General features: G+C 70.0%; 76 protein-coding genes (1 of these 76 only partly in view). 21 read left to right on the forward strand and 55 right to left on the reverse strand.

Annotated features, from left to right (window positions below; all coding sequences use genetic code 11):
• From WG923_RS02095 to WG923_RS02130, 8 genes are all read right to left on the reverse strand, one after another.
• Positions 1–66 carry the 5' end (the start) of an SDR family oxidoreductase gene (locus WG923_RS02095; protein WP_340349248.1) on the reverse strand. Its footprint begins 672 nt before the window's first position, so only the first 66 of its 738 coding nucleotides appear in the window; its start codon is at positions 64–66; its stop codon lies off the left edge, out of view.
• 5 nt (positions 67–71) lie between these two features.
• Positions 72–884, reverse strand: a complete 813-nt coding sequence (locus WG923_RS02100) for an acyl-CoA thioesterase (protein ID WP_445322886.1) — start codon at positions 882–884, stop codon at positions 72–74.
• Positions 881–2089: an acetyl-CoA C-acyltransferase gene (locus WG923_RS02105; protein WP_340349250.1), complete on the reverse strand. Its 1209-nt coding sequence runs from the start codon at positions 2087–2089 to the stop codon at positions 881–883. The genes WG923_RS02100 and WG923_RS02105 overlap by 4 nt, the downstream gene beginning before the upstream one ends.
• Positions 2086–2511, reverse strand: a complete 426-nt coding sequence (locus tag WG923_RS02110; protein ID WP_340349251.1) for an endonuclease domain-containing protein — start codon at positions 2509–2511, stop codon at positions 2086–2088. Before WG923_RS02110 ends, WG923_RS02105 begins: the two co-directional genes overlap by 4 nt.
• Before the next feature lie 38 nt (positions 2512–2549).
• On the reverse strand, positions 2550–4949 hold the full coding sequence (locus WG923_RS02115) for a 3-hydroxyacyl-CoA dehydrogenase/enoyl-CoA hydratase family protein (protein WP_340349252.1): 2400 nt from the start codon (positions 4947–4949) through the stop codon (positions 2550–2552).
• An 87-nt stretch (positions 4950–5036) separates the two neighbouring features.
• Complete coding sequence (locus WG923_RS02120) at positions 5037–5465, reverse strand: DUF2147 domain-containing protein (RefSeq protein ID WP_340349253.1); 429 nt, start codon at positions 5463–5465, stop codon at positions 5037–5039.
• The gene (locus WG923_RS02125; protein ID WP_340349254.1) at positions 5462–7258 is read right to left on the reverse strand and encodes an acyl-CoA dehydrogenase C-terminal domain-containing protein; all 1797 of its coding nucleotides are present in this window, start codon (positions 7256–7258) and stop codon (positions 5462–5464) included. The genes WG923_RS02120 and WG923_RS02125 overlap by 4 nt, the downstream gene beginning before the upstream one ends.
• Positions 7259–7264: 6 nt before the next feature.
• On the reverse strand, positions 7265–7969 hold the full coding sequence (locus WG923_RS02130; protein WP_340349255.1) for a TetR/AcrR family transcriptional regulator: 705 nt from the start codon (positions 7967–7969) through the stop codon (positions 7265–7267).
• 197 nt (positions 7970–8166) lie between these two features.
• Between WG923_RS02130 and WG923_RS02135 the strand changes: the two genes are divergently transcribed.
• Positions 8167–9147 carry a tripartite tricarboxylate transporter substrate binding protein gene (locus tag WG923_RS02135; RefSeq protein ID WP_340349256.1) on the forward strand — a complete coding sequence of 327 codons (981 nt, stop codon included), beginning with the start codon at positions 8167–8169 and terminating at the stop codon, positions 9145–9147.
• Between the two features lie 4 nt (positions 9148–9151).
• Complete coding sequence (locus WG923_RS02140) at positions 9152–9967, forward strand: amidohydrolase family protein (protein WP_340349257.1); 816 nt, start codon at positions 9152–9154, stop codon at positions 9965–9967.
• 13 nt (positions 9968–9980) lie between these two features.
• Here the strand turns inward: WG923_RS02140 and WG923_RS02145 are convergent, their stop codons facing one another.
• Genes WG923_RS02145 through WG923_RS02160 form a run of 4 tightly spaced genes read right to left on the reverse strand, consistent with a single transcriptional unit; the run spans position 9981 to position 14749 of the window.
• Complete coding sequence (locus WG923_RS02145) at positions 9981–12332, reverse strand: hybrid sensor histidine kinase/response regulator (RefSeq protein WP_340349258.1); 2352 nt, start codon at positions 12330–12332, stop codon at positions 9981–9983.
• Positions 12333–12388: 56 nt separating this feature from the next.
• Complete coding sequence (locus WG923_RS02150; RefSeq protein ID WP_340349259.1) at positions 12389–13240, reverse strand: fumarylacetoacetate hydrolase family protein; 852 nt, start codon at positions 13238–13240, stop codon at positions 12389–12391.
• 19 nt (positions 13241–13259) lie between these two features.
• A complete protein-coding gene (locus tag WG923_RS02155; RefSeq protein WP_340349260.1) occupies positions 13260–14006 on the reverse strand; it encodes an SDR family NAD(P)-dependent oxidoreductase in 747 nt (248 codons plus the stop codon).
• Entirely contained in the window at positions 14003–14749 is a 747-nt protein-coding gene (locus tag WG923_RS02160) for an SDR family oxidoreductase (RefSeq protein ID WP_340349261.1), read from the reverse strand. The genes WG923_RS02155 and WG923_RS02160 overlap by 4 nt, the downstream gene beginning before the upstream one ends.
• Before the next feature lie 217 nt (positions 14750–14966).
• Here WG923_RS02160 and WG923_RS02165 point away from each other — a divergent pair, with 217 nt between their 5' ends.
• The 6 genes from WG923_RS02165 (at position 14967) to WG923_RS02190 (ending at position 21493) form a co-directional block, all read left to right on the forward strand.
• Positions 14967–15701 carry a FadR/GntR family transcriptional regulator gene (locus tag WG923_RS02165; RefSeq protein ID WP_340349262.1) on the forward strand — a complete coding sequence of 245 codons (735 nt, stop codon included), beginning with the start codon at positions 14967–14969 and terminating at the stop codon, positions 15699–15701.
• A 28-nt stretch (positions 15702–15729) separates the two neighbouring features.
• Positions 15730–16710, forward strand: coding sequence for a sialic acid TRAP transporter substrate-binding protein SiaP (locus WG923_RS02170; RefSeq protein WP_340349263.1), 981 nt, complete (start codon positions 15730–15732; stop codon positions 16708–16710).
• A gap of 98 nt (positions 16711–16808) precedes the next feature.
• On the forward strand, positions 16809–17360 hold the full coding sequence (locus WG923_RS02175) for a TRAP transporter small permease (RefSeq protein WP_340349340.1): 552 nt from the start codon (positions 16809–16811) through the stop codon (positions 17358–17360).
• A gap of 13 nt (positions 17361–17373) precedes the next feature.
• Positions 17374–18768 carry a TRAP transporter large permease gene (locus WG923_RS02180; RefSeq protein WP_340349264.1) on the forward strand — a complete coding sequence of 465 codons (1395 nt, stop codon included), beginning with the start codon at positions 17374–17376 and terminating at the stop codon, positions 18766–18768.
• A gap of 120 nt (positions 18769–18888) precedes the next feature.
• Positions 18889–20415, forward strand: coding sequence for a UxaA family hydrolase (locus WG923_RS02185; protein ID WP_340349265.1), 1527 nt, complete (start codon positions 18889–18891; stop codon positions 20413–20415).
• 19 nt (positions 20416–20434) lie between these two features.
• On the forward strand, positions 20435–21493 hold the full coding sequence (locus tag WG923_RS02190; RefSeq protein ID WP_340349266.1) for a malate/lactate/ureidoglycolate dehydrogenase: 1059 nt from the start codon (positions 20435–20437) through the stop codon (positions 21491–21493).
• A 13-nt stretch (positions 21494–21506) separates the two neighbouring features.
• Here WG923_RS02190 and WG923_RS02195 read toward each other — a convergent pair whose 3' ends face one another.
• The 17 genes from WG923_RS02195 to WG923_RS02275 form a co-directional block, all read right to left on the reverse strand.
• Entirely contained in the window at positions 21507–21878 is a 372-nt protein-coding gene (locus tag WG923_RS02195) for a hypothetical protein (RefSeq protein ID WP_340349267.1), read from the reverse strand.
• 159 nt (positions 21879–22037) lie between these two features.
• A complete protein-coding gene (pdeM, locus tag WG923_RS02200; RefSeq protein ID WP_340349268.1) occupies positions 22038–22718 on the reverse strand; it encodes a ligase-associated DNA damage response endonuclease PdeM in 681 nt (226 codons plus the stop codon).
• A 125-nt stretch (positions 22719–22843) separates the two neighbouring features.
• Positions 22844–23485: a nucleoid occlusion factor SlmA gene (gene slmA / locus WG923_RS02205; RefSeq protein WP_340349269.1), complete on the reverse strand. Its 642-nt coding sequence runs from the start codon at positions 23483–23485 to the stop codon at positions 22844–22846.
• 100 nt (positions 23486–23585) lie between these two features.
• Positions 23586–25013, reverse strand: a complete 1428-nt coding sequence (locus WG923_RS02210; RefSeq protein ID WP_340349270.1) for an ATP-binding protein — start codon at positions 25011–25013, stop codon at positions 23586–23588.
• On the reverse strand, positions 25013–25714 hold the full coding sequence (locus tag WG923_RS02215; RefSeq protein WP_340349271.1) for a response regulator transcription factor: 702 nt from the start codon (positions 25712–25714) through the stop codon (positions 25013–25015). The genes WG923_RS02210 and WG923_RS02215 overlap by 1 nt, the downstream gene beginning before the upstream one ends.
• A 4-nt stretch (positions 25715–25718) precedes the next feature.
• Positions 25719–26609 carry an acetylglutamate kinase gene (gene argB / locus WG923_RS02220; protein ID WP_340349272.1) on the reverse strand — a complete coding sequence of 297 codons (891 nt, stop codon included), beginning with the start codon at positions 26607–26609 and terminating at the stop codon, positions 25719–25721.
• A gap of 52 nt (positions 26610–26661) precedes the next feature.
• Positions 26662–27786 (reverse strand): glycosyltransferase family 4 protein, encoded by a 1125-nt coding sequence (locus tag WG923_RS02225; protein ID WP_340349273.1) that lies wholly within the window; start codon positions 27784–27786, stop codon positions 26662–26664.
• A 16-nt stretch (positions 27787–27802) separates the two neighbouring features.
• Positions 27803–29041: a glycosyltransferase family 4 protein gene (locus WG923_RS02230; RefSeq protein WP_340349274.1), complete on the reverse strand. Its 1239-nt coding sequence runs from the start codon at positions 29039–29041 to the stop codon at positions 27803–27805.
• Complete coding sequence (locus WG923_RS02235) at positions 29038–30327, reverse strand: glycosyltransferase (RefSeq protein WP_340349275.1); 1290 nt, start codon at positions 30325–30327, stop codon at positions 29038–29040. Before WG923_RS02235 ends, WG923_RS02230 begins: the two co-directional genes overlap by 4 nt.
• A gap of 28 nt (positions 30328–30355) precedes the next feature.
• The gene (gene wecB, locus WG923_RS02240; RefSeq protein WP_340349276.1) at positions 30356–31444 is read right to left on the reverse strand and encodes a non-hydrolyzing UDP-N-acetylglucosamine 2-epimerase; all 1089 of its coding nucleotides are present in this window, start codon (positions 31442–31444) and stop codon (positions 30356–30358) included.
• On the reverse strand, positions 31441–32532 hold the full coding sequence (locus tag WG923_RS02245; protein WP_340349277.1) for an NAD-dependent epimerase/dehydratase family protein: 1092 nt from the start codon (positions 32530–32532) through the stop codon (positions 31441–31443). The genes wecB and WG923_RS02245 overlap by 4 nt, the downstream gene beginning before the upstream one ends.
• Positions 32529–33467: an NAD-dependent epimerase/dehydratase family protein gene (locus tag WG923_RS02250; RefSeq protein WP_340349278.1), complete on the reverse strand. Its 939-nt coding sequence runs from the start codon at positions 33465–33467 to the stop codon at positions 32529–32531. The genes WG923_RS02245 and WG923_RS02250 overlap by 4 nt, the downstream gene beginning before the upstream one ends.
• Positions 33464–34402, reverse strand: a complete 939-nt coding sequence (locus WG923_RS02255; protein WP_340349279.1) for an NAD-dependent epimerase/dehydratase family protein — start codon at positions 34400–34402, stop codon at positions 33464–33466. The genes WG923_RS02250 and WG923_RS02255 overlap by 4 nt, the downstream gene beginning before the upstream one ends.
• 78 nt (positions 34403–34480) lie before the next feature.
• Positions 34481–36385, reverse strand: a complete 1905-nt coding sequence (gene asnB, locus WG923_RS02260; protein WP_340349280.1) for an asparagine synthase (glutamine-hydrolyzing) — start codon at positions 36383–36385, stop codon at positions 34481–34483.
• Between the two features lie 40 nt (positions 36386–36425).
• Positions 36426–38450, reverse strand: a complete 2025-nt coding sequence (locus tag WG923_RS02265) for a glycosyltransferase family 4 protein (protein WP_340349281.1) — start codon at positions 38448–38450, stop codon at positions 36426–36428.
• A 205-nt stretch (positions 38451–38655) separates the two neighbouring features.
• On the reverse strand, positions 38656–40710 hold the full coding sequence (locus WG923_RS02270; protein WP_340349282.1) for a glycosyltransferase: 2055 nt from the start codon (positions 40708–40710) through the stop codon (positions 38656–38658).
• An 11-nt stretch (positions 40711–40721) separates the two neighbouring features.
• Complete coding sequence (locus WG923_RS02275) at positions 40722–41609, reverse strand: class I SAM-dependent methyltransferase (RefSeq protein WP_340349283.1); 888 nt, start codon at positions 41607–41609, stop codon at positions 40722–40724.
• 279 nt (positions 41610–41888) lie between these two features.
• Between WG923_RS02275 and WG923_RS02280 the strand changes: the two genes are divergently transcribed.
• Together WG923_RS02280 and asnB (WG923_RS02285) are read left to right on the forward strand one after the other, a co-directional pair.
• Entirely contained in the window at positions 41889–43304 is a 1416-nt protein-coding gene (locus WG923_RS02280; protein WP_340349284.1) for a glycosyltransferase family 4 protein, read from the forward strand.
• A 96-nt stretch (positions 43305–43400) separates the two neighbouring features.
• Positions 43401–45287, forward strand: a complete 1887-nt coding sequence (gene asnB / locus WG923_RS02285; RefSeq protein ID WP_340349285.1) for an asparagine synthase (glutamine-hydrolyzing) — start codon at positions 43401–43403, stop codon at positions 45285–45287.
• 39 nt (positions 45288–45326) lie between these two features.
• On the opposite strand, the gene WG923_RS02290 is transcribed toward asnB (WG923_RS02285), so the two are convergent.
• From WG923_RS02290 to WG923_RS02320, 7 genes are read right to left on the reverse strand one after another with little or no spacing between them, the layout of a single operon-like run.
• Positions 45327–48053: a glycosyltransferase gene (locus WG923_RS02290; RefSeq protein WP_340349286.1), complete on the reverse strand. Its 2727-nt coding sequence runs from the start codon at positions 48051–48053 to the stop codon at positions 45327–45329.
• 41 nt (positions 48054–48094) lie between these two features.
• Positions 48095–48886: an ABC transporter permease gene (locus WG923_RS02295; RefSeq protein ID WP_340349287.1), complete on the reverse strand. Its 792-nt coding sequence runs from the start codon at positions 48884–48886 to the stop codon at positions 48095–48097.
• A complete protein-coding gene (locus WG923_RS02300; RefSeq protein WP_340349288.1) occupies positions 48883–50040 on the reverse strand; it encodes an ABC transporter ATP-binding protein in 1158 nt (385 codons plus the stop codon). Before WG923_RS02300 ends, WG923_RS02295 begins: the two co-directional genes overlap by 4 nt.
• Positions 50037–51182 carry an ABC transporter ATP-binding protein gene (locus tag WG923_RS02305; protein ID WP_340349289.1) on the reverse strand — a complete coding sequence of 382 codons (1146 nt, stop codon included), beginning with the start codon at positions 51180–51182 and terminating at the stop codon, positions 50037–50039. The genes WG923_RS02300 and WG923_RS02305 overlap by 4 nt, the downstream gene beginning before the upstream one ends.
• Positions 51182–51883, reverse strand: a complete 702-nt coding sequence (locus WG923_RS02310; protein ID WP_340349290.1) for a WbqC family protein — start codon at positions 51881–51883, stop codon at positions 51182–51184. Before WG923_RS02310 ends, WG923_RS02305 begins: the two co-directional genes overlap by 1 nt.
• Complete coding sequence (locus WG923_RS02315) at positions 51880–52554, reverse strand: formyltransferase family protein (RefSeq protein ID WP_340349292.1); 675 nt, start codon at positions 52552–52554, stop codon at positions 51880–51882. The genes WG923_RS02310 and WG923_RS02315 overlap by 4 nt, the downstream gene beginning before the upstream one ends.
• A complete protein-coding gene (locus WG923_RS02320) occupies positions 52554–54410 on the reverse strand; it encodes a glycosyltransferase (protein ID WP_340349293.1) in 1857 nt (618 codons plus the stop codon). Before WG923_RS02320 ends, WG923_RS02315 begins: the two co-directional genes overlap by 1 nt.
• 132 nt (positions 54411–54542) lie before the next feature.
• Between WG923_RS02320 and WG923_RS02325 the strand changes: the two genes are divergently transcribed.
• Positions 54543–55346 carry a polysaccharide deacetylase WbmS family protein gene (locus WG923_RS02325; RefSeq protein WP_340349294.1) on the forward strand — a complete coding sequence of 268 codons (804 nt, stop codon included), beginning with the start codon at positions 54543–54545 and terminating at the stop codon, positions 55344–55346.
• Entirely contained in the window at positions 55343–56287 is a 945-nt protein-coding gene (locus tag WG923_RS02330) for a methionyl-tRNA formyltransferase (RefSeq protein WP_340349295.1), read from the forward strand. Before WG923_RS02325 ends, WG923_RS02330 begins: the two co-directional genes overlap by 4 nt.
• Before the next feature lie 9 nt (positions 56288–56296).
• On the opposite strand, the gene WG923_RS02335 is transcribed toward WG923_RS02330, so the two are convergent.
• The 14 genes from WG923_RS02335 to WG923_RS02400 all read right to left on the reverse strand — a co-directional run bounded on the left by WG923_RS02335 (position 56297) and on the right by WG923_RS02400 (position 71402).
• Positions 56297–57022 (reverse strand): hypothetical protein, encoded by a 726-nt coding sequence (locus tag WG923_RS02335; RefSeq protein WP_340349296.1) that lies wholly within the window; start codon positions 57020–57022, stop codon positions 56297–56299.
• The gene (locus tag WG923_RS02340) at positions 57019–57882 is read right to left on the reverse strand and encodes a methyltransferase domain-containing protein (RefSeq protein ID WP_340349297.1); all 864 of its coding nucleotides are present in this window, start codon (positions 57880–57882) and stop codon (positions 57019–57021) included. Before WG923_RS02340 ends, WG923_RS02335 begins: the two co-directional genes overlap by 4 nt.
• Positions 57879–58769 carry an NAD-dependent epimerase/dehydratase family protein gene (locus WG923_RS02345; protein WP_340349298.1) on the reverse strand — a complete coding sequence of 297 codons (891 nt, stop codon included), beginning with the start codon at positions 58767–58769 and terminating at the stop codon, positions 57879–57881. The genes WG923_RS02340 and WG923_RS02345 overlap by 4 nt, the downstream gene beginning before the upstream one ends.
• Entirely contained in the window at positions 58769–60637 is a 1869-nt protein-coding gene (gene asnB, locus WG923_RS02350) for an asparagine synthase (glutamine-hydrolyzing) (protein WP_340349299.1), read from the reverse strand. Before asnB (WG923_RS02350) ends, WG923_RS02345 begins: the two co-directional genes overlap by 1 nt.
• Before the next feature lie 36 nt (positions 60638–60673).
• Positions 60674–61663: an NAD-dependent epimerase/dehydratase family protein gene (locus WG923_RS02355; protein WP_340349300.1), complete on the reverse strand. Its 990-nt coding sequence runs from the start codon at positions 61661–61663 to the stop codon at positions 60674–60676.
• 15 nt (positions 61664–61678) lie between these two features.
• A complete protein-coding gene (locus tag WG923_RS02360) occupies positions 61679–62770 on the reverse strand; it encodes a DegT/DnrJ/EryC1/StrS family aminotransferase (protein WP_340349341.1) in 1092 nt (363 codons plus the stop codon).
• Positions 62771–62816: 46 nt separating this feature from the next.
• Positions 62817–63395, reverse strand: a complete 579-nt coding sequence (locus WG923_RS02365) for an acyltransferase (protein ID WP_340349301.1) — start codon at positions 63393–63395, stop codon at positions 62817–62819.
• Positions 63395–64450: a Gfo/Idh/MocA family protein gene (locus WG923_RS02370; RefSeq protein WP_340349302.1), complete on the reverse strand. Its 1056-nt coding sequence runs from the start codon at positions 64448–64450 to the stop codon at positions 63395–63397. The genes WG923_RS02365 and WG923_RS02370 overlap by 1 nt, the downstream gene beginning before the upstream one ends.
• A 13-nt stretch (positions 64451–64463) precedes the next feature.
• The gene (locus WG923_RS02375; protein ID WP_340349303.1) at positions 64464–65753 is read right to left on the reverse strand and encodes a nucleotide sugar dehydrogenase; all 1290 of its coding nucleotides are present in this window, start codon (positions 65751–65753) and stop codon (positions 64464–64466) included.
• 67 nt (positions 65754–65820) lie between these two features.
• Positions 65821–66366: a dTDP-4-dehydrorhamnose 3,5-epimerase gene (gene rfbC, locus WG923_RS02380; protein ID WP_340349304.1), complete on the reverse strand. Its 546-nt coding sequence runs from the start codon at positions 66364–66366 to the stop codon at positions 65821–65823.
• Complete coding sequence (gene rfbA / locus WG923_RS02385; protein WP_340349305.1) at positions 66363–67253, reverse strand: glucose-1-phosphate thymidylyltransferase RfbA; 891 nt, start codon at positions 67251–67253, stop codon at positions 66363–66365. Before rfbA ends, rfbC begins: the two co-directional genes overlap by 4 nt.
• The gene (gene rfbD / locus WG923_RS02390; RefSeq protein ID WP_340349306.1) at positions 67250–68152 is read right to left on the reverse strand and encodes a dTDP-4-dehydrorhamnose reductase; all 903 of its coding nucleotides are present in this window, start codon (positions 68150–68152) and stop codon (positions 67250–67252) included. The genes rfbA and rfbD overlap by 4 nt, the downstream gene beginning before the upstream one ends.
• Before the next feature lie 4 nt (positions 68153–68156).
• Positions 68157–69215 (reverse strand): dTDP-glucose 4,6-dehydratase, encoded by a 1059-nt coding sequence (gene rfbB / locus WG923_RS02395; RefSeq protein ID WP_340349307.1) that lies wholly within the window; start codon positions 69213–69215, stop codon positions 68157–68159.
• A 198-nt stretch (positions 69216–69413) separates the two neighbouring features.
• On the reverse strand, positions 69414–71402 hold the full coding sequence (locus WG923_RS02400) for an SDR family oxidoreductase (RefSeq protein ID WP_340349308.1): 1989 nt from the start codon (positions 71400–71402) through the stop codon (positions 69414–69416).
• Positions 71403–71559: 157 nt separating this feature from the next.
• On the opposite strand from WG923_RS02400, the gene WG923_RS02405 reads away from it, so the two are divergent.
• From WG923_RS02405 to WG923_RS02425, 5 genes are read left to right on the forward strand one after another with little or no spacing between them, the layout of a single operon-like run.
• The gene (locus WG923_RS02405; protein WP_340349309.1) at positions 71560–72105 is read left to right on the forward strand and encodes a phasin family protein; all 546 of its coding nucleotides are present in this window, start codon (positions 71560–71562) and stop codon (positions 72103–72105) included.
• Complete coding sequence (locus tag WG923_RS02410; protein WP_340349310.1) at positions 72102–73265, forward strand: patatin-like phospholipase family protein; 1164 nt, start codon at positions 72102–72104, stop codon at positions 73263–73265. Before WG923_RS02405 ends, WG923_RS02410 begins: the two co-directional genes overlap by 4 nt.
• 2 nt (positions 73266–73267) lie before the next feature.
• On the forward strand, positions 73268–73939 hold the full coding sequence (locus WG923_RS02415) for a TetR/AcrR family transcriptional regulator (protein WP_340349342.1): 672 nt from the start codon (positions 73268–73270) through the stop codon (positions 73937–73939).
• A 22-nt stretch (positions 73940–73961) separates the two neighbouring features.
• Positions 73962–74735 (forward strand): hypothetical protein, encoded by a 774-nt coding sequence (locus WG923_RS02420; protein ID WP_340349311.1) that lies wholly within the window; start codon positions 73962–73964, stop codon positions 74733–74735.
• 41 nt (positions 74736–74776) lie between these two features.
• Positions 74777–75235, forward strand: coding sequence for a hemerythrin domain-containing protein (locus WG923_RS02425; RefSeq protein ID WP_340349312.1), 459 nt, complete (start codon positions 74777–74779; stop codon positions 75233–75235).
• Positions 75236–75364: 129 nt separating this feature from the next.
• On the opposite strand, the gene WG923_RS02430 is transcribed toward WG923_RS02425, so the two are convergent.
• Positions 75365–76786 (reverse strand): wax ester/triacylglycerol synthase family O-acyltransferase, encoded by a 1422-nt coding sequence (locus tag WG923_RS02430; RefSeq protein WP_340349313.1) that lies wholly within the window; start codon positions 76784–76786, stop codon positions 75365–75367.
• A 56-nt stretch (positions 76787–76842) separates the two neighbouring features.
• On the opposite strand from WG923_RS02430, the gene WG923_RS02435 reads away from it, so the two are divergent.
• On the forward strand, positions 76843–77097 hold the full coding sequence (locus WG923_RS02435; RefSeq protein ID WP_340349314.1) for an acyl-CoA-binding protein: 255 nt from the start codon (positions 76843–76845) through the stop codon (positions 77095–77097).
• Between the two features lie 21 nt (positions 77098–77118).
• On the opposite strand, the gene WG923_RS02440 is transcribed toward WG923_RS02435, so the two are convergent.
• From WG923_RS02440 to WG923_RS02450, 3 genes are read right to left on the reverse strand one after another with little or no spacing between them, the layout of a single operon-like run.
• Entirely contained in the window at positions 77119–77646 is a 528-nt protein-coding gene (locus WG923_RS02440) for a polyhydroxyalkanoic acid system family protein (protein WP_340349315.1), read from the reverse strand.
• Positions 77639–78715, reverse strand: a complete 1077-nt coding sequence (locus WG923_RS02445) for an aminopeptidase (protein WP_340349343.1) — start codon at positions 78713–78715, stop codon at positions 77639–77641. The genes WG923_RS02440 and WG923_RS02445 overlap by 8 nt, the downstream gene beginning before the upstream one ends.
• A 17-nt stretch (positions 78716–78732) precedes the next feature.
• Entirely contained in the window at positions 78733–80793 is a 2061-nt protein-coding gene (locus WG923_RS02450; protein ID WP_340349316.1) for a molybdopterin-containing oxidoreductase family protein, read from the reverse strand.
• A gap of 134 nt (positions 80794–80927) precedes the next feature.
• Between WG923_RS02450 and WG923_RS02455 the strand changes: the two genes are divergently transcribed.
• On the forward strand, positions 80928–82061 hold the full coding sequence (locus tag WG923_RS02455; protein WP_340349317.1) for an ABC transporter substrate-binding protein: 1134 nt from the start codon (positions 80928–80930) through the stop codon (positions 82059–82061).
• 163 nt (positions 82062–82224) lie between these two features.
• Here the strand turns inward: WG923_RS02455 and argE are convergent, their stop codons facing one another.
• Positions 82225–83394 carry an acetylornithine deacetylase gene (gene argE, locus WG923_RS02460; RefSeq protein WP_340349318.1) on the reverse strand — a complete coding sequence of 390 codons (1170 nt, stop codon included), beginning with the start codon at positions 83392–83394 and terminating at the stop codon, positions 82225–82227.
• Positions 83395–83478: 84 nt separating this feature from the next.
• Between argE and WG923_RS02465 the strand changes: the two genes are divergently transcribed.
• Complete coding sequence (locus tag WG923_RS02465) at positions 83479–84675, forward strand: M20 aminoacylase family protein (protein ID WP_340349319.1); 1197 nt, start codon at positions 83479–83481, stop codon at positions 84673–84675.
• Positions 84651–85760: a M14 family metallopeptidase gene (locus WG923_RS02470; protein ID WP_340349320.1), complete on the forward strand. Its 1110-nt coding sequence runs from the start codon at positions 84651–84653 to the stop codon at positions 85758–85760. The genes WG923_RS02465 and WG923_RS02470 overlap by 25 nt, the downstream gene beginning before the upstream one ends.
• Positions 85761–85852 lie beyond the last annotated feature (92 nt).

The raw sequence follows: 85852 nt of genomic DNA on the forward strand, positions 1-85852 counted from the left end.
GGCGCCGCCGGTGGCGTCGCCCGCACCCACCACCAGCGCCACCGGGCGCAAGCCATCTGCAGCCATCCGGATCACTCCTTGTAGTAGACGACCTGGTGCGTGGTGGCCAGGAGGTCCCCGGCCTCGCTCCAGAGCTGCCCGCCGTGGTCGAAGTAGCCGCCGCCGAAACCCTGCCCCTGCGCCTGCAGCAGCAGGTGCCCCGGACCGGTGGCCGCCAGCAGACCGGCGTCTGCGTGATAGTAGACCGTCATGCTCACCGTGCCTACCGGCGTGGGCCGGGCGCGGCGCAGCCACACGCGCGGGAAGAACACGTCGGCGATGGCGGTGAGGGAGGCGAAGTCCAGCGGCCGCGGCGGATCGTCGCGCACCCACAGGCGGCTCAGGCTGTCGTCGCGGGTCTGGCCGTCCCATTCCTTCGGGATCGCCCCTTCCAGGAAGCGCATTTCATAGCGGTTGAGCCACTCGACGCCGCGCCGCAGCGTGCGCGGGGTGTCCTCCGCGCGCGGCACCGGGGGCATGCCGGCCTCGTGGCCGGACCAGGTGTCGCGCCGGGTGGCCGTCACGGCCGTCGCAGTCGCCACGACATGGTCGCCCTGCAGCATTTCGACCATCCAGTGCTGGGTGGAGCGGTTGGTGCGCACCGCGCGCGGGCGCAGCAGGAACTCGCCGTCCGCGATCGCGGCGGCGAAGTTGACGGTGAACGCGATCGGGTCGCCCAGCCGGTCCGCGTGTCGCAGCACCGACTGCAGGCACTGCGCGGCCGTGATGCCGCCGTAGGGCCCGATCATGTTCGCGTAGGCCGGGCTGGTGCGGCCCCGCCAGCTGCCGTCCGGCTGCGGCTGCAGCGCGATGGCGGCGTCGAACGCGTGCGCGCGCACGCTCAGACGCGTTCGAAGATGCCGGCGGCGCCCTGGCCCATGCCGACGCACATCGTGACCATGCCGTACTTCAGGTTCTTGCGGCGCAGGGCGTGGACCACGGTGGCGGAGCGGATTGCGCCGGTCGCGCCGAGCGGGTGGCCGAGCGCGATCGCGCCGCCCATGGGGTTCACCTTCGCCGGGTCGAGGCCCAGCGTCTGGATCACCGCCAGCGACTGGGCGGCGAAGGCTTCGTTCAGCTCGATCCAGTCGATGTCGTCCTGCCTCAGGCCGGCGGCCTTCAGCGCGGCGGGGATCGCCTCGATCGGGCCGATGCCCATGATGTGGGGCGGCACGCCGCGGCTGGCGAAGCTGACGAAGCGCGCCAGCGGCTGCAGGCCGAAGCGCCGGATCGCCGCTTCGCTCGCGAGGATCAGCGCGCCGGCGCCGTCGGAGGTCTGCGAGCTGTTGCCGGCCGTCACGCTGCCGCGGACGGCGAACACCGGCTTGAGCCTGCCCAGCGCTTCCAGCGTGGTGTCGGGGCGCGCGCCCTCGTCGAGGTGCACCTTGCGCGTCTTCACCGCGACTTCGGCGGATTCGAGGTCGAGCGCGCGCTCGGCGACTTCCACTTCCGTCATCTCGCCGGCGAATTCGCCGGCCTGCATGGCCGCGATCGCCTTCTGGTGCGAGCGGACGGCGAATGCGTCCTGGGCGTCGCGGCTCACCTTCCACTGCCGCGCGACCTTCTCGGCGGTGAGGCCCATGCCGTAGGCGATGCCGTAGCTCTCGAGGTCGTCGGGGTTGCTGAAGATGGAGGGGGACAGCGAGGGCGAGTTGCCCATCATGGGCACCAGGCTCATGCTCTCGGTGCCGGCAGCGATCATCACGTCGGCCTCGCCCACGCGGATGCGGTCGGCGGCCATCTGCACCGCGGACAGGCCGGAGGCGCAGAAGCGGTTGACGGTGATGCCGCCCACGCTCTTGGGCAGGCCGGCCAGCACGGTGGCCACGCGCGCGACGTTGAGGCCCTGCGGCCCTTCGGGGATGGCGCAGCCGCAGATCACGTCCTCGACGGCCTGCGGATCGAGGTTGGGGACCTGCGCGAGGGCGGATCGCAGCACCGTGGCGAGCAGGTCGTCGGGCCGCATGTTGCGGAAGAAACCGCGGTGCGAGCGCCCGATGGGGGTGCGGGTGGCGGCGACGATGTAGGCGTCCTGGAGTTGTCGGGTCATTGGGTCTTCCTTGTCTCTACTCCCTCCCCCTCCGGGGGAGGGTTGGGGTGGGGGCGCTCGGCCCGCACCCCGAGTTGCTGAACGATGACGGCCAGGACACCGTCCATGTTCCTCAGCGGTTCATCCGTCGCGAAACGCAGGACCTGGAATCCGTGCTGGCGAAAGAACTGCTCGCGACGCGCGTCGTAAGTCGCCTGGTCCGCATGTTGCGACCCATCGAGTTCCACGATCAGCTTCGGCGACAGGCACGCGAAGTCCGCTATGTAGTTTCCCAGCGGGTGCTGGCGGCGGAACTTGACGCCGAGTTGCTCCAGCCGCAGCCTCGACCACAATTTCCGCTCGGAGTCGGTCATGCCTGCCCGCAGTTCGCGTGCATTGCTGTGGGTCTTCGAATAAGCCTGGTGTCGCATCAGCGCCCCCATCCCGACCTTCCCCCGGAGGGGGAAGGAGGAACAGCCTGCTAGTTCCGCACCGGCTTCCCCGTACTCAGCATCCCCAGGATCCGCTCCTGCGTCTTCGGATGCTGCACCAGTTCGCAGAACGCCCGGCGTTCCAGCGTCATCAGGTATTCCTCCGTCACCAGCGTGTTCGCATCGACATCCCCGCCCGTCACCACGTTGGCGATCAGCGAAGCGATGTGGAAGTCGTGTTGCGATGCGAAGCCGCCGTCGCGCAGGTTCACGAGCTGGCCCTGGATCGTCGCCTTCGCGCTGCGGCCCGCCACCGGGAACATGCGCCTGTGCGGCGGACGATAGCCCGCGTCGTACAGCGCCTTGGCCTGCTGGAGCGCCACGTACAGCAATTCGTCCTTGTTCGGCACGATGACATCGCTGTCCAGCAGGTAGCCGATCTTGCGCGACTCGATGGCGCTGGTCCCCACCTTCGCCGTCGCGGCAGCCGTGAAGCCCTCGGTCAGGAATTTCAGCAGGTCCTTGTCGGTGCTGAAGGCTGCGTTCTCCGCCGCACGCCGCGCGATGTAGGTCAGGCCGCCGGCGCCGGGCACGAGACCCACGCCCACCTCCACCAGCCCGATGTAGCTCTCCATCGCTGCCACGCGCTTGGCCGAATACAACCCCAGCTCGCAGCCGCCGCCCAGCGCCAGCCCGCGGATCGCGGACACCACCGGCACGCTCGCATAGCGCAGGCGCAGCATGGTCTGCTGCATGAAGCCTTCCGCGTCCTCGATCGCCGCCACGCCCACCGCGACGAACGCGGGCAGCGTGGACTCCAGGTCCGCACCGGCGCTGAAGGGCTCGTCGCCCGACCAGACCACCAGCCCCTGGTACTCCTTCTCCGCCGTCTCGATCGCCTGCTGCAGCCCCTCGCACACCTCGGGGCTGATGGTGTGCATCTTGGTCTTCAGGCTGACGATCAGGACTTCGTGGTCCAGCGTCCAGATGCGCAGGTTGCGGTCCTCGTGCACCGTCGTGCCCGCCGTCTCGAAACGAGGGCCGGCCTCGCCGCGCAGCAGCTCGGGAAAGAGCTGGCGCTGGTACACCGGCAGCACGCGGCGCGGCTCGAACTTCCCGCTGGTGGGATTGAAGGAACCCTGCGCGGTGTGCACGCCGCCGGCCTCCGCCACCGGCCCCTTGAACACCCATTCCGGCAGCGGCGCGTTCGACAGCGCCTTGCCCGCGGCTATGTCTTCCTGGATCCACTGCGCCACCTGCAGCCAGCCGGCCTCCTGCCACAGCTCGAAGGGGCCCTGCTTCATGCCGAAGCCCCAGCGCATGGCCTGGTCGACGTCGCGCGCCGTCTCGGCGATGGTGGCCAGGTGCACCGCGGCGTAGTGGAAGGCGTTGCGCAGGATGGACCAGAGGAACTGGCCCTGCGCCCCGCTCGCATTGCGCAGCAGCTTCAGGCGTTCGGCGGCCGGCTTCTTCAGCATGCGCCCGTACACCTCGTCGGCCTTCTCGCCGCCGGCGACGTAGTCCTTGCGCGCCGGATCGAAGCGCAGGATGTCGCGGCCCGCCTTCTTGTAGAAGCCCGCCTTGGTCTTCTGCCCCAGGTTGCCCATCTCCAGCAGCGTCTTGAGCACCTCCGGCGTGCCGAAGCTGCCGTAGAACGGATCGGTCTCGGCGGAGAGCGTGTCCTGCAGCGTCTTGATCACGTGCGCCATCGTGTCCAGGCCCACCACGTCCGCCGTGCGGAAGGTGCCGCTGGAGGCGCGACCGAGCTTCTTGCCGGTCAGGTCGTCGACCACGTCGAAGCCGAGCCCGAACTTCTCCACCTCGCGCATGGTCCCCAGCAGGCCGGCGATGCCCACGCGGTTGGCGATGAAGTTGGGCGTGTCCCTGGCCCGCACCACGCCCTTGCCCAGCCCGGTGGTGACGAAGGTCTCGAGGTCGTCGAGGATCTGCGGCCTGGTGGTGGGCGTCGCGATCAGCTCCACCAGGACCATGTAACGCGGCGGATTGAAGAAGTGGATGCCGCAAAAGCGCTGCTTGAGCGCCTCGGGCAGCGCCTGCGCCATCTGCGTGATCGAGAGACCCGAGGTGTTCGACGCGACGATCGCATGCGGCGCGACATGCGGCGCGATCTTGCGGTACAGGTCCAGCTTCCAGTCCATGCGCTCGGCGATCGCCTCGATCACCAGGTCGCACTCGGCCAGCAGCGCCAGGTGCTCCTCGTAGTTCGCCTGCTGGATCAGGGCCGCGTCCTCCGGCACGCCCAGCGGCGAGGGCCTGAGCTTCCTGAGCCCCTCCACCGCCTTGGTCACCACGCCGTTCTTCGGCCCTTCCTTGGCGGGCAGGTCGAACAGCACGACCGGCACCCGCACGTTGACGAGATGCGCGGCGATCTGCGCGCCCATGACGCCGGCGCCGAGCACCGCGACCTTCCTGACCGTGAAGCGGTTCATCGTTCTTCCTCTCCCTTCGCCGGCAGGCGCGAGGCCGCCGGTGCTTTCCTGGTGCTCTTTGTACACGCCCGATCTCCTGTCACGTATTCACTGCATGCGCACCCAGGTCTGCGTGCGGAAGAACGGCCCGATGTACCCGCGCACCTGCAGCTTCTGCCCGCCGTCGATCGGCGCCAGGCGCAGCGTGTATTCCTTGCCGTTCTCGGGGTCCAGGATCTTGCCGTGCTCCCAAACGTCCTGGCCGTCGACCTTCTTGGCGCCGCGGATGATCTCCAGACCGGCGATCGGCTGGCCCTTGCGCTCGTCCCTGCATTCCTCGCAGGTGGGCTTGCCGTCCTTCTTGAGCGACTTCTCGATCCGGCCGCTCAGCACGCCGCCGTTGTCGACGATGCGGATCTCCGCCTTCGCTTCGCCGGTCTTGTCGTCGGCGCTGCGCCACAAGCCGACGGGCGACACCTGCGCGAAGGCGCCGGACACCGCGAAGGCGGCGGACAGGAGGATGAGGGTCTTGTTCATGCGAGCGCCGCGTCCGTGTCGAGGAGGACCTTGACGCCGGAGCGCGCGGTGCGCATCAGCGTCGCCGTTTCGGGGAACAGGCGCGCGAAGTAGAAGCGCGCCGTCTGCAGCTTGGCCTGGTAGAAGGGATCCGTGTTGCCGGCCTCGACCTGCCGCAGTGCCACCTGCGCCATGCGCGCGAAGAGGTAGCCGAACACCAGGTGCCCCAGCACCCGCAGGTAGTCGGTCGCGGCGCCGCCGACCTCGTCGGCATTCTGGTAGCCCTTGAAGCCGATCTCGGTGGTGAACTTGGTCAGCTGGTCGCCGAGGTAGGCGACGGGGTTGATGAACTCCGCCATCTTCTCGTTCACGCCCTCCTCCTCCACCAGCTGCGCCACCAGCTTGCCGAACTTCTTCAGCGTCGCGCCGTTGTTGGACAGCACCTTGCGCCCCAGCAGGTCCAGCGCCTGCACGGTGTTCGTGCCTTCGTAGATCATGTTGATGCGGTTGTCGCGCACGAACTGCGACATGCCGTGCTCCTCGATGTAGCCGTGGCCGCCGAACACCTGCAGGCAGGCATTGGTGGCGATGTGGCCGTTGTCGGTGAGGAAGGCCTTGACGATCGGCGTGAGCAGCGCGACGAGTTCGGCGGATTCGGCGCGCACCTTCTCGTCGGGGTGGAACAGCTCCTTTTCCAGCAGCAGGGTGCAGTAGATCGCCAGCGCCCGGCCGCCTTCGGCGTAGGCCTTGGCGGTCAGCAGCATCTTGCGCACGTCCGGGTGCACGATGATCGGGTCGGCCGGCAGGTCCTTGGCCTTTGGGCCCGAGAGCGAACGCATCTGGATGCGGTCCTTGGCGTAGGCCAGCGCGTTCTGGAACGCGACTTCCGTCAGCCCCAGCGACTGGTTGCCGACGCCCAGGCGCGCCGCGTTCATCATCACGAACATCGCCGGCAGGCCCTTGTTCGCCTCGCCGACCAGCGTGCCCACGGCGTCTTCCAGCACCAGCTGCGCGGTTGCGTTGCCGTGGATGCCCATCTTGTGCTCGAGGCCGGCGCAGTGGATGCCGTTGCGCTCGCCCATGGAGCCGTCCGCGTTCACCTTGTACTTCGGCACCACGAACAGCGAGATGCCCTTGCTGCCCTGCGGCGCGTCCGGCAGGCGCGCGAGCACGAGGTGGATGATGTTCGGCGCCATGTCGTGCTCGCCGGCGGAGATGAAGATCTTGGTGCCGGTGATCCGGTAGCTGCCGTCGCCCAGCGGTTCGGCCTTGGTGCGCAGCAGGCCCAGGTCGGTGCCGCAGTGCGGCTCGGTCAGGCACATCGTGCCGGTCCATTCGCCGCTCACCAGCTTGGGCAGGTACAGTCGCTTCTGCTCCTGCGTGCCGTGCGTCTCCAGCGCGGCGTACGCGCCGTGCGACAGGCCGGGATACATCGTCCAGGCCTGGTTGGCGCTGTTCAGCATTTCGTAGAGGCACTGGTTCAGCACCAGCGGCAGGCCCTGGCCCCCGAAGTCCGGGTCGCAGGACAGGGCCGGCCAGCCGCCTTCCACGTATTTCGCGTACGCCTCCTTGAAGCCCTTGGGCGTGGCGACCTCGTGCGTCTTCGCATCGAGCGTGCAGCCCTGCTCGTCGCCGATGCGGTTCAGCGGCTGCGTGACCTCGCTGGCGAACTTGCCGCCCTCCTCCAGCACCGCGTTGATGGTGTCGACGTCGATGTCCGCATGGCGCGGGCAGGGCTTGAGCTCCTCCACGAGGTTGAACACCTCGTGGATCACGAACTGCATGTCGCGCAGCGGCGGGGTGTACGTGGGCATCTCTTCTTACTCCTTGGCGTTCCTGGCCGCTCGGCCGGTTCTGGAAAGGGACTTGACGGTGGGCGAGGGGGTCGCGCCGTAGCGGCGCAGGATGTTCTCGAAGCCCGCGTTGGCGTGGGCGATCGAGTCGGGACTCTTCAGGAAGCGGGCCTCGTAGTGCAGCGCGAGGATCAGGCCGTGGATCTCGAACAGCATCTGCTCCTCGTCGGTCCCGGCGTCGATGTGGCCCTCTTCCTTGGCCATCGCGATCGCGCGCTTCATGGCGGCGTGCCAGGTCTGCACGGACGACGCCAGGGCATCGCGCACGGGCCCGGGGCGGTCGTCGAATTCCACCGCGCCGCTGATGTAGATGCAGCCGGAATCGATCTCGATGGAGGTGCGCTGCATCCAGTTGGCGAACATCGCGCGCAGGCGGGGCAGGCCGCGCGGCTCGCGCATGGCGGGGTGGAACACCTCGTGCTCGAAGCGCGCGTGGTACTCGCGGATCACGGAGATCTGCAGTTCCTCGCGCGAGCCGAAGTGCGCGAAGACGCCCGACTTGCTCATCTGCGTGACTTCGGCCAGGGCGCCGATCGACAGGCCTTCCAGGCCGATCTGCGTCGCCAGCCCCAGGGCGGCATCGACGATGGCGGCCTTGGTCTGCTGGCCCTTGTGCAGGCCCTTGCCCTCGCGCGCGCGGGCGGGCTTGAGGGGCAGTTCGGTGACGGACATGGGGAGGCTGCTCGACAAAATAAAACGAACGATCGTGCGATTCTGACCGATTTTCGGCCCGGGTGGGGTGGGGGCGCGCCCCTAGAAGAGCCCGGGCGGCCGCGCGGGCGGGCGGGTTTCCCCGGAAACGAGGCCCTCCCCCCGCGCCTACAGTGCGCCAACGAACGCGAGCGCAGGACTCCCGGAGGAGGAACGACATGCCATCCCTTTCCCGCCGCACCCTGGTGGCGGCCGCCGGCGCCGCCCTCGCGGCCCCCATGCTCGCCCGCGCCCAGGACACCATCGCCGGCGGCCGGCCGATCACCCTGGTGGTCTCCTATCCCGCCGGCGGCGGCGCCGACCTGATGGCGCGGCTGATCGCGCCGCACATGGCCCAGGCCCTGGGGCAGAACGTCGTCGTGGACAACAAGCCCGGCGCCAGCGGCCAGCTGGCGGCAGCGCAGGTGGCGCGCGCCACGCCGGACGGCAGCCAGCTGCTGCTGGATGCCTCCTCCTTCGCGGTCAATCCCTCGCTGTTCGCCAGGCTGCCGTACGACACGGCCACCGCGTTCGCCCCCCTGGCCGTGCTCGCCCTGTTCCCGAACGTGCTGGTCTGCACGCCCTCGTACGAGGCGAAGAGCGTGCGCGACGTGATCCGGCTGGCCAAGGCGAAACCGGCGCAGATCGCCTATGCGTCCTCGGGCAACGGCTCGGCGCAGCACCTGGCCGGCGCCCTGTTCGAGCAGCGCGCCGGCGTGCGCCTGGTGCATGTGCCCTATAAGGGCGGCGGGCCGGCGCTCAACGACGTGATGGGCGGGCAGGTGCCGCTGTTCTTCGCCAACGTCGCCTCGTCGCTGGGCCACATCCAGGCCGGCAAGCTGCGGCCGCTGGCCGTCACCAGCCTGCGCCGCGCCCGCGCATTGCCGGACGTGCCGACCATGGAGGAGGCGGGCGTGAGCGGCTACGAGGTGCTGGAATGGAACCCGGTGCTGGCCCCGGCGGGCGTCGCACCCGCGACCCGGCAGCGACTGGCCAACGCCATCGCCAAGGCCATGGCGGAGCCGGAGGTGCTGGGGCGCGTGCGCGCGCTCAGCGGCGAGGCCTTCGCCGGCGGCCCCGAGCAGGCCGCGGAATTCCTCCAGCGGCAGCAGGCGCTGTGGGCGCGCGTGGTGCGCGAGCGCGGCATCAGCGCGGGTTGAAGCCTTGGGCGCAGGCGACTGCGATCGGGCGCCCGGCTGGGACTGCCATGTGCACGTGTTCGACGCCAGCGTGCCGGCGGCGGGCGCCCATTACGTTCCGGTAGCGCGTCCCCTGGCGCAAGTCGAGGCCACGGCACGGGCGCACGGCTGCGGCCACCTGGTGCTGGTGCAGCCCAGCGTCTACGGCGCCGACAACCGCCTCCTGCTCGAGTCCCTGCGCGCTGGCGCGGGAAGGCACCGCGGCGTCGTGGTGGTGCACGGCCGCGAAAGCGCGGCGGAACTCGCCGCGATGCATGCCGCGGGCGTGCGCGGTGTGCGCTTCAACCTGGTCTCGCCGGTGGGCAACGCCGCCGGCGAAGCCGAGGCGCTGCTGCCGGTCCTCGCTCCCGAGCTGCGCCGGCTCGGCTGGCACGTGCAGTGGTACGTGCATCCGCAGCACCTGGCATTGCTCGTGTCGCTGCAGGCGCGCTGCCGCCTGCCCTTCGTCCTCGACCACCTCGCCGGCCTCACGCCCGCGCACGCGCTCGACGAGCGCGCGTGGGAAGCGCTGCGCGCGCTGGCGGCGTCGGCCGCCTGGATCAAGCTCTCAGGCTGGTACCGCCTGCAGGCCGAAGCGCCCTACACGGCGCTGCAGCCGCTGGTGCAGCGCGTCGCGGCGCTGTTCGGCGAGCGCATGGTGTGGGGCTCGGACTGGCCGCATACCTTCTTCGAAGCGCACGACCTGCCTGCGTACGACAGCGTGTGGCGGCCGGTCGTGCGCGCGTTGGGCGAGCCGGCGGCGCAGCGCGTGCGCCTCGCGGGGGCGCTGCTGTATCCGTAGGCGGGGCGCCGCTTCAGCGCGGCAGGGCGGCGATCGAGGCCAGCAGCTGTTCCGGCGGGAAGGGCTTGGTGAAGTGCAGGTCGAAGCCGGCCGCCATCGCCTGGCGCCGGTCCTCCTCCTGGCCCCAGCCGGTGGCGGCCACCAGCAGCGCGCTGCGGCCCCACGCCTGCGTGCGCACCTGGCGCGCCACCTCGTAGCCGTTGAGGCCCGGCATGCCGATGTCGAGCACCAGCACCTGCGGCTGCACGCGCGCCGCCATGCCCGCCGCCGCGGTGCCGTTGCTGGCCACGTGCACCTCGTGGCCGGCCAGCCGCAGCAGCTCCGCCAGCACTTCCGCCGCATCCTGGTTGTCGTCGGCCAGCAGCACGACCCGGCCGCGGCCGGACGCCGGCACGGGCGCCGGCGCCGCTTCGCCGCCGTCCTCCGCCCGCACGGCATGGGGCAGGCGCACCTCGAAGCGGCTGCCGGCGCCGAGTCCCTCGCTGTGGGCGCGGATGGAGCCGCCGTGCAGTTCCACCAGCCCCTTGGCCAGCGCGAGGCCGATGCCCAGGCCGCCCTCGGAGCGCTCCAGCGCCGACTGCTCCTGCGCGAACATGGCGAACACGTTCTCCAGCGCCTGCGGGCTCATGCCGATGCCGGTGTCGGTGACGGTGAACACGATCTCGTCGCCTTCGCTGGCCACGTCCAGCGTGATGCTGCCGCCGGCGTCGGTGTACTTGCAGGCGTTGTTCAGGAGGTTGGAGAGGACCTGCGCGATCCGCACGGGGTCAGCGCGCAGCCACTGCTGCGGATCCGGCACGTGGGCGGCGAGCGCGTGCCGCTTGGCCTGCGCGGTGGGCGCGGCCGCCTCCATCGCGCTGTCCACCACCGCCTGCACGCGCACCCACTCGGGCTTGAGCACCAGCCGCCGCTGCGTGATGCGGGCGATGTCGATCAGGTCGTCGAGCAGCCGCGCCATGTGCGAGACCTGCCGGCCCACGATCTCCACCGCCCGCGCGCGCGCCTTCTCCGGCGCGGCGGGCATGGACAGCAGGTGCACCGCGCTGCGCAGCGGCGCCAGCGGATTGCGCAGTTCATGCGCGAGCGTGGCCAGGAATTCGTCCTTCTGCCGGTCCGCGGCCTGCAGGGCCTGCGTCGCGCGGCGGGCATCGTCGATGTCGGTGGTGGTGCCGAACCAGCGCAGCACGCGCCCGGCGGCATCGCGCTGCGGCACGGCCCGGGTGAGGAACCAGCGCCAGCTCCCGTCGTGGCCGCGCAGGCGCATCTCGGCGGTCCACTCGCTGGCCGCCTCGCGCGAGCGCTCCCATGCATCGGCGACGCGCTCCTTGTCTTCGGGGTGCAGGGCCTCGGTCCATCCGTGGCCCAGCGCGCGCTCCTGCGGCTGCCCGGTGGTGGCCTGCCACTGGGAATTGAAGCGCTCGACCAGCCCGTCGGGCGAGGCTTCCCAGGCGATGGCCGGGATGCTGTTGGAGAACGCGAGCAGGGCCTCCTGCGCACGCTGCTGCTCGGTCACGTCGTGGCCGTGGGTGAAGATGCCGTAGACGTGGCCCTGCGCGTCCCGCAGCGGCTGGTAGACGAAGTCCACGAAGGCCTCCGTCGCCGGCGCCCCGGCGGCGCCTTCCAGCGTCACGCGGGCCGAGCGGCCCACGTAGGCCTCGCCGGTGCGATAGACACGGTCCAGCAGGGACACGTAGCCCTGCTCCACCACTTCCGGCAGCGCGTCGCGCACGCGCTGGCCCAGCACCTGCCGGTGGTTGATCAACTGCAGGTAGCGAGGATTCACCACCTCGTACACATGCTCGGGCCCGCGCGTGACGCAGACGAATCCCGGCGCCTGCGCGAACAGCGCCTGCAGGCGCTCCTGTTCGGCGCGCTGGTGCCGCTCGCCCAGCACGGTGGCGGTGGTCTCGGCGCAGGCGCAGTAGAAGCCGGCGGTGCGGCCCTCCTCGTCCAGCACGGGGGAGTAGGAGAAGGTGAACCAGGTGTCCTCCTCCTCGCCCTTGCGCCGCATGCGCAGCGGCAGGTTCTCGATGAAGAAGGTCTCGCCGGCGAGCGCGCGCCGCACGAAGGGCATGATGTCGTCGAGGATGTCGTACCACACCCGTTCGAACGGCGTGCCCAGGCTGGCCGGATGCTTGCGCCCGAGGATCTCGGCGTAGGCATCGTTGTAGAGCATCTCCAGGTCCGCGCCCCAGGCCACGAACATGGGAAAGCCCGAGCCGAGCATCAGGTTCACGACCGACCGCAGCGATTGCGGCCAGCCGGCGGGCGCGCCCACCGCCGTGCCCGCCCAGTCATGCCCCCGCATGAGGCGGGCCATGGCAGAGTCGCCCGCGAGGAAGGCGGGCGGGGGAGTGGGCTGCATGAGCCCGAGTGTATGCAGGTCCGGACCGCCGAGGTTGCGAGCCGGACTCCCGCGGCTCAGGCCGCCTTATACGGCACCACCAGTTGCCGCTGCTCCCCCAGCCCCTGGATCCCGAGCGTCATCACGTCGCCCTTCTTCAGGTACTTCGGCGGCTTCATGCCCAGGCCCACGCCGGGCGGCGTGCCGGTGGTGATCACGTCGCCGGGCTCCAGCGTCATGAAGTGGCTGCAGTAGCTCACCAGCTTGGCCACGTTGAAGATCATGGTGCGGGTGTTGCCGGTCTGCATGCGCTGGCCGTTGACGTCCAGCCACATGTGCAGCTTCTGCACGTTGGGGATCTCGTCGGCGGTCACCAGCCAGGGGCCGATGGGGCCGAAGGTGTCGCAGCCCTTGCCCTTGTCCCACTGCGAGCCGCGCTCGAGCTGGTACTCGCGCTCGCTCACGTCGTTGACCACCGTATAGCCGGCCACGTGCGCGAGGGCCTTGTTCATGGGCACGTAGCGCGCGGTGGTGCCGATCACCACGCCCAGCTCCACTTCCCAGTCGGTCTTGACGGAGCCGCGCGGCAGCATCACGGGGTCGTTGGCGCCCTGGATGCAGCTGGTGGCCTTCATGAACACGATCGGCTCGGCCGGGATCGGCATGTTGGATTCCGCCGCGTGGTCGGAGTAGTTCAGGCCGATGGCGATGAACTTGGGCACCCGCGCGACGGGGCAGCCGAAGCGCGGGTTGCCGCGCACCGCCGGCAGCTTGGCCGGGTTCGCCTTGCGGATGCGCGTGAGGCCCACCTGCCCCAGCTGCTCCGGGCCGATGTCCGGCACGATGCCGCTCAGGTCGCGCAGCCTGCCCTCGTCGTCGATCAGGCCCGGCTTTTCCCTGCCGGGGTTGCCATAGCGCACCAGTTTCATTCTTGTTCCTCGGTCGTTGTCAGTAAGTGGAGCGGCCGCCGGAGAGGTCGAACACCGCGCCGGTGGAAAAGGAGCAATCCTCCGTGCACAGCCAGCCCACCAGCGCTGCGATCTCTTCCGGCGTGCCGAAGCGCCCCATCGGGATCTTGGAGAGCATGAACTGGATGTGCTCGGGTGTCATCTGGTCGAAGATCGCCGTCTTCACCGCCGCCGGCGTCACGCAGTTGACGCGGATGGCCGTGTCGGCGAGCTCCTTGCCCAGCGACTTGGTCAGCGCGATCACCGCCGCCTTGCTGGCGCTGTACGCGCTGGCGTTCGGGTTGCCGTCCTTGCCGGCGACGGAAGCGATGTTGACGATGCGGCCCCAGCCGGCGGAACGCATCGCCGGCACCACCTCGCGGCAGCACAGGAACAGGCCGGTGAGGTTGACGTCGATCACCTCGCGCCAGGCGTCGACGGGGTAATCCCACACCTTGGTGTTGGGGCCCGTGATGCCCGCGCTGTTGACCAGTGCGTCGATGCGCGGCTCGCGCGCCAGCGTGGCCTGGACCGCCGTGCGCACCGACACCTCGTTCGCCACGTTCACGCGGACATGCCCGTGGGCGGGGCCCAGTTCGCGCGCGGCGCGCGCCGCGGCCTGCTCGTCGCGGTCCCAGATCGTGACCCGGCCGCCGGAGGCCACCAGGCGCTGCGCGATCGCGAAGCCCAGCCCCGTCGCGCCGCCGGTGACCACCGCGTGGCGGTCGCGGAAATCGAGCTGGTTCATATCGTGATCCCTCCGTCCACGGAATAGGCCTGGCCGGTGACGAAGGCCGCTTCGTCGCTGGCGAGGAAGACCACCAGCGGCGCGATCTCCTGGGCCGTCGCGAGCCGCCCCATGGGCTGGCGGGCGATGAAGGCCTTGCGCGCCTCCACCGGGTCGGCGTTGGCGTTGATGCGGTCGTGCAGCGAAGGCGTGTCGACGGTGCCGGGGCAGATCGCGTTGCAGCGGATCCCGTGGGCCACGTAGTCGGCGGCCACGCTCTTGGTCAGGCCGATCACGGCAGCCTTGGTGGTGCCGTAGATGAAGCGGTTCGGCAGCCCCTTGATGCTGCTGCACACGCTGGCCATGTTGATGATGCTGCCCTTGCCGGCGCCGCCCGCGTTGAGCAGCATGCGCGGCAGCGCGGCCTGGATGGCCCAGAACTGCGCGCGCACGTTCAGGTTCAGCGCGAAGTTCCATTCCTCGTCGGTGGCCTGCAGCACGGTGCCGCTGTGCACGAAGCCCGCGCAGTTGAACAGGACGTCCAGCGCCGGCATGGAGCCGATCACGCGCGCCAGGCCCGGCTTGTCCAGCACGTCGAGCTGCACGCAGCGGATGCCCGGCACGCCTTCGTAGCTGTCCAACAGCTTCGGGTTGACGTCGGTGGCCCACACCTGGGCGCCTTCGGCCGCGAGGGCGATGGCGCTGGCGCGGCCGATGCCCTGGCCGGCGGCGGTGACGAGGGCGGTCTTGCCTTGGAGTCGCATGCGTTGTTCTCCTTGCGGGAATCGCTGGGGTTTCGCTGCGCGCCACCGCCAGCCTACGGTTTCGCTGCGCGCCACCGCCAGCTACGGTTTCGGTGGCGCGCCGCCGCCAGCCTACGGGAACACCCCGATGCGGGCCGCGCTCCCGGGCCGGATAGTAACTGGCCTGACCACTTGGCCAATCCGTAGCAACCCGCGCCAGCCGCCCCCCGCATTCTCCATGCCCCTGCAGACCGTCGAATCCAGCCGCCTGTACCGCCAGATCGCGGAACAGCTGCGCGGCCTGATCACGCAGGGCGAATTCGCGGCGGGCACGCGGCTGCCGGCGGAACGCGACCTCGCGCGCCAGCTCGGGGTGAGCCGCCCCTCGGTGCGCGAGGCGCTCATCGCCCTCGAAGTCGAGGGCTGGGTCGAAGTGCGCACCGGCTCGGGCATCTACGTGCAGCCGCCCGGGCATCGCAACAGCACGGTCGCAAGGAAGGCGGCGCGCGGCGGCGCGGCCGACAGCGTCGAGTGGGGTCCGCTGCAACTGATGCAGGCCCGCGAACTCGTCGAGGCCGAAGTGGCGGCGCTGGCCGCCCGCCACGCCCGCAAGCCGCAGCTCGCGCAGATCGCCGACGCCCTCGCCCGGATGCGCGAGGAAGCGCAGGCCGGCGTCGAGCCGCGTTCCGGCGACGAGGCCTTCCACACCGCCGTGGCCGAGGCCTGCGGCAACGAAGTGCTCGCCGACACGGTGCGCAACTACTGGAGCGCGCGCCACGGGCCGCTGTTCCTGCGCCTGGGCGACCACTTCGAGAACCCCGCCTCCTGGAGCGCGGCGCTGGTCGAACACGACGCCGTGCTCGAGGCGATCCGCTCCCGCGACGCGGCCGCGGCCCGCGCGGCCATGCAGCAGCACCTGAAGAAATCCACCAGCCGCTACAGCGCGAGCTGGCGGCGTGCCAACCATTCCTGAAGCCCAGCAATCCGTCCAAGGAGACTCCATGAGCCAACGACTCACCGTGAAACTGATCGCCGCCTGCGCGCTCGCCGCCGCCGTCGCCGGCCCCGCCTTCGCGCAGACCAAGCTGAAGTGGGCCCACGTGTACGAGACCTCCGAGCCGTACCACAAGTGGTCCGTCTGGGCCGGCGAGGAGTTCAAGAAGCGCACCAACGGCAAGTACGAGATCCAGGTGTTCCCCGCTTCCAGCCTCGGCAAGGAAAGCGACATCAACCAGGGCCTGCAACTGGGCACGGTGGACATCATCATCACCGGCGCCTCCTTCGCCGCGCGCTCCTTCCCGCGCCTGGCCGTGAGCTACTACCCGTTCACCTTCCGCGACGCCGACCACGTCATCAAGTATTCGAAGAGCGACGTCTTCAGGGAGCTCGCCGAGGGCTACAAGAAGGCCAGCGGCGGCAACACCATCACGGCGCTGACGTACTACGGCGCGCGCCACGCCACCAGCAACAAGCTGTTCACCACCTGCGAGCAGATGAAGGGCCTGAAGATGCGCGTGCCCGACGCGCCGGCCTATACCGCGCTGCCGCGCGCCTGCGGCGCCAACCCGACGCCGATCGCCTTCGCCGAGGTGTACCTCGCGCTGCAGAACGGCACCGTCGATGCGCAGGAGAACCCGCTGCCCACCATCGAGGCCAAGAAGTTCTACGAGGTGCAGAAGAACATCATCCTGACCGGCCACATCGCCGACGCGCTGCTGACGATCAACTCCGGCAGCCTGATGGCCAGGCTGACCCCGGCGGAGCAGAAGATCCTGGTCGACGTGCAGCAGGAGGCCGCCGAGCGCGCCACCCGCGACATCCAGAAGCGCGAGGGCGAACTGGTCGACGAGTTCAAGAAGAAGGGCATCAACGTCGTCGCCGTCAACCGCGACGACTTCCGCCAGCACGTGCTGAAGGCGATCACCTTCGAATCCATGCAGCTGGACAAGAAGGACTACGACCGCATCGTCAACCTGAAGTGATGCACGCCGCCCGCACCGACGAGGCCGCGGGCGGTGCGGGCCTGGTCCCGCACGCCCCGGCCGCCACCGCCGTCGCCGAACGTTCGATCATCGACGAGATGCCGCACGTCCTCGGGGACGACGGCGAGTTCCATGCGCAGGACGAGGCGGTCGATCTCTCGGGGACGACCCCCGAGGCCTGGCTCGCCCTGGGCATCTTCTGGACGCTGGGGCTGGTGGTCTTCTACCAGTTCTTCACCCGCTACGTGCTGAACGACTCCGCCTCCTGGACGGAGGAGATCGCGCGCTACCTGCTGATCGCCGTGGTCTTCATCGGCGCCACCATCGGCGTGGCGAAGAACAACCACATCCAGGTGGACTTCTTCTACCGCTTCATGCCGCACCGCATGGCGCGCACCCTGGCCACGGCGGTGGACGTGCTGCGCATCGGCTTCTTCGCCGCCGCCGTGGTGCTGACGGGGATGATGATGGAAAAGCTGGGCAGCAATTCGCGCATGACGCTGATCGACCTGCCCATGAACTACGTCTACGCCGTGTGCCTGCTCGGCTTCGCGCTCATGACGTTCCGCGCGGTGGTGGTCACGCGCCGGCACTGGAAACGCGGCTACTCGGTGCTGGAACGCCCCGAGTCCGACATCAACGACAACTAGGCAAGCGCGCCCCATGCTCAAGATCCTGTTCCTGGTCCTGATGGCCGGCGGCCTGCCCGTGGCCGTGGCCATGGCCGGCTCCTCGCTGCTGTACATCCTGGCGACGGGCAACCTGCCGCCGTTCGTGGTGATCCACCGGATGGTCAGCGGCATCGACAGCTTCCCGCTGCTCGCGGTGCCCTTCTTCATCCTCGCCGGCAACCTGATGAACAACGCCGGCATCACCAACCGCATCTACAACTACGCCCTGGCGCTGGTCGGCTGGTTGAAGGGCGGCCTGGGGCACGTGAACGTGGTGGGCTCGGTGGTGTTCGCCGGCATGAGCGGCACCGCCATCGCCGATGCGGCCGGCCTGGGCACGATCGAGATCAAGGCCATGAAGGACCATGGCTACGAGACCGAGTTCGCCGTCGGCGTCACCGCCGCCTCCGCCACGCTCGGCCCGATCATCCCGCCGAGCCTGCCGTTCGTGATCTACGGGATGATGGCCAACGTGAGCGTGGGCGCGCTGTTCCTGGCAGGCATCCTCCCGGGCGCGCTGATGGCCATCGCGATGATGCTCACCGTGGCGTACTTCGCCCACAAGAACGGCTGGGGCGGCGACATCAGGTTCGAGTGGCCCCGGGTGCTCAAGGCCATCATGGAGACGGCCATCGTCATCGGCTGGCCGCTGGCGGTGTGGCTGCTGGTCGTCAGGGCCGGCCTGCAGCCGCAGCTCACCGTGCTGCTTTGCGGGATCCTGCTGTTCGTCGCCGACCGCATCTTCCGCTTCCAGGCGGTGCTGCCGATCATGACGCCCGTGCTGCTGATCGGCGGCATGACCACCGGCGTGTTCACGCCCACCGAAGGCGCGATCGCGGCCTGCCTGTGGGCGATGGTGCTGGGCTTCGCGTGGTACCGCACGCTGTCCTGGAAGATGTTCGTCAAGGTCTGCCTCGACACGGTGGAGACGACCTCCACGGTGCTGTTCATCGTGGCGGCGGCGAGCATCTTCGGCTGGATGCTCACGGCCACCGGCGTCACCGCCGCGATCTCCTCCTGGGTGCTGGCCTTCACCAAGGAGCCCTGGGTGTTCCTGCTGCTGGCGAACCTGCTGATGCTGTTCGTCGGCTGCTTCCTGGAGCCGACCGCGGCCATCACGATCCTGGTGCCGATCCTGGTGCCGATCTGCCAGCAGCTCGGGATCGACCTGGTCCACTTCGGGCTGGTGATGGTGCTGAACCTGATGATCGGGCTGCTGCATCCGCCCATGGGCATGGTGCTGTTCGTGCTGGCACGGGTGGCCAAGCTGTCGGTGGAACGCACGACGATGGCGATCCTGCCGTGGCTGGTGCCGCTGCTGGCGTCGCTGGTGTTCATCACCTATGTGCCGAAGGCGGTGATGTGGCTGCCGAAGATGTTCTATTGACATGAAAGCGCTGGGGTTTCGCTTCGCTCCACCACCAGCCTACGCACAGCCGATCCGGCACGCCCTCGTAGGCTGGCGGTGACGCGCGAAGCGCAGGAACCCCGGCTACATCGCACTCCCATGACCCCCTTCATCCGCCTCCACCCCCAGGACGACGTCCTCATCGCGCGCACCCAGCTCGTGGGCGGCACGTCGATCGAAAAGGTCACCGCGCGCGGGCTCATCCCGCCGGGCCACAAGATCGCCACGCGGGACATCGCCGCCGGCGAGCCGGTGCGCCGCTACAACCAGGTGATCGGCTTCGCGAGCAGGCCGATCGCCGCCGGCGAGCACGTGCACGTGCACAACCTCTGGATGGGGCCCGAGGCAGGCGCGTTCGAACGCGACTACGCCTTCGGCACGGACGTGAAGCCGCAGCCGGCAAGGCGCGAGGCCACCTTCATGGGCATCCAGCGCGCCGACGGCCGCGTCGCCACGCGCAACTACATCGGCGTGCTCTCCAGCGTGAACTGCTCGGCCACCGCCGCCCGCGCGATCGCCGACCACTTCTCGCGCCAGACCAACCCCCAGGCGCTCGAGGCCTACCCGAACGTGGACGGCGTCGTGGCGCTGACGCACGGCACCGGCTGCGGCATGGCGAGCGAGGGCCTGGGCATCCGCATCCTGGAGCGCACGCTGGCCGGCTACGCGACGCATGCCAATTTCGCGGCGGTGATCGTGGTGGGCCTCGGCTGCGAAGCCAACCAGATCAACGCCTGGCTCGCCCACAGCAGCCTGCGCGAGGGCGAGACGCTGCAGGTGTTCAACATCCAGGACACCGGCGGCACGCGCAAGACGGTCGACAAGGGCATCGCGCTGGTCAAGGACATGCTCCCGGCGGCGAACCGCGTCAGGCGCGAGCCCTGCAGCGCGGCGCACATCACCATCGGCCTGCAGTGCGGCGGCTCCGACGGCTATTCCGGCATCAGCGCCAACCCCGCGCTGGGCGCGGCGGTGGACCTGCTGGTGGCGCACGGCGGCACGGCGATCCTGTCGGAGACGCCGGAGATCTACGGCGCCGAGCACCTGCTGACGCGGCGCGCCGTGCGGCGCGAGGTGGGCGAAAAGCTGGTCGAGCGCATCCGCTGGTGGGAGCACTACACGAAGGCGAACGACGGCGAGATGAACAACAACCCGTCGCCCGGCAACAAGGCGGGTGGCCTGACGACCATCCTGGAGAAGTCGCTCGGCGCCGTCGCCAAGGGCGGCACCACCAACCTGCAGGCGGTGTACGAATACGCCGAGCCCGTGGACGCGCACGGCTTCGTCTACATGGACACGCCCGGCTACGACCCCGTGAGCGCGACGGGCCAGGTGGCCGGCGGCGCCAACATGATCTGCTTCACCACCGGCCGCGGCTCCGCCTACGGCTGCGCGCCCTCGCCCTCGCTGAAGATCGCGACCAACACCGCGCTCTGGCAGCGGCAGGAAGAGGACATGGACATCAACTGCGGCGAGATCATCGACGGCCAGGCCTCGATCCAGGAGATGGGCGAGCGCATCTTCCGCCTGGTGCTGGCCACCGCCTCCGGCGAGCGCAGCAAGAGCGAGCAGCACGGCTACGGGCAGAACGAGTTCGTGCCCTGGCAGGTCGGCGCCGTGATGTAGGACAGAGGAAACGACAACGATGACGAGGAAGCATTCCGCGGCGCAACTGCGCGCCATCGTGGGCTCCGTGCTGCTCAAGGCCGGCAGCTCTCCCGAGGAAGCCCGCACGGTCGCCGACAACCTGGTGCTGGCCAACCTGAGCGGCCACGACTCGCATGGCGTGGGCATGCTGCCGCGCTATGTCGAGGCGGTGCTCGAAGGCGGGCTGAAGCCCAACGGGTCGATCGCGATCAAGTTCGATGGCGGCTGCCTGCTGGCGCTGGACGGGCAGCGGGGCTACGGGCAGGTCGTGGGCGAACAGGCGATGGCGCTGGCGATGACGCGCGCCCAGGAAGCCGGCAGCTGCGTGATGGCGCTGGCGAACGCGCACCACCTGGGACGCATCGGCCACTTCGCCGAGATGGCCGTGGCGCGCGGGCTGGTCTCCATCCACTTCGTGAACGTGCAGTCGCGCCCGGTGGTCGCGCCCTGGGGCGGCGGCGACGGCCGCTACGGCACCAATCCCTTCTGCGTCGGCATCCCGCTGCCGGGGCAGCCGCCCTTCCTGCTGGATTTCGCCACCAGCCGCGTCGCGCAAGGCAAGATGCGCGTCGCCCACAACGAGGGGCGGCAGGTCGAGCCGGGCTACCTGATCGACGAGAAGGGCCAGCCGACGACGAATCCGGGGGTGGTGGTCGTGCCGCAGCCGGGGGGCATGTTCGGGGCCCTGCTCGCGTTCGGCGAGCACAAGGGCTACGGCATGGCCGTCGCGTGCGAGTTGCTGGGCGGCGCCTTGACCGGCGGGGGCACCTGGCATCGGCCGGCGGACAACCAACGCGCCGTGATCAACGGGATGTTCACGATCCTGGTCGACCCGCGCAAGCTGGGCACGCAGGAGTCGTTCGCGCAGGAAGCGCTGGCCTTCGTGGAGTGGGTGAAGCAAAGCCCGCCGGGGGCGGGCTCGGACGGCGTGATGCTGGCCGGCGACCCCGAACGCAAGGCCCGGCGCCAGCGCGAAGTGGAAGGCATCGCGCTGGACGACCAGACCTGGTCGGAGATCCTCGCCGCGGGCGCCAAGGTCGGCGCCGCGATCAGCTAAAGGGGCCTGCCGCTCAGGGCTTCAGGTGCTGCCAGCGCTGGAAGTCGGCGCGGTGCTCCACGCCCGCCGGCACGTTGACCCAGTAGTTGGTCACGACCGTCTGGCTGCCGCTGATGCCGCCGGCGGCGGGGCCGCCCAGCACCGTGGTCTGGCTGGCCTGCACCTGCGCGGCGCCCGGCAGCATGCGGTTGCCCGGAACCGTGCTCACGGCGACGCTGGACGACGGCAGCACGGTCACGCTGGTGCTCGGGGCGCCCTGGCCCACGATCACGCCGGTGCCCGAGCTGACGCTGGTGCCGGTGGACGACGAGACCATGCCGCCTTCGGCGAAGGCGGACGCGCACGCGACGGCGGCGAGGGCAAGAACCAGGGATTGCTTCTTCATCGGGGGACTCCTTGAACGGTTACGCGAGGGATGTGCCAGCTATTGGATGGCGCGGCCGCGGGCCGGCTCGCCAGCGCACACCGACGCTCCATGTCGGCGGCGCACCGACGCGGCCGACGGCGCGCGAGGAAATGGCCGCCCGTGCTGCAGTGCTTGCGCTTACTGCACAGGCACGATCGGCAGGGCGCGCACCACGTCCCCGGCGATCGGGAAGATGCGGTCCCCCGGGCGCGGCTCGATGCGGTGCATGCCCGTGAAGCTGCCGAACGCGGGCAGGATGCCGACCGCGCGCGCAGGCACGCTCTCGTCGCCGAGCCAGAAGCACGGCAGCCGCAGGCGCTCGAAGGCCCGGCCGCCCACGCTGACGCACGGGTGCCAGTGCCCCGCCAGCACGTAGGCGCCGGCGACCGGGCGCGGATGGTGGCACAGCGCGAAGGGCCCGAGCCGCAGCGGCTCGTCCACGACCTCGAAGCCGAGGCTGGCCGGCGGGTCGCCCGCGCGGTCGTCGTGGTTGCCGCGCACCAGCGTCACGGCCAGGCCGGGATGGCGTGCGCGCCATGCGTGCAGCACCGCGAGCGTGCCCTGCGCATGCGAGCGCGCCGAATGCAGGAAGTCGCCGAGGAAGACGAGGCGCCGCGCCCCTGTCTCGGCGAGGGCGGCATCGAGCCGCGCGACGTTCTCGCTGGTGGTGCCGCGCGGCACGGGGATGCCGAGCTTGCGGAAGCTCACCGCCTTGCCGAAGTGGGCGTCCGCCACCAGCAGGGTCGCTTCGGCGGGGAGGTAGAGGGCGCCGCCGGGATGCAGCAGCGCATCCTGGCCGGCGAGGCGGATCTTCAACACGGTAGGACGGTGGTGAATCGCAGGCTGGTGGTGACGCGCGAAGCGCCGGAACCCCAGCGATGCGGCAAAGCGCTGGGGTTCGGCCTTTCGGCGCTCACCACCAGCCTACACGGCCTGCCGGCGTCTTACAGCATCCGCGCCAGCGACGCGTCCAGGTGCTCCGAAGGCGCCCGCTTGAAACCGGAGCGCGCAAAGCGTTGCAGCCGCCCCACGATGAAGGCCGTGAGCACCGACGCGCGCACGGCCGCATCCACGGTCGGCGCGCTGGCCTCGCCCGTGCTGCGCAGGCACTGCTTCAACGAGGCTTCCACCTTGTCGAAGAACTGGTTCATGCGCCGCTGCAGGCGCTCGTTCTCGAACACCAGCGCATCGCCCACCATCACGCGGGTCATGCCCGGGTTCTTCTCGGCGAACTGGATCAGCATCGCGACGATGCGCCCCGCCTGGGACGGGCCCGCGGGCTCGCGCTCGGTGATCTGGTTGATCAGCGTGAACACGCTCTGCTCGATGAACTCGATCAGCCCCTCGAACATCTGCGCCTTGCTGGCGAAGTGGCGATACAGCGCCGCTTCGCTCACCTCCAGCCGCGCCGCGAGGGCCGCGGTGGTGATGCGCTCCGCACCCGGCTGCTCCAGCATCGTGGCGAGCGCCTGCAGGATCTGCACGCGCCGCTCGCCCGGCTTCGGCCGCTTGCGCACCACGGCCGGTGCCACGGACGCCTCGGCGCCGGGTGTGGGATCGGGGGAGTCGAGCTCGGCGTGGGACATAAGGACGGGAGGTCAGCGGTTCAAACCATTCTCGCATACCCAACCGTGGGTTTTTCCCAACCCAGCCGCCGGAAAGCCCGCATCAGAGCCGAGTAGGTGCTTACCCCGGTAGGGGGAGTGTGACTTTCAAACCACGGCCGCCGGCTCCCGGGGCCAACTGGAGGTGGCTGTGGTGCACCCGGGCGATCTCCTCGGCGATCGCCAGGCCGAGCCCGTTGCCCTCGCCCTGCGTGCCCTGCACCCGGTAGAAGCGCTCGAGGATGCGGGGCCGCTCCGCCGCGGAGACGCCGGGGCCGTCGTCCTCCACTTCCAGGAAGGCCTCGCTGCCGCGGCGCCCGCAGCGGATCGTGACGCAGCCGCCGTCGTGGCTGTACTTCACCGCGTTGTCCACGAGGTTGGCCAGCAGCTCGCGCAGCAGCCAGTCGTGCCCCATGACGCGCACCGGCGCCGCATCGAGGCCGAGGTCGATGCCGCGCGTGGTGGCCGCATCGAGCTGCTGCTCCAGCGCGTCCTCGCACAGGGTCTTCAAGTCCACCCGCTGCTGCGGCTGCGAATGCATGCCGCGCGCGTCGGCCCGCGACAGCGCCAGCAGCTGGTTGGCGAGCTGCGAGGTGCGGCGCGTCGCGCTGCGCAGCTTGTAGACCTGCTCGGTGGGCAGGCTCAGCGTGCCCTGTTGCGGGCTCGCGCTCGCGGCCTGCGCCCATGCTTCCACCTGCGCCTGCAGGCCGGCCAGCGGCGTGCGCAGCTGGTGGGCCGCGTCGGCGACGAAGCGGCGCTGGCCTTCCGCCTGCGCGTTGACCAGCCCGAACAGCCGGTTGAGGGAATCCACCAGCGGGCGCACCTCCTCGGGCGAGGCCGACTCGTCGATGGCGCTCAGGTCGCGCGGCGAGCGGCGCTCCACCGCCTCCTTGAGCGCGCGCAGCGGGCGCAGCGCGCGCTCCACCGCCCAGCCCACCGCGAAGGCGGCCGCCGCGATCAGGATCAGGTTCGGCAGCAGCACCTTGAACAGGATCGAGCGCGCCCATTGCTGGCGCGCGTCGGTGCCGTCGCCCACCGCCACCACCACTTCGCCGAAGATGGTCTGCTGGCGCTGGCGCACGATGCGCCAGGTGACGCCGCCGTGCTCCTCGCTGTGGAACTGCGGCTCGGCGTCGGCCGGGGGCAGTTCGTCGGCCAGCCAGGACTCGCCGTGCAGCACCTTGCCGTCGACGTCGATCAGCGCGTAGGCGGCCGCGGTCGGATCGTCCTTGAGGAACTCCTGCACCGGCGGGGCCAGCATCAGCAGCGGGCGGCCGCCGGCGTCGCCGACGATCGAGTCGGCCACCAGCGGCACCAGGGCCTGCAGGCGGTGATCCTGCTGCAGGGCCACGTTGCCGGCCGAGCGGTATTCGAACCATGCGTTCAGCGCCGCGAGCAGCACCAGCGGCACGATCAGCATCACCAGCAGGCGGCGCTGCAGCCCCGTCGTCACGCCCAGCACCGCGCTGGCGCGCAGGCGCCGGCCGGCCCGGGGCACGAAGTGGGGCATCAGGCGGCGTCCGCGGGACGCAGTTCCAGCCGGTAGCCGAAGCCGCGGATCGAGCGCAGCGCCACGCCGTAGGGCTCCAGCTTGGAGCGCAGGCGCGAGATGTAGACCTCCACCGCGTTGGGCGTGATCTCCTTGTCCCAGCCCGTCAGGGCCTGCAGCAGCTTTTCCTTGCTGGCCGGCTTGGGCGCGTTGATCAGGAGGTACTCCATCACCGTCCATTCGCGCGGGCCGAGCTCGATCGGCACCGACTGGCCGTTGCGCTGGGCGCTGGCGCGCCGGTTGGCCGTGTCCAGCTCGATCGGCCCGAAGGTCAGCACCGCGGACGTCGCCGCCTGCGACCTGCGCAGCAGCGCGCGCAGGCGCGCCAGCAGTTCGGGCAGCTCGAAGGGCTTGATCATGTAATCGTCCGCACCGAGGTCGAGGCCCTGCACGCGATCGTGCAGCGCGTCGCGCGCGGTGAGGATCAGCACCGGCGTGTGCTGGCTGGCCATCTCGGGGCGGCGCAGGCGGCGCGTGAGCTCCAGACCGTCCATGTTCGGCAGGCCGATGTCGATGATCGCGGCGTCGAACACCTCGCTGCGCAGCACCTCCTCGGCCCGCTCGCCGCTGCCGACCCAGTCGACCGCGTAGCCGGCGTTGCTCAGCCCCAGCTTGATGCCGCTGGCAACCATCACATCGTCCTCGACGAGAAGGAGGCGCATGCGTCTAGTGGGACCGGATCATCGTGCCGTAGGCCTGGTCGGTCAGGATCTCGAGCAGCATCGCGTGCGGCACGCGCCCGTCGATGATGTGGACCGCGTTCACGCCCGAACGCGCCGCTTCCAGCGCACCGCTGATCTTCGGCAGCATCCCGCCGGAGATGGTGCCGTCGGCGAACAGGCCGTCGATCTCCTTGGCGGTCAGGTCCGTCAGCAGCCGGCCTGCCTTGTCCAGGACGCCCGGCGTGTTCGTCAGCAGCACCAGCTTCTCGGCCTGCAGCGTCTGCGCCAGCTTGCTCGCCACCACGTCGGCGTTGATGTTGTAGCTCTCGTTCTCGTCGCCGAAGCCGATCGGGCTGATGACGGGAATGAAGTTGTCTTCCAGCAGCGCCTTCACCACGCCGGGATTGATCTCCACGATGTCGCCGACCTGGCCGACATCGTGCTCGATGCTGGGATCCCTGGTGTCGAGCATCTTGAGCTTCTTGGCGCGGATCATCCCGCCGTCGCGGCCCGTCAGGCCCACGGCCTGGCCGCCGGCCTTGTGGATGAAGCCCACGATGTCCTGCTGCACCTCGCCGGCCAGCACCCATTCGACCACTTCCATGGTCTCGGCGTCGGTCACGCGCATGCCCTGGATGAACTCGCCCTTCTTGCCCAGGCGGTTGAGGGCCTGCTCGATCTGCGGCCCGCCGCCGTGCACCACCACGGGGTTGATGCCCACGAGCTTGAGCAGCACCACGTCCTCGGCGAAGTCCGCCTGCAGTTCGGGGTCGGTCATGGCGTTGCCGCCGTACTTGATCACCATGGTCTTGCCATGGAACCTGCGGATGTAGGGCAGCGCCTGGGCGAGGATCTCGGCCTTGTCACGCGGGGCGATGTTGGGGACGTCGGTCATGGGCGGGCGGCTCGGTATCCCCTGATTTTGCCCGATGCGGCCCGGTGGGCGCTCAGCGGGGGTAGAGCGAGCGGATGCGGCGCAGCCAGCGCTGCATGCGGAAGCGCACGATGCTGTGGTAGGCCCACAGGTAGCTCACGATGAACAGCACCGTGAACGCCATGAGCGCCGGCGTGCTGCGCCAGAAGAGGACGGCCGGGACCACCGTCATCAGCGCGAAGCCCCACAGGTAGGGCGAGGTGCGGTTGTTGCGCATCAGCACGCGCCGCGAGGCGTCGTCGTGGAACACCTGGCGCACGATGCGGCGGTAGATCAGCTGGTGGAAGTGCAGCGCGTCCGCCAGGCTGGGCGACTGGCCGCGCACCACCTTGCGGTAGATGGAAAAGAGCGTTTCCCAGATGGGGTAGATCAGCAGGAGGATGGGGAACCAGGGGGAGACCTCGGCGTGCCGCTGCACGATCTGGATGCCGCAGATCCCCAGCACCAGTCCCCACAGGTAGGCGCCGCCGTCGCCGGCGAAGATCAGGCCGTGGGGGTAGTTCAGGAGCAGGAAGCCGAAGGTCGCCCCTGCCAGCACGATCAGGGTCGCCGCGAGTTGCCGGTCGCCCAGTTGCAGCGAGACGTGCACCAGCGCGGCGCAGCAGATCAGGGCCACGGTGCCGGCCAGGCCGTTGTAGCCGTCGATCAGGTTGAAGGCGTGCGGCAGGCCGGCCATGACCAGGATCGCGACGCCGACCTGCAGCCACGGCATCTGCTGCCACAGGCCCTCGAGGCTCGCAATGCCGATGCGGGGCACCATCAGCCCGAACAGCACCGTCGCCAGCAGCGCGGCCAGGGCGGTGCTCACGAAGCGCATGCGCGGTGGCAGGCGATGCGTGACATCCTCCACCACGCCGGATGCCGCCCCCGCGAGGGCCACGATACCCCAGATCGCGGCCTGTTCGGCGCTGAACGGGATGTTGAGCTCCAGGCCGAGGGACGGTGCCTGCGCCATCCAGCCCCAGCCGGCCGTGCATGCGATGAACATCGCGGCGCCGCCCAGGCGTGGAACTTCGCCCACGTGGAACCGCTGGGGCATCGCGGTACCGTATTGGCGCGCGCTCTCCTGGCCCCACCGCACGAACACGGCGCAGGCGAGGAAGGAGGTGACGGTGCAAATGAGCAGCAGCGATGCCATCGTGCGAACCGGCCCCTCAGCCCTGCGCTGCCTGCTGCAGCAGGCTCGCGATGCGCGAGCTGCGGCGCGTGATGTCGAAATGGGCCTGCACGTAGCGACGGGCGCCGGCTCCCAGTTGCTGCGCGGCGGCGGGGTCCTGGCGCAGCCGCTCCATGTGCCGCACCAGTTCCTCGTCGTCGTCGGGCTCGAAGCAGTAGCCGCCGCCGGCGCTCTCGACGATCCGGCGGGCTTCGCCCCGCACGCCGCACAGGACGGGCCGCGCGCCCGCCATGTACTCGATCAACTTGGTCGGGATCGCGCCGGCGAACACCGGCAGGTCCTGCAGCGTGACCACGCAGGCGTCCGCGGCCGCGAGGAAGCCCGCCGCCTGTGCCTTGGGCACCGGGGGGAGCACCTCCACGTTGGTGAGCTCGCGCTCCCGCACTTCCTGCTCGAGCCAGGCGCGGCGGAAGCCGTCGCCCACCAGCACGAAGCGGAACTCGGGACGGTGCGCCAGCCGCTGCGCGGCGCGCACGATCACGCCCAGGTTGTTGGCCTCGCCCAGCGCGCCGAAGTACAGCAGCACGAACTTGTCCGTCCAGCCGTGGGCGACGCGCAGCTGCTCGCGGTGCGCCCCGTCGGCCACGAAGTGGTCGGGGTCCACCGCGCACGGCAGCTCGTGCACTTTCTCGGGGCGCCAGCCACGGCGCACGATGTTGTCGGCGATGCCCTGCGTGAGCGCCACGATCGCACTCGAGCGGTCATAGATGCAGCGTTCCATCCAGGCCGTGCCGCGGATGATGAAGGGGTTGCGCATCACGCCCATCTGCACCAGCGAATCGGGCCACAGGTCGCGCACTTCCACCATCACCGGCAGGCGGCGCAGCAGGCAGGCCAGGAAGGACGTGAAGATCGGGTACAGCGGCGGCGGCGACAGCAGCACGACATCCGGCCGCGCCGCGACCATGACCGCCAGCGGGCTCATCAGGCACAGGTACAGGTAGCTCATCACGCGGCCGATGAAGCTCTTCTGGTGGCCCGTGTAGCTGAGGGTGCGATACACGCGGATGCCGCCGATCCATTCCGTGTACAGCAGGCGGCGCCACCACGGCCGGCGGGTCGCCAGGTTCGCGCGCGCTTCCATGTAGCCGGTCTCGCCGCTGACCACCGTCACGTCGTGGCCCATGCGGACCAGCGTCTGCAGCGTGTCGTACATCAGCGAGTGCCCGGCCGCGCTCTTGTCGACGAAGTAGGGATAGACGACCAGGATCTTCACCGCAGGACCTCGAACAGTTCCACCACCTTGCGTCCCTCCACGTCCCAGTTCACCTCGGTGCGCGCGCGGGCGGCGGACTCGCGCCAGCCATCCAGGCGGGCCGCATCGGCGAAGAATCGGTCGATCGCCCTTGCGATAGCGCCCACGTCGCCGAGATCCGACACCTGGCCGATGCCATGCCCGGCGACGAAGCGGCGGATCTCAGGCAGGTCTGAGGCCAGCACAGGAATGCCCGCCGCAATGAACTCGAACAGTTTGTTCGGCGTGCAATAGTAATTGTTCAGGCAGGTGGCTTGGTAGGGGATCACGCCGGCGTCGGCGGCCTCGGTCCAGACGAGCAACTCGCGCTGCGGCACGGCCGGCATCAGGTGCACGCGCGCGGATAGACCGCGGGCCACGACCTGCTGGCGCAGGCGCTCGCCAAGTGTGCCGTCACCCAGGAGCACCAGGTGCACGCGCGGATGGCGTACCTGCGCCATGGCTGCTACCAGTTCCTCCAGGTGCCGACCGGCGGAAAGCCCGCCCTGCATGAGCAGCACCAGCGCTTGGTCGGAGAGCCCCAGTGCCTCGTGGAAGCGGCGCGTGCGCGGCGCGTCAGGACGCGCCCGCTCGGCGTTGTGAATCACGTGCACCCGTGGCAGCGCATAGCGTTGCTCAAGCTCCCGCGCGATCGAGGGATTGACAGTGACGACTGCATCGCACTGGCCGACAAGGCGGCCCTCGATCGCGCGCCAGACCTTCTTCTCGCGCGCGGAGAACTCCTGCTCGGCGAACAGCTCGTGGCTGTCGTACACCACCTTGCCCCCGTGCACGCGCGCGGCGCGCAAGGCGACCGGCAGCATCGGTAGGTCCTGCGCCACGAAGACCTCGGCGGGGTACGCCGCGATCGCGGGAGCGTACAGGTGCTCGTAGAACTCTTCCTGCGAGATCAGGTAGCGCCAAGCGAACGCTTTGAGCGCGCGCATCGGCCGGCTGCCCATCGGCAAGAGGCGGCGCACCAGGCGATACAGGCGCAGCACGCCACCTTCGCGCCGGGCGACCGGCAGGGCGCCGCCGAGCCGCACGACGCGGCGGTCGTCGGCCGCCGCCGGGTCGTCGTGCGGCAGCGCGATGATGGTGACCTGCCAGCCGGCGGCCTCCAGGCTGTCGGCTTCCAGCAGGGTGCGGCGGTCGATCTGGCGGTCGGCGGTGAACATCACGACGCGCCCGGCGCGCGGGCGCGCGGCGGCGAGCAGCGGCGCGCCGGGGCTGTCGAGGATGCCGGCCCTCGCTTGCACCTCGTCCATCGCGTGCGGCCCCGGCATGGCGTGGCGGCTAGGCGGCCGCCGCGAGCGCGCGGGCGATCGCGTCCGCGGAAAGGCCTTCGCCGTACAGGCCCTGCACCGGCTGGTGCCGCGCGGCCATGGCCGCCAGCGCCGCGTCGACGATGGTCTGCACCGCGCCCGGGGGGGCCAAGCGGTTGGCGCCGCACTCCACCAGCTCCACCCACTCGGTTTCGTCGCGGATCGTCACGCAGGGCACGCCGAAGAAGTAGGCCTCCTTCTGCACGCCGCCCGAGTCGGTGAGGATCACGCGGGCGTCCTTCTCCAGTTGCACCATGTCGAGGTAGCCCACGGGATCGACCAGCCGCAGGCGCTCGTCCTGCAGGAGGCGGTCGAGGCCGCTGTGGGCCAGCATCTTGCGGGTGCGCGGGTGGACGGGCAGCAGCACGGGCAGCTCGCGGGCGCAGCGCGCCAGCGCCTGGACGATGGTTTCCAGCCGCCGCGGGTCGTCGACGTTCTCCTGCCGGTGGATGGTGGCCAGGAAGTACTCGCGCGGCCGCAGCCCGAGCGCGGCCACGGCCTGGCCGCTGCCCATGGCGCTGTAGAACAGCGCGGCGTCGTACATCACGTCGCCGCTGCGCACCACCCTGGCGCCGGCGATGCCTTCGCTGGCGAGGTTGCGCACCGCCACTTCGGTGGGCGCGAACAGCAGCGTGGCGACGTGGTCGGACACCACGCGGTTGATCTCCTCCGGCATCGCCCGGTTGAAGGAGCGCAGGCCCGCCTCGACGTGGGCGACGGGGACGTGCAGCTTCACCGCCGCCAGCGCGCCGGCCATGGTCGAATTGGTGTCGCCGTATACCAGCACCCAGTCCGGCTTTTCCTTCTGCAGGATCTCCTCGATGCTCTCGATCATGCGGCCGGTCATCGCGCCGTGGCCGAGGCCGCCGAGTTCGAGCTGGTACTGCGGCTGCGGGATGCGCATTTCCTCGAAGAACACGGCGGACATGTTCTGGTCGAAGTGCTGGCCGGTGTGCACGATCACCTCGTCCACCGCCGGCCGCAGCGCCGCGAAGGCGCGCGACACCGTGGCGGCCTTGACGAACTGGGGCCGGGCCCCGACGACGGTCAGGACCTTCATCCGGCCAGCGCGGGGCGGTACTCGGCGCGCAGGGGCGAGCCGGCCTGGTCCATCTGCTTGGCGTGGCCGGCCATGGTGCGGGCGATCAGCTCGCGGTTGGCGCGCGTCCACTCCACCGTGCGGCGCAGGCCGTCGCGCACCTCCACCTGCGCCTCGAAGCCGAGCTCGCGCTTCGACTTCTCGGTGGAGGCGAAGCGCTTGCCCGAGCGGTCCCAGTCGCGCGCCGGCTTGAGGTCCGGCGCCGTGGGGTTGGCGGTGAATTCGTTGATCCAGTTCGCCAGCTCGAGGATGGTGGTCTCGCGGCCGGTGGCCAGGTTGTAGACGCCGCCCGCCTCGCCACGCAGGGCGCAGGCCATCAGGCCGCGCGCCATGTCCTCGACGAAGATGAAGTCGCGGCTGGCGTTGCCGCCGTTGTCCAGCGGCAGGGCCTCGCGGTGCAGCGCCTTCCAGATGAAAGTCGGCGTGACGTTGCGCCAGACCGTGTGCACGGTGCCGCGCCAGCGTCCCGCGCCCAGGATCTCACCCGGACCGAACACGTTGGAAAAGCGCGCCTTCACCAGCGGCAACTGGTAGCGCAGGTGGTAGTAGTTGCCGTACAGCTCGCCGATCAATTTCGAGATCGAATACGGGCTGTCGTGCACCAGCGAGACCGGCTGCTCCTCGGTGGTAGCCGTGGGCTGGTCGAAGGTCTTCTCCGCCACCGCGCAGGCCGCCGCCGCGTACACGACCTTCTTCAGGCCCTGGAAGTCCTTCAGGTGGTCGAACAGGCGCAGCGAGGTGAAGGTGTTGTTCTCGTGGTCGGCGAAGGGGTCGGCGATCGAGGACTGGTTGCCGTGGTAACACGACAGGTGGAACACGTAGTCCACGTCCGCGGGGATGGCGGCCAGCCCCTGGTCGCTGGTGATCGAGGCGAAGCAGAAATGCACGCGCGGATCGGCCGGCACGTTGGCGACGTCGGAGGACAGCAGGTTGTCGATCACGACGATGCGCCGCGGCCCTTCCGCCAGGAGCAGCCTGACGAGGTTGCTGCCGACGAAGCCGGCGCCGCCGACGACCGCGATGGTGGCGTTCTGGAAGGTGGGGGTCATGCTGCGGGCTTCGGGCTGCTCAGGTGGCTGTAGATGTCGCTCACGCCATGGCGGTCGTACCACGCAAGCTGGCGGCGAATGGTGTCGTGGAAGCCGACCCTGGCCTGCCAGCCGAAGCGCCTGGTGGTCTCGGAGGCGTCGAGCGCCACCACCGGCACGTCGTCGGCCGCCGGCGGCACCACCGGCACGTCGCCCGCGTCGACGCCCAGGTGCTGCGCCACCAGCTCGAAGATTTCCTTGATGAAGTGCGCTTCGCCCGAGGCGACGTTGAAGGCGCCGGTGGCGCCGCCGGGCGCGATCGCCAGGTCCATCATGGCGAGGAAGTCGGACATGTCGAGGAAGTCGCGAGCGGTGTCGGAGCAGAAGCACTTCTGGCCCGCCTTCAGGCGCTTGTAGAAGGTCGGGATCGGCCCGATCGCCAGGCGTGGGCCCGTGACGTTGGCCAGCCGCAGCGACACCGCCGGCACCTTCGACTGCAGCACGTACTGCTCGCCCGCCGTCTTGGAGATGCCGTAGCTGGTGAAGGGCGCGGCCGGCTGCGTCACCGGGATCGGCGACACGTCCGGCCTGCCGTAGCTCAGCACCGTCTGGAAGTTGACCAGGCGTTTGGCGCCGTGGCGCTCGGCGGCCTTGACCACCTCGATGCTGCCAAGCACGTTCGTGCGCGCGTCTTCCTGCCAGTCGTTGGGGTCCTTGTACGAGGCGGCGGAGTGGATCACCAGTTCCGGCTGGAAATCGGCAAAAGCTTTCTCCACGAAACCGGCGTCCGCCACATGCCCTTCGCGGACTTCCAGGCCCGGCGTGGGCGGCACGACCTCGCGCTTGCCCGTGGCGAAGTTGTCCAGGACCAGGATCCGGTGGCCCTGCGGCAGCCAGTGCTCGATCAGGTTCGAACCCAGGCAGCCGGCGCCGCCGGTGACCAGGATGCGCGTCACTTCTTCTCCTCGTGCTTCAGGTGGGTGAAGCCGCCGGAGGCGCCGTGCTTGCGGAAGTAGGCCACCGACTGGCGCGCGATTTCGGCCAGCGGGGTGAAGTCGGGCTTGCCGAAGTCCTGGAAGGTACGCGAGGGGTCCAGCAGGATGCTGGCCGCGTCGTCGGGGCCGAGCTCGCGCACTTCCGGCTCGGGATACGAGGGCAGTTCCATCGCGGCCACGACCGCGTCGTACAGCTCCTTGATCGCCACGTCCTTGCCCGAGGAGAAGTGGTAGGCGCCCTTGCCGGTGCCGTCCACGGCCTTGAGCACGGCGCGCGCGAGGTCCTGGTTGAACACGAAGTCGCGGCGCGCCTTCGTCACGAAGCACTTCTTGCCCTCCGACAGGCGCTGGAAGAAGATCGGCAGCGGGCCACTGACGTTGCGCGGGCCGATCACGTTGGCCAGGCGGAAGGACACGTAGTCGACGCCCGAGATCTCCAGGTAATCCTCGCAGACGGTCTTGGAGATCGCGTAGCTGCTGTTGGCCGGGGATTTCGGGTGGTCCAGCCGGATCGGCTGCTGCAGCGGCTTGACGCCGTAGCACAGCGCGGTCTGGAAGTAGACGAAGCGCTTGATGCCGAATTCCTGCGCGGCCTGGATCAGGTTGCTGCCGCCCACGCAGTTGGTCAGCGTGTCGTTGTACCAGTCGTTGGGGTCCTTGTACGAGGCCGCCGTGTGCACGATGGCGTCGAACTTGTGGTCGCGGCACAGCTCGCGCACCTTGTCCTTGTTCGCGATCGTGTCGATCACGACCGTCAGGTTCGCATGGTCCGCCAGGTGGTGGCGCTGGCCGGTGGCCAGGTTGTCGATCACGACCACCCGGTCGCCGCGGGCCAGCAGCATTTCGGAAACGTGGGAGCCGATCTGGCCGAGGCCACCCGTGACGAGGACGTTCATGTTCATTCCGTGGATGTGGGATGGGGGCGCCGCGGCGCCCGGGTGGAAGGCCGCGCGGTGCGCGGCGAACCGCAAATTTTAGCTGGTCGCCTTGTCGATGAACGCCTGGTGCCAGATCTCCAGGCTCAGGAGCGCCCAGAGGTTGCGGCTGTAGACGCTCTGGCCCGAAAGCACCTTGTCCAGGTCCACCGGGCGCGCCAGGTAGGACCGCTCCCTGGCGGCGCGGCTGCCGAACAGGTCGCGCACGAATTCGACGGCCGGGCCCTTCTGCCGCAGCCAGTTGGTCAGCGGCACGGGAAAGCCCATCTTGTCCTTGCGCTCGCGGATCGCCTGCGGCAGCTTCGGCGCATACACGTGCTTGAGCAGGCGCTTGAGCTCGCCGTTGCGGAACTTCACGTCCGCCGGCACCGAGGCCGCGAATTCGACCAGCGGATGGTCGAGGAAGGGCACGCGCGACTCCACGCCGTGCGCCATCGCCATGCGGTCTTCCACCTGCAGCAGCGCCGGCAGCAGCGTCTTGAAGTCGAAGTGCGTCATGGAGTCGAAGTACGACTCCTTGCCCACGTTCTCGCCCCAGAAGATCTTCTGGAACTCGCGGAAGGTGGCGTCGCGGTCGATGGCGCCGCGCGCCAGCGCGTCGCCGAAGGTGTTGGCGCGATTGACCAGGCGCCAGTAGCGGCGGTCGCGCTCCTCGAACAGGCCCTCGGCCCAGAACTCCTTGATCATCGGCTTGTACTGCCGCAGGGTCTCCAGGTTCGGGATGATCGAGTCGTAGGTCACGACGTAGTTGCCGTTGTGCAGCGTGCCCTCGATGGCGCCCTTGATGCACTGCTCGAAGTAGGCCACCAGGTAGCGGGCGTAGCCGCCGAAGATCTCGTCGCCGCCCTGCCCGCCCAGCACCACCTTGACGTGCTGGCGCACGGTGCGCGACACCATGTACTGCGGAAAGGACCCGGGGCCGGCCACCGGCTGGTCCAGGTGCCAGATCACCTTGCGGATGTTCTCGACGAAGTCGCTCTCGCCGATGTCCGTCACGTGCAGTTGCATCCGCTGCTCGTCCGCCAGCGCCCGGGCGTAGTGCGACTCGTCGAATTCGGGCCCGTCGGTGAAGCGGCCGTTGAAGCCCTGGAAGCGTGCCTCCGGGTTGGCCTGGCGCGCCAGCGCCGCCACCAGGCTGGAATCCACGCCGCCGCTGACGTAGCTGCCGACTTCCACGTCGGCCCGCAGGTGCAGGCGGATCGAGTCGTCCATCAGCTCCTGCAGCCGCTCGGTGAACCAGCGCTCGCTGTGCCCGTAGTCGATGTCGTAGTGCACCTCCCAGTAGCGCTGCGGCTGCGGCGCCTCGCCGCGCGACAGCATCGCGTGGTGCGCCGCCGGCAGCTGCCAGACGCCGTCCAGCAGCGTCTTCTCGCCCAGGCAGAACTGGAAGGAGAAGTAGTCGGACAGCGCGGCGGGGTTGACCCGGGGCTGCGCCAGGAAGGGCTGCAGCGCCTTCATCTCGGAGGCGAAGTACAGGCCCTGCGGCGTCAGCGTCCAGTACAGCGGCTTGATGCCGAAGCGGTCGCGCGCCAGGAACAGGCGGTGCTCCTGCGCGTCCCAGATGGCGAACGCGAACATGCCGCGCAGGTGCTTGACGCAGTCCGGCCCCCAGCGGATGAAGGCGCGCAGGATGACCTCGGTGTCCGAGGTGGTGCGGAACCTGTCGCGCCCGAGCTCGTCGCGCAGCTCGAGGTAGTTGTAGACCTCGCCGTTGTAGACGATCGTGTAGCGGCCGTCGTCGCACGACATCGGCTGGTCGCCGGTCGTGAGGTCGATGACGCTCAGGCGGGCGTGGCCGAAGGCGACGTCACGCGTCGGCCCGACCCACAGGCCCGAGCCGTCGGGGCCCCGGTGTCGGATGCGATCGAGGCCCCGCAGCACCTCGCGCTTCAGGTCCTCCTCGGCTCGCGGCCTGCCGGCGAGCACCCCAAAAATCCCACACATAGACTCTGTTCCCGCAACAAGAATGCCGCACCGGGTGCGGCTAGGCGCCAACGAGGAGGACGCGGACCCGGTGCGCGAGCGGCCTGGCCAGCCTGCGCAGCGGCTCGGGGGTGTGGCGCCACAGGCGCTCCGCCAGCCGCGTCGGCGAGTCGCCCCAGCCGCGATAGAAGCCCGCGCCCGGCGAACGCTTTCGCCCGCGCGCAAGCAGGCTATTGTCCCCGACTCCGGCCGCCGCGGAGAAGACCTGCAGTTCCCGCACGGGGCGGTCGCGCAACAGGTTCGAGACTTCTTCGTAGAAGTGCGCGCTGAGGGCCTCCCAGTGGAAGCTGCCGTCGAAATGGCGGCGCGCCTGCAGGGCGTGCCGCTGCCGCAGCGGCGCGTCCGCCGCGAGTCGGTCGACCGCCGCCGCCAGGGCGTCCGCGTCGCTGAAATCCACCACCAGCCCCGCCCCGGAGGCCTGCACCACCTCCCGCACGAAGGAGGTGTCGTTGGCCAGGATCGGCAGGCCGGCGGCCATGTACTGCGACATCTTGTTGGGGCAGCAGTGGCGATGGTTCGCCCCCTGGGGTTCGTAGGGAACCAGCCCCACCTCGGCGCCCGCGGCCGCCGCGATCATTTCCGATTCCGCCACGGCCGGCGGAAAGAAGATGCGGCGCTCCAGCAGCCCGGTGCCCCGCGCCAGCGCGATCATCCGGTCGCGCCACTCGCCGGCGGGCCCCCGCAGGACCAGCTGCGCGTCCTCGCGCACCCGCGGCCACGCCGCGATCAGCAGCTCGATGCCGCGGCCGCGCGCGAAGCCGCCCTGGAACAGGAAACGGCAGGGACCGGCGCGGGGCGCCGCCGCGGCCGGCCCGGCCGCCAGTGCGCTGCTGCGCGGCTCGGCGTTCGGCAGCACCAGGAAGGGCACGCCGTACAGCCGCTGCATCAAGGCGGCGAGGCCGGGGGACACCGTGGCCCGCAGGGCGGCGTGGCGCACCAGCCGGCGCTCCACCGCCTGCCACAGCTGCTGCTCGAAGAGCGCGGCGCCCAGGTCGGCCTCGGGCCAGAATTCGTGCGCATCGAACACCACCGGGACGCGGAACAGCGCCCCGAGGATGAAAGCGCCCGGCAGCGCGGGCAGGTCCGCCGCCACGACGGCGTCCACGTTGCGCAGCGGGCTGGCCTGCCGCACCAGCGTCGCGCTGACGTCCAGGAAGTGCTGCAGCACCCAGCGCAGGCCCTGCGCGCGGGCGTCGTTCGCCCAGGCGCCGATGGCCTCCAGGTAGGCTTCGCCGCGCAACTGCAGCACCCGCTCCATCCACAGCAGCGTGTCGACCGCTGCCTGCGCGCCCGCATGCCCGGTGACGAATGCGCGCCAGCGCACCGCCTCGCCGGGGGCGTAGCGGGCCGTGGGGTGCGAGCGCACCAGGGCGCCCCGGGTGTCCAGGGCGCTCTCCGCCGGCTCGCGCGGATCGTGCACGCCCAACTGGTGCACCAGCACCGGCGCCGCGGCGCCGTGCGCGATCCAGTTCAGCCGCGGATCCTGCCGGGGCCGGTGCGGCACCACCACCAGCACGTTGCGGCCCGGCCGGCCGGCGGCGACCTCGGGCACGCAGGCCAGGCCGCGCGCCTGCAGTGCCGCGGCGACGGCGTCGTCGACCGGGCCGGCCTCCAGGCCTGCCGCGTCGATCGCGACGACCGCGTCGCAGGGCCCCCGCGGCTGCCCGCCGCCCGCGGGGTACAGCAGGACGCGCACGCCGGCGAACAACTGGAGCCAGACCGCCGCCTGCGGGCAGTCCAGGGCGCTCGGTTCGGCCACGAGCGCGCGGAAGGCGCCGGGAGGAAGGTCTGCCGGCGCCAGCGAGCGCCCCCTGGCGTCCTGCAGTTCCCGCGCATCGAGCACCGTCACCGCGTGGCGCGATCCCGCCTGGTAGCGCGCCGCAGCGGCTGCCGCCGGCGACTCGGCGCCGCCTTCGCAGGCGCACAGGAACAGCACGCGTTCGGCGCGCTCCCCGAGGGGCAGGAAGCCGGCTCGGGGCGCTGCGGACGGCACGCCGCCGGCAGGAAAACGGTCGATCGGGCTCAAGGCAGGAATGGGTATCCAGCGTGGAATGCGCACTGCCTCGCGCGCGGACGCGGCGAAGGCCAGGCGGGGGAGGCGGCCGCCCTGCACGAAACCCGCTCGGCTGCGGCGCCGCGCGGCCAGCGAGGACGGGCCGCAAGCGTACCACGGCCGCCGCGGGGGCCCGAACCGTGCCCTTGCGTCGGTCCGACACGAACCAGCCCGGCATTCAGCGCGGATGCCCTCTCGTGCGCATCAGCGCCGTGGCGATCTGCTGCCGCAGCCAGGCCGGCAGGAGCCGCCAGAGCTTGCGCAGTGGCTGGTACCGGTGCCCGATCCACCAGCGCGCGAGCGCCGGCGGCGGCGGCACGGGCGGCGGCGGCGCGGCGTAGTACGCGCCCGCCGGCAGCGCCGCCCAGGTGAGAGGGACGGGACCGCCGGCCGTGGCGAGCGGGCTCCCGTCTTCCAGCGCACCGTCCACGCAGGGCGCCATGCGCTGCCAGGCGGCGGTCCACCAGGCGCGCTCGCCCTCCAGGGCCCCGGCCGGCAGGAGGTCCGTGGCGGCGGCGGCCAGCAGCGGCGCGCCGGCCTGCGCCTTCAGCAACAGGGCGGCCGGGAGCTGCTCGATGGCCGTCGCCGCCACCGCCTGCAGCCCCCGCAGCCCGCTGGCGGCGGCCACCGCCGCCCCGTGATCGAGCATGGACTGCAGCCGCGCCCGCGCTGCCTGCGTGCCCGGCAGGCCGGGCGGCAGCCCGAGCGCCGCGCCCAGGCCGGCGTCGTCCAGGGCGAGCAGCCGTTGCGCCAGCAGCAGCTCCTGCAGGCCGGCCAGCCCCGCCGGACTCGCCAGCCAGGAATGCAGGGCGCTGTCCGCGCCCGCCGGGGCCCAGGCGCGGCGCGGCAGGACCAGTTCGCCCGCGTCTTCGCGCAGCTGCGGCTGCGCCATGGCGTCGCCGGCGTCCCCGAGCACCACGCGGTGCAGGCGCACCGGCTCCGCCGCCGGTGACGCCGTCGCGGGGGGCAGCTCCGCCGCGCCCAGCAGGGCGACGTGGCGGGCGGGGAGAGCCACCAGCACCGTCGGCCTGAGGCGCCCCCTGGCGCGCAGCGCCTCGTCGAGCAGTTCGTCCAGCCGGCCGACGAAGCTCTCGATGCCGTTGCACGGATCGAGCACCACTTCCTCGAAGGCCCGCTGGGCCAGCTCGCGGCGCCGTGGCTCGTCGCGAATGAAGTCCACGCATTCGTCCAGGTTGGCCAGGTCGCGTTCCAGCCGGAGGTAGTGGCGGCCCGGTTGCAGCAGGCCCGAGTACTCGCCGGGATAGAGCAGCTGCACCGCGCCACAGGCGATCGCCTCGAAGTGGCGCGGCGAGACCTGGTGATAACGCACGTTGCCCTCGAGGTCCGCCAGCCCGCGCAGCACCGCCTCGTCGCGCTGCCGCGGCGCCAGGTGCGCATGCCGCGCTTCCAGGTCGGCGCAGCGCTGGTCCAGGTCGCCGGCCAGGTCGAAGATGCTGGCGCCGGATTCGGCGCCGAGCGTGGCCTTGCTGGAGGACAGGAAGTCCAGCCAGGCGGCGCCGCCCAGGCGGTCCTCCCAGCGGCTGGAGATGTCCAGGACCAGGTCCCGGCGGCCGGCCAGCCGCGCCGCCACGTCCTCGCCGATGCGGCGTTTCTCGTAGGCCAGCCGGCCGAACGACAGCGGCTGGATCGAGCCGCGGTAGCCGATGTCCACCGGCCGCGGGCCGGCCAGCGGGTCCCGCGAGCGCAGGGTGGGCGTGACGTAGCCGGTGAGCATGCGCTCGAAGCGCACGGGCCCGACCACCTCGGGCGGGTACACCACCGGCACCGCTTCCGGCGGCAGGCAGGTGAGGACGACGTCGAAGCCGGTGTCGCCGACGTACTGCGCGAGCTCGCGGAAGCGGTAGTTCTCGTCCTGCTTCATCAGCAGCTTGGCGCCGCGGAAGTCGCGCAGCTTGACCGCCAGCGACGCATCGAGGCTGCGCAGGTTGTCCGGGTTGTAGGAGACCGTGTTGTGGATCAGGACCGCATCGAAGCGTTCGAGCTCCAGCAGCGGGTGCAGCCGCAGGTAGCCGGTATCCAGCCGGTGCTCGAACAGGTTCAGCACCGAGACGGAGAAGCGCGAGGCGGATTGCAGGTAGGCCACGGTCTCGATGACCGTGGAGACCCCGGCCGGATCGTAGAAGCACACCAGCAGCACTTCCTCCGGCCGCGCGGAGGCCCGTCCGAAGCCGGGCCACGGCGCGCGCACGCCCTGCGGTCGCGGCTGGGCCATGGCTTTGCCGTTCAGGCGGGCTGGAGTTCCAGCACCAGGTCGACGCCGGCGGGCAGGCCGTTCCACAGCGGCGTGCCGCGGTGGTCGAAGGTCAGCGCCAGCAGGAATTCGCGGTGCTCCCGCTCCAGGGCCAGGTCCATGCAGGCCTCCAGCCGGAACTGCTGCAGCTGGTGCAGCTCGTGCAGCGAGACCGCGGCGCCGACCGTGCGGCAGGCCAGGCCCGCGGCCGCCGCTTCGGCGGCGAATTCCGCGCCCGTGTAGCAGTTGGCGATCGGGCAGTCGGGGCCGTCGGTGGAGCGGGTGAAGGCCTGGCGGATCGGCAGGTCCGCCGGGATGGTCTTGTTGCGCAGCCGCAGCGTGTGCGCCACGTAGAGATGCATCCACAGGCTGTCGTGGTTGTAGACCATCACGCGCATGCGGCCGCCCGGGCGCAGCAGCCGGCGCAGCTCGCGCAGCGAGGCGCGCAGGTCGGGCACGTGGTGCAGCACCCCCGAGGAATGGATGTAGTCGAAGGAGGCGTCCTCGAAGGGCAGCGCCGTCTGGTCCGGCCGGGCGAGCAACAGCTCGACGCGCTCGCCGCCATGGAGCTTCAGGCGGTGCGTGGCTTCGGCCAGGCTGGAGCGGGAGACGTCCACGCCCACCACCCGCCGCGGCTTCGAGTACTCGAGGAAACCCACCAGGTCGTGCCCGGGCCCGCAGCCGTAGTCGAGGATGTCCTGGCCGTCGAAACCGGCCACCGGCATCAGGTCCAGGTAGCCCGGGTACTGGTCGCAGCGCCAGTGGAAGTACTCGACCGATTCCGCGCGCGAGGCGAAGACCTTGTGCAGGGTGACGTTGTGGTCGGTCCAGTAGCTGGCGACGGCACTGGACAGGTCGGCCAGCTTCTTCAGAGTGCTCATGTTGCGGGTCGTTGCTTGCGTGGACGGCGCCAGCGCCGTGCGTGGGTGGATGCGGTGGCGCGCAGGGCGCGGGCCACGCCGCGCCCGCCGGCGGCCCATCGTGGACGCGGCGCCGCGGATCGGCAGCCCGGAGCGTAGCACGCCCGCCTGGCAGCTCTGCAGCCGCGCCCCCGCGCCCGCGTAGAATTTCGACCTCGATCGCCGCCACGCTCCACCGGAGCCCGGGCCGGTCGGCTGGCCGTACGACGGGGGACGAGTTTGCGCATCCACAAGGTTCTGATGCTGGTCAACAACGACTGGAAGATCGATTCACGCGTCAGGAGGGAAGCCACCGCGCTGGCGGCCGCCGGCCACCGGGTGGACGTGATCTTCCGCGGCGGCCAGGTCCCCGGCGCCACGGACACGAGCGAAGGCGTGACCTACCACGCCGTTCCCCAGGTCTCCGCGCTGCACCCGTGGCGGCAGCTGCTGCGGCGGCTGATGCTGCACGCGGGCGTGGTGCGGGCGGCCTGGAACGCCCCCGGTTCGCGCGTCGAGTGGCTGCGCGGGGCGGGCATCGCGCTCGCCCTGCTGCTGCCCGGCCTGGTCCTGCTGGCGCTCGCGCTGCTGCTGCTGCCGCTGGCCGTGGTGGGCGTGCTGCTCGTCACCCTCGCCGGGCCGCGCGATGCGCGGCGGCGCATCCTCTACTACACGGCGCGGGCGCTGGCGCCGGTGGGGCGGCGGCTCAACCAGCTGGACACCCTCGAATTCCTGCACTACCTGGACAGCATCGGCGTGCACGGCAAGGCGATCGGGCTCGGCCTGGCGCCGACCGTGGTGCATTCGCACGACCTCACCACGCTGTCCACGGGCTACGCGATCGCGCGTAGGCTGGGGGTGCCGCTGCTGTACGACGCGCACGAGCTCGAGACGCACACCAACTACTGGACGCTCGCGCCGCTGACCAAGCACTGGATCGCGATGTACGAGAACATCCTGATCCGGCGCACCCGAGCCGTGATCACCGTGTGCGACAGCATCGCGGACTGGCTGAAGGAGAACTACGCGATCGAGCGTCCCACCGTCGTCCTCAACTCGCCCGACCTGCAGCCGGCCGACGACCGCCCGAAGCGGACCGTGCGCGACCACCTGGGGCTGGCGCCCGGCACGCCGCTGGCGGTGTACGTGGGCTCGGTGACGATCGACCGTGGCGCCACGCACTGCGTGGAAGCCGCCGCCCTGGTGCCGGGGCTGCACTTCGCCTTCGTCGGTCCGCGCTATTCCGTCACCGAAGGGGAGATCGTCGAATGCGCGGAGCGCCTGGGCATCCGCGACCGCATCCACCTGGTCGACCCCGTGCCGTCGCGCGAGGTGACCTCGTTCGTCTCGAGCGCCGACTGCAGCGTGATCGCGATCCAGAACGTCTGTCTCAGCTATTACTTCTGCTTTCCGAACAAGCTGCTCGAAAGCGTCGTCAGCGGCGTGCCGGTGGCGGTGGCGCGGCTGGTGGAGCTGGAGCGCTTCGTGGGCCGCTTCCGCGTGGGCGTGGTCATGGACGAAAAGGACCCGGCCTCCATCGCCGACGCCATCCGGCAGATCGTCGCGGACCCGGCACGGTTCCGGCCGTCCACGCAGACGCTCCAGACGATCCGCGACGAATACGGCTGGCCGGCGCAGAAGCAGCGCCTCGGCCATCTCTACAGCGCCCTGGCCTGACCGCCCGAAGACCCATTCCCTTCACCGGGGCGTGCCGCCGGCGCGCCCGTCCCTTTACACGCACCATCCCATGAAATTCCCCGAGGGCTCGATCCCATGTGCGGCCTCGTAACCGTCCTGGCCCCGCCGGCCCACTTCTCCGAGGAACTCGTCGCCCGGATGCGCGACCGGCTCGCCCACCGCGGGCCCGACGGCTTCGGCCTCACGGTCAAGCCCGCCGGCGCGATGTCGATCGCGCTGGCGCACCGCCGCCTGTCCATCGTGGACCTGAGCGAGGCGGCCGCGCAGCCGATGACCAGCGGCGACGGCACGGCCACCATCGTCTTCAACGGCGAGATCTACAACTTCGTCGAGCTGCGCCAGGAACTGGAAAAGGAAGGCATCGCCTTCCGCACGCGCAGCGACACCGAGGTCCTGCTGGCGGCCTACCGCCACTGGGGCGCGGACTGCCTGCCGCGCCTGAACGGCATGTTCGCCTTCGTGATCTGGGACTCCGCGCGCCAGGAGATCCTGGTGGCGCGCGACCGCTTCGGCGAGAAACCGCTGTTCCACGTCACGCTGCCGGACGGCGGCATGGCCTTCGCCTCCGAGATGAAGGCGCTGTTCGCGCACCCGCAGGTACCGGTCGGCGTGAACCAGGCGGTGCTGGCGAAGTACACGGCCGGCAGCTACTACGAGGACGGCGAGGAGACCCTGTTCGAGGGCGTGCGCCGGCTGCCGCCGGCCACCGCCATGGTGCTGGGCCCGGACGGCCAGGTGCGCCGCAGGTGGCGCTACTGGACCCCCGACTACGAGCGCATCGCGCCGGCGCGCCCGGAGCGCGAGACCACCGAGGAGTTCCTCTCGCTGTTCCAGGAGAGCATCCGCAAGCGGCTGCGCTCCGACGTGCCGGTGGGCACCAGCCTGTCCGGCGGACTGGACTCCTCGATGATCGTGTGCGTGCTGTCGGACCTGCGCCTGAAAGGCTCGCAGTTCCACCAGAACTCGTTCTCCGCGCGCTTCGACGAGGACCCGACGCTGTCGGAGGGCGATTTCATCGACATGGTGGCGCGCGCGGCGCACGTGCACTCGCACGGCGTGTCGCCCACGCCCGAAGGCCTGATGGAGGAGAGCCGCCGGCTGCACTGGCACCAGGAGGAGCCCTTCCTCTCCGCCTCCATCTACCTGCAGTGGTGCGTGGCGCGGCTCGCCCGCGAGCACGAGACGACGGTGCTGCTCGACGGCCAGGGGGCCGACGAGGTGCTGGCCGGCTACCAGTACTACTTCCGCAGCCACCAGCTGGACCTGGCGGACCGCCGCCACGTGTTCGACCTCGCCCGCTCCACCTGGCTGTTCAACCGCCGCCTGCGGGTGGCCAGCCAGGGCTACAAGGACAGCAAGCGCCGCTTCAACCACGAAATCGCGATGCCGCTGCGCGAGGTGCTGCGCACCATCAAGCACCCGTACGGCGTGTATGCGGGGCCCTACGAGGTGGGCGTGCCGAAGGCGGTGCCCGGCATGCGGCTGCGTCGGCAGCTGGCCGAGTCGGTGCAATACAACTCCCTGCCCATGCTGCTGCGTTACGCGGACCGCAACGCGATGGCGTTCGGCCGCGAGGGCCGCCTGCCTTTTCTCGACTACGAGCTGGTGGACTGGTGCATCGCGCAGCCGGACGAGGTGATGGTGCGCAACGGCTGGCAGAAGCACGTGCTGCGCGCCGCCGGCGAGGGCCTCCTGCCCAAGCCGGTGCAGTGGCGCGCCGACAAGGTCGGCTACGCGGCGCCGCTGGACCTCTGGCTGCGCGGGCAGCTGAAGGACTGGGCCTGGGAGCGGGTCAGTTCGCCCCTGCTGGCGGACCTGCCCGGCTACGACCTGCCGCAGTTGCGCAAGCTCTGGGACGAGCACCAGGCCGGCGCCAACAATTCCTGGGCGATGTGGCGCTGGATCAGCCTGGCCGAGTGGCTGACGATGCACCGCGACGGCGCCTGGCGCAACGGCGCCTGACGCCGCGTCGGCTGTACCGCCTAGCGTCGGCTGTACCGCCTAGAGGCGGTGCAGCACCGCCCGCACCAGCCGCTTCGCGCGGCTGGGCGTGCGGCGCCAGACCCCCAGCACCACGCCGGTGAGGGGGCTCGCCGTGCCCTGGAGCCGCCGCTCCTGGATCTTCTCGAGCTGCCCCGCCAGCAGCCGCCGCAGGCGGCTGCGCAGCCGCCCGCGCGCCACGGGGGCCGCCGAGGATACCGCCACCATGACGCTCGCCGGCTCGGGCGCGGGCGGGGCGTCCGCCAGTGCCGCCCGCAGCGCCTGCAGTTCCTGCTCTGCCTGGTCGAGCGCGATGCGGCGCGCGAGCGACTCGCGCGCGTGGGCCATCACCGCCGCGCCCTCGGTGTTGCGGTCCAGGGCCACGGAGCTGAACAGGTACGCGCTCTCCTGCTGCGGCTGCATGTGCTCCAGGCTGCCGTCGCGCGCCAGCGCGATCAGGGGCATGCCGAGGATGCGCACGCGCCCGCCGCGGCACAGCCGCGACTCCACGTCGCGGTCGAAGCCCTCGACGAAGGTGCGGTAGCTGTACCGGCCCGAGGCGACGACGTCGGCGTAGGCCCGGGCGGTGAGCTCCGAGACCTGCCGGTCGTCGCGCAGCACCCGGACCACCTCGTCGAAGTTGGAGAAGTCCTTCTTCAGCGGGATGTAGTGCACGCCGGGCCGCACCACGCCGGAATACTGCCCCTCGAACAGGACGAGGGCCGTGCGCGTGCGGATCGCCTCGAAGACCTTGGGCGAGATCTGGTTCATCCGCACGCCCTGCTCCAGCGGCTCCAGCCAGCTGGCCAGCCGCGGATAGTCCAGCGTCGGGTCCTGCTGCAGCTCCCGGGCCACGCGCGCGCGGATGCTGCCGTCGAAGTCGAACAGGTTGCAGCCGCTTTCCGTGCCCAGCGTGCTGCGCGCCGAACCGAGGAAGCGGTACCAGCCGTCGCCGTAGATCCGCTTGCCGTCCTCCACTTCCACGTCCACCGGCAGGTCCCGCTCGGCCGCCAGCCGCTTGACCTCCGCGCCGATGTGGTACTTCTCCCACCCGAGGCGGCCGTACCACAGGGGCAGCCGCCGGCCGCGATAGGCGATCAGGTTGCGGCGCTGCGCCAGCGGCAGCGCGAAGCTGTCCAGCGCCGGGTCCTCCGGCACGTAACCGGTGAGGGTGGGCAGGAAGTCGACGTGCGGGAAGCGCTCGCGGGGATACACGAGCTCGACGCTTTCCATCGGCACGCAGGTGTAGACCAGGTCGATGCCGACGTCTTCCATCCACTGGCGCGCGGTCTCGGGCGTCTCGTACTCGTCCTGGATGAACAGGACCTTCAGGCCGGGGAAGCGGGCCATGGCCCGCTCCATCTCGGGCGTCATGTGGCCCCTGACCGAGACGCGCACCGAAAAGTGCACCACCAGCACGTCGAAGAACCCGAAATCCGGCTCCGTCGGCGACGAGCCCCCGCCGTGCCGGACGGTGAATGCCGCCGCCGGCCCGGTGGCGGGGAAGTAGTACACGTCGTGGCGCGAGTACCGCACGAAGCTGTCGACGTGCTCGCGGATCGTGCTCACGTGCAGCGACATGCCGTCGTCGTACAGCACGGCGATGTTCAGCCGCTTGGGCTGCTGCCTGCGCGCGGCGATCACCTCGACGATCCTGGCGCGGACGGTGGCGAAGCGCTCGTCGTAGGAATTGCCGGCGGAGGCCTCCTCGCGCAGCCGCAGCAGCTCCGGGTCGCTGCGCGTCGGCGCGAGCTGCACGATGGCGCGCGCGAAACCGTCGGCCGTCTCCGCGATGCTGAACAACCGCGGCTGGTCCATCAACGCGTGGATCGGCACCGAGACCACCGGCAGCCCGCAGGCCACGTACTCGTAGGCCTTCAGCGGCAGCGAGTTCCAGATCCCCTTCTCCGGCAGGAAGGGGATCAGGCCCACGGTCGCCTCGAACATGCGCGCGCCGAACTCCTCGGGGGGCAGCGGGCCGAACCAGCGCACGTTGCGCTCGGCCTTCAGCCGGCGCCAGCCTTCCTGGCGCTCGTCGGCGGCGCCGCAGAACCAGAATTCCCAGTCCGGCAGCCGCCGTGCCAGCTGCAGCAGCAGCTCGAAGTCCATGCGGATGTTGATGCCACCCTGGAAGATGCAGACCTTCTCGCGCGGCGGCGGCGCCCCGGGCGCCAGGGCGCGATAGAAGCCGGCGTCGCAGCCGTTGGGCGCCACCAGCAGCGGGCCCTTGTAGGTCGTGTTCTCCAGGAAGGCGTTGCCCACCTGGCCGCTCACCGTGACCACCAGGTCGATCTCCGGCACCAGCCGGCGCACCGACTCGGCGACCTGGTACTGGGCCTCTTCCCAGTGGGTCCAGGGCGTCAGGTAGTCCTCGGTGGCGTGGTACACGCGCGGCGCGTTCGGCAGCGCGCGCAGCAGCAGCGCGTAGTGCGTGCTGCTGTAGATCCACAGCAGCGGCCGGCGGATGCCGCGCTGGCGCATCAGCGCCAGCACCTGCTCGACCAACGCGGGGGTCAGCGTGTGCGGCAGGGACACGATCTCCAGCCCGTCGCATCCGCTGGCCTCAACCAGCGGAGCCGCGTCCGCCGCCAGCGTGGGCTGCAGGAACAGCACGGGGTGCTCGCGCGCGAAGCGGGTGGCGTAGTGGTAGCGGTTGCTGCGGGGCTCGCGGTGCCAGTCCGACCACGTCAGCATGATGACGGCGTCGTATCCGGCGGCGGCGGCGGCGTTGGCGTGGAGCTGGGACATGGTGGGCACGGAAACGGGGCGGCGGCGCTGCGTGCGCCCGGCTACAGCATGGAGGACAGGTTGCCCTTGAGCCGGCGGAACAGCGTCAGCGTGAAGTAGCCCAGGACGGCCGTGAGCGCGGCGACGTACAGCCACTGCGACAGGGGCGGAATGCGGTGGAACACCAGCGGCGCGCGCACGAATTCGGCCAGCAGGAAGAACGGGTTCCAGGCGGCCACGACCTGCAGCAGCCGCGGCATGGCGTCCAGGGGGTAGAAGATGGGCGAGGCGAACAGGACCATCATCAGCAGGTTCGGCAGCATCACGCTCACGTCGCGCACGAACACCGTCAGGGCGGCCAGCCCGAGCCCGAGCGCGGCCACGAAGGCGAAGGTGAGGAGGATACCCGGGATCGCGGCCAGCGCGTGCCAGCTCGGCATGTTGCCGTCCACGACCATCAGCACGGCGGCGAAGACGGCGCTGATGGACAGCGGTACCAGCCCCAGCATGCTGGCGGCCAGCGGCAGGCACTCGGTCTTGAACGCCATGTTCTTCACCAGCCCGCTGCTGGACACGACGCAGGAGGCGGCCGAATTGAGGGATTCGGTGATGGCCAGCCAGGGGCCGTAGCCGGCGATCAGCCAGGTGGCGAAGGCCAGCGTGCTGTCCGCCCCCGGCAGCCGGGCCTTGAACACGAAGCCGAAGACGTAGGTGTAGATCGCCAGCATCAGGACGGGGTTGACCACGGCCCACACCGTGCCCAGGCGCGAACCCAGGAAGCGGTCGCGCAGGAACATCCGGAAGAAGTTCCAGACGGTGGAGGCATCGCGGCGGTCGAAACCGAGGAAGGTCATGGAGTGGGAGTCACGTGGAGCGCCGCCGGATACACCAGCACCGCCCGGCCGCCGCGGTGGGGCCGGGGATTGACGACCTCGAAGAGGATGGAGCGGCGCGCGGTCACGCCGTGGTCCGCCAGGGTTTCGAACAGCATGCGGTAGATGCCGTAGTTGAGAGCCAGCCGGCCGAAGTCCACCCGCAGTTCGGTCCGGCCGCCGGCCGGGATGCGCAGCGCGGCGCCGTCGGAGGCCGCATCGCTTTCGAGCACCACCAGGCCGTCGAGCCGCTCGACCCGCAGCCGTGCCTTGAAGGCGGTGCCGACGGCGCCGAGCACCTGCGCCGCCAGCGCGACCGGGTCGCCCGTCACCAGCACCGAGGCCGGCAGGCCCTCGGCCGTGTGCATCGCCAGCGCCGGGATGTCCCAGCCCGGCGCCAGCGCCTCGTGCACGATCTCCCGGCGGAACCGCTCGAGCAGCTTCGCGTTGTCGGATTGCCGCACCTCCTGCAGGTAGGCCGCCGTCACCGGCTCCGGCGCGCCGTCCTGCCGGACCACCCCGGCGTCGATCCAGATGCAGCGGGTGCACATCTCGTTGATGGCGCCCATCGAATGGGAGACGAGGATCAGGATCCGGCCCCTGCGAGTGAGCTCCCGCATCTTGTCCGTGGCCTTGGCCGCGAAGCGGGCGTCGCCGACCGACAGGGCCTCGTCGATGATGAGGATCTCGGGCTCGACGTGCACGATGGTGGAAAAGGCGAGCCGCGCCTTCATGCCGGTGGAATAGGTCCGCACAGGCCGGCCGATGAACTCGCCGAGCTCCGCGAAGTCCGCGATCTCGTCGATGAGCCCGCGGGTCTGGTCGCGGCTGCGACCCATCAGCTCGCCCTCGACGTAGATGTTCTCCACCCCGGTGAGATCGTCCCGCAGCCCCATGCCGAGCGTGAAGATGGCGGTCACCTTGCCGTGGACGTCCAGGGTGCCCGCCGTGGGGTCGGCGATGCCGGCAAGCAGCTGCAGCAGCGTGGTCTTGCCCGCGCCGTTGCGGCCGATGATGCCGACGCGCTCGCCCTCGCCGATGCGGAAGCTCACGCCGTCGACGGCCTTCTTCACCGGTCCGTGGGCCAGCTGGAAGTGCTTCTGCAGCGCGCGCGCCTCGATCGACAGCTCGTTCATGCCGCGTGCTCCGTCCAGCGCAGCGGCAGCGTCGCCACCCCCGCCGTGGGCTGCCCCTCCACCCGCATCGACAGGCCGTTGCCGTAGGTCCAGCCGCGAGCGTCCAGCGCCTCGCGCGCACCGGTGGCGGGATCGGCGGCGCCGGTCAGGAACAGGTTCACCGAATACTCGCCCGGCGCCAGCGGCAGCCGCGGGATCTCCAGCTCCACGCGATAGCGCCCCGGCACGCTCGCCACCGGCTGGAATTCGGTCAGGATCACCGGCTCCCAGCCCACACCGAGCTGCAGCGCCTCGATCGACACGGCCGCCTCGGCCGCGACGGGCTCCATGATCTCCACGGTGAAGCCGAGGCGGCAGCCCGCCCCGCTGGTGCCGCCGAAGGTCTCGCCGTCCTCCACCAGGAAACGCGCGCGGTGCGCCTGCGGCTTGGGCAGGTCCAGGTAGCTGCGCACCACCGCGTCCGAGTAGCCTTCGAAGACGACGCGGCCGGAGGCCAGCACCTTGGACTGCCGGCACAGCTTGATGACCGCCGACCAGTCGTGGGTGACCAGCAGCCCGGAGGCGCCGCTGGCCAGGTGCTCGCGCATGCGGGACCAGGACTTGGCCTGGAAGTGCTCGTCGCCCACCGACAGGATCTCGTCGATGAGGTAGACCTCGTGGCGGATGGCGGTGGCGGTGGAGAAATACAGGCGCGCCGCCATCCCGGCGGAGTAGGTGTGGATGCGCTCGTCGAAGTAGTCGCCGAGTTCGGAGAAGTCGCGGATGTCCTCCAGCAACGGCGGCCAGCCGGCGCGCGCGACGCCGAACAGCTGCAGGTAGCGCTCGGCGAACTCGCGGCCGGTGAGCTGGGCGTTGCCGAAGCCCCCCAGCTCGAACAGCCCCGCGACGTCGCCGCCGAGGGCCACCACCCCCTTGTCGGCCGCGTAGATACCGCCCAGCAGCCGCAGCAGCGTGCTCTTGCCGGCGCCGTTGCGGCCCAGGATGCCGACCACCTCGCCGTGCGGGACCTCCAGCGAGACGTCGTCGAGCGCGGTGAAGCGGTCCTGCGGGCGCAGGCCCCTGACCACGTCGCGCCATCCCATGCGGCCGGACTTGGGGAAATACTTGGTGACGCCCTTGGCGACGATAGCCTGTTGCGGCATCAGGAAGTTACGAGCTCGCGGGTGCGGACGACGCCACAATTCATCAGCACGTCGATGATGGACATGCCGGGTACGAAGCCTGTCGCGCCGTGCTGCGGATAGGCGGGGTGCGTGTAAGCCTGATATTCTAATTCGAGCCCGGCAGCGGCGAACAGCGCGTCCTCCTGATAGCCGCCGGCGCCCCCGCCCGCCAGGTAACGCCGGCAACCGGCGGCGCGCACCAGTTCCACCAGCCGCTGCGTGCCGGTGGCCTGCGCGGCGAAGGCGGAAGCCAGCACGAAGCGGCCGCCCAGTCCCAGCGCCGCAGCGATCGTGCGCACCGCGTGCAGGTTGTACGGCAGCAGCCTTGGTTCCGGGTTGCGCACCAGCGGCTCCAGCAGCGACATGGCCTCGGCATAGTGCGGCGCGCGGGCGTAGTGCAGGTGCAGGGTCCTGGCCAGTTTTTCGCGCCAGGGCTGGGCGTCCCACTCGATCTGCGCCAGTGTCTGCACGCCATGCGCCGGGCGGCGGATCGGCGCCGTGACCCACTTGCCCTGGCCGGCCACGGGCAGCTGGACGCGGTTGGACCAGCTGCTCCCCGTCTTCTGGTACTGCACGTCGTCCATCACGATGAACACGTCGGCGCGCGCGATCTTGTTGAAATAGCCGAGCCAGGGGAAGAAATTCGGCTGGTGGATCGCGGCGGTGCGGATGTCGTTCACTTCGGCCGATCCAGCGCGAACCTGCGCCCGTGGACTTCCGTCCACAGGTTGGCATAACCCGGCATGGAGCAGGCGTGGAGCCGCCGCTCGAACTCGGCGCGCGGCATCTGCGCGTCCACCTTGCACAACGCGACGAAATCCGCGCGCCGGCGCACCGGGCCCGTCCAGCGCAGGCCGGCATCGGGCGACGGCAGCCGACCGGCCGCCACGCTCGCAAGCAAGCTTCGCATCAGCCGCAGCCCGCAGGTGTTCGCCACGGCCAGCAGTTCCTGCGGCGGAGTGTCCGCACCGACCGCGGACAGCTCCACGGCAACGACAGGTCCCTGGTCGATCGCCGGGGTCATGCCGTGAAGCGTCGCCCCGTACTCGCGAACGCCGTCATAGGCCGCGAAATGGTGGGGATCGCGGCCCGGATAGGCTGGCGTCGCCGCGTGGATGTTGAAGGCGTGCAAGGTCGGGAGGGAAAGGATGTCGGCCGGAACGATCACGCCCGTGCCGAACGCCAGCAGGACGTCCCAGGCTCGCCCGCGCATCGCCCCGCGCAGCTCGTCCAGCGTCTGCACGCTGCCCAGCGCGCCGAAGCCGCCCAGCTCCTTCACGGTTCGCACGGCATCCGCCGCGAACGGCGGATGCATCAGCAGCAGCAGATTGACGCCCGCAGCCATCGCCATCAGGTCCGCAGAACCCTGATCGCGCCCGGCGCCGGGACCAGCCGCGGCGGGCGCAGCAGGGGGCTGCCTGCGATGAGGCCGCTGTAGATGCGATCGAACTCGCGCGCTGCAGCCTCGGACGAATGCCAGTGGAGCATGAACTCGCGCCCTCGCCGCCCGATCTCGGCGCGTTTGGCGGGATTGGACAGGAGGTCGACCAGCACGTCTTCCACGGTGTCGGGCGTGGCACTCACGATGGGCAGGTCGCGCGCGTATTCGGGCAGTTCCTCCCGCAGGCTGTCCAGCCACTCCGGCCGGATGTAGCAGATCACCGGCTTGCCCAGCATCATCGCCTCGCGGGCGTTGGCGCCGAACCAGCCGTAGGTCAGCATCTCCAGGAAGACGTCCGCCTGCAGCTGCAGGTAGCGCACGTCGCGGTTCGGCACGCCCTCGGGTTCCAGGAGCTCGATGTCCCAGCCCTGCCCCTTGAGCTTGTCGATCAGGGGCAGGTAGGTGTGCGACGACTTGATGTTGACGCCGTCTTCGAGCGTGCGGTCGCCACGGTGGCCGACCGCATGGTAGAGCAGCAGGGTCCGTTCGCTCCGGCGGGGAATTCGGAACCGCTCCGGGATGTCGAGGTCGGGTCGCCAGACCTCGGAGTCCATGCAATACACCCACGGCGCCTCGTGCACGCGCGGGTCGTCGTTGTAGTCGGCCCGGTTGCCTCCCAGCAGGCACTGGTAGTCGGCCACCGAGTTGCGGAGGCTCCCCCATCGCAGGTTGCGCTCGTCGCTGCAGACCGACGGCTCGTCGCGCCAGCGGCAGATGGCGCACACGGGTTCCGCGCCCCAGCGCGAGAACGAGGTCTGGGACACGCCGTCGAGGCAGCCGTTGTTGGTATAGGCGACCTTCTTGCCCAGTGCCTTCAGCAGGTGGATCTCGCCGTGATCGCCGAGCAGCGGCGCCACCAGCGCCGCCATCGGCCAGCCGAAAGTCATGCCGTGTGCGTTGCTGAAATGGAACACGTCGTAGCCGTAGAGCGAAGCCACGTAGAACCGCAAGGTCTGCAGGGCCTCGTCCGGCTGGCCGGCGAAGCGGAAGTCCTCGCCGTGATAGTAGATCTGCGTGGCGGGGTCGCCGTCCCAGTTCAGCAGGTCGGCCTTCCAGCCGCGCGCGCGCAAGGCACGCGAGAGGTACCACAGGTTGTAGTAGCACTGCCCCGAGTACAGGACGCGCTTGCCCGCGCACAGCGCGAGCAGCGGCCGCACGAGCACGCTGTTGGTCCAGAGGAAGCGCAGTTCGGCCAGCAGGTCTTCCTCGCTGTCGTCCTCGCGCGGCTGCAGCGGCAGGCCCGCGTACTTGCGGACTTCGGCGCGCACCCTCGCCGGGAGGTCCAGCGCAGGCCGCATGCCGGGACGGAACTGCTCCTGCGCGCGGGTCAGCTGCTCCAGCAGCAGCGGGTGCCCCGCGCTGAACGCCAGCTGCCCGTGGAGCGCGCGCTCCACGCGCCGCATGGAGGCGCTCCCCTGGTCCGCCAGCAGGCGGACCTGCCGCGCGTGCGCTTCCTCGATCCCGGCGAGGAACTCCGCCTGGGCGGCCTGCAGGCGCTCCATCAGGGGCTGGGCCAGGGCCTGCGTCGACCGGACCGCGTCCTGGGCGGCCGCCTCCGCGGCCTTCATCGAAGCCTCGGCCGCGGCCGCGACCGACGCCATGGAGTCGCCGGTCGCCTGCTTGAGCGATTCCTCCACGGTCTGCCGCAGCGGCGGCAGCATCGCCTGGAGCGCATCGCGCGCGGCGGCCTCGACGGCCGGACCGGCTGCCTCCTGGATGAGGGGTCTGGCCTTTCGCAGGACCCAGTTCTTCGCTCGCCTGATCATCTCTTCGTTTTCCGGGCCGGCCTGACGCCGGCCTCCCTGACCCGTTCCTTCGCTGGCCGGACGGCGCCCTGGGGCCGCGGCGTCCGGTGCAGATACGACGGCGGCCCTTGCGGCCGCCGCCAGTGAGAATCCATGGCCTGCATTATCGCTGCCCGCTATGATCGCCCGCCATGCACGAGCGATCTTCCTAGTGAGGGACAGTCTCTGGAAACCCTGCACCTGCTGACGCTGGACATCGACTGGGCCCCCGACTGGATGGTGGCCGACGCGGCCGATGCGCTCACGCGCCGGGGCGTGCGCGCCACCTGGTTCGCCACCCATGCCTCGCCGGTGCTCGCCGACCTCCTGAGCGAGCCGCTGTTCGAGGTCGGCCTCCACCCGAATTTCCTGCCGGGGAGCAGCCATGGCGCCACCCCCGGCGAGGTCGTGCGGCACCTCCTGGCCCTGGTCCCGGGCGCCCGCTCGGTGCGCGCGCATTCGCTGTTCCAGTCGGAACGCCACAGCCAGCTGCTGGCGGAGGAATTCGGCCTGCGCACCGACTGCTCGGTGCTGCTGATGGACGCGGACCACGTGGCGCCGCACCGCGTGCGCTTTTCGGACGGCGGCCCGTGGCTCACGCGCGTGCCGCACGTGTTCCAGGACAACATGTTCATGTTCACGGGTCGGCCGTGGACCTTCGACGACCCGGCCTTCCACACGCCGGGTTTGAAGGTGTTCGATTTCCATCCCGTGCACCTGGCGCTGAATTCGCCCGGTTTCGGCGCCTACGCCGCGCTGAAAACGGCAGGCAAGCCGCTCGCGTCGCTGGCGCGCCAGGATGTGGCGGCGCACCGCTTCGGCGGCGCCGGCGCCGCGACGCTCTTCGAGGAGGTCGTGAACCGCGCGCGCGGCGCATCGCTGACCATCGACCAGTACGTGGACAGGTGGCAGCCGTGACTCCCCGGCTCAGGGTGGCTGTCATCGGGCGCACGGAGATGCTGCTGGAGGCCGGCCGCAGGATCGCGGCGGCGGGCCACAGCGTCCCCCTGGTGGCGACCTGCGCCGCCTCCGACACCTCGGCGGCCGGCGAGGAGGACTTCCGCCGCTTCGCCGACGAGGTGGGCGCGGACTATTTCTGCTCGGCGGCCATCAACGCCCCGGCGCAGCTGGCGAGGCTGCAGGCGGCGCAGTGCAGCCTGGCGATGTCCATGAACTGGCTGACCCTGATCGGCCCGCAGGCGCGCGCCGCCTTTCCCCAGGGGGTGTTCAACGCCCACCCCGGCGACCTGCCGCGCTATCGCGGCAACGCCTGCCCGAACTGGGCGATCCTGGCCGGCGAGCCGAGCGTCGGGCTGTGCATCCACCAGATGGCCGACGCGCTGGATGCCGGCCCGGTGGCCCTGCGGGACCGCTTGCCGCTCGACGACGGCACCGACGTGGAGCAGGTCTACGACTGGCTGCGCCGGCGCATTCCCGAGATGTACCTCGCGCTGGTGGAGAGCGTGGCGGCAGGCACCCTGCAACTGCAGCCGCAGCCGCAGGACCCGGCGCTTTCCCTGCGCTGCTACCCGCGGCGGCGCGAGGACGGCCGCATCGACTGGAGCCGCCCGGCCGCGGAGGTCCACCGGCTGGTCCGGGCATCGACCCGGCCGGCGCCGGGCGCCTACAGCCTGCTCGAAGGCACGCGGCCGGTGACCATCTGGCGGGCGGCCGTGGTGCCGTCCGCCGGACCCTTCCTGGCCGTGCCCGGCCAGGTCTGCCGGCAGGAACAGGGCGACCCGGTCATCGCCTGCGGCGACGGCATGCTGCGCCTGCTGGAGGTCGACGTCGAAGGCTGCGCCGGCGGCGCCGACGCCAAGGCCGCCATCCTCCGCAGCCTGCGCAACCGGCTCGTCTGAACCGCTGCCTCAGTAGTTGGGGCGGTTGGACTTGCGCGTGGTCTCGTCGTACCACGCGCCCATGCGGCGCGCATAGCCGTCGATGGCGCGCTGCAGCCGCTGGCGGGGCGTCAGCGGCCCCGGCGTCCACCACTCCGGGTGCGTCAGGATGTGCAGCCGGGGGTGCCGCACGGCATCGATCAGCCGCAACCAGGGCTCGAAACGCCAGACGCCGTTGGAGTCGGACACGTACCGGTACTCGCCGGCCATGCGTGCGGAATAGGCATTGACCATGCCGCAGACCTCGTCCTCCTGCGGCAGCCGCGAGCGGAAATCCCCCGCCAGGTGGAAGCTCACCGCTTCCGCCGGACGGCCGAACTCGTGTTCGATCAGCGCCTTCTCGAACTGCACCAGCCGCTGCAGGTCTTCCGGGGCGTGGTCCATCGACACGTCGAAATGCAGCGCCAGCCGGTGCCCGAGGGAGAGGATCTCGTCGACCACTCGCTTGCTGTCCGGATGGAGCAGGTTGTAGTACAGGCAGCGCGGGAACACGAAGTAGGTCGCCTGGACGCCCTCCTCGCTCTCGATCCTCGCCAGCGCCAGGGCCCGCTGCAGCGACGCGTCGAGGTCGTGCCGCAGGATCGCATGCGGCCCGGCGGCGGGCTCGCGATAGCCGCAGATGGCGTATTGCGCCGCCGTCAGCCGCAGCAGTTCGCGGTAGGACGCCTCCGTGAAGTCGTCGGGAGCGGCGGTCATGCCTTCACCGCCGACAGGTAGACGCCGAAGCGGTGCGCATCGCCCTTCCAGCCGTAGGCCTGCACTTCCTGGACCTCGAAGCGGCCGCCGAGCGCGGCCTCGATCTCGGCGGGGCGGAAGTGATGGAAGTGCACCGTGTCCCGGTACAGGTGTGCCTGCGTGGTCCACAGCAGCGTGGCCAGGTACAGCCGGCCGCCCGGGCGCAGCACGCGCCGGGCCTCCTCCAGCGCGAGCTGGTAGTCGAAGATGTGGTCCAGCGAAGTCTGGAAGCCCACCGCGTCGAAGCTGGCGTCGGCGAAGGGGAGGAACTCGCCCAGGCCGCCGACCCGGAACACAGGGGAAGGCGACGAGGACGGCTCGAGGCCGACGTAGTCCACCTGCGCGCCCAGCATGCCCCGGCTGAGGAGGGCGTCGTCGCAGCCGATGTCGAGGAAGCGGCCCTCGGCGTCGCGCAGGAGCCGTGCCGAGCGCCAGAGGTGCCGCTCGTACCAGGGGTCGCCGGCGGAGAGGTTGTTCACGTTGTTGGACGCCTTGAGCAGGCCGAAGGCACAGTACTGCTCGAGCGGCGACAGCGAAGGGAACGCGCCCAGCGTGCCCGCGCCCTGGAGCACCCGCTCGACGGCGTCCAGGTCGCAGGGGAACAGCATGGGGCAGCCGGAGACGATGGGGTAGAAGCGCTGGCTGCCCTGCAAACCGTCCCCCTGGCGCACCAGCGCGCCCTTGTCGAGGGGCTCGCGCAGCAGCGGCAGCACGTCCGGCAGTTGCAGGAAGCGCTGTTGCGCCCCGCGCGCGCGCAGCTCATCGACCGTGACCCCCTGGGTGTCGGTCGATATTTCGAGCGGGCGGCCGCAGAAATTCATGCGCTAGCCTCCCCGGCCCCGAATGAGCGGCGGATGCCGTCTTCCAGCGCGACGCGAGGGCTGCCCAGTGTGCCCCGCATGCGGCTGGTGTCGGCGAGATAGCACGCCGGCGCGCCCGGCGTCTCGCGCGCCAGCAGCGGCACGCGCAGGCAGGCGGCCAGCAACGCGGCCAGGTCGGCGACGGAGGTGTCCTGCACGCCGGCGATGTTGATGCTGCCACCGGCGTCGCCGAGCGCCGCCGCGAGTGTCAGGCCCGCGGCGTCGTCGGCGTGGATCGGGTTGAGCAGGGCGCCGCGCCCCCCGGCGAGTTCGATCGTTTCGCCCAGGCGGATGCGCTGCGCCAGGCGCGGCAGCAGGAACCGCGGACGCTGGCCGGCGCCGTAGACGAAGAAGTAGCGCAGCACCACCAGCGGGATGTGGGGCTCGAAGTGCCGCAGCAGTTCCTCGCAGCGGGCCTTGGTCGACAGGTAGAAGCTCAGGCCCCGGCCGGCGGGCGGGGTGGCCTCCGTGATCCGGACCGCGGGGTCGGGCTGGGAACCGAAGATGCCGCCGGAGGACGCGAACAGGAAGCGCCCGCACCCGGCATGCACGGCCCACTGGCACAGCGCGACCGGCGCCGCAATGTTCAGGGCCACCGCGTTGCTGGCGTTGGCCGGGAAGTCGTTATGGTCGTCACCCTGCGCCAGGTACAGCACGGCGTCGAAGGCCTCGCGCGGCAGGCGCTCGGCCAGGTCGTACGGATGCCGCAGGTCGGCGACGACTGTGCGCACGTCTCCTGGGGTCTCGGCACGGCAGATGCGCGTGACTTCGTGCCCCGCGGCGCGGGCCTGCCGCACCAGCTGGGTTCCGACCAGCCCGGTGGCGCCGGCGATCAGCAGCCTGGCCATCAGGCCACCAAGTCCACGTCGCTGTGCTCCAGGCACAGCAGCGACCATATCAGCAGGCGGCGGTTGCGCTGGCCGCTCATGTGCTCCTGCAGCAGCCGCCCCACCACCTCCGGATTCATGATGCCGTTGATCCGCGCCTGCGGCCGCAGCAGGCAACGTTGCACGTACTGCAGGCTCTCGCCGCGGAACCAGCTCGCGTCCGGGGCCGAGAAGCCCTGCTTGGCGGCCCGGGTCACCATCTTCGGCATCCACGGCTCCACCGCTTCACGCAGGATCAGCTTGCCGTCGTGGGTCCGCTGGAAGTATTGCTCGGCCTTGGGGCCCAGCGTGTTCTCGTCCAGGCGTTCCTCGTGGCGCGAGGCCAGCTTCAGGCGCGCCGGAACCCGCATGGCGAAGTCCACCAGGTCGTTGTCGAGAAAGGGGACGCGCGACTCCAGCCCGTGCGCCATGCTCAGCTTGTCCTCCACCACCAGCAGCCCGTGGAGGAAGGTCTTGGCCTCGAAGTACAGCGCGCTGTTGACGTAGTCCTCGTAGGTATTCAGGTGCGATGGATGCGAACCGAACACGTCCTTGAAGATCTGGCGCGTGTCCACCTGCCGCGCCTGCTGCCACACCGGCGCCAGCAGGTCGCCCATGCCCTCCGGCGGCACCAGCCGCTGCCAGTTCGCGTAGTAGCCGTCCACATAGTCGTCGAACGCCATCGGGCGATCGGGCGCGAAGTAGCGCCAGGGATAGCCGCCAAACAGCTCGTCGCCGCCGGTGCCGGTCAGCACCACCTTGACGAACTTGCTCGCCAGCCCGGCGACGTAGAAGTTGGGATAGGACTGCCCGACGCGCGGCTCGCCCATGTGCCGCATCAGCCGCGGCATCACGCGTTCCATGTCGCCGGACTTCAGCACCATCTCGTAGTGCTCGGTCTTGTAGAGGTACGACATGTGCTCGGCGCGCTCGCGCTCGTCGAAGGCGACCTCGATGCCGTTGGCCGAGTGCAGGTCGAAGCCGCAGGTGAAACTTTTCAGGAAGGGCAGTTCGCGGGCCGCGATGGCCGTGACACAGCCCGAGTCGATCCCGCCGCTGAGGTAGGCGCCGACCTCGACGTCGCTGACCAGCTGCCGGTGCACGGCCTGCTGCAGCAGCCCGGACAGCTCCTCGCGCAATTCGCCCGGGCTGGCGGTGCGTTCCGGTTCGCGAAAGCTGAAGTCCCAGTATTGCCTCAGCTCCAACGAGCGGCCGGCAGAGATCCAGCCGGAGTGCCCTGCCGGGAACATGCGCACCCCCTGGTACAGCGTGCGGCCGGAGAAGAAATTCTGGAAGGTGAGGTACTCCACCAGGCCGTCCACGGCCAGCCGGCGCCCGCAGGCCGGCTGAGAGGTGATGGCGACCGGCTCGGAGGCGAACAGGAACTGGCCGCCGCCCTCGAAGTAGTAGAGGGGCTTGACCCCGTAGCGGTCCCGCGCCAGGAACAGGCGCTGCTCGCGCTGGTCCCAGATCGCGAACGCGAACATGCCGTTGAAGCGGCTCACGCACTCGGGACCCCAGCGCACGAAGGCTTCGAGCAGCACTTCGGTATCGGACTCCGTGCGGAACTCGGCGCCGAGCTGGCGCAGCTGGGCGCGCAACTCGCGGAAGTTGTACACCTCGCCGTTGTAGGTGACGACGTAGCGGCCCGACGCGTGCCGGAAGGGCTGGGCCGCCGCCGGGCTCAGGTCCAGGATCGCCAGCCGCCGGTGGGCGAAGGCCAGGGGTCCGTCGCTCCAGCTGCCCTCGCCGTCGGGCCCGCGATGGGCCAGCGCGTCGCCCATGCGCTGCACCGCGGCCAGGTCCGCGGGTGCGCCATCCAGCCTCAGGAGACCTGCAATGCCACACATGTCAACACGCCCCGCCGCACCCGCTCGCCGGCCGGTTCAAGCGGCGGCCCGTCGGGCCGCCACTTCGGCGATGTGCGCCTTCCGCCATGCGATCAGGTCCTTCAGTCCCGCGCGAAGGTCCATCGCGGCCTCGAAGCCGATCTCGGCCTTCGCCCGCCGCGGGTCGCCGATGCGGTTGCGCACCAGCGTGGCCTGGCTGCGCGGCGCGTACTGCACGGCCTGCCTGCTGCCGGTGAGCTCGATCAGCAGCTCGGCGAGCTCCTTCAGCGACGTCCGCACGCCCGTGCCCACGTTGTAGCAGCGGTCCACCGTGTCGGCCTTCATGGCCGCCACGTTGGCGCGGCCGCAGTCCTGCACCGCCACGAAGTCGAAGGCCTCGGTGCCGTCGCCCAGGATGGTGGGGCCGCGGCCTGCGTCGAGCGCGTCCAGCATCTTCATGATGACGGCGATGTAGGCGCCCTTGTAGTCGGCGCGCGGCCCGTACACGTTCATGTAGCGCAGCCCCACGTAGGGCAGGCCGTAGCGGTGGTGCAGCGCGCGGGCCATGGCCTCGCCGCAGATCTTGGTGGCGCCATAGAAGTTCTTGTTGTTGAACGGGTGGTCCTCGTCCATCGGCTCCTGCACGGCGTCGCCGTACACGGAAGCCGAGGAGGAATAGACCAGCCGCTGCACCTTGTGCTTGACGCACGCTTCCAGCACGTTGAAGGTGCCGCCCACGTTCACCTCGAAGGCCGAGCGCGGGTAGTCGTGGCAGTGCAGCAGCCAGAGCGCGGCGAAGTGGAACACCCCGTCCATGCCTTCCATCGCCGCGTCCAGGATGTCGCGATGCAGGATGTCCCCACCGAGCGGAAACACCTTCACGCGCGGATCCTTCAGGGCGGCGGCCAGGTTCTCCTCGCGTCCACGTGCGAAGTTGTCGAAGATGCGGATTTCGGCTACATCCTCCTTCGTCAGCGAGTCGACCGTGTGCGACCCGATCAGCCCCGCGCCGCCGATCACCAGCAGCTTCTTGCCATTGAGGTTCATTCGCTTCCCGGGGGCTCAGGCCGCGGCCAGCGCCGCCACCACCCGCTCCATCTGTTCCATCGTCAAGTCCGCGCTCATCGGCAAACTCATCACCCGCTCCGCCGCCCACTGGCTGTGCACCGTTTCCGCGGCCGAGGCGTCGTCACGGTAGGCCGGTTGGCGGTTGAGCGCCACCGGATAGTGCACCGCCGTCGGCACGCCCTGCGCCTGCAGCGCCTTCTGCACGGCCTCGCGGTTCTCCACGAACACCGTGTACTGCGCCCAGACGCAGTCGCGGTCCGGCCGCACCGTGAGCAAGCCCGCCTTCGCGCCGGCGTCCTGCAGCATTTTCCCGTACGCGTCCCCCAGCGCCAGCCGGCGCTCGACTTCCCAGTCGAAGCGCTCCAACTTGCCCAGCACCACGGCGCACTGGATCGTGTCCATGCGGCCGCCCACACCGATGCGGGTGTGGTAGTAGCGGCGTTCCTGGCCGTGCACGCGGATCTCACGCAGCGCCTTGGCCAGCGCGTCGTCATTCGTGAAGAGCGCGCCACCGTCGCCGTAGCAACCCAGCGGCTTGCTCGGAAAGAAGCTGGTGCAGCCGATCGTCGACAGGTTGCCGCTCCTGCGGCCCTGGTACGTGGCGCCGAAGCTCTGGGCTGCATCCTCGATGACGGCGATGCCGTGCTGCGCCGCGATCGCGTTGATGGCGTCCATGTCCGCCACCTGGCCGTACAGCGAAACCGGGATGATGGCCCTGGTGCGCGGGGTGATCTTCGCCACGATCTTCGTCGCGTCGATCAGGCAGGTGTCGCGCTCGATGTCCACATAGACCGGCTTGGCGCCGGCCAGCACGATCATTTCCGCCGTCGCGACGAAAGTGAACGGCGTGGTGATCACCTCGTCGCCGGGCCCGATGCCCAGCGCCAGCAGGGACATGAGCAGGGCCTCGGTGCCGGAGGCGCAGCTGATGCAGTGCTTCGCTCCGGTGTAGGCCGCGAGCTTCTGTTCCATCTCGGCCACTTCCGGGCCGAGGATGTACTGGCCGTGCTCCAGCACCTTGTGGATGCGGGCGTCGATGGAGGTCTTCAGGGCCCGGTATTGCGCCTTGAGGTCGATGAACTCGATCTTCGACGACGCGGCTTCCTTGAGGATCGCGTTCACTGTGTTTCCTTCACTGTTCGAGGGTGCAGACGCCATCGCGCAGGCGATAGCGCTCTCCCGTGTGCGGGCAGCGCGCCTCGCCGTCGCCCGCCAGGGGCAGCGGCAGGCGCTCGCCGAAGCGGCTCATCCACCCGAGCTGGCGCGCCGGCACGCCGACCATCAGCGCGAAGGCCGGCACGTCGCGATTGATCACGGCACCGGCGCCGATGAACGCGTATTCCCCGATGGTCGTGCCGCACACGATGGTGCTGTTCGCGCCCAGGGTGGCGCCGCGCCTGACCAGCGTGCGGCGGTATTCGTCCTTGCGGGTGACGGCCGAACGCGGGTTGTACACGTTGGTGAACACCATGCTGGGGCCGCAGAACACGTCGTCCTCCAGCGTCACGGCGTCGTAGACCGACACGTTGTTCTGGATCTTCACGTTGTCGCCGATGCGCACGTCGTTGCCCACGAACACGTTCTGGCCCAGCGAGCAGCGCTCGCCGATGCGGGCGCCGCCGCAGACATGGACGAAGTGCCAGACCCGCGAGCCTGCGCCAATCTGCGCGCCCTCGTCGACGATCGCGGACGGATGCACGCTGTATCCCATCAGAGCTCCAGCGGCAGGTTGACGCGGCGGCCGTCGCGCGCCGAGCGGTAGGCGGCCACGAGCACTTCCAGCGATTTCAGGCCTTCGCGCCCGTCCACCTCCGGAACGGCCTTGCCGCGCATCACGTCGATGACGTTGCGGTAGTACAGCGGGTGCCCGAAGCCGTACACGCTGGTCGTCTCGTAGCTGGCCTTCTGCACGTCCTTGTCCTCGGGCCGCTGGTCCTCGAATTCCCAGTGCTGGATCTCGTTGACGGCCATGCCGCCGACGCGGACCGTGCCCTTCTCGCCCAGGATCGTGATGCTGCCCTCGAAGTTCTTCGGGTAGGCGAGCATGGTGACGTTCAGCGAGCCCATCGCGCCGCTGCGCCACTTGCAGGAGAGCACGCCCGTGTCCTCGGCCTCGATGTCGCGTGCCAGCGTGCCGGTGAAGGCATGCAGGCTCTCGATGGGGCCGATCAGCCATTCCAGCAGGTCCACGTAGTGGCTGGCCTGGTTCATGAAGGCGCCGCCGTCCATTTCCCAGGTGCCGCGCCAGGCCGCCTGGTCGTAGTAGCCCACCTGCGGGCGCTGCCAGAAGACGTTCAGCGTGACCATGTAGATGCGGCCGAAGCGCTTCTGCTCCACGGCGCTCTTGAGCAGCTGGAGCGTCGCGTTGCGCCGGTTCTGCTTGACGACGAACAAGTGCTTGCCGGCTTCGTCGCAGGCGCGCACCATCCGCAGTCCGTCCTCCCACTTCGTAGCCATCGGCTTCTCGGTCAGCACGTGGAAGCCGGCATGCGCCGCCTTGATGGCGTGCGACGGGTGGACGCCGCTGGGCGTCGTCAGGATCACGACGTCGGCGTTGGTGTCGGCCAGCAACGCGTCGATGTCGTCGTAGCCCTTGGCGCCGGTCTCGCGCACCGCCGCCTGCAGGGCGCGGGGATCGATGTCGCATACGCCCACGAGCTCGGCGTCGGCCGCGTGCTCGCGGATCGAGCCGATGTGGTTCTTCGAGATGCGGCCGCAGCCGACGAGGGCGAAGCGGACCTTCCGCTGGGAGATTGCCTGGGTCATGCCACCACCGCCTTCACAGGCGCCAGACGGTGAAACCGGCGGCTTCGAGCTCGGCGCGGTCGTAGATCGACTTCACGTCCACCAGCACGGGCTTGGGGCCTCGCACCATCGCGTGCAGCTTGGCCGGCGCCAGCGCCTTGTACTCGCGGTGCGACACGGCCACGATCAGCGTGTCGACCGGGTGGTCGGCGTCGATCTTTCCCAGGTGCACGCCGTACTCCTCTTCCACCTCGTGGCTCGCGGCATGGGGGTCCGAGACGACGACCTTGATGCCGTAGCTCTGGAGCTCGCGCACGATGTCGATCACCTTGGAATTGCGGATGTCGGGGCAGTTTTCCTTGAAGGTCACGCCCAGCACGCCGACGGTGCAGCGCGCCACGTCGTGGCCGCACAGCAGCATCTGCTTGACCGCGCTGCGCGCCACGTAGCGGCCCATGTTGTCGTTGATGCGCCGGCCCGCCAGGATCACCTGCGGGATGTAGCCCAGCTTCTCCGCCTTGTGCGTCAGGTAGTACGGGTCCACGCCGATGCAGTGTCCGCCCACCAGGCCGGGGCGGAAGGGAAGGAAGTTCCACTTGCTGCCGGCCGCTTCGAGCACTTCCATGGTGTCGATGCCCATGCGCTCGAACACCACCGCCAGTTCGTTCATCAGGGCGATGTTCAGGTCGCGCTGGGTGTTTTCGATCACCTTGGCGGCCTCGGCCACCCTCAGACTGCTGGCACGGTGCACGCCGGCCGTGACCACGGATGCGTAGACTTCCGCCACGATGTCGAGGGTGCGCGCATCGGAGCCGGAGACGATCTTGCGGATCTTGGTGAACGTGTGCTCCCGGTCGCCGGGGTTGATGCGCTCGGGGCTGTAGCCGACGGTGAAGTCGACGCCGAACTTCAGGCCCGACTCGCGTTCCAACACCGGGACGCAGTCTTCCTCGGTGGCACCCGGGTAGACGGTGGACTCGTAGACGACGATGTCGCCCTTCTTCAGCGCCTTGCCGACCGAGCGCGAGGCGCCCACCAGCGGCGACAGGTCCGGCGTATTGCCGGCATCCACCGGAGTGGGCACGGCCACGATGAAGAAGTCGCAGCTGCGCAGGTCCTCGACGCGGTCGGTGAAGCGGATCTCGGCGGCCGCGAGGTCCTGGGGAGCGACTTCCTCCGTGCTGTCCTTGCCCGCGCGCAGTTCCGCGACCCGGGAAGCCTTGATGTCGAATCCGACGACGGGGTGGGTCTTGCCGAAGGCGACGGCCACCGGCAGGCCGACGTAGCCGAGCCCGATTACTGCGATCTTTCTGTTCATTTGCATCCTCAAACAACCCTTGCGGGCATCCCCCCTTGGCGGCGAGCCCGCGATTATCGCAGGCTGCCCGGCCTTACTCGTAAAGCTCGGCCGCGGCCAGGCCGCCGGCCGCGGCATCCCGCGCGGAAAGCTGCAGCGCGCCGGCATCCGGCCAGCGGATCCCGATGCTTGCATCGTTCCACGCAATGCACCGCTCGTGCTCCGGCGCGTAGTAATCGGTTGCTTTGTAAAGAAAGTCCGCGACGTCCGTCAGCACCACGAACCCATGCGCGAACCCCGGCGGAATCCACAACTGCCGCTGGTTCTCCTCGCTCAGGACCTCGCCCACCCACTGGCCGAAGCTCGGTGAGGAGCGGCGAAGGTCCACGGCCACGTCGTACACGGCACCCCGCACCACCCGCACCAGCTTGCCCTGCGGCTGCTTCACCTGGTAGTGCAGGCCGCGCAGCACTCCGCGGGCGGAGCGTGAATGATTGTCCTGCACGAAATCGGCATCGACGCCGGTGGCCTCGCGGAACACCTTGCGGTTGAAGCTCTCCAGGAAGAAGCCGCGTGCGTCGCCGAAGACCTTCGGTTCCAGCAGCAATACTTCCGGCACCGCCGTCCGGGTCACCTTCATCGGGCCTGCCTTCCCTCGTGCAGCACGTGCAGCAGGTACCTGCCATACCCGTTCTTCTTCAGCGGCTCCGCCAGGCGCTCCAGTTGCCCATCGTCGATGAAGCCCGCGCGCCAAGCGATCTCCTCGGGGCAGGCGATCTTCAGGCCCTGCCGGTTCTCCAGCGTCGCGATGAACTGGCCGGCCTCCAGCAGGCTCTCGTGCGTGCCGGTGTCCAGCCAGGCGTAGCCCCGCTGCATGATGCGCACTTCGAGCTGGCCCCTTTCCAGGTAGGCCTGGTTGACCGCCGTGATTTCCAGCTCGCCGCGGGCGCTGGGCTTCACCGCCTTGGCGATGTCGACGACCTGGTTGTCGTAGAAGTACAGGCCGGTGACCGCGTAATGGCTCTTCGGCTGGGCCGGCTTTTCCTCGATGCTGGTCGCGCGCCCCTGGGCGTCGAAGGCGACCACGCCGTAGCGTTCCGGGTCCTGCACGTGGTAGGCGAAGACGGTGGCGCCGGCCGGCTGCGCATCGGCCGACTGCATCAGCGGCTGCAGGTCGTGGCCGTAGAAGATGTTGTCGCCCAGCACCAGCGCGCTCGGGTCGTTGCCGACGAACTTGTCGCCGATGATGAAGGCCTGGGCCAGGCCGTCGGGGCTGGGCTGCACCGCGTACTGGATGTTCAGTCCCCACTGGCTGCCGTCGGAGAGCAGCTGCTGGAAGCGGGGCGTGTCCTGCGGAGTGCTGATCACCAGGATGTCGCGGATGCCCGCCAGCATCAGCGTGCTGAGCGGGTAGTACACCATGGGTTTGTCGTACACGGGCAGCAGCTGCTTGCTCACCGCGATGGTGGCCGGATGCAGCCGCGTGCCGGAGCCGCCGGCGAGGATGATGCCTTTGCGTCGGGTCATGAACGTTCCAGGATTTCGTCAAGCATGCGGGCCACGCCCCGTTCCCACGGGGGCAGCGCCAGGCCGAAGGCCGCGCGGAAGCGCTCGGTGTCCAGCCTGGAATTATGCGGGCGCCGGGCGGGGGTCGGAAACGCGGAGGTCGGCACCGGGGCGATATCGGAGGGGCCGGCCCTGACAACTTCTCCCATTTGCTGCGCTTTACCAACAACGAAGCGCGCGTATTCGTGCCAGCTTGTTTCACCGGCGGCGGCGACATGGTAGATGCCGGCCAGTGCCGGATCGCGCAGCAGGGAGCGCGCCGCGTGGGCCGTGGCGTCGGCGAGCAGCTCCGCGCCCGTGGGCGCGCCGAACTGGTCGTCCACCACGGTCAGGCGCTCGCGTTCGCGGGCCAGGCGCAGCATCGTCTTGGCGAAATTGCCGCCCCGCGCCGCATACACCCAGCTGGTGCGCAGGACGAGGTGCAGCGGCTGGGCGGCCGCAATGCGCTGCTCGCCTTCGAGCTTGGTGCGGCCATAGACGCTCAGGGGCGCCGTGGCGTCGTCCTCGCGCCAGGGGCGGCTGCCGCTGCCGTCGAAGACGTAGTCGGTCGAATAGTGGACGACGGGTGCGCCCACGCGCCGCGCGGCCCGCGCGATCGCCTCCGGCGCCAGCGCATTGACGGTGAGCGCGCGATCCGGTTCGCTCTCGGCCTTGTCCACCGCGGTGTAGGCAGCGGCAATCACCACCACGCCGGGCCGCACGCGCTCCACGGTCGCGGCCACCGCCTCGGGCTGGAGGAAGTCACCCGCCAGGCCGTCCTCGCTCGCCGAGCCCAGGGCCACGACCTCCCCCAGGGGGGCGAGGCTGCGCCGCAGCTCCCAGCCCACCTGACCGTTGGCGCCGAACAGCAGGATCTTCACGGGTTCAGGCCTGCGCGTACTGCGTGGCAATCCAGTCCCGGTAGGCGCCGCTTTGCACGTTCTTCACCCAGTCGGCGTTCGCCAGGTACCACTGCACCGTCCTGCGCAGTCCGGTCTCGAAGGTCTCGGCCGGCTTCCACCCCAGTTCGCGTTCCAGCTTGCGGGCGTCGATCGCGTAGCGGCGGTCGTGGCCCGGGCGGTCCTTCACGAAGGTGATCTGCTCGGCGTAGCTGCCGGAGGCGCGCGGCGCCAGTTCGTCGAGCAGCGCGCAGACGGTGCGCACCACGTCCAGGTTGGCCTTCTCGTTCCAGCCGCCCACGTTATAGGTTTCGCCCGCGCGCCCGGCCTCCAGCACGCGCCGGATGGCGCTGCAGTGGTCGCCGACGTAGAGCCAGTCGCGGATCTGCTGGCCGTCGCCGTACACCGGCAGGGGCTTGCCGGCCAGCGCGTTGACGATCACCAGCGGGATCAGCTTCTCGGGGAAATGGTAGGGGCCGTAGTTGTTGGAGCAGTTCGTCGTCAATACCGGCAGGCCGTACGTGTGGTGGTACGCGCGCACCAGGTGGTCGCTCGCCGCCTTGCTGGCGGAATAGGGGCTGTTGGGCTCGTAGCGGTGCTGCTCGGTGAAGGCGGGCTCGCCCGGGCCCAGCGACCCGTAGACCTCGTCGGTCGACACGTGCAGGAAGCGCAAGCCCTCGCGTTCGGCGCCCTGCAGGCCGCCCCAGTACGCGCGCACCGCCTCCAGCAGGCGGAAGGTGCCGTCCACGTTGGTTTCGATGAAGGTCCCCGGCGCGTGGATCGAGCGGTCCACGTGCGATTCGGCGGCGAAGTTCAGGATCGCCCGGGGGCGGTGGCGCGCCAGCAGCGACTCCACCAGCGCGCTGTCGCCGATGTCGCCCCGCACGAACTGGTGCCGGTCGTCGCCTTTCAGGGACTGCAGGTTTTCCAGGTTGCCTGCGTAGGTGAGCTTGTCGAGGTTCACCACCGGCTCGCCGGTCGCGGCGAGCCAGTCCAGCACGAAGTTGGAGCCGATGAAGCCGGCTCCCCCGGTCACGAGAATCATGCGCAAACACCCCTGTGGCCCGGGCGGCCCCAGGCGAACCGATGATTATCGCATCCGCAGGTCAGTGGCTCCTTACACCCGGCGCGCTGGGGTGGCTAGTGTCCTGTCCCGCAAATATCCAGGCTCTCGTTCGGTGCAGGCGGGGATGATCGGTGGTTGGCCAGAGTGGGTCCAGCATGGAATTTACGGGACAGGACACTAGAAGTGGAGCCCCCGCAACATCTGCTGCACCGCGACGGCTTCGGCCGACAACTGCGCCTTCCCGGCTTCCTTCGCACCGGCCGCGGCGGCCGAGTCGGGGAACATGCGGAAAGCGGTGTTCATGCCGATCTGCGCCACGCGCGGCAGCATCGCGTGCAGCACCTCGCCGAAGGTGCCCAGCCGCGTCGCAATGCGCACCGGCTTTTCCACGCAGGCCTGCACCACGAGTTCGGCGGCCTCGTCGGGAGACAGCGTGGGCACGTTGTTGTAGATCTTGGTGGGCGCGATCATGGGCGTGCGCACCAGGGGCATGTTGATGGTGGTGAAGGTGATGCCCAGGTCCTGGAACTCGCTGGCCGCGCAGCGCGTCCAGGCGTCCAGCGCCGCCTTCGACGCCACGTAGGCGGAAAAGCGTGGGGCGTTGGTCAGCACGCCGATCGAGCTGATGTTCACGACATGGCCGCTGCGCCGCTCCACCATGGAAGGCAGCAGCCCCATGGTGACGCGCAGGGCGCCGAAGAAATTCAGCTGCATCGTGCGCTCGAAGTCGTGGAAGCGGTCGTAGCTCGACTCGATCGCGCGGCGGATCGAACGGCCGGCGTTGTTCACCAGGAAATCCACGCCGCCGTGCTGTGCCAGCACCATCTGCACGAAGCGGTCGCAGTCCGCCATGTCCGACAGGTCGGCCGGATAGGCCACGAAGGCGTAGCCGCGCGCCTGCGCCTCGCGGCACGCTTCGTCCAGCTTGTCCTGGTCGCGGCCGCAGATGATGGTTGTGGCGCCGGCTTCGGCGAACTTGTGGGCCGCGGCCAGCCCGATGCCCGAGGAGCCGCCGGTGACCAGCACCACCTTGCCGGCGACGGTGCCGCGCAGGGTGCGGTCGATGTGCAGTTCCGGGTCGAGGTGGCGCTCCCAGTAGTCCCACAGCCGCCAGGCGTAGTCCTTCAGGTCCGGGCAGGCGATGCCGCTGCCCTTGAGCAGCGCGCGGGCCTCGCGGTCGTCGAAGCGCGTCGGGTAGTTGACGAACTCGAGGATGTCGTCGGGCAGGCCCAGGTCCTTCATCACGGCATGCCGGATGCGCCGCACCGGGGCCAGGGCCAGCAGGCTCTTCTTGATCCCGCGCGGGATGAATCCGAGCAGCGCGGCGTTCACGAACAGGCCGATGCGCGGCGCATGCGCGGCCCGGCTCAGGATGTCCAGCACGTCGCCGACGCGGTAACCCTGCGGATCCACCAGGTGGAAGCAGCGGCCTGCGATGGCGTCCTGGTGGCTGATGTGGTCCAGCGCGGCGACCACGTAATCCACCGGCACGATGTTGATGCGCCCGCCCTCCAGGCCGATCGAGGGCATCCACGCCGGCAGCACCTGCCGCATGCGCTGGATCAGCTTGAAGAAGTAGTACGGCCCGTCGATCTTGTCCATCTCGCCGGTGCGGCTGTCGCCCACCACCATGGCGGGCCGGTACACCGTCCACGGCAGCCCCGAGGCCTCGCGCACGATCTTCTCGCTCTCGTGCTTGGTCATGAAGTACGGGTGCTCGAAGTTCTCGGCCTCCTCGAACATGTCCTCGCGGAACACGCCTTCGTACAGGCCCGCCGCCGCGATGGAGGACACGTGGTGGAAATGACCCGCCGCGATGGCCCGTGCGAAGTCCACGGCATGGCGCGTGCCTTCGACGTTCACCTCCACCTGGCTCGCGGCATCGGCGCCGAGGTCGTACACGGCGGCCAGGTGGTAGAAGTGCTGCACCTCGCCCTTCAGCCGCTGGATGTCCTCCGCCGCGACACCCAGTTGGTCCTGCGTGAGGTCGCCGAACACCGGCGCCGCCCGCGCGGCACCGACGCCCCACCATTCGCGCAGCGCCTGGACCTTGCCCTCGCTTTCGCGCCGGATCAGGAAGTGGACCACCGCGCCCTTGCGTTCCAGCAGTCGCTTGACGAAGCGCCTGCCGATGAAGCCCGTCGCGCCGGTCACGAAGTAGTGCATGCCCGTCCTCCTTGCGTTGCCTGGTGTCCGGGGAATTCTGCATCAGGCCGGGCCGCCGGCCCATCCCCACGGGGGGTCCTCCATTTAGTGCACTTCGTCTACAAAATCGCCGCGGCGGAGCTAAAGTAGCTTTGACAGCCACGCTAAGGAGATGCACATGGTCACGAAACTCAGGAAGACCAGCGAGGAAGCAGGCGCGGCGCCGGGCGAATCGCCCGACCTGGCCGGCACCGTCAAGGAATCCGCGCAGCAGATCTGGCTCGCGGGCCTGGGCGCCTTCTCGAAGGCGCAGGCCGAAGGCGGCAAGGTGTTCCAGGCGCTCGTGAAGGAAGGCATCACGATCCAGAAGCGCACCCAGGTCGCGGCCGGGGAGAAGCTGACGGACGCGACGAGCCGCATGGCGTCGATGGCCAGCGACCTGTCCAACAAGGCCTCGGGCCAGTGGGACAAGCTGGAAACCATCTTCGAGGAGCGCGTGTCGCGCGCATTGAAGAAGCTGGGCGTGCCCACCTCGCGCGAGATCGACCAGCTGATGTCCCGCATCGACGAGCTGAACCGCACGGTGGCCTCGATGGGCGGCGGCCAGGTGGCGGCGCGCAAGGCGGCCCGCAAGACGACGGCGGCGCGCACGGAGGCGGTGAAGCGGCCGGTCGCGAAGGCGACGCGCAAGCGCTCGCCGGCCCGCAAGGCCGCGCGCGAGTGAAAGCCACCGGGGCGGCGCCGCGCGTTGCGCTGGCGCTCGCTGGTGGCGGCCCGCTGGGCGCGATCTGGGAGATCGGCGCCCTCTGCGCGCTGGAGGAATCCCTGGCAGGCGTGGACCTCACGCGCCTGGACCACTACATCGGCGTGTCCGCCGGCGGCTTCATCGCGGCGGGGCTGGCCAACGGGATCGCCCCGCGCGCGATGTGCGCTTCCTTCATCGAGAACCGCGGCGATGCCGGCGACGTGTTCGATCCGGCCTGGCTCACGGTCCCGGCCTGGGGCGAGTACCTGCACCGCGCGGCGCGCCTGCCCTGGCTCGTCGCGACGAGCGCCTGGCGCGCCACGGTGCGGCGCGAACCGCTGCTGCATGCGCTGGAGCCGCTTGCCGCGCTGCTGCCCGCGGGGCTGTTTTCCTCCGACGAGATCCACCAACGCCTGTCGGGCGTGTTCTCGCGGCCGGGCCGCAGCAACGATTTCCGCACGCTCGCCACCCGTCTCACCCTGGTGGCCACCGACGTGGACCAGGGCCGCGCCGTGGCCTTCGGCGGCGCCGGCTGGGACCACGTGCCGATCTCGCGCGCGGTGCAGGCCACCTGCGCCCTGCCCGGCCTGTTCCCCCCGGTGGAGATCGAGGGCCGCCAGTTCGTCGACGGCGCGCTCACCAAGACACTGCACGCCTCGGTGGCGCTGCAGGGCGGGGTGGACCTGGTGCTGTGCCTCAATCCGCTGGTCCCGTTCGACCTGCCCGGCACCGCCGCCGGTGGACTCGCCTCGCTGCTCGGGCAGGCGATCCGCACCATGATCCACTCGCGCCTGGCGCTGGGCATGCGCCACTACGCGCAGGCCTATCCGCACACCGACATCGTGCTGCTGGAGCCCCAGGCGCACGACGCGGTGATGCAGCAGGCGCACCCCTTCGGCTATGCGCAGCGGCGCGCGCTCGCCGAGCACGCGTACCAGCGCACGCGCGCGTGGCTGCGCGCGCAGGCGCCGCAGCTTGCCGTCACCTTCGCGCGGCACGGCATCGCCCTGCGCACCGACGTCCTGCACGAAGGCGGGCGCCACCTGGTCGATGTGCCGCAACCGCGGCGGCTGGCGCCGGCGCTCGACCGCCTGGGCGGCGTGCTGGACGAACTCCACTCCGCGCTGCAGCGCGCGTGACCATGACGAAGAAGGCGCCGCGCCGGACCGCCGAACGCATCCTGGAGGTGACGCTCGAGCTGTTCAACCGCTTCGGCGAACCGAACGTCTCCACCACCCTGATCTCCTCCGAGCTGAACATCAGCCCCGGCAACCTCTACTACCACTACCCGGCGAAGGACGAGCTGATCAACTCGCTGTTCGACCGCTACGACAAGTCGCTGGGTGAGCTGCTGAATGCCGCCGGCGGCGTGCGCGACGTGGAGGACGCCTGGTTCTTCCTGCATACGCTGTTCGAGCGCATCTGGCAATACCGCTTCCTGTACCGCGACCTGAACGACCTGCTCTCGCGCAATCGTCGCCTGGAGACCGAATTCCAGGCCGTCCTGAAGAACAAGACGCGCGCGATCCGCGCCCTGCTCGATGGCATGAGCCGCACCGGCGCGATGGAAATCGATTCGCGCCAGGTCGAGGCCACCGCGACCAACATGGTGGTGGTGATCACTTACTGGCTGAGTTACGAATACGTGCGCGACCCGCGCCGCGCGCTCGAGCCGGAAGGCGCCCAGCAGGCCCTGCTGCGGGGCGCCCACCACGTCCTCCATCTGCTGGTACCCTATCTGGAACCTGCGCAGCGGGCGCACCTGCTGCACCTCGCCGGCGCCTACGAGGCCGGCACCGCACCGGGAGGCTGAGCGCAGGCACCGGGAGACACAGATGGCCAAGTGGACGGCCTTCCCGCAGCTGGGGGAATACCAGTACGACACCTCCAGCCTCACGCGGGAATGGCATCGCCTCCATGCAGGGGACGCCGAACCCCTGCCCACCGATGCGCGCGTGCTGCAGGCCTGGGTCCTGTTCCACAACGGCGAGTTCCAGCGCGCGATGGAAGCGGGGCTGGCGGCCGGCGAGGCCGGCACCACCGTGGCCAACAAGGCCGCCTGCATCTACGCGAACTACCTCGAGAAGAGGGAGAAGTCGCGCCTCGCGATCTTCCAGGAAGCCGCGCAGCGCGCCCAGCAGCACGCATCGGCGCATCCTGAGTGTCCCGGCTCCTGGTACTGGCAGGCCTACGCGCTGGGCCGCTACAGCCAGGGCATCAGCGTGGCCAAGGCGCTGGCGCAGGGGCTGGGCAGCCGCGTCAAGGAGGCGCTGGAACGCACGATCAAGCTGCAGCCCCGCCATGCCGACGCGCACATCGCCCTGGGCGCCTTCCATGCCGAAGTGATCGACAAGGTCGGCACCCTGATCGGCGGCATGACCTACGGCGCGAAGAAGGAGACCGGGCTGAAGATGTTCCAGGAAGGCCTGCGCATCCACCCGCATTCGCCGATCGCGCTGATCGAGTACGCCAACGGGCTCGTGATGCTCGAAGGCGACGGCAAGCTGAAGGAAGCCACCCGCCTGTACCAGCAGGCCGCGGCGCTGCAGCCGCTCGATGCGAAGGAGCGGCTGGACGTGGACCTCGCCCGCTCGGAACTGGCGACCTAGGCCTACAGGCTCGTCCTTTTCGCGGCGCAACAATCGCGCCCATGGATCGCATGAACATCTTCCAGGCCTTGCTGGTCAGCCACCGCACGCAGCGCGAGCTCTACGCGCGCCTGCTCGCGAGCAAGCCCGCGACCGAGGAGCGCCAGCACGTCTTCGAGGAGCTGAAGTCGGAACTGGCCGCGCACGAAACGGCCGAAGAACGCTGCTTCTTCATCCCCCTCATGCAGCATGACGAATCGGTGGACCTGTCGCGGCATGCGATTGCCGAACACCACGTGATGGACGAAATGGTGGAACACCTCGAGCAGGTGGACCCGCACGCGGCCGAATGGCAGGAGTGCTGCCAGAAGCTGTGCGACAAGATCGAGCACCACCTGGGCGAGGAGGAGAACAAGTTCTTCCCGCAGGCGGGCGAAGTCCTGAGCGAGGAGCAGAAGCTGCAGCTCGCCAAGGACTACGAGGCGGAGTTCACGACGCTGCGGATCAAGCAGGAGGCTTGAAAACCGGAATCCGGACGCAGAGGACGCGAAGGGTACGCAAAGGACGCAAAAGGAATCCCATTCAAAGGATGTTCTTTGCGTTCTCTGCGTACCCTTTGCGTCCTCTGCTTCCGGCAGTCCGATTCCTCCTCAGCCCTCATCCCCCCACGGCAGCATCAGCGTCACGAGCGACAGCTTCGCGAACTCCGGCGCGAACTTTTCGATCACCTGCTGCGGGTCCGGGCACAGCTGCGTGTCCGCCATCACGCCGAACTGCACGTGGTCGGCGTAGCTCAGGATGGACACGCCCAGCCCGATGTCGCCCGACTGCGGCACCCAGAACATGATCTGTTCGATGCGGGAGCCCAGGAAGGAGAGCTGGCCGCTCGGCCCCGGCACGTTGGTCATCACCGCCGTCGTCTTGCTGCGGAACAGGTCCATGATCGTGTCCTGCGCCGGCTTGATCAGCAGTCCCGCGAGCGCCAGCACCGCGAAGGCCAGCAGCGGCTGCGTGCTGCCCTTGAGGGCATCCATGCGCCGGCGCACCTCGTACACCCGCTCGATCGGGTTCTCGACGCCCACCGGCAGCACCAGCGGCGCCAGGCCGAAATGGTTGCCCAGGTGGTGCGCCTGTTCGGCCGGGCGCAGGTTGACCGGCACCATCGCCCGGATCTCCACCCCCGCCACGTCGTCTCCCTGGGCCTTCAGGTACTGGCCGATCGCGCCCGCCACGCAGCTGAGGAGCACGTCGTTCACCGAGCAATTGAGCGCCTTGCCGATCGCCTTGACTTCGGCCAGCGGCAGCGGCGGGCACCAGGCCACGCGCTTGGTGCCGGCGGGCTTGCCTTTCAGGCGGGTCGGTGAATCGTCCGGCATCAGCAGCAGCGCCGCGGCGTCCGACAGGAGCTGCCACGCGCCTTGGGCGAGGTCGAGCGAGCCTTTCACGCCGCGCCCCGGCTGCTGCAGCAGCGAGAAGGAGCGCACCGCGCCGTCGCCGGCTGCCTCCAGCATCTTCAGCACCACCGCCGCCAGCGGCTTGACCAGGCTCTCGGCCAGCCAGTCCTCGGGCGCATCGCGCGCGCCGGCGGCCTTCCTGCGGGGCGGCGGCTGCCCGCCGTCGACCAGCGAGAGGGTCACGCGCATCAGCGCGATGCCGTCGGCGATGCAATGGTGGATGCGGAAGATCAGCGCGCTGCCGCCGTCGTAGTTCTCCACCAGGTGCATCTGCCAGAGCGGCCGGCCGTGGTCCAGCGGCTGCATCGCGAGCTCGCCGATGCGGTTCTGCAGGGCCACCTGCGGGCCGCCCCTGGTGCGCGGCAGCTTCTCGCGCACCACGTGCTGCGCGATGTCGACCTCGTGCTCCACCCAGCGGGTCCAGCCCCCATGCTCGTCGACGCGCTGGCGGAAGCGGTCGTACGGCAGGAGCCTCTCCTGCACGCGCCGGCACAGGTCGCGCCAGCCGATGCCCGGGCGCAGCGTCCACACGCCCATGATCAGCATCAGGTTGCTGGCCGAATCCATGCGCAGCCACGCCGTATCGACCTTGGACATGCTTTCGCCCGCCAGCTCCATCGCGCCTCTCCTCGTTGCCCCGCTTAAGATAACCGGATTCCACCCGGGGAGCATCCATGGCCGATCTGAACGCGGATTTCGAAGCCGCCGTCGCGAATTCCAGGAAACTGTCCGAGCGCCCGGACAACGCCACGCTGCTGAAGATCTACGGCTTGTACAAGCAGGCCACGGCGGGCGACAACACCGAGAAGAAGCCCGGCTTCGGCGACATGGTGGGCCGCGCCAAATGGGACGCGTGGGCGGCCTGCAAGGGCACCTCGAGCGAAGCTGCCAAGCAGCAGTATGTGGACCTGATCAACTCGCTGAGCTGATCGCCGTCGTCCTCCGAGCGGCTATTTCGCCTTCTTCGCCGGCGCTGTCTTCGCCTTGGTCGCCGGCTTCGCCGCCGCCTTGTGCGCCTCGGTGGCCGGCTTCGCCGCCGCCTTGTGCGCCTCGTGGTGCGCCGCCTTGTGCGCCTCGTGGTGCGCCTCGTGCGCCTCGTGGTGCGGCTTGGCGTGCCTGGGCGCGTGCTTCGCCTCGTGGCGCCCCTCGTGCTTCGCCAGCCCGTGCTCGAAGGCGTGCAGCGGGTCCTCGTGTTCCAGCAGGTGGTCGAGGTTCTTCACGATCTCGGTCTCGATCTTCTGCTTGAACACCCCGAGCAGCAGTCCCAGGCGGGCGCTCAGCTCGAAGCGGTGCGCCGTCACCTTCAGCTCGCCATGCGCGCCCGGGCGGCGGAAGCTCACCAGGTCGGAGCTGCGGCCCTCCGTGTAGGTGCACTCCATGTCCAGCTTCTTCTCCGCGACCTCGGCCCACCGGAACGCCAGCTTGCGCGCGTGCTCGAGCCCCAGCGCGTGCGCGCGGACGATGTGGATGTCAGCCAACCGGGATCTCCTTGAGTTTGCGGTGCCGTTCTTCCTTGGACAGCTTCGCCAGCTGCCGGGCCGCATCATAGAACCGCTGCCAGTCGTCGCCCCCGGAATGGAACAGCGCCTCCAGCGCAGGCACCAGTTCGTCGTAGGCCGCCTGGGCGCCGAAGAAGGCGTTGTTCGCCTCGCGCACCCAGCGGTCGTAGCCGCGCCAGACCGCGGCATCGAAGCCCGAGCGCGCCTTCATCGCCTCGTAGTCGGCGCGGAACTGCTCCATGATCCGGCGCTTGCCCTCGGCCTGGGCGGCGGGCGCCAGGCCGGGCGTCTCGTACAGCGCCTTGAGCTGCTCGCGCACGCGGCGCGAGAGCTCGCGGAACATGCGCCGCCGGCCGTCGAAGGCCGCGTAGTCCTGGCGCGCCTGCTCGGTGGCGTGCGTCTGCAGCCAGCGCGCGCCGCCCAGGCGCTCCACCGCCGTGGCGAAGGATTCGTTGAAGGTCGTGTCGTTCTTCGCATAGACCACCTGGTGCGCCAGCTCGTGGAAGATCAGCCGGGCCAGCTCGCCCTCCGGGTAGTTCACGAAGGTATTGAGCAGCGGATCGCCGCCGGCCCAGTTCATGTAGCCCAGCGTCGAATAGGCGGTGACGGGATACACGTTGACTTCGTAGCCCTCCTGCGCCAGCTCCGCAGCCTCGGCGCGCGCCTTGCCTTCGTCGTAGTAGCCGCGGTAGCCGACGCAGCCCGTCACCGGGAAGCACCAGGTCTTGAGTTCCAGCGAATACGCCGGCGCCGCCGTCACGTTCCAGACCGCGGCACTGCGATGCAGGTCGGCGTAGCGCGTGTAGCTCGGGTTGTCCGGCAGCTTGAGCTCGCGGCTGGCGTATGCGCGGATGCGCTGCGCCAGCAGCAGGCGCTGGCGCAGGCGCGGCGTGATCGACTCCTGCTCCACGAGCTCCTTGACCGGCTGCGCGGCCCCCATGATCTTCAGGTGGCCGGTGACCGATTGCCAGTAGTAGCCCAGGTTCGCACAGCCGGACAGGCACAGCGTCGCCGCCACCGCCACCCCTGCCACCGCTGCCACGCCCATCAGGTAAGCCTTCTTCCTCACGCCGGCCGGACTTCGACCAGGCAGTCGTAGAACACGGGCGCGCGGCCCATGTCGGTGAGCTTCTGGCTGGTGAGCTGGTTGACATTGGTGCCAGCCAGGCCGAACTTGCGCCACCAGATGCCCAGCCCGTTGACCACGCCCGGACGCGCGCGGCGCGACACACGGGCCTTGCACACGTACTCGCCGCGGTCGTTGAACACGCGCACCACCTGCGCATCGCGGATGCCGCGCGCGGCGGCGTCGTCGGCATGGATCTCCAGGATCGGCTCGCCCTCGATGTCGCGCAGGCTGCGCACGTTGACGAAGCTGGAATTGAGGAAGTTGCGCGCCGGCGGCGAGATCATGGCCAGCGGGTACTGGGCGGAGCTGCCCGGCGTTTCGTAGTTGGGCACGTGGTCCGGCAGGCCGTCGACGCCCTGGCGCGCAAGCCGCTCGCTGAAGAATTCGCAGCGGCCGGAGGCCGTCGGGAAGCCGCCGTCGGCGAACGGCGCCTCCGGCACGTCCAGGCTGGCGAAGCCCTGCTGCAGCAGCAGGTCGAAATCGACCTGCCCGCCGAAGGCGAGCCGGCACAGGCTCTCGTCGCTCTCGCGGAACAGCGGGCCCTCGAAGCCCATGCGCGCGGCCAGCTCGCGGAACACCTGCGTGTTGGGGCGCGCCTCGCCCAGCGGCGCGATCGCCGGCCGGTTCAGGAGCACGTCGGTGTGGCCGTAGGAGGCGTGGATGTCCCAGTGTTCGAGCTGGGTCGTCGCCGGCAGCAGGTAGTCCGCGTAATCGGCCGTGTCGGTGCGGAACTGCTCGATGACGACGGTGAACAGGTCCTCGCGCGCGAAGCCGCGCACGACGCGGCCGGACTCCGGCGCGACCGCGACCGGGTTGCTGTTGTAGACGACCACCGCATCGATGCGCGGTCCGAACTGCTCCGAGCCGGCATGCAGCAGCGCGTCGCCGACCTGCACCATGTTGATGGTGCGCGGCTGGCGCCCGGCCAGCAGGTCCGGCCGCTGCAGCGCCGCGCGATCGGCCGGGTAGAAGCCGCCGCTGGAAAGCAGCACCCCGCCGGCGCGATGGCGCCAGGCGCCCGTCAGGGCCGGCAGGCAGGCCACCGCGCGCACGGCATTGCCGCCGCCGTGCACGCGCTGCATGCCGTAGTTCAGGCGGATGGCGGCCGGCCTGGTCGTGCCGTAATCCCGCGCCAGGTCGCGGATCTGCTGCGCGGGCACGCCGCAGACGGCCGCCGCGCGCTCGGGCGTCCAGCGCAGCGCGCGCTCGCGCAGCGCCTCGAAGCCGAGGGTGTGGCGCGCGATGTAGTCGTGGTCCAGCCAGTCGTTGGCGACCAGCTCGTGCATCAGCGCCAGCGCCAGCGCGGCGTCCGTGCCGGGCAGCAGCTGCACGTGTTCGTGGCACTTCTCGGCGGTCTCGCTGCGGCGCGGGTCGATGCACACCAGCTTCGCACCGTGGCGCTTGGCCTCCTGCGCGAGGCGCCAGAAGTGCAGGTTGCTGGCGATCGAGTTGCTGCCCCACACCAGGATCAGCTTCGCCTCGGCGAAGAACTCCACCTTCATGCCGACCTTGCCGCCCAGCGTCTGCGTGAGCGCCTCGGCGCCCGCCGACGCGCAGATCGTGCGATCGAGCAGCGAGGCGCCGAGCCGGTGGAAGAAGCGCGCCGCGATGCTCTCGCCCTGCACCAGTCCCATCGTCCCGCAGTAGCTGTAGGGAAGGATGGCCTGCGGATCGCGCGCAGCGATGGCCTGCAGGCGCGCGGCGATGTCGTCCAGCGCCGTGTCCCAGGCCACCGGCTCGAAGCGGCCCGAGCCCTTGGGCCCGACCCGCCGCAGGGGCTGCAGCAGCCGCTCGGGGTGGTAGGTGCGTTCCGGGTAGTGCGAGACCTTGTTGCACAGCACGCCCGCCGTCGCCGCATGCGCGGGATTGCCCTGGACGCGGATGGCGATGCCGTCCTGCACGGTGGTCACCAGCGCGCAGGTGTCGGGGCAGTCGTGCGGGCAGGCGCCGCGCACCTGCTGGGCCCGGGCGCCGGAGTCGGGGGAGGAAGCAGCCATCCCGCGATTTTCGTGCACTGCGTCACGCTCTGCCGCCCGCGCGCCCCGCGCACCCCAAACTCTTAGGGAAATGCACTAGCCATTCACGGTCCCGCGACAGGCATCCGACAGGCGCGCGCCGGGAGAATCGCCCGATGCTCAACCGCCGTACCTTCCACCGCGCCGTCGCCGGCGCGGCGGCCCTTGTCGTCGCGCCCGGCCTGCGCGCACAGGGAGATCGCATCCTGCTGGCCCAGTCCGCTCCCTTCACCGGCCCCGCCGCCCAGCTCGGCATCCAGTTCCACCAGGGCGCCAGGCTGTGCTTCGAACAGCTCAATGCGCAGGGGGGCGTCCACCGCCGTTCCATCGAGCTGGTGCGCCTGGACGACGGCTACGAGCCGGACCGGTGCGCCGAGAACACGAGGAAGCTGCTGGCCGACGATCCGCTGGCGCTGTTCGGCTACATCGGCACGCCCACCAGCCTGGCGGCCCTGCCGCTGGCGACCGCCGCCAAGGCGCCCTTCTTCGCGCCCTTCACCGGCGCCATGGGGCTGCGCCAGCCGTTCAACCGCTACGCCTTCCACGTGCGCGCCTCGTACAACGACGAGACGGCGCTGATCGTCAGGCAGCTCACGTCCCTGGGCCTGAAGAAGATCGCCGTGTTCTGGCAGAACGACGCCTACGGCAAGGCGGGACTCGACGGCGTGCAGCTCGCGCTGGCGGCGCAGAACCTCAAGCCCGTGGCGCAGGCCACGGTGGAGCGCAATTCCGTGAACGTGGCCCAGGCGGTGAAGACGCTGGTGGCCGCGCAGCCGGATGCGGTGGTGCAGATCAGCGCGTACAAGTCCTGCGCCGCATTCATCCGCGCGGCGCGGGCCGCAGGCTACGGCGGCACCTTCTACAACGTGTCCTTCGTGGGCACGCAGGCGCTGGCCGACGAACTGGGCAAGGACGGCGCCGGCGTCGTCGTGTCGCAGGTCGTGCCCTCCCCCTACAGCGCGGCGAAGCCGATCACGCGCGAATTCATCGAGGCGGTGAAGAAGGGCGGCGCCGGCTACCACGCCAACTTCTCCAGCATGGAGGGCTATCTCGCGGCCCGGGTGATGATCGACGGCCTGCGCCGCGCCGGCGCCGGCAAGCCCACGCGCGACGGCCTCATCGCGGGCCTGGAGGCGATCGGCAACGAGGACTTCGGCGGCTTCAACGTCACCTTCTCGGCGGCCGACCACGTGGCGTCGAAATTCGTGGAGCTGTCGATGCTCACGGGCGACGGGCGGGTGCGAACCTAAAGGCAGAAACCGGACAGCCGGACGCAGAGGGCGCAAAGGGTACGCAGAGGACGCAAAAGAGTCAGAAAGAAGGAAAGGCAAGGGACGGCCGTTTGTTACTTTCCTCTTTCCTGACTTTTCTGCGCCCTTTGCGTCCTCTGCGTCCTGTCTTCGTTTTTCGACCTCACCCGAGCTCCCGCACCTTCGCGAGGCCTTCCATGAACGACTGGCAGCGCGCCAGCTGCTCCAGCGTGACGTACTCGTCCGGCTGGTGCGCCTGCGCGATGCTGCCGGGGCCGCACACGACGGTGCGGATGCCGGCATTCTTGAACAGGCCGGCCTCGGTGCCGAACGCCACCTGGGTCGTGCGCTGCTCGCCGGCCAGGCCCATCGCCAGGCGCGTCACCGCGTCGTCGGCGGAGCCGAGGAAGCTGGGAATCTCGCAGATCGTCTCGAAGCGAAAGCCCGTCTCGGGCGCCACCTGGCGCATCGCCGGCTCCAGCGAACGTGCATAGGCCACCACCTGCTCCTGCATCGCCCGCGCGTCGGCGGTGGGCAGGTCGCGGAACTCGTAGCGGAACTCGGCGTCGCGCGGCACCACGTTGTCGGCGATGCCGCCGTGGAACTGGCCGACACTGGCCGTGGAAAAGGGCACGTCGAAGCCCGCGTAGCGCGGCTCCTCGCGCTCGAAGGCTTCCGCCATGTCGCGCACGCGGCCGACCACCCGCGCGGCCATCTCGATGGCGTTGACCGACTGCGGCGTCAGCGAGGAGTGCGCCTCCTTGCCGCGCACGCAGCAGCGGTAGCGGTACACGCCCTTGTGCGCGATGGCCGGCACCATGCTGGTCGGCTCGCCGATGATGCAGGCCAGCGGCGCGATGCCCGCCTCGCGCAGGTCGGCGATCAGCTCGCGCACGCCGAAGCATCCGACCTCCTCGTCGTAGCTGAAGGCCAGGTGGATGGCGAACGGCAGGTCGGCCTCGAGGAACAGCGGTGCGTGCGCGACCGCCGTGGCGATGAAGCCCTTCATGTCGGCCGAGCCGCGGCCGTACAGGCGGCCGTCGCGCACCACGCCCGCCAGCGGGTCCATGGACCAGTCCTGGCCGTCCCACGGCACGGTATCGGTGTGGCCGGAGAGGATCAGGCCGGCGGGCTTGCCTTCGCCCAGGGTGGCGAAGAGGTTGGCCTTGGTGCGCTCCGCGTTCCAGCTCAGCCGGCTGGTCACCCCGAGGCGCGCCAGTTCGTCGCGGATGAAGTGGATGAGCGCCAGGTTGGAGTTGGCGCTCACGGTGTTGAATCCGACCAGGGTGCGTGCCAGCTCGAGGGCGCGCGGTGTCACGGAGGTCACAGGCATGCGGGGCATTGTCCCGGATATCCCCCATGCAGGCATCGCGCCCGCCCGGTAGACTCGTTTTCCCTTTCGCAGTCTCCCGCCCTCATGAAGCTCCTGGATTCCATCGTCACCCAAGCCGCGTCCATGGTGGCCGTGCGCCGCGACCTGCACGCCCATCCCGAACTCTCGTTCCAGGAGGCCCGCACTTCCGACCTGGTGGCGGCGCGCCTCACCGAATGGGGCATCCCGATCCACCGGGGGCTGGGCAGGACCGGCGTGGTCGGCACCATCCGCAAGGGCACTTCCACCCGCGCCGTGGGCCTGCGCGCCGACATGGACGCCCTGCCCGTGCCCGAGGCCAACACCTTCGCGCATGCGAGCCGCCACCCGGGCAGGATGCACGCCTGCGGCCACGACGGCCACACGACCATGCTGCTCGCCGCCGCGCGGCACCTCGCGCAGCACGGCAACTTCGACGGCACCGTCCACGTGATCTTCCAGCCGGCGGAGGAGAAGGGTGCGGGGGCGCAGGAGATGATCCGCGACGGCCTGTTCGAGCGCTTCCCGATGGAAGCCGTCTTCGGCATGCACAACTGGCCGGGCGCCCAGGTCGGCAAGTTCGCCGTCAGCCCGGGGCCGGTGATGGCGTCGACCAACGAGTTCAGGATCACGATCCGCGGCAAGGGCAGCCATGGCGCGATGCCCAACCTGGGCATCGACCCGGTGCCGATCGCCTGCGAGATGGTGCAGGCCTTCCAGACCATCATCACGCGCAACCGCCGGCCGATCGACCCCGGCGTGATCTCCGTGACCATGATCCACGCGGGCGATGCGACCAACGTGGTGCCGGAATCCTGCGAGCTGCAGGGCACCGTGCGCACCTTCAGCGTGGAAGTGCTGGACCTGATCGAGCGCCGCATGCGGCAGGTGGCGGAGCACGTGTGCGCCGCCCACGAGGCCGGCTGCGAATTCGAGTTCGTGCGCAACTACCCGCCCACCGTCAACTCCCCGGCCGAGGCCGCCTTCGCGCGCAAGGTGATGGCCTCCATCGTCGGCGAGGACAACGTGCTGGTGCAGGAGCCCACCATGGGCGCGGAGGACTTCGCCTTCATGCTGCAGGCCAGGCCGGGCGCCTATGCCTTCATCTACAACGGCGACGGCAGCCACCGCGCCACCGGCCACGGCATGGGCCCGTGCACGCTGCACAACCCGAGCTACGACTTCAACGACGAACTGATTCCCCTGGGAGCGACCTACTGGGTGCGCCTGGCCGAGGAATGGCTCGCGAAGGCTGCAGCGTGAAGGACGCCTTCGCTGCAAGCTACGCCGAGGCGCGGCAGAAATTCCTGCGGGCGGCGGCCGATGCCGGCCTGCGGGCCGAAGGCAGGCCGCATCCCGCGCTCGGCCTGCAGGGCGAGCCGCTGGCGATGGACGTCGCGCGGGAGGGCCCTCCCGATGCCGCGAAGCTCCTGGTGCTGACCAGCGGCTGCCACGGCGTCGAAGGCTTCTGCGGCAGCGGCGTGCAGGTGGCCGCGCTGCGCGACGAAGAGCTGCGCCGGCGCGCAGCCGACGCGGGCGTGGCGATCCTCTACGTACACGCGCTCAACCCCTATGGCTTCTCGCACATGGGCCGCACGACGCACGAGAACGTCGACCTGAACCGCAACTTCCACGATTTCGCGCGGCCCCTGCCCGTGAACGAGGCCTACCGGGAGCTGCACCCCATCCTGGTGCCGGCCACCTGGCCGCCGCCGGAGGACAACCAGCGTGCCGTCGGCCAGTACATCGCCGAGCGCGGCCTCGCCTACTACCAGGCGGTGATGTCGCGCGGCCAGTACGAATACCCCGACGGCCTGTTCTACGGCGGCACCGCGCCGTGCTGGAGCAACCTCGCGCTGCGCGAGGTGCTGCGCACGCACGGCCGCCGCGCGGGCCGCATCGCGTGGATCGACATCCACACCGGCCTGGGCCCGAGCGGCGTGGGCGAGCGCATCCTCGCCGCCCGCGAGGACGCCGCGTGCAGCGCACGGGCGAGCGCATGGTGGGGTGGCGCGGGGCGCACGCCCGTCACGTCCATCTACGACGGCTCCTCGACGTCGGCGTTCCTCACGGGGCTGATGTTCGGCGCGGTGTACGAAGAGTGCCCGCAGGCGGAATACACCGGCATCGCCCTGGAGTACGGCACGCGGCCCGTGCTGGAGACCTTCCAGGCGCTGCGCGCGGAACAGTGGCTGCGCCGGCATCCCGAGGCGCCGCCGGCACTGGCCGATGCGATCCGGCGGCAGCTGTTCGAGGCCTTCTACACCGACACGGACGCCTGGCGCGAGCAGGTGGTCGCACAGTCGCGCGAGGCGTTGCTGCAGGCGGTGGAAGGGCTGGCGGCCTAGGAGCCTGGGGGGGGGGGGGGGGGGGGGGGGGGGGGGGGGGGGGGGGGGGGGGGGGGGGGGGGGGGGGGGGGGGGGGGGGGGGGGGGGGGGGG

The sequence above is a fragment of the Ramlibacter sp. AN1133 genome (assembly GCF_037890035.1).
Classification (GTDB): Bacteria; Pseudomonadota; Gammaproteobacteria; order Burkholderiales; family Burkholderiaceae_C; genus Ramlibacter.

What these genes read in the sequence shown, in the direction of transcription:
- WG923_RS02435 (WP_340349314.1), top strand. Translation starts at nt 76,843, where the DNA reads ATGGCCGATCTGAACGCGGATTTCGAAGCCGCCGTCGCGAATTCCAGG.
- WG923_RS02150 (WP_340349259.1), bottom strand. Translation starts at nt 13,240, where the DNA reads ATGAAACTGGTGCGCTATGGCAACCCCGGCAGGGAAAAGCCGGGCCTG.
- WG923_RS02415 (WP_340349342.1), top strand. Translation starts at nt 73,268, where the DNA reads ATGACGAAGAAGGCGCCGCGCCGGACCGCCGAACGCATCCTGGAGGTG.
- WG923_RS02355 (WP_340349300.1), bottom strand. Translation starts at nt 61,663, where the DNA reads ATGAACCTCAATGGCAAGAAGCTGCTGGTGATCGGCGGCGCGGGGCTG.
- WG923_RS02315 (WP_340349292.1), bottom strand. Translation starts at nt 52,554, where the DNA reads ATGGCGATGGCTGCGGGCGTCAATCTGCTGCTGCTGATGCATCCGCCG.
- WG923_RS02425 (WP_340349312.1), top strand. Translation starts at nt 74,777, where the DNA reads ATGGATCGCATGAACATCTTCCAGGCCTTGCTGGTCAGCCACCGCACG.
- WG923_RS02470 (WP_340349320.1), top strand. Translation starts at nt 84,651, where the DNA reads ATGGCTCGCGAAGGCTGCAGCGTGAAGGACGCCTTCGCTGCAAGCTAC.
- WG923_RS02280 (WP_340349284.1), top strand. Translation starts at nt 41,889, where the DNA reads ATGCTGGTCAACAACGACTGGAAGATCGATTCACGCGTCAGGAGGGAA.
- WG923_RS02420 (WP_340349311.1), top strand. Translation starts at nt 73,962, where the DNA reads ATGGCCAAGTGGACGGCCTTCCCGCAGCTGGGGGAATACCAGTACGAC.
- WG923_RS02235 (WP_340349275.1), bottom strand. Translation starts at nt 30,327, where the DNA reads ATGGACGAGGTGCAAGCGAGGGCCGGCATCCTCGACAGCCCCGGCGCG.
- WG923_RS02300 (WP_340349288.1), bottom strand. Translation starts at nt 50,040, where the DNA reads ATGAACGAGCTGTCGATCGAGGCGCGCGCGCTGCAGAAGCACTTCCAG.
- argB (WP_340349272.1), bottom strand. Translation starts at nt 26,609, where the DNA reads ATGACCGACGTCCCCAACATCGCCCCGCGTGACAAGGCCGAGATCCTC.
- WG923_RS02255 (WP_340349279.1), bottom strand. Translation starts at nt 34,402, where the DNA reads ATGAACGTCCTCGTCACGGGTGGCCTCGGCCAGATCGGCTCCCACGTT.
- WG923_RS02210 (WP_340349270.1), bottom strand. Translation starts at nt 25,013, where the DNA reads ATGCCCCACTTCGTGCCCCGGGCCGGCCGGCGCCTGCGCGCCAGCGCG.
- WG923_RS02325 (WP_340349294.1), top strand. Translation starts at nt 54,543, where the DNA reads ATGGCCTGCATTATCGCTGCCCGCTATGATCGCCCGCCATGCACGAGC.
- WG923_RS02290 (WP_340349286.1), bottom strand. Translation starts at nt 48,053, where the DNA reads ATGTCCCAGCTCCACGCCAACGCCGCCGCCGCCGCCGGATACGACGCC.
- WG923_RS02180 (WP_340349264.1), top strand. Translation starts at nt 17,374, where the DNA reads ATGCTCAAGATCCTGTTCCTGGTCCTGATGGCCGGCGGCCTGCCCGTG.
- WG923_RS02365 (WP_340349301.1), bottom strand. Translation starts at nt 63,395, where the DNA reads ATGGGATACAGCGTGCATCCGTCCGCGATCGTCGACGAGGGCGCGCAG.
- rfbC (WP_340349304.1), bottom strand. Translation starts at nt 66,366, where the DNA reads ATGAAGGTGACCCGGACGGCGGTGCCGGAAGTATTGCTGCTGGAACCG.
- WG923_RS02270 (WP_340349282.1), bottom strand. Translation starts at nt 40,710, where the DNA reads ATGGCCCAGCCGCGACCGCAGGGCGTGCGCGCGCCGTGGCCCGGCTTC.
- WG923_RS02450 (WP_340349316.1), bottom strand. Translation starts at nt 80,793, where the DNA reads ATGGCTGCTTCCTCCCCCGACTCCGGCGCCCGGGCCCAGCAGGTGCGC.
- asnB (WP_340349280.1), bottom strand. Translation starts at nt 36,385, where the DNA reads ATGTGTGGGATTTTTGGGGTGCTCGCCGGCAGGCCGCGAGCCGAGGAG.
- WG923_RS02155 (WP_340349260.1), bottom strand. Translation starts at nt 14,006, where the DNA reads ATGAACCAGCTCGATTTCCGCGACCGCCACGCGGTGGTCACCGGCGGC.
- WG923_RS02125 (WP_340349254.1), bottom strand. Translation starts at nt 7,258, where the DNA reads ATGCCCACGTACACCCCGCCGCTGCGCGACATGCAGTTCGTGATCCAC.
- WG923_RS02135 (WP_340349256.1), top strand. Translation starts at nt 8,167, where the DNA reads ATGCCATCCCTTTCCCGCCGCACCCTGGTGGCGGCCGCCGGCGCCGCC.
- WG923_RS02375 (WP_340349303.1), bottom strand. Translation starts at nt 65,753, where the DNA reads ATGCAAATGAACAGAAAGATCGCAGTAATCGGGCTCGGCTACGTCGGC.
- WG923_RS02225 (WP_340349273.1), bottom strand. Translation starts at nt 27,786, where the DNA reads ATGGCATCGCTGCTGCTCATTTGCACCGTCACCTCCTTCCTCGCCTGC.
- asnB (WP_340349285.1), top strand. Translation starts at nt 43,401, where the DNA reads ATGTGCGGCCTCGTAACCGTCCTGGCCCCGCCGGCCCACTTCTCCGAG.
- WG923_RS02305 (WP_340349289.1), bottom strand. Translation starts at nt 51,182, where the DNA reads ATGCCGCAACAGGCTATCGTCGCCAAGGGCGTCACCAAGTATTTCCCC.
- wecB (WP_340349276.1), bottom strand. Translation starts at nt 31,444, where the DNA reads ATGAAGGTCCTGACCGTCGTCGGGGCCCGGCCCCAGTTCGTCAAGGCC.
- WG923_RS02145 (WP_340349258.1), bottom strand. Translation starts at nt 12,332, where the DNA reads ATGCAGCCCACTCCCCCGCCCGCCTTCCTCGCGGGCGACTCTGCCATG.
- WG923_RS02190 (WP_340349266.1), top strand. Translation starts at nt 20,435, where the DNA reads ATGACGAGGAAGCATTCCGCGGCGCAACTGCGCGCCATCGTGGGCTCC.
- WG923_RS02170 (WP_340349263.1), top strand. Translation starts at nt 15,730, where the DNA reads ATGAGCCAACGACTCACCGTGAAACTGATCGCCGCCTGCGCGCTCGCC.
- WG923_RS02215 (WP_340349271.1), bottom strand. Translation starts at nt 25,714, where the DNA reads ATGCGCCTCCTTCTCGTCGAGGACGATGTGATGGTTGCCAGCGGCATC.
- WG923_RS02405 (WP_340349309.1), top strand. Translation starts at nt 71,560, where the DNA reads ATGGTCACGAAACTCAGGAAGACCAGCGAGGAAGCAGGCGCGGCGCCG.
- rfbB (WP_340349307.1), bottom strand. Translation starts at nt 69,215, where the DNA reads ATGATTCTCGTGACCGGGGGAGCCGGCTTCATCGGCTCCAACTTCGTG.
- asnB (WP_340349299.1), bottom strand. Translation starts at nt 60,637, where the DNA reads ATGTGTGGCATTGCAGGTCTCCTGAGGCTGGATGGCGCACCCGCGGAC.
- WG923_RS02165 (WP_340349262.1), top strand. Translation starts at nt 14,967, where the DNA reads ATGCCCCTGCAGACCGTCGAATCCAGCCGCCTGTACCGCCAGATCGCG.
- WG923_RS02120 (WP_340349253.1), bottom strand. Translation starts at nt 5,465, where the DNA reads ATGAACAAGACCCTCATCCTCCTGTCCGCCGCCTTCGCGGTGTCCGGC.
- WG923_RS02115 (WP_340349252.1), bottom strand. Translation starts at nt 4,949, where the DNA reads ATGAACCGCTTCACGGTCAGGAAGGTCGCGGTGCTCGGCGCCGGCGTC.
- WG923_RS02175 (WP_340349340.1), top strand. Translation starts at nt 16,809, where the DNA reads ATGCCGCACGTCCTCGGGGACGACGGCGAGTTCCATGCGCAGGACGAG.
- WG923_RS02195 (WP_340349267.1), bottom strand. Translation starts at nt 21,878, where the DNA reads ATGAAGAAGCAATCCCTGGTTCTTGCCCTCGCCGCCGTCGCGTGCGCG.
- WG923_RS02455 (WP_340349317.1), top strand. Translation starts at nt 80,928, where the DNA reads ATGCTCAACCGCCGTACCTTCCACCGCGCCGTCGCCGGCGCGGCGGCC.
- WG923_RS02245 (WP_340349277.1), bottom strand. Translation starts at nt 32,532, where the DNA reads ATGACCCCCACCTTCCAGAACGCCACCATCGCGGTCGTCGGCGGCGCC.
- WG923_RS02105 (WP_340349250.1), bottom strand. Translation starts at nt 2,089, where the DNA reads ATGACCCGACAACTCCAGGACGCCTACATCGTCGCCGCCACCCGCACC.
- WG923_RS02430 (WP_340349313.1), bottom strand. Translation starts at nt 76,786, where the DNA reads ATGGAGCTGGCGGGCGAAAGCATGTCCAAGGTCGATACGGCGTGGCTG.
- slmA (WP_340349269.1), bottom strand. Translation starts at nt 23,485, where the DNA reads ATGTCCCACGCCGAGCTCGACTCCCCCGATCCCACACCCGGCGCCGAG.
- rfbA (WP_340349305.1), bottom strand. Translation starts at nt 67,253, where the DNA reads ATGACCCGACGCAAAGGCATCATCCTCGCCGGCGGCTCCGGCACGCGG.
- WG923_RS02400 (WP_340349308.1), bottom strand. Translation starts at nt 71,402, where the DNA reads ATGCACTACTTCGTGACCGGCGCGACGGGCTTCATCGGCAGGCGCTTC.
- WG923_RS02295 (WP_340349287.1), bottom strand. Translation starts at nt 48,886, where the DNA reads ATGACCTTCCTCGGTTTCGACCGCCGCGATGCCTCCACCGTCTGGAAC.
- WG923_RS02465 (WP_340349319.1), top strand. Translation starts at nt 83,479, where the DNA reads ATGAAGCTCCTGGATTCCATCGTCACCCAAGCCGCGTCCATGGTGGCC.
- WG923_RS02185 (WP_340349265.1), top strand. Translation starts at nt 18,889, where the DNA reads ATGACCCCCTTCATCCGCCTCCACCCCCAGGACGACGTCCTCATCGCG.
- WG923_RS02335 (WP_340349296.1), bottom strand. Translation starts at nt 57,022, where the DNA reads ATGACCGCCGCTCCCGACGACTTCACGGAGGCGTCCTACCGCGAACTG.
- WG923_RS02130 (WP_340349255.1), bottom strand. Translation starts at nt 7,969, where the DNA reads ATGTCCGTCACCGAACTGCCCCTCAAGCCCGCCCGCGCGCGCGAGGGC.
- WG923_RS02110 (WP_340349251.1), bottom strand. Translation starts at nt 2,511, where the DNA reads ATGGGGGCGCTGATGCGACACCAGGCTTATTCGAAGACCCACAGCAAT.
- WG923_RS02320 (WP_340349293.1), bottom strand. Translation starts at nt 54,410, where the DNA reads ATGATCAGGCGAGCGAAGAACTGGGTCCTGCGAAAGGCCAGACCCCTC.
- WG923_RS02370 (WP_340349302.1), bottom strand. Translation starts at nt 64,450, where the DNA reads ATGACCCAGGCAATCTCCCAGCGGAAGGTCCGCTTCGCCCTCGTCGGC.
- WG923_RS02340 (WP_340349297.1), bottom strand. Translation starts at nt 57,882, where the DNA reads ATGAATTTCTGCGGCCGCCCGCTCGAAATATCGACCGACACCCAGGGG.
- WG923_RS02275 (WP_340349283.1), bottom strand. Translation starts at nt 41,609, where the DNA reads ATGAGCACTCTGAAGAAGCTGGCCGACCTGTCCAGTGCCGTCGCCAGC.
- argE (WP_340349318.1), bottom strand. Translation starts at nt 83,394, where the DNA reads ATGCCTGTGACCTCCGTGACACCGCGCGCCCTCGAGCTGGCACGCACC.
- WG923_RS02445 (WP_340349343.1), bottom strand. Translation starts at nt 78,715, where the DNA reads ATGGGCGTGGCAGCGGTGGCAGGGGTGGCGGTGGCGGCGACGCTGTGC.
- WG923_RS02160 (WP_340349261.1), bottom strand. Translation starts at nt 14,749, where the DNA reads ATGCGACTCCAAGGCAAGACCGCCCTCGTCACCGCCGCCGGCCAGGGC.
- WG923_RS02345 (WP_340349298.1), bottom strand. Translation starts at nt 58,769, where the DNA reads ATGGCCAGGCTGCTGATCGCCGGCGCCACCGGGCTGGTCGGAACCCAG.